At 72.4% G+C, this 112373-nt stretch carries 105 protein-coding genes, 1 tRNA gene, 1 other RNA gene, 1 pseudogene and 1 riboswitch (1 of these 109 running past the window's edge); of the genes and pseudogenes, 62 read left to right on the top strand and 46 right to left on the bottom strand.

From position 1 onward, the window contains the following. The 3 genes from ACT3TZ_RS00540 to ACT3TZ_RS00530 form a co-directional block, all read right to left on the bottom strand. Positions 1–226, bottom strand: partial view of a benzoate/H(+) symporter BenE family transporter gene (locus tag ACT3TZ_RS00540; RefSeq protein WP_444581437.1) — the start only. The gene continues 1028 nt to the left of window position 1, outside the view; 226 of the gene's 1254 nt are visible here — the first part of the coding sequence; it begins with the start codon at positions 224–226; its stop codon lies off the left edge, out of view. Between the two features lie 82 nt (positions 227–308). Then, positions 309–533 (bottom strand): hypothetical protein, encoded by a 225-nt coding sequence (locus ACT3TZ_RS00535; RefSeq protein WP_444581436.1) that lies wholly within the window; start codon positions 531–533, stop codon positions 309–311. A 104-nt stretch (positions 534–637) separates the two neighbouring features. After that, positions 638–1807 (bottom strand): MFS transporter, encoded by a 1170-nt coding sequence (locus ACT3TZ_RS00530; protein WP_444581435.1) that lies wholly within the window; start codon positions 1805–1807, stop codon positions 638–640. A 157-nt stretch (positions 1808–1964) separates the two neighbouring features. Between ACT3TZ_RS00530 and ACT3TZ_RS00525 the strand changes: the two genes are divergently transcribed. Genes ACT3TZ_RS00525 through ACT3TZ_RS00515 form a run of 3 tightly spaced genes read left to right on the top strand, consistent with a single transcriptional unit; the run spans position 1965 to position 4602 of the window. After that, positions 1965–3242: an aminotransferase class V-fold PLP-dependent enzyme gene (locus ACT3TZ_RS00525; RefSeq protein ID WP_444581434.1), complete on the top strand. Its 1278-nt coding sequence runs from the start codon at positions 1965–1967 to the stop codon at positions 3240–3242. Between the two features lie 7 nt (positions 3243–3249). Further along, positions 3250–3714: a Fe-S cluster assembly sulfur transfer protein SufU gene (gene sufU, locus ACT3TZ_RS00520; protein WP_444581433.1), complete on the top strand. Its 465-nt coding sequence runs from the start codon at positions 3250–3252 to the stop codon at positions 3712–3714. Between the two features lie 3 nt (positions 3715–3717). Next, the gene (locus ACT3TZ_RS00515; RefSeq protein ID WP_444581432.1) at positions 3718–4602 is read left to right on the top strand and encodes a Nif3-like dinuclear metal center hexameric protein; all 885 of its coding nucleotides are present in this window, start codon (positions 3718–3720) and stop codon (positions 4600–4602) included. A 3-nt stretch (positions 4603–4605) separates the two neighbouring features. On the opposite strand, the gene ACT3TZ_RS00510 is transcribed toward ACT3TZ_RS00515, so the two are convergent. Beyond that, positions 4606–5343: a YaaA family protein gene (locus ACT3TZ_RS00510; RefSeq protein WP_444581431.1), complete on the bottom strand. Its 738-nt coding sequence runs from the start codon at positions 5341–5343 to the stop codon at positions 4606–4608. 168 nt (positions 5344–5511) lie between these two features. Between ACT3TZ_RS00510 and rnpB the strand changes: the two genes are divergently transcribed. Beyond that, positions 5512–5880, top strand: an RNA gene (gene rnpB, locus ACT3TZ_RS00505) — RNase P RNA component class A. Between the two features lie 46 nt (positions 5881–5926). Here the strand turns inward: rnpB and ppgK are convergent. Both ppgK and map read right to left on the bottom strand, forming a co-directional pair. Further along, the gene (gene ppgK / locus ACT3TZ_RS00500; protein WP_444581430.1) at positions 5927–6700 is read right to left on the bottom strand and encodes a polyphosphate--glucose phosphotransferase; all 774 of its coding nucleotides are present in this window, start codon (positions 6698–6700) and stop codon (positions 5927–5929) included. A gap of 119 nt (positions 6701–6819) precedes the next feature. Then, the gene (gene map, locus ACT3TZ_RS00495) at positions 6820–7722 is read right to left on the bottom strand and encodes a type I methionyl aminopeptidase (RefSeq protein ID WP_444581429.1); all 903 of its coding nucleotides are present in this window, start codon (positions 7720–7722) and stop codon (positions 6820–6822) included. 36 nt (positions 7723–7758) lie between these two features. Here map and ACT3TZ_RS00490 point away from each other — a divergent pair, with 36 nt between their 5' ends. After that, positions 7759–7944 (top strand): SPOR domain-containing protein, encoded by a 186-nt coding sequence (locus ACT3TZ_RS00490; RefSeq protein ID WP_444581428.1) that lies wholly within the window; start codon positions 7759–7761, stop codon positions 7942–7944. Positions 7945–8034: 90 nt separating this feature from the next. Here the strand turns inward: ACT3TZ_RS00490 and panB are convergent, their stop codons facing one another. After that, a complete protein-coding gene (gene panB / locus ACT3TZ_RS00485; RefSeq protein ID WP_444581427.1) occupies positions 8035–8871 on the bottom strand; it encodes a 3-methyl-2-oxobutanoate hydroxymethyltransferase in 837 nt (278 codons plus the stop codon). A gap of 218 nt (positions 8872–9089) precedes the next feature. On the opposite strand from panB, the gene ACT3TZ_RS00480 reads away from it, so the two are divergent. The 5 genes from ACT3TZ_RS00480 to ACT3TZ_RS00460 all read left to right on the top strand — a co-directional run bounded on the left by ACT3TZ_RS00480 (position 9090) and on the right by ACT3TZ_RS00460 (position 15795). Next, complete coding sequence (locus tag ACT3TZ_RS00480) at positions 9090–9656, top strand: hypothetical protein (protein WP_444581426.1); 567 nt, start codon at positions 9090–9092, stop codon at positions 9654–9656. 321 nt (positions 9657–9977) lie between these two features. Further along, entirely contained in the window at positions 9978–10193 is a 216-nt protein-coding gene (locus ACT3TZ_RS00475; RefSeq protein ID WP_444581425.1) for a hypothetical protein, read from the top strand. A 190-nt stretch (positions 10194–10383) separates the two neighbouring features. Then, the gene (gene glnA / locus ACT3TZ_RS00470; RefSeq protein WP_444581424.1) at positions 10384–11721 is read left to right on the top strand and encodes a type I glutamate--ammonia ligase; all 1338 of its coding nucleotides are present in this window, start codon (positions 10384–10386) and stop codon (positions 11719–11721) included. An 18-nt stretch (positions 11722–11739) separates the two neighbouring features. Continuing rightward, on the top strand, positions 11740–14799 hold the full coding sequence (locus ACT3TZ_RS00465; RefSeq protein WP_444581423.1) for a bifunctional [glutamine synthetase] adenylyltransferase/[glutamine synthetase]-adenylyl-L-tyrosine phosphorylase: 3060 nt from the start codon (positions 11740–11742) through the stop codon (positions 14797–14799). Between the two features lie 78 nt (positions 14800–14877). After that, positions 14878–15795, top strand: coding sequence for a PD-(D/E)XK nuclease family protein (locus ACT3TZ_RS00460; RefSeq protein ID WP_444581422.1), 918 nt, complete (start codon positions 14878–14880; stop codon positions 15793–15795). Positions 15796–15910: 115 nt separating this feature from the next. On the opposite strand, the gene ACT3TZ_RS00455 is transcribed toward ACT3TZ_RS00460, so the two are convergent. Continuing rightward, positions 15911–16210: an META domain-containing protein gene (locus tag ACT3TZ_RS00455; RefSeq protein ID WP_444581421.1), complete on the bottom strand. Its 300-nt coding sequence runs from the start codon at positions 16208–16210 to the stop codon at positions 15911–15913. 215 nt (positions 16211–16425) lie between these two features. Continuing rightward, positions 16426–17856, bottom strand: a complete 1431-nt coding sequence (glnA, locus tag ACT3TZ_RS00450) for a type I glutamate--ammonia ligase (RefSeq protein ID WP_444581420.1) — start codon at positions 17854–17856, stop codon at positions 16426–16428. Between the two features lie 170 nt (positions 17857–18026). Between glnA (ACT3TZ_RS00450) and ACT3TZ_RS00445 the strand changes: the two genes are divergently transcribed. Further along, positions 18027–18461 (top strand): RDD family protein, encoded by a 435-nt coding sequence (locus ACT3TZ_RS00445; protein WP_444581419.1) that lies wholly within the window; start codon positions 18027–18029, stop codon positions 18459–18461. 291 nt (positions 18462–18752) lie between these two features. Here ACT3TZ_RS00445 and ACT3TZ_RS00440 read toward each other — a convergent pair whose 3' ends face one another. The 3 genes from ACT3TZ_RS00440 to lipB form a co-directional block, all read right to left on the bottom strand. Then, positions 18753–19475, bottom strand: a complete 723-nt coding sequence (locus ACT3TZ_RS00440) for a DUF4191 domain-containing protein (protein WP_444581418.1) — start codon at positions 19473–19475, stop codon at positions 18753–18755. A 20-nt stretch (positions 19476–19495) separates the two neighbouring features. Further along, on the bottom strand, positions 19496–20515 hold the full coding sequence (gene lipA / locus ACT3TZ_RS00435; protein ID WP_444581417.1) for a lipoyl synthase: 1020 nt from the start codon (positions 20513–20515) through the stop codon (positions 19496–19498). Between the two features lie 74 nt (positions 20516–20589). Beyond that, positions 20590–21288, bottom strand: coding sequence for a lipoyl(octanoyl) transferase LipB (gene lipB, locus ACT3TZ_RS00430; protein ID WP_444581416.1), 699 nt, complete (start codon positions 21286–21288; stop codon positions 20590–20592). Between the two features lie 370 nt (positions 21289–21658). On the opposite strand from lipB, the gene ACT3TZ_RS00425 reads away from it, so the two are divergent. Further along, positions 21659–22993, top strand: a complete 1335-nt coding sequence (locus ACT3TZ_RS00425) for a hypothetical protein (RefSeq protein ID WP_444581415.1) — start codon at positions 21659–21661, stop codon at positions 22991–22993. Positions 22994–23270: 277 nt separating this feature from the next. Here ACT3TZ_RS00425 and sucB read toward each other — a convergent pair whose 3' ends face one another. The 3 genes from sucB to ACT3TZ_RS00410 all read right to left on the bottom strand — a co-directional run bounded on the left by sucB (position 23271) and on the right by ACT3TZ_RS00410 (position 28067). Beyond that, positions 23271–25061 carry a 2-oxoglutarate dehydrogenase, E2 component, dihydrolipoamide succinyltransferase gene (gene sucB / locus ACT3TZ_RS00420; protein WP_444581414.1) on the bottom strand — a complete coding sequence of 597 codons (1791 nt, stop codon included), beginning with the start codon at positions 25059–25061 and terminating at the stop codon, positions 23271–23273. Between the two features lie 25 nt (positions 25062–25086). Beyond that, complete coding sequence (lpdA, locus tag ACT3TZ_RS00415) at positions 25087–26493, bottom strand: dihydrolipoyl dehydrogenase (protein ID WP_444581413.1); 1407 nt, start codon at positions 26491–26493, stop codon at positions 25087–25089. Between the two features lie 119 nt (positions 26494–26612). Then, positions 26613–28067: a leucyl aminopeptidase gene (locus ACT3TZ_RS00410; protein WP_444581412.1), complete on the bottom strand. Its 1455-nt coding sequence runs from the start codon at positions 28065–28067 to the stop codon at positions 26613–26615. Between the two features lie 107 nt (positions 28068–28174). Between ACT3TZ_RS00410 and ACT3TZ_RS00405 the strand changes: the two genes are divergently transcribed. The 9 genes from ACT3TZ_RS00405 to ACT3TZ_RS00365 all read left to right on the top strand — a co-directional run bounded on the left by ACT3TZ_RS00405 (position 28175) and on the right by ACT3TZ_RS00365 (position 37746). Beyond that, entirely contained in the window at positions 28175–28537 is a 363-nt protein-coding gene (locus tag ACT3TZ_RS00405) for a hypothetical protein (protein WP_444581411.1), read from the top strand. Beyond that, positions 28534–28989, top strand: a complete 456-nt coding sequence (locus ACT3TZ_RS00400; RefSeq protein WP_444581410.1) for a hypothetical protein — start codon at positions 28534–28536, stop codon at positions 28987–28989. The genes ACT3TZ_RS00405 and ACT3TZ_RS00400 overlap by 4 nt, the downstream gene beginning before the upstream one ends. 23 nt (positions 28990–29012) lie before the next feature. Beyond that, positions 29013–30086: a quinone-dependent dihydroorotate dehydrogenase gene (locus ACT3TZ_RS00395; RefSeq protein WP_444581409.1), complete on the top strand. Its 1074-nt coding sequence runs from the start codon at positions 29013–29015 to the stop codon at positions 30084–30086. 83 nt (positions 30087–30169) lie between these two features. Further along, the gene (locus tag ACT3TZ_RS00390) at positions 30170–31537 is read left to right on the top strand and encodes a replication-associated recombination protein A (RefSeq protein WP_444581408.1); all 1368 of its coding nucleotides are present in this window, start codon (positions 30170–30172) and stop codon (positions 31535–31537) included. Between the two features lie 129 nt (positions 31538–31666). Then, a complete protein-coding gene (rpsD, locus tag ACT3TZ_RS00385) occupies positions 31667–32293 on the top strand; it encodes a 30S ribosomal protein S4 (protein WP_444581407.1) in 627 nt (208 codons plus the stop codon). Positions 32294–32418: 125 nt separating this feature from the next. After that, a complete protein-coding gene (alaS, locus tag ACT3TZ_RS00380) occupies positions 32419–35127 on the top strand; it encodes an alanine--tRNA ligase (RefSeq protein WP_444581406.1) in 2709 nt (902 codons plus the stop codon). Then, positions 35124–35675, top strand: a complete 552-nt coding sequence (ruvX, locus tag ACT3TZ_RS00375) for a Holliday junction resolvase RuvX (protein ID WP_444581405.1) — start codon at positions 35124–35126, stop codon at positions 35673–35675. Before alaS ends, ruvX begins: the two co-directional genes overlap by 4 nt. Beyond that, positions 35672–36871 (top strand): endolytic transglycosylase MltG, encoded by a 1200-nt coding sequence (gene mltG, locus ACT3TZ_RS00370; protein ID WP_444581404.1) that lies wholly within the window; start codon positions 35672–35674, stop codon positions 36869–36871. Before ruvX ends, mltG begins: the two co-directional genes overlap by 4 nt. After that, entirely contained in the window at positions 36868–37746 is an 879-nt protein-coding gene (locus ACT3TZ_RS00365) for a shikimate dehydrogenase family protein (protein WP_444581403.1), read from the top strand. Before mltG ends, ACT3TZ_RS00365 begins: the two co-directional genes overlap by 4 nt. Before the next feature lie 25 nt (positions 37747–37771). On the opposite strand, the gene ACT3TZ_RS00360 is transcribed toward ACT3TZ_RS00365, so the two are convergent. Continuing rightward, entirely contained in the window at positions 37772–38263 is a 492-nt protein-coding gene (locus ACT3TZ_RS00360) for a tRNA (cytidine(34)-2'-O)-methyltransferase (RefSeq protein WP_444581402.1), read from the bottom strand. Positions 38264–38388: 125 nt separating this feature from the next. Here ACT3TZ_RS00360 and ACT3TZ_RS00355 point away from each other — a divergent pair. Next, a tRNA-Leu gene (locus ACT3TZ_RS00355) sits at positions 38389–38475 on the top strand. Positions 38476–38562: 87 nt separating this feature from the next. Further along, positions 38563–39138, top strand: a complete 576-nt coding sequence (locus ACT3TZ_RS00350; protein WP_444581401.1) for a sugar phosphate isomerase/epimerase family protein — start codon at positions 38563–38565, stop codon at positions 39136–39138. Positions 39139–39245: 107 nt separating this feature from the next. On the opposite strand, the gene ACT3TZ_RS00345 is transcribed toward ACT3TZ_RS00350, so the two are convergent. The 8 genes and pseudogenes from ACT3TZ_RS00345 to ACT3TZ_RS00310 all read right to left on the bottom strand — a co-directional run bounded on the left by ACT3TZ_RS00345 (position 39246) and on the right by ACT3TZ_RS00310 (position 47836). After that, positions 39246–40310 (bottom strand): LacI family DNA-binding transcriptional regulator, encoded by a 1065-nt coding sequence (locus ACT3TZ_RS00345; RefSeq protein WP_444581400.1) that lies wholly within the window; start codon positions 40308–40310, stop codon positions 39246–39248. 79 nt (positions 40311–40389) lie between these two features. After that, positions 40390–40782: a family 49 glycosyl hydrolase gene (locus tag ACT3TZ_RS00340; protein WP_444581660.1), complete on the bottom strand. Its 393-nt coding sequence runs from the start codon at positions 40780–40782 to the stop codon at positions 40390–40392. A gap of 75 nt (positions 40783–40857) precedes the next feature. Further along, a pseudogene (locus tag ACT3TZ_RS00335) lies at positions 40858–42369 on the bottom strand (hypothetical protein); the annotation flags it as partial. 119 nt (positions 42370–42488) lie between these two features. Next, positions 42489–43658 (bottom strand): Gfo/Idh/MocA family protein, encoded by a 1170-nt coding sequence (locus ACT3TZ_RS00330; protein ID WP_444581399.1) that lies wholly within the window; start codon positions 43656–43658, stop codon positions 42489–42491. Next, positions 43648–44472 (bottom strand): ThuA domain-containing protein, encoded by an 825-nt coding sequence (locus tag ACT3TZ_RS00325; protein ID WP_444581659.1) that lies wholly within the window; start codon positions 44470–44472, stop codon positions 43648–43650. Before ACT3TZ_RS00325 ends, ACT3TZ_RS00330 begins: the two co-directional genes overlap by 11 nt. Beyond that, the gene (locus ACT3TZ_RS00320; RefSeq protein ID WP_444581398.1) at positions 44469–45887 is read right to left on the bottom strand and encodes an ABC transporter substrate-binding protein; all 1419 of its coding nucleotides are present in this window, start codon (positions 45885–45887) and stop codon (positions 44469–44471) included. Before ACT3TZ_RS00320 ends, ACT3TZ_RS00325 begins: the two co-directional genes overlap by 4 nt. After that, on the bottom strand, positions 45884–46843 hold the full coding sequence (locus ACT3TZ_RS00315) for a carbohydrate ABC transporter permease (protein ID WP_444581397.1): 960 nt from the start codon (positions 46841–46843) through the stop codon (positions 45884–45886). The genes ACT3TZ_RS00320 and ACT3TZ_RS00315 overlap by 4 nt, the downstream gene beginning before the upstream one ends. 15 nt (positions 46844–46858) lie before the next feature. Continuing rightward, positions 46859–47836: a carbohydrate ABC transporter permease gene (locus ACT3TZ_RS00310; protein WP_444581396.1), complete on the bottom strand. Its 978-nt coding sequence runs from the start codon at positions 47834–47836 to the stop codon at positions 46859–46861. Positions 47837–47948: 112 nt separating this feature from the next. Between ACT3TZ_RS00310 and ACT3TZ_RS00305 the strand changes: the two genes are divergently transcribed. From ACT3TZ_RS00305 to ACT3TZ_RS00285, 5 genes are all read left to right on the top strand, one after another. Further along, positions 47949–49253: an ROK family protein gene (locus ACT3TZ_RS00305; protein ID WP_444581395.1), complete on the top strand. Its 1305-nt coding sequence runs from the start codon at positions 47949–47951 to the stop codon at positions 49251–49253. Positions 49254–49310: 57 nt separating this feature from the next. Beyond that, complete coding sequence (locus ACT3TZ_RS00300) at positions 49311–50270, top strand: alpha/beta hydrolase (RefSeq protein ID WP_444581394.1); 960 nt, start codon at positions 49311–49313, stop codon at positions 50268–50270. Next, complete coding sequence (locus ACT3TZ_RS00295; RefSeq protein WP_444581393.1) at positions 50267–51703, top strand: alcohol acetyltransferase; 1437 nt, start codon at positions 50267–50269, stop codon at positions 51701–51703. The genes ACT3TZ_RS00300 and ACT3TZ_RS00295 overlap by 4 nt, the downstream gene beginning before the upstream one ends. Beyond that, on the top strand, positions 51703–52365 hold the full coding sequence (locus tag ACT3TZ_RS00290; protein ID WP_444581392.1) for a DUF6320 domain-containing protein: 663 nt from the start codon (positions 51703–51705) through the stop codon (positions 52363–52365). Before ACT3TZ_RS00295 ends, ACT3TZ_RS00290 begins: the two co-directional genes overlap by 1 nt. A 143-nt stretch (positions 52366–52508) precedes the next feature. Then, entirely contained in the window at positions 52509–53504 is a 996-nt protein-coding gene (locus tag ACT3TZ_RS00285) for a bile acid:sodium symporter family protein (protein WP_444581391.1), read from the top strand. Between the two features lie 336 nt (positions 53505–53840). Here ACT3TZ_RS00285 and ACT3TZ_RS00280 read toward each other — a convergent pair whose 3' ends face one another. From ACT3TZ_RS00280 to ACT3TZ_RS00250, 7 genes are all read right to left on the bottom strand, one after another. Further along, positions 53841–55010 (bottom strand): glycerate kinase, encoded by a 1170-nt coding sequence (locus tag ACT3TZ_RS00280; RefSeq protein ID WP_444581390.1) that lies wholly within the window; start codon positions 55008–55010, stop codon positions 53841–53843. Between the two features lie 53 nt (positions 55011–55063). After that, positions 55064–56224: a DUF993 family protein gene (locus ACT3TZ_RS00275; RefSeq protein WP_444581389.1), complete on the bottom strand. Its 1161-nt coding sequence runs from the start codon at positions 56222–56224 to the stop codon at positions 55064–55066. After that, a complete protein-coding gene (locus ACT3TZ_RS00270; protein ID WP_444581388.1) occupies positions 56221–57072 on the bottom strand; it encodes a sugar phosphate isomerase/epimerase family protein in 852 nt (283 codons plus the stop codon). Before ACT3TZ_RS00270 ends, ACT3TZ_RS00275 begins: the two co-directional genes overlap by 4 nt. 2 nt (positions 57073–57074) lie before the next feature. Then, a complete protein-coding gene (locus ACT3TZ_RS00265) occupies positions 57075–58217 on the bottom strand; it encodes a Gfo/Idh/MocA family protein (RefSeq protein ID WP_444581387.1) in 1143 nt (380 codons plus the stop codon). Further along, positions 58214–59581 carry an MFS transporter gene (locus ACT3TZ_RS00260; RefSeq protein ID WP_444581386.1) on the bottom strand — a complete coding sequence of 456 codons (1368 nt, stop codon included), beginning with the start codon at positions 59579–59581 and terminating at the stop codon, positions 58214–58216. Before ACT3TZ_RS00260 ends, ACT3TZ_RS00265 begins: the two co-directional genes overlap by 4 nt. Positions 59582–59651: 70 nt before the next feature. Then, positions 59652–60653, bottom strand: coding sequence for a zinc-dependent alcohol dehydrogenase (locus ACT3TZ_RS00255; protein WP_444581385.1), 1002 nt, complete (start codon positions 60651–60653; stop codon positions 59652–59654). After that, positions 60650–61996, bottom strand: a complete 1347-nt coding sequence (locus ACT3TZ_RS00250; protein ID WP_444581384.1) for an FAD-binding protein — start codon at positions 61994–61996, stop codon at positions 60650–60652. The genes ACT3TZ_RS00255 and ACT3TZ_RS00250 overlap by 4 nt, the downstream gene beginning before the upstream one ends. A 195-nt stretch (positions 61997–62191) precedes the next feature. Here ACT3TZ_RS00250 and ACT3TZ_RS00245 point away from each other — a divergent pair, with 195 nt between their 5' ends. Further along, positions 62192–63202, top strand: a complete 1011-nt coding sequence (locus ACT3TZ_RS00245; RefSeq protein WP_444581383.1) for a LacI family DNA-binding transcriptional regulator — start codon at positions 62192–62194, stop codon at positions 63200–63202. Between the two features lie 71 nt (positions 63203–63273). Here the strand turns inward: ACT3TZ_RS00245 and ACT3TZ_RS00240 are convergent, their stop codons facing one another. From ACT3TZ_RS00240 to ACT3TZ_RS00230, 3 genes are all read right to left on the bottom strand, one after another. After that, positions 63274–64080, bottom strand: a complete 807-nt coding sequence (locus ACT3TZ_RS00240; RefSeq protein WP_444581382.1) for a hypothetical protein — start codon at positions 64078–64080, stop codon at positions 63274–63276. 79 nt (positions 64081–64159) lie between these two features. Continuing rightward, positions 64160–64666: a prepilin peptidase gene (locus tag ACT3TZ_RS00235; protein WP_444581381.1), complete on the bottom strand. Its 507-nt coding sequence runs from the start codon at positions 64664–64666 to the stop codon at positions 64160–64162. A gap of 64 nt (positions 64667–64730) precedes the next feature. Then, complete coding sequence (locus ACT3TZ_RS00230; protein ID WP_444581380.1) at positions 64731–65033, bottom strand: DUF5703 family protein; 303 nt, start codon at positions 65031–65033, stop codon at positions 64731–64733. A gap of 84 nt (positions 65034–65117) precedes the next feature. Between ACT3TZ_RS00230 and ACT3TZ_RS00225 the strand changes: the two genes are divergently transcribed. Continuing rightward, positions 65118–65468, top strand: coding sequence for a DNA primase (locus ACT3TZ_RS00225; protein ID WP_444581379.1), 351 nt, complete (start codon positions 65118–65120; stop codon positions 65466–65468). Positions 65469–65541: 73 nt separating this feature from the next. Beyond that, a complete protein-coding gene (gene mshC / locus ACT3TZ_RS00220; protein WP_444581378.1) occupies positions 65542–66819 on the top strand; it encodes a cysteine--1-D-myo-inosityl 2-amino-2-deoxy-alpha-D-glucopyranoside ligase in 1278 nt (425 codons plus the stop codon). 104 nt (positions 66820–66923) lie between these two features. Here the strand turns inward: mshC and ACT3TZ_RS00215 are convergent, their stop codons facing one another. Then, entirely contained in the window at positions 66924–67775 is an 852-nt protein-coding gene (locus ACT3TZ_RS00215; RefSeq protein WP_444581377.1) for a PAC2 family protein, read from the bottom strand. Between the two features lie 286 nt (positions 67776–68061). Between ACT3TZ_RS00215 and ACT3TZ_RS00210 the strand changes: the two genes are divergently transcribed. From ACT3TZ_RS00210 to ACT3TZ_RS00135, 16 genes are all read left to right on the top strand, one after another. After that, entirely contained in the window at positions 68062–69213 is a 1152-nt protein-coding gene (locus ACT3TZ_RS00210) for a M50 family metallopeptidase (RefSeq protein WP_444581376.1), read from the top strand. Between the two features lie 10 nt (positions 69214–69223). After that, complete coding sequence (locus ACT3TZ_RS00205; RefSeq protein WP_444581375.1) at positions 69224–70267, top strand: tRNA (adenine-N1)-methyltransferase; 1044 nt, start codon at positions 69224–69226, stop codon at positions 70265–70267. Positions 70268–70310: 43 nt separating this feature from the next. After that, a complete protein-coding gene (arc, locus tag ACT3TZ_RS00200; RefSeq protein WP_444581374.1) occupies positions 70311–71870 on the top strand; it encodes a proteasome ATPase in 1560 nt (519 codons plus the stop codon). After that, positions 71867–73702 (top strand): depupylase/deamidase Dop, encoded by a 1836-nt coding sequence (gene dop, locus ACT3TZ_RS00195; protein WP_444581373.1) that lies wholly within the window; start codon positions 71867–71869, stop codon positions 73700–73702. The genes arc and dop overlap by 4 nt, the downstream gene beginning before the upstream one ends. Before the next feature lie 60 nt (positions 73703–73762). Further along, a complete protein-coding gene (locus ACT3TZ_RS00190; RefSeq protein WP_444581372.1) occupies positions 73763–73954 on the top strand; it encodes a ubiquitin-like protein Pup in 192 nt (63 codons plus the stop codon). A gap of 4 nt (positions 73955–73958) precedes the next feature. Further along, complete coding sequence (gene pafA, locus ACT3TZ_RS00185) at positions 73959–75320, top strand: Pup--protein ligase (RefSeq protein ID WP_444581371.1); 1362 nt, start codon at positions 73959–73961, stop codon at positions 75318–75320. 64 nt (positions 75321–75384) lie between these two features. Next, the gene (locus tag ACT3TZ_RS00180) at positions 75385–76326 is read left to right on the top strand and encodes an FKBP-type peptidyl-prolyl cis-trans isomerase (protein WP_444581370.1); all 942 of its coding nucleotides are present in this window, start codon (positions 75385–75387) and stop codon (positions 76324–76326) included. A gap of 39 nt (positions 76327–76365) precedes the next feature. After that, positions 76366–76746, top strand: a complete 381-nt coding sequence (locus ACT3TZ_RS00175) for an FKBP-type peptidyl-prolyl cis-trans isomerase (protein ID WP_444581369.1) — start codon at positions 76366–76368, stop codon at positions 76744–76746. Positions 76747–76763: 17 nt separating this feature from the next. Continuing rightward, positions 76764–78989: a primosomal protein N' gene (locus tag ACT3TZ_RS00170; protein ID WP_444581368.1), complete on the top strand. Its 2226-nt coding sequence runs from the start codon at positions 76764–76766 to the stop codon at positions 78987–78989. Between the two features lie 27 nt (positions 78990–79016). Continuing rightward, positions 79017–79979, top strand: a complete 963-nt coding sequence (fmt, locus tag ACT3TZ_RS00165; RefSeq protein ID WP_444581367.1) for a methionyl-tRNA formyltransferase — start codon at positions 79017–79019, stop codon at positions 79977–79979. Then, positions 79976–81598, top strand: coding sequence for an RsmB/NOP family class I SAM-dependent RNA methyltransferase (locus ACT3TZ_RS00160; protein WP_444581366.1), 1623 nt, complete (start codon positions 79976–79978; stop codon positions 81596–81598). Before fmt ends, ACT3TZ_RS00160 begins: the two co-directional genes overlap by 4 nt. Further along, positions 81595–82308 carry a ribulose-phosphate 3-epimerase gene (gene rpe / locus ACT3TZ_RS00155; RefSeq protein ID WP_444581365.1) on the top strand — a complete coding sequence of 238 codons (714 nt, stop codon included), beginning with the start codon at positions 81595–81597 and terminating at the stop codon, positions 82306–82308. The genes ACT3TZ_RS00160 and rpe overlap by 4 nt, the downstream gene beginning before the upstream one ends. A 76-nt stretch (positions 82309–82384) precedes the next feature. Further along, positions 82385–82505, top strand: a riboswitch (FMN riboswitch). A gap of 95 nt (positions 82506–82600) precedes the next feature. Then, positions 82601–83338, top strand: coding sequence for a nicotinamide riboside transporter PnuC (gene pnuC / locus ACT3TZ_RS00150; protein WP_444581364.1), 738 nt, complete (start codon positions 82601–82603; stop codon positions 83336–83338). Further along, positions 83335–83598 (top strand): phosphoribosyl-ATP diphosphatase, encoded by a 264-nt coding sequence (locus ACT3TZ_RS00145; protein ID WP_444581363.1) that lies wholly within the window; start codon positions 83335–83337, stop codon positions 83596–83598. The genes pnuC and ACT3TZ_RS00145 overlap by 4 nt, the downstream gene beginning before the upstream one ends. Positions 83599–83705: 107 nt before the next feature. Further along, complete coding sequence (gene hisG, locus ACT3TZ_RS00140; protein ID WP_444581362.1) at positions 83706–84563, top strand: ATP phosphoribosyltransferase; 858 nt, start codon at positions 83706–83708, stop codon at positions 84561–84563. 1 nt (position 84564) lies between these two features. After that, entirely contained in the window at positions 84565–85077 is a 513-nt protein-coding gene (locus ACT3TZ_RS00135; RefSeq protein WP_444581361.1) for a PH domain-containing protein, read from the top strand. Between the two features lie 64 nt (positions 85078–85141). On the opposite strand, the gene ACT3TZ_RS00130 is transcribed toward ACT3TZ_RS00135, so the two are convergent. Next, on the bottom strand, positions 85142–86323 hold the full coding sequence (locus ACT3TZ_RS00130; RefSeq protein WP_444581360.1) for a DUF3866 family protein: 1182 nt from the start codon (positions 86321–86323) through the stop codon (positions 85142–85144). Between the two features lie 61 nt (positions 86324–86384). On the opposite strand from ACT3TZ_RS00130, the gene ACT3TZ_RS00125 reads away from it, so the two are divergent. From ACT3TZ_RS00125 to ACT3TZ_RS00085, 9 genes are all read left to right on the top strand, one after another. Then, positions 86385–88388 (top strand): helix-turn-helix transcriptional regulator, encoded by a 2004-nt coding sequence (locus ACT3TZ_RS00125; protein ID WP_444581359.1) that lies wholly within the window; start codon positions 86385–86387, stop codon positions 88386–88388. Between the two features lie 133 nt (positions 88389–88521). Further along, positions 88522–88836, top strand: a complete 315-nt coding sequence (tatA, locus tag ACT3TZ_RS00120) for a Sec-independent protein translocase subunit TatA (protein ID WP_444581358.1) — start codon at positions 88522–88524, stop codon at positions 88834–88836. Between the two features lie 77 nt (positions 88837–88913). Next, positions 88914–89783, top strand: coding sequence for a twin-arginine translocase subunit TatC (tatC, locus tag ACT3TZ_RS00115; RefSeq protein ID WP_444581357.1), 870 nt, complete (start codon positions 88914–88916; stop codon positions 89781–89783). After that, positions 89780–90742 (top strand): diacylglycerol/lipid kinase family protein, encoded by a 963-nt coding sequence (locus tag ACT3TZ_RS00110; protein WP_444581356.1) that lies wholly within the window; start codon positions 89780–89782, stop codon positions 90740–90742. Before tatC ends, ACT3TZ_RS00110 begins: the two co-directional genes overlap by 4 nt. Continuing rightward, positions 90739–93696 (top strand): DEAD/DEAH box helicase, encoded by a 2958-nt coding sequence (locus ACT3TZ_RS00105; protein ID WP_444581355.1) that lies wholly within the window; start codon positions 90739–90741, stop codon positions 93694–93696. Before ACT3TZ_RS00110 ends, ACT3TZ_RS00105 begins: the two co-directional genes overlap by 4 nt. Beyond that, entirely contained in the window at positions 93693–94451 is a 759-nt protein-coding gene (locus tag ACT3TZ_RS00100) for an imidazolonepropionase-like domain-containing protein (protein WP_444581354.1), read from the top strand. Before ACT3TZ_RS00105 ends, ACT3TZ_RS00100 begins: the two co-directional genes overlap by 4 nt. Next, positions 94448–96088 carry an apolipoprotein N-acyltransferase gene (gene lnt, locus ACT3TZ_RS00095; protein WP_444581353.1) on the top strand — a complete coding sequence of 547 codons (1641 nt, stop codon included), beginning with the start codon at positions 94448–94450 and terminating at the stop codon, positions 96086–96088. Before ACT3TZ_RS00100 ends, lnt begins: the two co-directional genes overlap by 4 nt. Then, positions 96085–96867 (top strand): polyprenol monophosphomannose synthase, encoded by a 783-nt coding sequence (locus tag ACT3TZ_RS00090; protein WP_444581352.1) that lies wholly within the window; start codon positions 96085–96087, stop codon positions 96865–96867. The genes lnt and ACT3TZ_RS00090 overlap by 4 nt, the downstream gene beginning before the upstream one ends. A 23-nt stretch (positions 96868–96890) precedes the next feature. Further along, positions 96891–97442 carry an FxsA family protein gene (locus tag ACT3TZ_RS00085; RefSeq protein ID WP_444581351.1) on the top strand — a complete coding sequence of 184 codons (552 nt, stop codon included), beginning with the start codon at positions 96891–96893 and terminating at the stop codon, positions 97440–97442. 141 nt (positions 97443–97583) lie between these two features. Here ACT3TZ_RS00085 and ACT3TZ_RS00080 read toward each other — a convergent pair whose 3' ends face one another. The 6 genes from ACT3TZ_RS00080 to ACT3TZ_RS00055 all read right to left on the bottom strand — a co-directional run bounded on the left by ACT3TZ_RS00080 (position 97584) and on the right by ACT3TZ_RS00055 (position 102847). Then, positions 97584–97934 (bottom strand): RNA polymerase-binding protein RbpA, encoded by a 351-nt coding sequence (locus ACT3TZ_RS00080; protein WP_444581350.1) that lies wholly within the window; start codon positions 97932–97934, stop codon positions 97584–97586. Positions 97935–98079: 145 nt separating this feature from the next. Then, positions 98080–98856, bottom strand: a complete 777-nt coding sequence (locus ACT3TZ_RS00075) for a glycerophosphodiester phosphodiesterase family protein (protein WP_444581349.1) — start codon at positions 98854–98856, stop codon at positions 98080–98082. A gap of 4 nt (positions 98857–98860) precedes the next feature. Then, positions 98861–99874, bottom strand: a complete 1014-nt coding sequence (locus tag ACT3TZ_RS00070) for an SURF1 family cytochrome oxidase biogenesis protein (RefSeq protein ID WP_444581348.1) — start codon at positions 99872–99874, stop codon at positions 98861–98863. After that, positions 99871–100380 carry a DUF3099 domain-containing protein gene (locus ACT3TZ_RS00065; protein WP_444581347.1) on the bottom strand — a complete coding sequence of 170 codons (510 nt, stop codon included), beginning with the start codon at positions 100378–100380 and terminating at the stop codon, positions 99871–99873. The genes ACT3TZ_RS00070 and ACT3TZ_RS00065 overlap by 4 nt, the downstream gene beginning before the upstream one ends. Next, positions 100380–100697 (bottom strand): hypothetical protein, encoded by a 318-nt coding sequence (locus ACT3TZ_RS00060; RefSeq protein WP_444581346.1) that lies wholly within the window; start codon positions 100695–100697, stop codon positions 100380–100382. Before ACT3TZ_RS00060 ends, ACT3TZ_RS00065 begins: the two co-directional genes overlap by 1 nt. A 227-nt stretch (positions 100698–100924) precedes the next feature. Next, on the bottom strand, positions 100925–102847 hold the full coding sequence (locus ACT3TZ_RS00055) for a hypothetical protein (protein ID WP_444581345.1): 1923 nt from the start codon (positions 102845–102847) through the stop codon (positions 100925–100927). Between the two features lie 226 nt (positions 102848–103073). Between ACT3TZ_RS00055 and fabG the strand changes: the two genes are divergently transcribed. Both fabG and ACT3TZ_RS00045 read left to right on the top strand, forming a co-directional pair. Continuing rightward, entirely contained in the window at positions 103074–103799 is a 726-nt protein-coding gene (gene fabG, locus ACT3TZ_RS00050; RefSeq protein ID WP_444581344.1) for a 3-oxoacyl-ACP reductase FabG, read from the top strand. Between the two features lie 48 nt (positions 103800–103847). Further along, complete coding sequence (locus tag ACT3TZ_RS00045) at positions 103848–104372, top strand: SixA phosphatase family protein (protein WP_444581343.1); 525 nt, start codon at positions 103848–103850, stop codon at positions 104370–104372. Positions 104373–104435: 63 nt separating this feature from the next. On the opposite strand, the gene serB is transcribed toward ACT3TZ_RS00045, so the two are convergent. Continuing rightward, on the bottom strand, positions 104436–105101 hold the full coding sequence (serB, locus tag ACT3TZ_RS00040) for a phosphoserine phosphatase SerB (RefSeq protein ID WP_444581342.1): 666 nt from the start codon (positions 105099–105101) through the stop codon (positions 104436–104438). Next, a complete protein-coding gene (glgC, locus tag ACT3TZ_RS00035; protein WP_444581341.1) occupies positions 105098–106342 on the bottom strand; it encodes a glucose-1-phosphate adenylyltransferase in 1245 nt (414 codons plus the stop codon). Before glgC ends, serB begins: the two co-directional genes overlap by 4 nt. A 98-nt stretch (positions 106343–106440) precedes the next feature. Here glgC and glgA point away from each other — a divergent pair, with 98 nt between their 5' ends. Beyond that, positions 106441–107643, top strand: a complete 1203-nt coding sequence (glgA, locus tag ACT3TZ_RS00030; RefSeq protein ID WP_444581340.1) for a glycogen synthase — start codon at positions 106441–106443, stop codon at positions 107641–107643. A gap of 4 nt (positions 107644–107647) precedes the next feature. Here the strand turns inward: glgA and ACT3TZ_RS00025 are convergent, their stop codons facing one another. Further along, the gene (locus ACT3TZ_RS00025; protein WP_444581339.1) at positions 107648–108436 is read right to left on the bottom strand and encodes a hypothetical protein; all 789 of its coding nucleotides are present in this window, start codon (positions 108434–108436) and stop codon (positions 107648–107650) included. Next, positions 108433–109935 (bottom strand): RNB domain-containing ribonuclease, encoded by a 1503-nt coding sequence (locus ACT3TZ_RS00020; protein WP_444581338.1) that lies wholly within the window; start codon positions 109933–109935, stop codon positions 108433–108435. The genes ACT3TZ_RS00025 and ACT3TZ_RS00020 overlap by 4 nt, the downstream gene beginning before the upstream one ends. A gap of 122 nt (positions 109936–110057) precedes the next feature. Here ACT3TZ_RS00020 and ACT3TZ_RS00015 point away from each other — a divergent pair, with 122 nt between their 5' ends. The 3 genes from ACT3TZ_RS00015 to ACT3TZ_RS00005 form a co-directional block, all read left to right on the top strand. After that, positions 110058–110849, top strand: coding sequence for an ABC transporter ATP-binding protein (locus ACT3TZ_RS00015; protein ID WP_444581337.1), 792 nt, complete (start codon positions 110058–110060; stop codon positions 110847–110849). A gap of 7 nt (positions 110850–110856) precedes the next feature. Next, a complete protein-coding gene (locus ACT3TZ_RS00010) occupies positions 110857–111765 on the top strand; it encodes a TrmH family RNA methyltransferase (protein ID WP_444581336.1) in 909 nt (302 codons plus the stop codon). A gap of 95 nt (positions 111766–111860) precedes the next feature. Continuing rightward, on the top strand, positions 111861–112373 hold a 513-nt coding region (locus tag ACT3TZ_RS00005; protein WP_444581335.1), incomplete at its 3' end, for a type I restriction-modification system subunit M N-terminal domain-containing protein.

The following is a 112373-nucleotide window of genomic DNA, read 5'->3' as shown; positions in this document are numbered from 1 at the left end:
GCAGCGAGAGGACGATCGACCCGAGCCCCATCGCGACGCTCACGGCCAGCAGACCGCTCGCGGCCTGCCCCGGGGTGGCGCCGACGGCGGCGAGCCCGGTGAGCACCACCACGAAGGCGCTGCTGAACGCGACGAGCGCGGAGGTGATCCCGGCGAGCACCGGGGCCGTCACGGAGCCGGGAGAGGCCGGTGCGGATGCATCGGATGCGGGGGAGGGTCTGGTCACCCCGATGACGGTAGCGCCGCGGGACGCATCGGTGATCGCGGGGTCCGCCGCTCGGCCACGACGACGGGCACCACCTGCCCGGTCAGCGCGTGAGCGCGTACGCCAGCAGCAGCACGATGATCAGCAGGGCACCGCAGCCGATCCAGGGCACGGCCGTCCGCCAGGTCTCCTGTGCCGACTCCCGGGGGGCGGTGGCGGAGCCCTCGCGACGGGACCGTGCGCGCAACGACACGATCGTGGTGACGAGTGCCCCGAACACCGCGAGGCCGAAGAGGACGGAGATCAACGTGGTGAGTCCGCCGCTCATCGTGCCACCACCGAGACGCGGCACGAACGAGTCATCGATGGGACGGGGACGGACGGACGGGTCACGGCGAGCTCCTGGGTGTCGGGACCGGGGATCCGACCACCCTAGGCGAGCGGCCTCGGCGGCACCTGCAGGGGGCCACCGCGGGACTCCGCCCGAGCGAGGCCCCACACCAGCGGCGCGGCCAGCCCCGCGCACGCCGCCATGAGCAGGAACGTCAGCGCGGGGGAGAGGTCGAAATAGTGGCCGGCCACCGCGGTCATCACCGCGGTGCCGCCGCCCGTGCCGAGCGCGGCATAGAGGCCCTGGGCCGGGCCCACGAGCTCCGGGCTCACGTGGCGGCGCAGCGTCTGGACCACGGCGAGCTGGATCAGGCCGAAGGTGAGGCCGTGCATGAGCTGGCTGGCCAGCAGCACGGGCCACGACGGGACGAGCGCCCACAGCGTCCAGCGCAGCACGCAGCCGACCACCCCGCCCGCCAGCAGCACCGCGATCGACCGTCCTGCGGCGGCGCCCCCCAGGAGCCGGAAGACGGCCATCTCGCCCAGCGGTGCCAGCACCAGCATCGCCGCGATCGCCCAGGGTGCCGCGCCCAGGCGGTCCAGGTGCAGGGTCCCGAAGGCGTAGTAGGCCGCGTGGGAGCTCTGCAGGACCACCGCGGCACCGAGGGCGCAGACGATCACGGGTCGGGTCAGCAGCGGCCCCCAGGACCCGAACGATCCCGCACGCTGGGCGGCGACGACCTCGTCGCCCATCGGCCGCAGCGCCGCGAGCGCGAGCACCAGAAGTCCTCCGATGAACACCCACAGGAGGGCACCGGTGCCCAGCACGGTGGCGATCGCGCCGTCGACCGCCGAGCCCACGATGAACCCGAACGAGCCCCACATGCGCGCCGGGCCGTACTCGAACGCGCCGCGTTGCGCACCGAGGCTCCCGGCGGTCTCGAGCACCTGCATCTCGGTCGGATACAGGATCCCCAGGAGCGCCGAGAGCACCATGAGCCCCGTGAACCCGGCATCGGGCACGAGGGCCGTGGCGACCAGCAGGCACAGCCAGGGCAGGACCCGCGCGATGGCTCCCAGGGGAAGGTGCCGGTTGGCCAGGGGGAACAGCGTCACCACGGCGACGGAGCGCGTCACGAGCGAGACGGTGATCGACAGCCCGATCTCGGTGCTGTCGAATCCGCGGTCGGCGAAGATCAGGCCCCAGTACGAGACGAACGTCGTCCAGGTGAAGAAGAACAGGAAGTACTGCAGGCGCATCCAGGTGCGCACCGGGGCTCCTGACGACGAGGAGGGGCGTCGGGCGGGGACCGGACACCCGGGGAGGGAGGCGATCGTCACGGTATCCCAGCACTCGCGCGTCCTATGCTGGTAGCCCGTCGTCCGCGACGAGCAGCACACCGCAGTCCACCCAGGAGGCACGCTCGGAATGACCGCTCCGATCAGCCCGCTCGACGTCGCCGCCATCCGTCGCGACTTCCCGATCCTTGATCGGAGCCTGGGCGACGACAGGCCGCTCGTGTACCTCGACTCCGGCGCGACGAGCCAGCATCCGCGCTCGGTGATCGAGGCCGAGACGACGTTCCTCCAGACGAGCAACGCCGCGGTCAAGCGCGGCGCCCACCAGATGGCCGAGGCCGCGACCGACGCCTACGAGGGCGCTCGCGCCCGCGTCGCCGCCTTCGTCGGTGCGCCCCGTCCCGAGGAGATCGTCTTCACCAAGAACGCCACCGAGGCGCTGAACCTCGTGGCGTACTCCCTCGGCAACGGCGGCCCGGGAGTCCCGGACCACCTCGTCGTCCGGGCGGGCGACGAGATCGTCGTCACCGAGATGGAGCACCACGCCAACCTCGTCCCGTGGCAGGAGCTGGCCCGCCGCACCGGGGCGACCCTGCGCTGGATCCCCCTGGGCGACGACTTCCGTCTGGACCTCTCCGACCTCGACGAGCTCGTCACCGAGCGCACCAAGGTCCTCGCCTTCAGCCACCAGTCCAACGTGCTGGGCACCGTCAACCCCGTGGACCTGCTGGTGGCCAGGGCCCGCTCCGTCGGGGCGCTCACGGTGCTCGACGCGTGCCAGTCCGTGCCGCACCAGCCCTTCGACGTGACCGCCCTGGGCGTCGACTTCGCGGCGTTCTCGGGGCACAAGATGCTCGGTCCCACCGGGATCGGCGTGCTGTGGGGCCGCTACGAGCTGCTCGCCGAGATGCCGCCGTTCATCACGGGCGGGTCGATGATCGAGGTGGTCCACATGGACCGCTCGACCTACGCAGAGCCGCCGGCGCGCTTCGAGGCCGGCACCCCGATGGTCTCCCAGGCCGTCGGGCTCGCCGCCGCCTGCGACTACCTCGACTCCCTGGGCCGCGAGGCCATCGCCGCCCATGAGCAGGCGCTGACCAACCGCGCCGTCGAGGGCCTGCGCGACGTTCCCGGTCTGCGGATCCTCGGGCCCGATGCCGGACCGGACCGCGCCGGCGCCGTGTCCTTCTCCCTCGTGGGGCGTCACCCCCACGACGTGGGCCAGGTGCTCGACTCCCTCGGCATCGAGGTGCGGGTCGGCCACCATTGCGCCTGGCCGCTGCACCGCCGGTACGGCCTGCACGGCACCACCCGCGCCAGCTTCTCCGTCTACACCACCCCCGAGGAGGTCGACGCCCTGATCGCCGGGATGGGCGACGTCGTCGACTTCTTCCGACGATTCGAGTGAGCCACCCATGAGCATCGCGAACCTGGATTCGCTGTACACCGAGATCATCTTCGAGCACGACAAGCGTCCGCAGCGCTACGGCCTGCGGGAGCCCTTCGAGGCCGAGGTCCACCACGTCAACCCCACCTGCGGTGATGAGATCACCCTGCGCGTGCACGTCACGGGCGAGGGCGAGGACGCCATCCTGGAGGACCTCAGCTACGAGTCCCAGGGATGCGCCATGTCCCGCGCCTCCGCGTCGATCATGGCCGACCTCCTGCACGGCAGGACCCTGGCCGAGGCCGCCGCGATCGTCGACAGCTTCGAGCTGTCGATGGCCAGCCGCGGCAAGGACCCGGGTGACGAGGACCTGATCGGCGACGGCGTGGCCCTGCTGGGAGCCTCGAAGTTCCCCGGGCGCGTCAAGTGCGTGGTCATGGCGTGGAAGGCCTACCGCGCCGCGCTCGTCGAGTCGGGCAACGGACGGGTCTGAACGATGACCCCGACGCATGCGGGGTCCCGGCGCCCGGTCGTGCCCGCCGCGACGGGCCCGACGGTCGCCGACGTCGTCGGCCTCCTGGAGACGCTCTACCCGCTGGACCGCGCCGAGTCCTGGGACCGTGTGGGCCTCGTGCTCGGCGAGGGCCCCGCGCCCGTGCGACGGGTGCTGCTGGCCGTGGATCCGACCGTGGCCGTCGCCCGTGAGGCCGAGGCCTCGGACCTCCTGATCACCCACCACCCGCTCCTGCTGCGCGGTGCCTCCCAGCTCCCCGCCGACACCGGCAAGGGTGCCGTGGTCACGACCCTCATCCGCGGCGGGACCGCCCTGTGGAGCGGTCACACCAACGTGGACCGCTCCGCCGACGGCACCGCCACGGCCCTGGCCGATGCCCTCGGCCTCCTGGACCGGACCCCGCTCGTGCCGCCGGACCGCATCGAGGACGGCCTGCTGGGCCTCGGGGTCGTGGGCCGGACAGCGCGGGCGACGACCGTCGGGACGCTCGCCTCCCGGCTCGCGGGGCTGCTGCCGGCCACCGTGCAGGGAGCCCGCTACACGGGCGATCCGCGGCGCACGGTGCGGCGCGTGGCGGTGTGCCCGGGCGCGGGGGACTCGGAGCTCGCGACCGCGACCGCCGCCCGGGCCGACGTCTACGTCACCTCGGACCTGCGCCATCATCCCGCGCTCGAGCATCTCGAATCGGCCGCGGACCCGGCGGTCGTCCCCGCACTCATCGACATCCCGCACTTCGCGGCCGAGTCGCTGTGGCTGCCGGTCCTGCAGCGGGTGCTGCGCGCCGCCGCCGAGGAGCGCGACTGGGATCTCACGGTCGCGGTCTCGGGCCTGTCCACCGACCCGTGGACGGGCGCGGCACGGCCCTGAGCCTCAGCGCGCGTCGATCACCGTCAGCACTTCCGGGGTCGACGCGATCCGCAGCCCCGCCGGCAGGCCCTCGGCCGCGATCCGATGGACGTCCTCTGCATCGCGTGCCGTGGCATCGGCCGTGAGCAGGGCGCGGGCCACGAGCCCGCGGTAGCGCTTGGCGTCGTGGGAGACGACGGTCCTCACGCCGTCCCGCTCCCGGAGGGCCACCACGTGCACGGCGCCGGGAACCGGCATCATCGACCGGTAGGCGCCGGAACGGCAGTCCACGACCACCTCCCCGGACCGGGCCAGGTCCCGCGCGACGGCGGCCAGATGGGGCCGCCACCACGCCCCCACGGAGCCGAGGCGCGACACGGTCGATCCGGCCGAGAGACGGTACGCGGGAATCAGGTCCTGGTCCGCATCGACGATCCCCAGCAGCGCGGAGGTCACGAGCACGCGGCGATCCGCGGAGGGCCGGGCGTTCCCGAGGGCGTCGTACAGGACGCCGGAGTACACCGCCAGCGGACGCGCGCACGGCTCCTCCTCGAGCCGGGCCATGCGCTCCACCAGCTCGGGAGCCGACGCCGGGACCTTGAGCGCGGCGCCACCGCCGCGAGCGGTGGCGGTGCGTGCCGCCGCGCGGAGCATCGCAGAGCGCGCCGAGGCGAGCGAGGGACGTGCGAGCGCGGGGAGGTCCAGCGGCGGCCCGTCGATCGGTCGGTCCTTGGTCTCCGAGGGCGGGAGCAGCACGATCATCGACGCGGCCCCCGAGGGGGCGTCGCCGATGCACGGGCGTGGGCGCTCACCGTGCGGTCCCTCGGTGCTGCCGGGTCGGACGGGGGAGACGCTGGGTGTGCCATGGCTCCCATCCTCCCCGACCCCGCGGCATGGTCCGGACCATCGGGGCGCTATCCTCGGGGCGGACCAGTCGGCCGGGCAGTCGCGTCCTCGCCGCGTGCATGCACGCAGCGGGGCCGAGGAAAGTCCGGGCTCCATCCGGCACGGTGGTGGGTAACGCCCACCCGGAGTGATCCGCGGGACAGTGCCACAGAGAGCAGACCGCCGGGACCCGATCCGTCGGGTGCCGGTAAGGGTGAAAGGGTGGTGTAAGAGACCACCGCGGTCCCGGTGACGGGATCGGCACGGTAAACCCCACCGGGAGCAAGGCCGTACAGGGGACGTTCGCAGGGCGCCGGCCCGAGTCCCCGGGTTGGCCGCTGGAGGTCGTCGGCAACGGCGACCCGAGATGGATGACTGCCACGACAGAACCCGGCTTACAGGCCGGCTGGTCCGCCCTCCGGGGCATCCGTCGCGACGGTCGGACGCGCCGCCGCGTGCGTCACTCGGCGTGCTTGGCGTTCTTCTTGGCGGCCTTGCGGGCCAGCGCCGCGGCGCCGATGATCCCCGCCTCGTTGCGCAGCCCGGCCGGGACGATCGGGGCACGCAGGTCCAGCAGCGGCAGGTAGTTCTTGTGCTTCTTGGAGACGCCGCCGCCGACGATGATGAGGTCGGGGTTGATGAGGAACTCCAGCAGGGAGAAATAGCCCTGCAGACGCTCGGCCCATGCCGCCCAGTCCAGCTCGTCGCGCTCGCGCGCCGAGTCCGCGACGTAGCGCTCGTAGGACTCGCCCTCGAAGGGGATGTGCCCCAGCTCCGTGTTGGGCACGAGGGTGCCGTCGACGAACAGCGCCGTGCCCACCCCTGTGCCCAGGGTGGCCACGAGCACCACGCCCTTGACCTTGCGGCCCGCGCCGAACTCGATCTCGGCGATGCCCGCGGCGTCGGCGTCGTTGACCACGAACACGTCGTGCCCGGTGCGCTCGGTCAGCAGCGCGTCGACGTCGGTGCCGATCCAGGAGTCGTCGACATTGGCCGCGGTCCGGGCCACGCCCTGCTGGATGACGGCGGGGAAGGTGACGCCCACGGGGAGATCATCGGCGATGTCGAAGGCTCCGAGGAGCTCGGCGACGGTGTCGGCGACCGCGTCGGGGGTCGAGGGCTGCGGGGTGGGGATCCGCAGGCGGTCCGCCGCGAGGGCGCCCCCCTTGAGGTCCACGGGCGCGCCCTTGATGCCGCTGCCGCCGATGTCGATGCCGAACGCTGCCTTGCTCATGGTCCTTCGTCCTCCTGGGTGGGTCGGGGCGCCCACCGGAGCGGGACGGCACACAGTGTGACAGACGTCGCGGCTCGACGCGGTCTCGGCCGGCCCCGGGCGCCCTGGGGCGGTCGTGGTCAGACGGTCGTGAGGATCTCGTACCCGTCCTCGGTGATGAGGAAGGTGTGCTCGAACTGGGCGGTGAAGGAGCGGTCGGCAGTGACCACGGTCCAGCCGTCGTCCCACTGCTCCCACGCCTGGGAGCCCAGGGTGACCATCGGCTCCACGGTGAGGGTCATGCCCGCCTCGATGACGTCGTCGAACATCGGCGCGGAGTCGTAGTGCGGGACGACCAGGCCGTTGTGGAAGCCCTCGGCGACGCCGTGCCCGGTGTAGTCCCGGACGCTCTCGTAGCCGAAGCGACCCACGTACTTCTCGACGACGCGGCCGATGACGTTGACCTCGCGGCCCACGCGGCCGGCGCGGATGCCGCGCATCATCGCCTCCTCGGTGCGCTCGATCAGCTCCGCGGCGCGCGGATCGATCGCACCCACGGCGAAGGTCGCGTTGGTGTCGCCGTGGACGCCGTCCAAAAAGGCGGTGACGTCGACGTTGAGGATGTCGCCCTCCTCCATGACCGTCGAGTCGGGGATCCCATGGCAGATGACCTCGTTCAGGCTCGTGCAGCACGACTTGGGGAACCCGAGGTAGCCGAGCGTCGAGGGGTAGGCGCCGTGGGACACGAGCACGTCGTGGACGACGCCGTCGATCTGATCAGTGGTCACGCCGGGTTCGGAGGCCTCGCCCGCGGCCTGCAGCGCGAGGGCCGCCACCCGGGAGGCCTCGCGGACGCGACGGATCACGTCGGCGCTCTGGACGTAGGGCCCCGAGTCCGAGACCGCCTCGTCCTTGCCCACGTACTCGGGCCGGGCGATGGCGGCGGGCACCGGTCGCTCGGGAGAGATGGTGCCGGGCATCAGCAGGGCGCGCCCTGCGGGGCGCAGCCACCGGTCGGTCGCGGCAGGGTGTTCTACAGTCATGGCCACCAGTGTCCCACCGATGAGGAGGTCCCTCCGATGCCCGACTACTACTACAACCTCGACAGCCACCAGGTCGAGGAGGGCGCGCAGTCCCCGGGCAACGAGCTCATGGGTCCCTACGCGACCCGCGAGGAGGCCCAGAGGGCCCTGGCGATCGCCGCCTCGCGCAACGAGGCGTGGGACGAGCAGGACAAGGACTGGAAGGACGGCGCGGACAGCTGATCGCGCGACCCGTCCGCCCCCGGACGACGAGGACCCCCATCGGAGACCGTGCTCCGGTGAGGGTCCTCGGCATCGCGGGTTCGGGCGCCGTCAGGAGAAGGCATGCCCGGGTCCCGGGTACCGGCGACCCTCGACGTCCTCGCGGTAGGTGGTCGCGGCGCGACGCAGGTCCGCCCCGAGCTCGGCGAAGCGATGGACGAACGTCCCGTGGAAGTCCGAGAGCCCGGCCATGTCCTGCCACACGAGCACCTGCCCATCGCAGGCGGGGCCCGCGCCGATGCCGATCGTGGGGATCGCGAGGATCTCGGTGAGGCGCTCGGCCACACCGGAGGGCACGAGTTCGAGGACGATCGCGAAGGCACCCGCCTCCTGGAGCGCGAGGGCGTCGTCGGCGAGGCGGTCCGCGGCCGCGTGCTCACGTCCCTGGACGCGGTGCCCGCCCAGGGCGTGCACCGACTGGGGGGTGAACCCGAGGTGGCCCATCACGGGGATCCCGGCGGCCACGATGGCCCGCACCTGCGGCAGGATCGCCTCGCCGCCCTCGAGCTTGACCGCCTGGGCGCCGGCGCGCATCAGCTCGACCGCGTGGTTCACCGCATCCTGCGGACCGGTCTGGTAGCTGCCGAAGGCGAGGTCCGCGACGATCAGCGGGCGATGCACCGAGCGTGCGACGGCACCGGTGAACGTGAGCATGTCCTGGTGGGTGGTATGGAGGGTCGAGTCGTAGCCCAGCACCGTGGTCCCCACGGAGTCCCCGACCAGGAGCACGTCGATCCCGGCGGCCTCGAAGGCCTGGGCGGAGAACTGGTCGTACGCGGTGAGCATCGCGAAGCGCCGCCCGGTGTCCTTGGCGTCCTGGAGATGGCGGGTCCGCACCCGGGCCGGGCGCGTGCCCCCGGACGTCGGCGTGCTCTCGGATGCGTTCACTGTCGGCTCCTCACGGCTCGTGATCGGCTCGCGACCGGTGACGTGGCCGCAGAGCGCTGCGCGGACCAGGCTAGTGGCTCGCGCGTCCGACAGGGACGCGCCCCGGTTCCGTGGGATCATCGTCGTGCCCGCTCGTCACGGACGACGCCGGGCCGCGCCGTCCCGGGGGGGGGGGGGACCGCGTGCACAGGGGAGCGGGAACGAAGGGGAGCACGAAGATGCATCGCATCCAGCGGATCGCACGTCATGCAGGGGCCGTGGGAGTGGCCTCGGTCGCGGCGGCCGTCCTGGCCGCCTGCGGCGGCGCGGGAACGGTCACGGTCGGCGGCGGCACGGAGCCGTCGGAATCCACCACGGCGGAGACGACGGAGCCCGTCACGACGACGCCTCCCACGACGCAGCCGTCGACGAGCGCTGCCCCCACGACCCCGCGGCCACAGGTCCAGCCCGCCACCGAGGGCGATCTCGAACCCGCCAAGCAGACCGTCGTCGACTTCTACACCAAGGCGTCCGTGGGCGACTTCGCCGGGGCCTGCCATCACATGCTCAACACCCGGACCAAGGTGGGCCTCGCCGACGGCGACCCGCTCCACACGGGATGCATGTCCTCCCTCGAGAAGGAGAAGGACCAGTTCGCCCAGCTGCAGGGTCGTGTCTTGATCGACCAGGTGAGCGCGGCGTTGCAGCCCGACGGTCACGTGGACGTCAGGATCAACGATTCCGACAGTGCGCTCACGATCGTCAAGGGCGCCGACGGGGGCCTGTACATCGACGTGTCCCGATGAACGGCGCGACAGCGCGGACGGACGTGGGATGAGCTCGTGTCCTCGAGGGACGGGGAAGGGAACTTCTGTCCTCGCGGGGTACGGGGGCCTGCAGCACCGTCGTGCACCGTTCGCCGTCCCGTCGGACATGGTCGGGCGATGAGGGGCCACGGAGTCGATCGCGCGTTGCGCGCGCGTCGGGCACCATCGTCTGGGATGATGGTGCGCGCCCGTCGAGCGACGGTGCACGGGGCGCGCCAGGACCGGCGTGAACAGGGACGAACGAACAAGGATTACGCCACGGCGTGCAAGAAGACGATCAACCCGGCGACGAAGGAGCCCATGACCGACGCCGATGCTCAGCTGTGCGCGAAGAACCTCGAGTCGAGCTCGTCCGCCGAGGGTATCGATCCTTCGCTCGCCTCGTACGTGACGAAGGAGAACCTCGAGGCCAAGGCGTCCGACGACGGAACGATCAAGATCTCCATCATGGGGTCGGAGTTCCCCTACTCCCTGTCCAAGGCTGCGGACGGGAACTGGTACATCACCCTGTCGTGACGACGGGTCGCTCGCGGGACGTGAATGCGTGACCATTGCAGCGGTCAGCGTCACGCATTCACGCCGTGATCGCCTCGTGGGCACGCGGGCGTGAGGAGTTCGAGGAGGGTTCGGCCCTTCCTCATCGCGCGGGTTGCGGAGATCGGTGCGCCGACCGCGGACCCACGAACACATGGGGCAGACTGACCTCATGGAACGCCACCACGATGCCGTCATCCGTGCCGTCGAGGAGCGGGACATCCGCTTCGTCCGCCTGTGGTTCTGCGACGTGCTCGGGAGTCTGAAGTCCGTCGCCATCTCCCCGGAGGACCTCGAGACCGCCTTCACCGAAGGCATCGGGATCGACGGCTCGACGATCGAGGGGATGACCCGGGCGTACGAGTCCGACATCCTGCTGCGACCGGATCCCGGGACCTTCCAGGTGCTGCCCTGGCGGGGTGACACCAACGGCACGGCGAGGATGCTGTGCGACGTGCTCACGCCGGACGGGGAGCCCGCGGCCTCGGACCCGCGCCGCGTGCTGCGCCGGGCGATGGCCAGGGCGGAGGCCCAGGGCGTCGAGTACTTCACCCACCCGGAGATCGAGTTCTACCTCTTCGAGGAGCCCTACACCGAGGGCGAGCCGTTGCGTCCCGTGGACCATGCCGGGTACTTCGACCACGTGCCGCGCGCGAGCGGCCAGGACTTCCGCCGCACCGTCATCCAGTACCTCGAGGCGATGAACATCCAGGTGGAGTACTCCCACCACGAGAACGGCCCCGGGCAGAACGAGATCGACCTGCGCTACGCGGATGCGCTGACGACCGCCGACAACATCCTGACCTTCCGCACGGTGGTCAAGGAGGTCGCGCTGTCGATGGGGCAGTACGCCACGTTCATGCCCAAGCCCATGATCACCAGCCCCGGCTCCGGCATGCACACGCATCTCTCGCTGTTCCAGAACGGCAAGAACGCCTTCCACGAGCCCGGCGCCGAGTACGGACTGTCGCGGACCGCGCGCCAGTTCATCGCGGGGCTGCTGCGCCACGCCCCCGAGTACACGGCCGTCACCAGCCAGTTCGTGAACTCCTACAAGCGGCTGTGGGGGGCGCAGGAGGCGCCGAGCTACGTCTGCTGGGGCCACAACAACCGCTCGGCGCTGGTCCGCGTGCCGTACCACAAGCCCACCAAGGGCACGAGCTCGCGCATCGAGTTCCGCGGCGCGGACTCCGCCACGAACCCCTATCTCGCGTTCTCCGTCCTGCTCGCCGCGGGCCTGGCCGGGATCGAGGGGGAGTACGACCTCCCCGAGGGGGCCGAGGACACCGTCTGGCAGCTCACCGATCGCGAGCGGCGCGCCCTGGGGTACGAGCCTCTGCCGACCGACCTGTTCCGGGCCCTGGAGATCTTCGAGTCCTCCGAGCTCATGGCCGAGACCCTCGGCGAGCAGGTCTTCGAGTACTTCCTGCGCAACAAGCGCGACGAATGGCAGCGCTATCGCGAGCAGGTCACCACGGCCGAGCTCGAGACGACGTTCTCCCGGATCTGAGCGATGGTGCGCGGCGTGATGACCACCGGGACCCTGGCGCGGCACGGATTCGGGAACACCGAGCGTGCCCAGCGTCTGCTGGGCGACCCCGCGCTGGCGGGACTGACCGAGGCCGGGGTCGAGCGGATCGGGGAGACGGCCGATGCCGACGACGCGCTGATCGGCCTGCTGCGCGTGGCCGAGGCCGCGCGCGCCGAGGGCTCCCAGGACGTGTCCGCGCTGCTCGCGGGGATCGACGCCTCGGACGACCCGGGCGCTCGCCTGGTGACGCTCCTGGGCTCCTCCGTGGCCCTCGGGGACTTCCTGACCCGCCACCCGGAGCACCTGGGTGCGGTCGAGATCGGCGCGAGGGCCCTCGAGCTGCCCGCCGAGGAGATCCGCGGGACGCTCCTGCGCGCCGTCGGCGCGAATCCCGCCGCCGCCATGCCCGTCGCCGAGCTCGCCCCCCGCGAGGCACGCGACGCTCTGCGCGTGGCCTACCACGAACGCCTCGTGGAGATCGCCGTCGCCGACCTCGTGGCCGCAGATCCCGGCAGCGTGCAGCCGGCCGTCTCCGCGGCCCTGGCCGACCTGGCCGACGCCGCCCTCGAGACGGCCCTGGCGACCGCCCGGGCGAGCGTCGAGGGCCACGAGGGCGTACGGCTCGCGATCCTCGCGATGGGCAAGACGGGCGCTCGGGAGCTCAACTACATCTCCGATGTCGACGTGGTCTACGTCGCCGGGTGCGCCGACGTCGCGGTCGGCGCTCCCTCCGAGGGATCCGACGACGAGATGCTGGGGATCGCCGCCGCGCTGTGCCGCGAGATCGCCCGGGTCTGCTCGGACCGCACCGCGGAGGGATCCCTGTGGCCCGTGGACGCGAATCTGCGCCCCGAGGGCAAGGACGGCCCGCTGGCCCGGACCCTCGACTCGTGCCGGCAGTACTACACGCGGTGGGCCAAGTCGTGGGAGTTCCAGGCGATGCTCAAGGCACGGCCGGCGGCGGGGGACCGTGCTCTCGGCGATGCCTTCATCGAGATGATCACGCCGATGGTGTGGAAGGCCTCGACCCGCGAGAGCTTCGTCGAGGACTCCCGTGCCATGCGTCGTCGCGTCATCGACCACATCCCCAGCGGGGAGGCCGAGCGGAACCTCAAACTGGGCCCCGGCGGCCTGCGGGACGTCGAGTTCACCGTGCAGCTCCTGCAGATGGTCCACGGGCGCGGCGACGAGACGCTGCGGGTGCGCGACACCCTCACGGGCCTCGCTCGGCTGCGCGACGGCGGGTACATCGGCCGCGACAGCGCCGCCGAGCTCGACGGCGCCTACCGGTTCCTGCGGGCCGTCGAGCACCGCCTCCAGCTGCACCGGCTGCGCCGCACCCATGTCCTGCCCACCTCGCCCACGGACATCCGGCGCCTGGCCCGGGGCCTCGGCCAGGACCCGACGCAGTTCACCCGGCACTACGAGAACATCCGGCGGCGGGTCCGCCACCTCCACGAGGAAATCTACTACCGGCCGCTGCTGGTCACCGCCTCGAACCTGTCCGACGGACAGGTGCGCCTGACCCCGGAGGCCGCGCAGTCGCGGCTGGCCGCGATCGGGTACCGGGACCCCCGTCGGGCCCTCGGGCACATCACGGCGCTCACCGAGGGGATCTCCCGCAGGGCGGCGATCCAGCGGCAGCTCCTGCCGAGCCTGCTCGAATGGTTCTCCGAGGGCATCGACCCGGACCTCGGCCTCCTCGCGTTCCGTCGGCTGTCCGATCGCGCGGGCTCGGCCCACTGGTACATGGGACTGCTGCGGGACTCCGGTGTCGCGGCGCGACGGCTCACGCGGGTGCTGTCGAGCTCACGGTTCGTCGGCGAGGAGCTCGAGCAGATCCCCGAGGCAGTACGCTGGCTGTCCCGCGACGAGGAGCTGCACCCGCTCAGCCGCGAGGGCCTCGAGAAGGAGTTCGACGCGGTGATCCGCCGCGTCGGCACCGCGGACGATGCCACCGACGTCCTCCGCCGCACCCGGCGGCGCGAGCTGCTGCGGGTCGCGATGGCCCACCTCGTGGGCATCGTCGAGCCCCGCGAGGTGGCCCACGCCCTCACGGCGATCGCCGAGGCGGTGCTGCGCTCCGGGCTGCGGGTCGCGGCGTACACCGTGGCGCTCGAGCATCCCGAGGCACGGTTCGGCGAGGGAGCGGGCGAGCTCACGACGCATTCCGCGTGCGCGCACCTCGGCATCGACTTCGCCATCATCGCCATGGGCAGCTTCGGGGCATGCGAGCTGGGCTACTCCTCGGACGCCGACGTCCAGTTCGTCGTCGCCGACCGCGGGGCCGGGGCTCGCACCGGGGAGCTCGCCGTGCAGGTGGCGACCGCGCTCCAGAAGATCCTCAACGCCCCCTCCGCCGGCGCGGACATGAAGGTCAGCGCGGACCTGCGCCCCGAGGGGCGCAACGGCGTGCTCGCACGCAGCCTCGCCTCGTGGAAGGAGTACTTCACGCGCAGCGCCGAGACCTGGGAGCGTCAGGCGCTGCTGCGCGCGCGTGTGATCACGGGCGGGGAGTCACTGGTCACCGACCTCACGGCGGCGATGGATCTCGCGCGGTACCCCTCCGACGGGCTCACCGGGCGGATGCGCCGGGACATCGTCACCATGAAGGCACGCATCGAGGGGGAGAGGCTGCCGCGCGGCGCGGACCGTGCCCGCCACCTCAAGCTCGGCCGGGGGTCGATGACCGATGTCGAGTGGGTGGTGCAGCTGCTCGTCATGGACGGGGCGCACGATCATCCGGCGGTCCGGGGCCGCACCAACACGCTGGACTCCCTGGGGATCCTCGTCGACGAGGGGCTGCTGCCGCGCGCCTCCGGGCAGTCCCTCGGTGCGGCCTGGCGCCTGGCCTGGGGGATCCGACGCGCCCTGTTCCTGTGGAAGGACCGCGAGCCGTCGACCCTGCCCGTGGACCGCGACGAGCTGCGGGCCGCCGCGCTCATCATCCTCGGGGACGAGGGGACCGCCGCGGGCCTCGAGGAGGACTATCTGCGTGTCACGCGCCATGCCCGGGGCATCGCCGAGGAGATCATCTTCGGGGAGTCCGGCGCGTAGCCTGGATCGGTCCGCACGCCCCGCTCGGTGGTCCGCCCGCCGCGCCATCGTCCCTGTCCAACGTCCCGTCGAGGAGTCATGACCACACCCCAGCTCAGCGGCGACACCCCGCGCGGCCGCATGTACCGTCTCGAGCCCGACGGGCCCCTGGTGTACCCCTCGATCACCACGGTCGCCGGCATGCGTGCCAAGGACCACCTGCAGGGCTGGTACGCGACGATGGCCTCCAAGCGCGCGCTGGAGATGTATGCGTGGCTGGATCGCAACCCGGGCCGTGCCGCCGCCGAGATCTCCCGGGTGTCCAAGGACCGGTGGGGGGCGCAGAAGCGCATCGCCGCCGCGGCCCCGGAGTACACCCGGCGCGCCTCGGACTTCGGCACGCTGGTCCACGCCGTGTGCGAGGACTGGGGCAGGAGCGGCACGCGGCCGGATCGGGACGCCGTGGCCGCGGAGGTCGAGTCGATGCGGGCCGCCACCGGGGCCTTCGGGGACGAGCCCTCGCTCGACGCCCTCCTGAACCGTGCGCGCGTGCGCCTGGACGGATACGACGCCTTCCTCCAGGACTACCGCCCCGAGTTCGTCGCCGTCGAGCAGACGGTCGTCAACCACACGGTGAAGTACGCGGGGACCACCGACTGCATCGTCCGGATCGGCAACACCCTGCTGTCGGGGGACATCAAGACCTCCAAGAAGGTGCGCGGGGACTACGCCCTGCAGGGCGTGGCCGTGGTCCGAGCGGAGCAGCTCCTGGATGCCGACGGCGGCGTCCAGGACATGCCCGAGCTCACGGGTGCCTTCGTGATCCACCTGCCCGAGGCCGGCGGCTACTCCGTGATCCCGCTGCGCACCACCGACGAGGAGTTCTCGGTGTTCCGCTCCCTGCGCGAGGTCTGGGGCTTCGAGGCCGAGGAATGCGTGCTGCCGCCCGCCCAGGACCCCAAGGCCCTGGTGCTGTCGCTGCTCAAGGCCAAGGGCGGGTTGGACGCGCTGGGCTGAGCGAGCTCTGAGGTCTCCCTGAGGTTCTGGACCGCCCGGGGATCCGACATGGACCGAGGACCTTCGGGCGTGGCCCGCATCGAGTGCACGGAGCGGCGATGCCGTGCCCGATCGGTCAGCCGCGCGGAGGCAGGACGCCGATGCGCTCGCCCTGGCCGTCGCACACCACCAGTTCGCCGTCGACCACGACCACCGTGCGCCCCCGGGAGAGCCAGGTGTCGACGTCGACGCAGAACATTCTCGTGGAGGCCAGAACCTCGAAGGTCACGTGGCCCTCGGACACCGTCCATCGACCGATCAACCCGTTGCAGCCGTCGTGGCCGTGGACCGAGCCGTCGGGGGCGATGTCGAGCATGGGGCCGCGCCGATCCGATGAGGGGGCCGCTCCCCACAGGCCGATCTCCTGCCTCGCCATGGGGGCGCAGGATGACTCGTCGCCCCCAGACGCGTCTGCTCGGTCCGTGCCCCGGGCATCCGGGACCCCGACGCGCTGCTCCGACCCGCTCTCGACCGGCTCCTCGGCTCCCATGCATCGCACTGTAGTCCGGGCGTCCCTCGGTTTCCCACGGCAACGCCCCGCCGCGCTGCTGCGCGACGGGGCGTTGCCGTCTTCGGGGCCGGGAGGTCGGCTCAGATGTCGTAGTACAGCTCGAACTCGTGGGGGTGCGGGCGGAAGCGGAAGGGATCGATCTCCTTGGTCCGCTTGTACTCGATCCACGTCGAGATGAGGTCCTCGGGGAACACGTCGCCCTCGGTGAGGTAGTCGTGATCGGCCTCGAGGGCGTCCAGCGCCTCACCGAGCGAGGCGGGCAGCTGCTTGATCTGCGCGTGCTCCTCGGGGGGCAGCTCGTACAGGTCCTTGTCGATCGGCTCGGGCGGCTCGATGCGGTTGCGGATGCCGTCGATGCCGGCCATCAGCTGCGCGGCGAAGGACAGGTACGGGTTGGCCGACGGGTCCGGAGCGCGGAACTCGATGCGCTTGGCCTTGGGCGAGGTGCCCGTGACGGGGATGCGGATGCACGCGGAGCGGTTGCGGGCCGAGTACACCATGTTCACGGGGGCCTCGAAGCCGGGCACCAGGCGCTTGTACGAGTTCACCGTGGGGTTGGTGAACGCGACGAGCGAGGAGGCGTGCTCGATGAGACCGCCGATGTACCAGCGGGCCACGTCCGAGAGGCCGCCGTAGCCGCGCTCGTCGTAGAACAGCGGCTCGCCGTCCTTCCAGAGGCTCTGGTGGGTGTGCATGCCCGAGCCGTTGTCCCCGAAGAGGGGCTTGGGCATGAACGTCGCGGTCTTGCCGGCGTCCCAGACGGTGTTCTTGACGACGTACTTGAACTTCATGACGTCGTCGGCCGCCTGCAGCAGCGTGTTGAAGCGGTAGTTGATCTCCTGCTGGCCGCCGGTGCCCACCTCGTGGTGCGCGCGCTCGACCTGCAGCCCGACCTGCTCGAGCACCTCGACGATGTCGTCGCGGAGATCGGCCATCTGGTCGTTGGGGGAGACGGGGAAGTAGCCGCCCTTGACGCGGGTCTTGTAGCCCTGGTTGCCGCCGAACTCGCTCTCGTCGCGGCCCGTGTTCCACGAGGCCTCGTCGGAGTCGATCTTGTAGAAGCCCTCGTTGATGTCCGTCTTGAAGCGGACGTCGTCGAAGATGTAGAACTCGGCCTCGGCGGCGAAGTTGGCGGTGTCGGCGATCCCCGTCGACTGCAGGTACTGCTCGGCCTTGGCGGCCACGGTGCGCGGATCGCGCGAGTACGGCTCGTCGGTGAACGGATCGACGATCGAGAAGTTGATGATGAGCGTCTTGTGCTCACGGAAGGGGTCCAGGTACGCGGTGTCGAGGTCCGGCACGAGCTTCATGTCGGACTCGTGGATCGCCTGGAAGCCGCGGATCGACGAGCCGTCGAACAGCTGTCCGGTCGCGATCGCCTCCTCGTCGAACGTGGACGCCGGCACGTTGAAGTGCTGCATCACGCCGGGCAGATCGATGAAGCGGATGTCGATGAACTCGACGTCCTCCTCTTCGATGAACTTCACGACCTCACTGGGATTGCTGAACACATCTCCTCCATCCGCACGGTCGAGCCGTGCGCGTAGAACCCCGGGGGGCGGACGTTCTGGGCGGTTCGGTTCGGGGGGCCCGATCCGCCGTGCCGGCCGTACGACCAGCGCCGCCAGTCTAGGCAGATCGCTGGGAGGGATCTGGGCCATCGGCCGATACAGTTCTCGACGTGATCGACCGCGAAGACCTCGGATCCTGGATGGAGGGCGCCCCGCGCGACACGTCGCGGGCGCCGGGTGCGAGCTGGGGTGCACCGGAGTCCGGGCCCGGATCGGTGGCCCCCATCGGGCGTCGGTTCGCGACGTATGCGATCGATTGGGTGCTCTGCGCCGGGCTCTCCATGCTGCTGCGGGACGGCAGCCCGACCCTGGTATGGCCCCTGTTCACGGCGCTGAACGTGGTGATGCTGACCGTGTTCGGCGGGACCGTCGGACAGCTGCTGCTGCGCGTGCGGGTGGCTCCCGTGGCGCGCCGCTGGCCGATGATCCTGCGGGCGGTCGTCCGCACGGTGCTGCTCCTGCTGCTCATCCCCGCTCTCGTCACGGATCGGGACGGCAGGCCCCTGCACGATCTCGCGGCGGGCACGGCGACGGTCCGCGGCTGAACCCTCGTGGCGCCGTGACCTGCGCCGATGCGTTGTATAACGGTCCGATAACGAAGGTCACGGCGAGGTCACGGGGCGATGGCGTCCCACCACTCGGACGCTCCGTGGGCTTCTGAGCCCTCGGGGCGGCGACACCCGGCCGGGCACGTCGCCCCACGGACTCCTCGGCCCGCGTCGCGCACCGGGGTCCGGGCGGCCCGTCGGCACCTTCGGAGGTGGCGCGGCCCGCGATGCACGCGTGCCCCGCACGACCGAGGTCGGACGGGGCACGCGCGGAGCGCTGGGGCCGTCTCAGCCGCCGCGCAGCGCCTTGCGGTTGGGGCGGGCCCGCATGGGGTCGACGCCCTTGGGAATCGCCTGGGACACGGGGTTGGGCAGCGCCCGCAGCCGCTTGGCGACGACGCCTGCCTCCTGCTTGGTGAGCTTGGGGCGCATGCGCGTCATGTACGTGGCGAGCTTGTGGATCGGCACCTCGCCCTCGCCCTCGCCGACGACGATCTCGTGCACGGGGACGTTGGGGACGATCCGGTCCAGGATCCGCTTCTCCTTGCGGAGCATCGCCAGGGTCGGGCCCGAGGAGCTCTCCACGACGAGCGCGATCCCGGCGCGGCCGCTCGCACGGAACACCATCGACTGGGTGCGACGATCGATCGCGGCGGGGTGCTCCTCGACGTTCCAGCCGCGACGGATCGACTGCAGGGCCGCGAGCGCCGCGCCCTGCTGGCCGCGGATCCGGCCGTAGGCGGCGGCCTCGGCCTTGCGCGCGAGGATGAACAGCGCCGCCAGGACGCCGAGCATGATGCCGATGAACACGCCGTACCAGGGCGTGCCCATGAGCCACCAGGTCAGCGGCACCGCCACGATCACGGGCACGATCAGCCCCAGCAGCATGTACGGCAGGGTGCGCCGGTCGATCTCCTGCGTCTGCTGGTAGACCTGGTACATCTGCTTGATGCGGCCGGGCTTCTTCGGGGGCTTGGGGGCGTCCTCGGACGTCTTGCGCTGTCGGGGCATGCTCTCTTCTTCGGTGGTGATCAGCAGGCGGCGGCGCGACGTCGCGCGACGACGCTCGCTGCCTCCTGGTAGGCGGGGGTCTCCTGGTCGAGGTGACGGAGGTCCTCGGGGATCTCGCGGCCCAGCTTCTTCATCGCGGCGGACCACAGGCGGCCCGAACGGTACGAGGAGCGGACCATGGGGCCGGCCATGACGGCGAGGAAGCCCATCTCCCCGGCCGCGTCCGAGAGCTCGAGGAACTTCTCGGGCTTGAGGAAGCGGTCGACCGGGTGGTGGAGCTTGGAGGGGCGGAGGTACTGCGTGATCGTCAGGATGTCGCAGCCGGACTCCACCAGCTGCTCCATCGTGTCGACGATCTCCTCGTCGGTCTCGCCCATCCCCAGGATCAGGTTGGACTTGGTGATGAGACCGGCGTCCTTGGCGGACTGGATGACCTCGAGGCTGCGCTCGAAGCGGAAGGCCGGCCGGATCTGTCGGAAGATCCGGGGGACGGTCTCGAGGTTGTGGGCGAACACCTCGGGGCGGGCGTCGAAGATCCGCTGCAGCGCGGAGCCGTCGCCCTTGATGTCGTCCACGAGGAGCTCGACGCCGGTGCCGGGGTTCATCGCGTGGACCTGCTTGCAGGTCTCGGCGAACAGCCACGAGGCGCCGTCGGGGAGGTCGTCGCGGGCCACGCCCGTGATGGTCGTGTAGCGCAGTCCCATGTCGCGCACCGATCGGGCGACCTTGAAGGGCTCGGCCGGGTCGATCGCCAGCGGCTTGCCGGTGGCGATGTCGCAGAAGTCGCACCGTCGCGTGCAGGTGTCACCGCCGATGAGGAAGGACGCCTCGCGGTCCTCCCAGCACTCGAAGATGTTGGGGCACTTGGCCTCCTCGCACACCGTGTGCAGGCCCTGACCGTGGACGCGCTGCTTCATGGCCGAGTACTCCGGGCCCATGACCGCTCGGGTCTTGATCCAGTCGGGTTTGCGCTCGATGGGCGTCTCGGCGTTGCGCGCCTCGATGCGCAGCATCCGTCGGCCTTCGGGGGCGATGGTCACGCGTGGCCTCCTCGCGGCTGGGGTACGGCGGGCAGTCTATCGGCTGGGGGTGCCCGGGCGGGCGCGGGCGCGGGTCAGTCGGCGCGCGAGCGGGTGCGCTCGCTCACCAGGGCCTCCATCGCGCGCTCCGTGGGGGCGAGCACGTCCTCGACGCCGATCCGACGTCCCGACTGCTCGCTGAGGCTCGTGACCCCCGCGTCGTCGATCCCGCAGGGGATCACGTTGTGGGCCCAGGAGAGGTCGTTGGCGCAGTTCAGGGCGAAGCCGTGCATGGTCGTCCGCTTGGACACCCGCAGGCCGATGGCGGCGAGCTTGCGGTCCTCCACGCCCGGGCGGCGCACCCAGACGCCGCTGCGTCCCCCGACGGGCACGGCGTCGACGCCGAGCTCCGCGCACACGGTGATCAACGTGGTCTCGAGCGCCCTCACGAAGCCCACCACGTCGATCGGTGCGGGCAGCCGGACGATCGGGTAGCCCACGAGCTGCTGCGGTCCGTGCCAGGTGATCTTGCCGCCGCGGTCGACGTCGACGACGGGGGCCCCATCGCGCGGGCGCTCCTCCTCGACGGTGAGCTTGCCCGCGGTGTACACGGCCTGGTGCTCGAGGAGGATCAGGCTGTCCGGGCGGCGACCGGCGACGACGTCGGCGTGGACCTCCCGCTGGATCTCCCAGGCGCGGCGGTACTCGACCGGGCCGCCGTCCAGGCCGAACTCCGCGTGCCGGCCGCCGGGGACGGAGGGCGCGGAGAAGCCGAGGCGGATCACGTCGAGCATGCCTCGATCCTAGCCGCCACCTGCGCATTGTGGACGACCACTGCCGTCGGTCGCGGCACAGGGGTTCACTGGGCCCATGAACGGCCACCCGCACGAGTTCCACCTCGGGGACTCCCTCCCGTCCGGGCCCCGCTGGGTGATCCGTGCGGCGGCCCGGAACACCTCGCGTGCAGGCGGGGGTGCCGGTGACGTCGCGGGGGCGGTGCGGGGGGAGCGGTCCTCGGGACGTCCGAGGACCGGCCCTCGTGTTGCACCCCGCCGGGCCGACGACCCTCCCGTCCCGCCCAAGGACTGCTCACCCAGTGCCGTGCTCCGCGAGGACCCCGATCGGACGGAGACTGCGGCACGAGGCCCCCGGGGGCAGCGGGTCGTGATCGTCCGGGCGCTGTCGAGCCCGGGGCGGGAGGCCCTGGACCGCGAGGCCGGCCTCCTGGAGTCCCTGGAGCAGGACGGGGCCGGCGCGTTCCCGCGGATCCTCTGGCGGGACCGGGACGCGCTGGTCCGTGAGGACGCACCGCCCGCCGCCCCACGCGCGGGTCGACGCCGCGCCGAGGTCGGGAGCCCGCGAACGACCGAGCGGCTCGCGCAGCTGGCCGCCCGGGACCTGCTCGAGGAATCCCTCGAGGCCCTGCACCGGCACGGCTGGGTGCTCGGTGCGGCGGCCTCGGCGGGGCTCGGGATCCGGGACGACGGGACCGTGCTCATCCACGACCTGGCAGGCCTGGCACGGGGTGGCGGCCTGCGGGAGCGGCTCGCCGATCGACGGTGGATGGATGCGGTGCTCGGTGATGCGGGGCGGACCCTGCGGCGTCCGGCGGGTGAGGCCTCCGGTGCGGCCCCGACCGACAGCGACCCCTCCGACGCACGGCCCGGGACGATCCGGCGGGTGGTCGCGGGAGCTCCGGCGAGAACCCCGGGGATCGCCTCCTCTCTCGACCGGGTCGAAGATGCTCCGGATCCCGTCGAGGACGTCGCTGCGGGCGGCCTCGACCCTGCGGACGTGGAGGTGGACCTCGACGTCACCGCATACCTCCGGGGGGCGCGGTCCGAGGAGGCCCAGGTGCGCCCGGCCGCACTGCCGCGGAGAGGCAGCGCCGGCATGCGGCGAGGACGGAGCCGGCGCGGGGCAGGCCACCGCGGCACCCCTCGTCTCGTGCCCCGCTCACGGTCGGCACGGCTCGGGTACGCGGTCGGCGTCGGCGCCGTGTTCCTCGGGACGGTGGGCGTCGTGGTCGCCGTGGCAGGCGGGCCGTCGGCTCCGGTCGATGCGGGCGGCAGCACGCATGCTCCGTCCGTCCTCGAGCACCCGTCGGCCGGTGCCGGGGCCGTGGCGCGGCCCGAGGCACCGGCGGCCCTGGTGGACGACCTGGCCGTGCGCCGCCGTGCGCACCTCTTGGACGGCGCCCCCGACACGACGACCGTCCCCGGTTCTCCCGCGCGGGATCAGGACGCCCAGCTCGCGAGGTCGTACGCGGGCCTGGAGGTCCAGGGGTGGCGCACGGAGGTCCGGGCCGCCGAGGTCACCGCCTTCGACGCGGTCGCGGGCTCGGCGACCGTGCGGGCGACGATCGCCGAGAGCGAGCGGACGGTGATCCACCACGACGGACGCCCCGAGATCATCGCGGCCACCGATCCGCACACCGTCGAGCTGGACCTCGTCTGGACCGAGGGGAGCTGGCTCGTCGAGCGGATCAGGACGGTCTAGGCCCCGGGTCGCAGCGGCAGGCGGCAGGCTGCGTGCCGCCCGCCCCATGGACCAGGACGCACGCCTCGCACCGCCGGCCGCGCGCACGCCCGGCACCGCAGGTCGGTGCCGGGCCCGGTCCAGTGCTCCGAAGGACGCAACTTTCACCCCCGAGGATGACACGATCCCCGCAACTCCCTGGAGAACAGGGTGCTGCGGGGATCGCTGGAAACCGCCGGTCGGTGCCGGGCCCTGCCCCGGCGGTGCCGTCACCCGAGGGGACGGCACCGCGGACGGCTCACAGGCCGAGGTCGCCCTCGAACCGGCCGTCCTCGAGGCGCTTCTTCATGTGGGTGAGGAAACGGGCGGCGTCGCCGCCGTCCACGAGGCGGTGATCGTAGGACAGGAACAGGTACATCATCGAACGGACCGCGATGACCTCGTCCCCGGCCTCGGTGGTGATGACCATGGGACGCTTGACGATCGTCCCGCAGCCGAGGATCCCGACCTGCGGGTTGGGCACGATCGGGGTGTCGAACAACGCACCGCCCGAGCCCGTGTTGGTGATCGTGAACGTCGCGCCCTGGAGGTCGTCCGGGCCCAGCTTGTTGCCCTTGGCCTTGGCGCCCAGCTCGCCGATCTGGCGTGCCAGCCCCGCGAGATTCAGGTCGCCGGCGTTCTTGATCACCGGGACGACGAGTCCGCGCTCGGTGTCCGCGGCCATGCCGATGTTCTCCGAGGCGTGGTACTTGATGACCTCGCCGGCGATCTCGGCGTTGACCTTGGGGTAGGTCTTCAGCGCCTCGACGGCCGCCTGCATGATGAACGGCAGGAACGTCAGCTTGGCACCCTCGCGCTGGGCGAAGGATTCCTTGGCCTGCGCCCGCAGCTTGGCCACGCGGGTCATGTCGACCTCGACGGTCGTGGTGAGCTGTGCCTGGGTCTGCAGGGACTCGACCATCCGCGAGGCGACGATCTTGCGCAGCCGCGACATCTTCTCCTCGGTGCCGCGCAGCGGGGACACCGCGACGGCGGCCGGGGCCTTGGGCGCGGACGAGGCGGCGGGTGCCGCGGACGGTGCCGGGGCGGCCTCGGCGGCCTTCTTCGCCTCGATCGCCTGCTGGACGTCCTGCTTGCGGATCCGTCCGCCCAGGCCCGTGCCCGGCACGGTCGTGAGGTCGATGCCGGCCTCGCCGGCGAGCTTGCGGACCAGCGGGGTCACGTAGCCGGGACCGTCGGAACCGGCACCGGTGACCGAGGCCGAGGCCTGCGGGCGCGGGGTCGACGAGGCGCTCGGCGCAGGCTTCGCGGCGGGCTCGGGGTCCTTGGCGGCAGGGGCCGAGGGCTGCGCGGGCGCAACCTTCGTCTCCTTCTCCTCCTGCGGCTCGGGCGCCTTCTCCGGCTCCGGTGCCTTCTTCACCTCCGGCGCGGACGCCTTCGGGGCGCTGCCGTCGCCGATCACCGCGAGCACGGCGCCGACCTCGGCGTCCTCGTCCTCGGCGACGCGGATCTCCTGGAGCGTGCCGGCCACGGGGGAGGGGATCTCGGTGTCGACCTTGTCGGTCGAGACCTCGAGCAGCGGCTCGTCGACCTCGACGGTGTCTCCGACGGTCTTGAGCCAGCGGGTGACGGTCCCCTCGGTGACGGATTCGCCGAGGGCCGGCATGGTGACCTCCTGGCCCTCGCCGCCGCCTCCGGCGGCCGCATCGTCCGAGGGGGCCTGCTCCGGCTCCTCCGCGTTCGTGGAAGGCGCGGTGGTCTCGTCCGAGGCGAGGTCTTCCGCGCCGGAGTCCTCCGCGGAGTCCTCGGCGGGCTCGGCCGGGGCGTCGTCGTCCGACGATCCGCTGCCGGAGCCGTCGCCGATGAGGACGAGGTCGGCGCCGACCTCGGCGTCCTCGTCCTCCTCGACCAGGATCTTCTCGATGGTGCCCGCGACGGGCGAGGGGATCTCGGTGTCGACCTTGTCGGTCGAGACCTCGAGCAGCGGCTCGTCGACCTCGACGGTGTCGCCGACGGCCTTGAGCCAGCGGGTGACGGTCCCCTCGGTGACGGACTCGCCGAGGGCCGGCATCTTCACGGTTTCGGACATGGTGTGCTCCTCCTGCGGGGCGGACTCAGGCGTGGGCGTGCAGAGGCTTGCCGGCCAGCGCGAGATGCGCCTCGCCGAGGGCCTCGTTCTGCGTCGGGTGGGCGTGGATGAGGGCGGCGACGTCCTCTGGGAAGGCCTCCCAGTTGACGATCAGCTGCGCCTCGCCGATCTGCTCGGAGATGCGCGATCCGATCATGTGGATGCCGACGACGGGACCGTCCTTCTCGCGGACGAGCTTGACGAAGCCGGTCGTGCCGAGGATCTGCGACTTGCCGTTGCCCCCGAGGTTGTACTCGTAGGTCTCGATGCCGTCCGCGCCGAACTGCTCGACGGCCTGCTTCTCGGTGAGGCCGACGGACCCGATCTGCGGCTCCGCGTAGGTCACGCGGGGGATCCCCGACTCGACGATCGGAGCGGGACGCAGGCCCGCGATCTCCTCGGCCACGAGGATGCCCTGCTGGAACCCGCGGTGGGCCAGCTGCAGACCGGGGACGATGTCCCCGACGGCGTAGATGCCGGGCACGGAGGTCTCCAGGGTGCTGCGGTCGACGATCACGAAGCCGCGGTCGATCTCGATGCCCTGCTCCTCGTAGCCGAGATCCTTCGTGTTCGGACCACGGCCCACGGCCACCAGCAGGTAGTCGCCCTCGAAGGTGGTGCCGTCGGCCAGGGTCACGGTGACGCCGGAGTCCGTCTGCTCAGCCTTCTCGAAGAAGGTGCCGAGGGAGAACTTGATGCCGCGCTTCTTGAAGGCGCGCTCGAGGGCCTTGGACAGCGACTCGTCCTCGTTGGCGACCAGGTGGGGCAGGCCCTCGACGATCGTGACGGACTCGGCGCCCAGGGACTTCCAGACGCTCGCGAACTCCACGCCGATGACGCCGCCGCCCAGGATGATCGGGTTCTTGGGGATCTCGGGCAGGTCGAGCGCGACCTCGGAATCGATGATCCGGCCGCCCAGCTCGAGACCGGGGAGGGTCTTGGAGAACGAGCCGGAGGCCAGGACGATGTTCTTGCCGGTCAGCGTGCGCGTGCCGCTCTCGGACTCGACGGAGACCGTGTTCCTGCCGCTGAGGCGACCGTAGCCCTCGATGTAGTCGACGCCCTTGGCGGCCTTCACGAGGCCCTGGAGGCCCTTGTAGAGGCGGCCGACGATCTTGTCCTTGAAGGAGCGGATGCCCTGGGGGTCGATGGAGTCGACGGAGATCTTCACGCCCACGGCCTCGCCCTCGTGGGCGGTGTCGGCGATCTCGCCGACGTGGAGCATGGTCTTGGTGGGGACGCAACCCCGGTGGAGGCAGGTGCCGCCGAGCTTGTCCTTCTCGACGAGGGCGGTGCGCAGTCCCAGCTCGCCCGCGCGCAGCGCCGCCGCGTAGCCTCCGCTGCCCGCTCCGAGGATCACGAGGTCGTACTGGTCTGCGGTCTCATCAGCCACGTTCAGGCTCCCTTGGTGTCGTGGTGGGGTTCGGACCCATGCTAGGCCACGGGCCGCCCTCCCACCTGCACGTCCGAGCAGGCCGGGACGGGCAGGCGGGAGGGTCGTGCAGGGGTGGATCAGGCGGACCGGTCGGTCAGGACCTGCAGCACGGTGCGCACGCTCATGCCGGTCGCGCCGACGCCCTGGAAGCCCAGCGGCTTGGAGGCGAAGGCCGGTCCGGCGATGTCCAGGTGCGCCCACTCGGTGTCGCCGACGAACTCGCGCAGGAAGATGCCCGCGGTCAGCGCCCCGCCCTCGCGGCCGGCGACGTTGCGCAGATCGGCGACCCGACCGTCGAGCTCCGCGCGCAGCTCCGCCGGGAAGGGCAGGGGCCAGAACGGCTCGCCCACGGTCCCCGCGGCCGCGAGCACCGCGTCCCGTGCGGACTCCGTGCCCAGGACGGCGGCTGTGCGGGTGCCGAGCGCGACGACGGCGGCCCCGGTGAGGGTCGCGACGTCGAGCACGAGGTCGGGACCGTCGGCGACGGCGTCGACGAGGGCGTCGGCCATGACCATCCGGCCCTCGGCGTCGGTGTTGAGCACCTCGACGGTGGTGCCGTCGCGCATGGTGACGACGTCACCGGGGCGCTGGGCGCCCCCGCCGGGCATGTTCTCCGCGAGCGCGAGGTAGGTGGTGACGTGGACGGGCAGGGCGAGGGTCGCCGCGGCGAAGGTCGCCGCCAGGACGGTCGCGGCCCCGGTCATGTCCGAGGTCATGGCGTCCATGTTGGCGGCCGGCTTGATCGAGATGCCGCCCGTGTCGAAGGTGATGCCCTTGCCCACGAGGGCGACGTGCTGCCCGGCACCCGCGGGTGCGTAGTCCAGACGCACGAGGCGCGGGGGACGGGTCGAGCCCTGCCCGACGCCGACGATCCCGCCGTAGCCGCCCGCGGCCAGCTCCGTCTCGTCGAGGACCGTGACCGTGATCGGGAGGTCCGCGACGGCCTCCTGGGCGCGACGTGCGAACTCCGCGGGGTACAGCAGGTTCGGGGGCGTGTTGACGAGATCCCGGGCGAGGTCCACGGCGGACGAGACGGTGCGGGACCGGGAGACGGCGTCCTCGAGGCCGTCGGCGCCGTCGACATCGAGGATCTCGATCGCGGCGAGGGCCGCCTTGGGGGCCTTCGTCTTCGAGGTGACGTACGCGTAGGCGCCCAGCAGTGCCCCCTCGGCGGCGGCCGCGAGCTGTGCGGGTGCGGCGCCGGGAAGGGCGATCGCGGCGGTGTCCAGACCGGTCAGGGAGCGGGTCGCGGCGCCGAACGCACGGCGGGCGTCGGCATCGGAGACGTCGGCGAGCTCGGACGCACCGAGCCCCGTGAGGAGCAGGGCCCCGGTGGCGAACCCGGCTGGGGCGGGGATGCGGCGCACCTCGTCCAGCGCACCGGTGAGGCCGATGGCCGCGCCGATCCCCTCGACCCCCTCGGGACCGAGCACGCGCGGATCGGCGCCGTCACCCCCCTTCAGTACGGGCAGCACGAGCACCTCGGCGGTGACGGACTCGGGGCGGACGGAGGACACGGTGAGATCAGCCATGCGTTTATCGTAGGGGAGGCCGTCGGCCCCGGACACGCGCTGCCGGCGATGGTCGTGGTCCCCGGAGCCTCCGGGACCGTGGTCATCGGGAGGAGCGGACGAGGGACGTGACGGCACTGGCGATCGCGGTGTACGCGGTCTGTGGACTGACCGCGCTCCTGGCGCTCTACTACTGCGTGAAGGACCTCGCCGCGGATCTGGTGCTGCTCGGTGCCGTGGCGCTGATCGCCGTCGTCTGGGTGGTCGAGGCGTCGGCCCTCGCGGTCCGAGACCTCTCCGGCGCGACCGTCCCGGACCCGGTCACCCTGTACGGCTACGCGCTGACGGGCCTGGCCCTGCCCGTGGCAGGGGCCTGGCTCGGGTTCATCGAGCGCAGCCGATGGGGGAGCGTCGTGATCCTCGTGGTGGCCGTGACGACCGCGGTGCTGCAGATGAGACTGCCCCAGATCTGGCCGGGAGGCTTCGCATGAGCATCGACGGACCACGCACGGACAGCGGGACGTCGGTCCCTCGTCCTCCTCGACGATCGCGCGGCTTCGCCCTCGTGCTCGTGATCGTCTACGGGATCTTCGCGCTGTCGGCGACGGCGCGCTCGCTCGTGCAGATCCTCACCGAGTTCGAGCATGCCCCCTTCGCCTATCTGCTCTCGCTGGCCGCGGCGGCCACGTACATCGCGGCGACCGTGCTGCTGGCCCGCCGCGGGGGCGAGTCCCGGGCGGCCCTGTGGCTGTGCTCGGCCGAGCTCCTGGGAGTCCTCGTGGTCGGGACCCTCACGGTGCTGGATCCCGAGCTCTTCCCCGATGCGACCGTGTGGTCCCAATACGGGGCCGGGTACGGCTGGGTGCCGCTCGCGCTCCCGATCGTCGCCATCGTGTTCCTGCTGACGCGTCGCCGCGCAGCGGCGCGCAGGGCCGTGCGCTGATCCCGGTGACGTACCGTGACGGCGTGACGAGCCCCCGCACCCCCTACGGCGTCCTCTTCGAGCACGTCCTGTCCCGGATCGACCCGGAGGACGCGCACCACCTCACCGTCCGCGCGTTGGGCCTGGCCCATGCGGTGCCCGGGGGCCCCGCCATCCTGCGGCGGCTCTTCGCGGGAACGCGCTCGGCGGGCACCGGCCGCCAGGTCCTCGGGGTCGCGCACCGCTCGCCGTTCGGCCTCGCGGCCGGGTTCGACAAGGACGCCGCGGTCCCGCTGGCGCTGCTCGACCTGGGGTTCGGGCACGTCGAGGTGGGGACGCTGACGCCTCGCGCCCAGCCCGGGAACCCCCGGCCCCGGAGCTTCCGGCTCGTCCGGGACCGCGCGCTCATCAATCGCATGGGCTTCAACAACGGCGGCGCCGAGGCCGCGGCCCGTCGCCTCGCGCGGGTCCGCTCGACCGCCGCGGGCCGAGATGCCGTGATCGGCGTCAACATCGGCAAGAACAAGGACACCCCGGTCGAGCGCGCCGTCGAGGACTACCGCTCCGCCGCGCGGACCCTCGCCCCCTACGCGAGCTACCTCGCGATCAACGTCTCGTCCCCCAACACGCCCCACCTGCGCGACCTGCAGGGGGTCGACGCCCTGCGCCCGATCCTCGCCGCCGTCGTCGCGGAGACCCGGAGCACCCGGATCCCCGGGCCCGTCCCGGTGCTGGTCAAGATCGCCCCGGACCTCCACGACGAGGACGTCCGCGCCGTGGCACGCCTGGCACGGGAGGAGGGCCTCGCCGGCGTGATCGCGACGAACACGACCATCGCCCGGCCCTCGACCCTGCACGCGTCGAGGGCACGCATCGAGGAGATCGGCGCGGGCGGCCTGTCGGGCCCCGTGCTCGCCGAGCGGTCGCGCGAGGTCCTCGGGCTGCTGCGGGCCGAGCTCCCCGAGGGCCTCGCGGTCATCAGCTGCGGCGGGGTCACGACCGCCGACGACGTCCGTGCCCGCCTCGACGCGGGCGCCGATCTGGTCCAGGGGTACACGGCCCTGATCTACGAGGGCCCCGGCTGGCCCGGCAGGATCTCGCGGGCCCTCGCCGGCTGACGACGGCTCCGCTCGCACCACCTGCCCCCTTCAGGGGCGGCACGGATTCCTCGCGCGTCGGTGCCCCCGCCTACCCTGGAGGGATGGACGACGACCTGTTCTCGCTGGCAGGGCCCGCCCCGGCGCCGCGCACGCTGTCCGAGGACAACCGGGACCACCGCGCACCGCTCGCGGTGCGGATGCGACCACGCGCCCTCGACGAGGTGGTGGGACAGACCTCCGCCGTCCGCGACGGCTCCCCGCTGCGACGCCTGATCGGTGCCGACGACGCCCGCACCGCCCCGGCCTCCGTGATCCTCTGGGGCCCTCCCGGGACCGGCAAGACCACCCTGGCCTACGTCGTGGCGACCTCGGGGGACCGTGAGTTCGTCGAGGTCAGCGCCGTCCTCGCAGGCGTCAAGGACATCCGGGACGTCGTCGCGGCGGCCCGGCGGCGCCTGCGCACCACCGGGCGGGAGACCGTCCTGTTCGTCGACGAGGTGCACCGCTTCTCCAAGTCCCAGCAGGACGCCCTGCTCCCCAGCGTCGAGAACCGCTGGGTCACCCTGATCGCGGCGACGACCGAGAACCCGTACTTCTCGGTGATCTCCCCGCTGCTGTCGCGCTCGCTCGTGCTGACCCTCGAGTCGCTGTCGGACGAGGACCTCTCCCTCCTCGTGGACCGCGCCCTGACCGAGGACCGAGGTCTGGGCGGGACGGTGGGCATCGCCGACGACGCGCGCGCCGCCCTGCTGCGGCTCGGCGGCGGGGACGCCCGCAAGATCCTCACCTCGCTCGAGGCCGCGGCCGCCGCCGTGCTCGCCGACGGCCGCCAGGAGATCGACGTCGAGACCCTCGCCCAGGCCGTCGACGTCGCGGCCCTGCGCTACGACCGCGCGGGGGATCAGCACTACGACGTCACCAGCGCGTTCATCAAGTCGATGCGCGGCAGCGACGTCGACGCGGCCCTGCACTACCTCGCCCGGATGATCGAGGCGGGGGAGGACCCGATGTTCATCGCCCGGCGGATCGTCATCGCGGCGAGCGAGGAGATCGGGATGGCCGATCCCCAGGCGCTGCAGGTCGCGGTCGCCGCGATGCAGGCCGTCCAGAACATCGGCATGCCCGAGGGGCGCCTTCCCCTCGCGCAGGCGGTCATCCACATCGCCACCGCACCGAAGTCCAACGCCACCACCACGGCCATCACCCGCGCGAGCGAGGACGTGCGCGCGGGCCGCGGCCGCGGTGTGCCGGCCCATCTCCGGGACGCCCACTACGGGGGCGCCGAGAAGCTCGGGCACGGGACCACCTACGTCTACGCCCACGACGCCCCCCACGGCGTCGCCGCCCAGCAGTACGCCCCCGACGATCTCGCAGGCACCGACTACTACACGCCCACCGCGCGCGGAGGGGAGGCCGAGGTCTCACGCCGCGTCGCCACCCTCCGCGGGATCCTCCGCGGCCGCTCGTGACGCAGTCCACAGGACGCGCCGCGTGACCTGTGCCCCGCGCGGTTGAGCCGTCCTGAGGGGTCCGGTAATCTCTCCCCTTGGATCCGCGGCTGCCTTATCTGGATTCACGCATCGAACAGAGGTAACTACGTGACCAACGTCACCCGTGCGCGTCGTCAGGCGCGTCTTTCCCGAGCCCTCGGGCTCCCGCTCACCCCGAAGTCCGTCAAGTACTTCGAGAAGCGCCCGTACCCCCCGGGCGAGCACGGCCGCGCCCGTCGCCGGACCGAGTCCGACTACGCCGTCCGTCTCCGCGAGAAGCAGCGTCTGCGCGCGCAGTACGGCATCCGCGAGAAGCAGATGCACCGCGCCTACCTGGACGCCCGCAAGGAGTCCGGCCTGACCGGCGAGAGCATGGTCGAGCTCCTCGAGTCACGCCTGGACGCCCTCGTGCTGCGCTCCGGCTTCGCCCGCACCACGCTGCAGGCACGCCAGGCCGTGACCCACCGCCACGTGCTCGTGGACGGCAAGATCGTCGATCGCCCCTCGTACCGGGTCAAGCCCGGCCAGACGATCCAGATCAAGCCCAAGAGCCAGGCCTTCGAGCCCTTCCAGATCGCCTCGGAGGGGGGCAACGCCGATGTGCTCGCCTCGACCCCCTCGTACCTGTCGGTCGAGCTGCCCGAGCTCAAGGCCAAGCTGGTCGCCCGCCCGCGCCGCGCCGAGGTCCCCGTGACCTGTGACGTCGCCCTGGTCGTCGAGTACTACGCTCGCTGATCGACACGGCTCACGAAAGCCCCGGCGGGCGTACTCCGGTACGCTGACCGGGGCTTTCGCGTCACCTGCCCCCCCCCATCGCGCCCGCCGCGCCCCCGCCGCGCGGCCCAGGAAGGACACGTCCCATGCGCACCTCCGAGGTCCATCGCCGCTATCTCGACTTCTTCGCCACGAAGCAGCACGAGATCGTGCCCAGCGCCTCGCTGGTCTCGTCGGATCCCTCGATCCTGTTCACGATCGCGGGCATGGTCCCGTTCATCCCGTACATCGTCGGGACCGAGCGCGCGCCCTGGCCGCGGGCCGCGAGCGTGCAGAAGTGCATCCGCACCAATGACATCGAGAACGTCGGGCGCACCACGCGTCACGGCACCTTCTTCCAGATGGGCGGGAACTTCTCCTTCGGCGACTACTTCAAGGAGGGGGCCATCCCCTTCGCGTGGGAGCTGCTGACCTCGTCGCAGGACGACGGCGGGTACGGGCTCGACCCCGACCGGCTGTGGGCCACCGTGTGGGAGGAGGACGAGGAGGCGTACCGCATCCTCACCGAGGGGATCGCGGTCCGCGAGGACCGCATCGTCCGTCTGCCGCGCGCCGAGATCTTCTGGGACACGGGCCAGCCCGGACCCGCCGGCCCGTGCTGCGAGTGGTTCTACGACAGGGGACCCGAGCACGGCCCCGAGGCGACCGCGGGCACCCACGCGGTGTGGCCCGAGGACGCCGCGGCCGAGGACCGGTACATCGAGATCTGGAACCTCGTGTTCGACCAGTTCCTGCGCGGCGAGGGCAACGGCAAGGACTATCCGCTGCTCGGGGAGCTCGACTTCAAGTCGATCGACACCGGCCTGGGCATCGAACGTCTCGCGTACATCCTGCAGGGCAAGCAGAACATGTACGAGATCGACCAGGTGTTTCCCGTCATCGAGCGCGCCGAGGAGCTGACCGGGAGGCGCTACGGCACCGACGCCGAGGACGACGTGCGCCTGCGCGTCATCGCCGACCACGTGCGCAGCGCCCTCATGCTCGTGGGCGACGGCGTGCGCCCCGGCAACGAGGGACGCGGCTACGTGCTGCGCCGCCTCATCCGCCGGGCGGTCCGCTCCATGCGCCTGCTGGGGTACACCGAGCCCGCGATGCCGGAGCTGCTGCCCGTCTCGAGCGCGCTGATGGGGGAGTCCTACCCGATCGTCCGCGACGACTTCGCGCGGATCAGCGACGTGGTCTACACCGAGGAGGAGGCGTTCCGACGCACGCTGGAGACGGGTACGAGCCTGTTCGACCGGGTCGCGGGGTCCATCCGCGACGCGGGCGGCACGGTCGTCCCCGGCGAGGACGCCTTCCGCCTTCACGACACCTTCGGGTTCCCGATCGATCTCACGCTCGAGATGGCGCAGGAGGTCGGGCTGCGCGTCGACGAGCAGGCCTTCCGCACCGCCATGACCGAGCAGCGCGACCGCGCGCGCGCCGACGCCCGCGCCAAGAAGAGCGGGCACACCGACACGGCGCTCTACAACCAACTGCTGACGGGACGCGGCGGCGCGTCCGTCCCGTTCCTCGGCTACACCGACGACACCGCCGCGGTGACCGTCGAGTCCGTGCTCGTCGACGGGGCGCTCGTGGCGCGCGCGGATGCGCCCGCCGAGGTCGAGGTCGTCCTGGACCGCACGCCGTTCTACGCCGAGATGGGCGGACAGCTCGCCGACCAGGGCCGCATCTCCCTCGAGGGCGGCGGCCTCATCGAGGTCGACGACGTCCAGGCACCGGTCAAGGGGCTCTCGGTCCACCGGGGGCGCCTCGTCGAGGGCTCCGTCGTCCAGGGGTCGCCCGCGATCGCGAGCATCGACGTGGTGCGACGTGGCGCGATCGCCCGCGCCCACACGGCCACCCACATGGTCCACAAGGCCCTGCGGGAGGAGCTCGGCGAGGGCACCACGCAGGCCGGCTCCGAGAACTCCCCCGGGCGCTTCCGCTTCGACTTCCGCTCCGGCTCGGCCGTGCCGCGCTCGGCGCTGGAGCAGATCGAGGGCCGGGTCAACACCCTCCTGCAGGACGAGCTCGAGGTCACCGATCAGCAGATGCCGATCGATGAGGCCCGCGCCCAGGGCGCCATGGCGCTGTTCGGTGAGAAGTACGGCGACATCGTGCGCGTCGTCTCGATCGGCGGGGACTGGTCGCGCGAGCTGTGCGCCGGCACGCATGTGCGCTCGACGGGGTATCTGGGCACCGTCCAGCTGCTCGGCGAGGCGTCCATCGGCTCCGGCGTGCGCCGCGTCGATGCCCTGGTGGGGCAGAACGCCTACCGCTTCCAGGCCAAGGAGCACGCGCTCGTCTCCCAGCTCTCCGAGCTCATGAAGGTGGGCTCGGAGGACCTCCCCGATCGCGTCCGGGCGCTCACCCAGAGGGTCAAGGACATGGAGAAGCAGCTCGCGACGCTGCGCGCCTCCCAGCTGCAGGCCCGGGCCGGCACGCTCGTGGACTCCGCGACCGAGGTCGGGGGCACCCGGCTGCTGGTCCACGACGCCGGGGACGACGTCTCCGCGGGCGATGCCCGCACCCTCGTGCTGGACCTGAGGGCGCGCCTGGGAGAGGACGCCCCGGCCGTGGTGGCCGTGACCGCCGCCCAGGACGGCCGAGCGGCGCTGGTCGTCGCGACCAATGCGAGCGCCCGGGAGAAAGGGCTGTCGGCGGGGTCCCTCCTGCGCGGCGGCACCGAGGCCATGGGCGGTCGCGGCGGCGGCAAGCCCGACCTCGCCCAGGGCGGCGGAGGCGATCCGCAGCGTGCGCAGGCGGCGCTCGACGCCGTCCGGGCGGCCGTCGCGACGGTCGGGGCCGTGTGACCGGGCGTCTCCCGGAATCGGACGGCCCCTTCCCGGAGCCGTCCCCCCGCCACGTCCGCATCGGGGTCGACGTCGGCGACGTCCGCGTGGGCGTGGCCCGCAGCGACCTGGACGGCCTGCTCGCCACCCCCGTCGAGACCATGCCGCGCGAGCACGCCGCCGCGGGCATCGCCAACCTCGTCGCCGAGACGGAGGCCCAGGTGGTGATGGTCGGTCTGCCGCGGTCGCTCGACGGCCACGAGGGCGCCGCGGCGCTCAAGGCACGCGCCTTCTGCGACGAGCTCGGAGCCGCCCTGCGTAAGGTGGGCGTCGGCGCGCAGCTGCGACTGGTCGACGAACGGCTCACGACGGTCACGGCGCACCAGGCTCTCCACACCTCCGGACGCAAGGGGCGCAAGCACCGTGCCGTCGTGGACCAGGTCGCCGCGGTGATGATCCTGCAGCAGGCCCTGGACATCGAGCGATCCAGCGGCCGCAGACCCGGTGAGCCGGTGCGCGTGCCGCAGCGCCCGACCGACGTCCCCGATCATGAGGAGGAACAGGCATGACGGATGACGAATCGCTGCTCGACGAGCTCGCAGGTCACGACGACCACCCGCCGCACGATGGCACGAGGCCGTCGTCCACGGCTCCCGCCCCCGTGCGCGGACGCCGTCGGGCCACGGTGCACAAGCGGTCCCTCCTGCGGACGGTGCTCCCGGCGCTGCTGGTCGTCGTCGTGCTGGCGGCGGTCGGCACGGGCGGCTTCCTCGCCTACGGCTGGGTCACCGGCAACGTCGACGTGAGCCAGACGGAGACGGAGTTCGAGGGCCCCGGCTCCGGGGAGGCCACGATCGTGATCGAGGACGGGGACTCCGGTGCCAAGATCGCCGACAAGCTCGTCGAGGCGGGCGTCATCAAGACCGCAGGTCCGTTCAGCACGAAGTTCGGGAACACGCCCGATGCCTCGTCGATCAGCCCCGGCACGTACAAGCTCAAGAAGAGCATGACGTCCAGCGACGCCCTGGACCTGCTGCTGGACCCCGCCAGCCGGGCCGGGATGCGCGTGACCCTCCCCGAGGGGCAACGCATGTCGGACATGTTCGCCCGGATCTCCAAGGCCACCGGCATCCCCGTCGCGGACTTCGAGGCCGCCGCGAAGGACTACACGGCGCTCGGGATCCCCGAGAACCCCGCGGGCAGCGCCGAGGGCTACCTCTGGCCGGGGACCTACGACGTGCCCGACGACGCGACGGCCAAGGACATCCTCACCATGATGGCCTCGCGCATGACCAGCGAGCTCGACAAGCGCGGCGTCCCGGCCGCGGACCGTCATAGTGTCCTGACCCTCGCTTCGATCGCCGAGAAGGAGGCGAGGACGCCGGACGACTACGGCAAGGTGGTCCGCACGATCGACAACCGGCTCGCCGGGGTCGGCGAGGCCGGGGGCAGGCCCATGAACCTCCAGCTGGACTCGACCGTCGCCTACGTCAGCGGGAGGTCCTCGGTCTCGACGACCCCGGAGGAGCGGGCTGTGGACTCCCCGTACAACACGTACCTCCACCCGGGCCTGCCCGTGGGACCGATCGCGAACCCGGGATCGGCCACGCTCGACGCCGCGCTGAACCCGCCCGAGGGCCCGTGGCTCTACTGGGTCACGATCAACACGGACACCGGGGAGACGGTCTTCTCCACGACCATGGCCGAGCACGACGCGGCGGTGGAGCAGTGGAGGGCCTGGGCGCGGTCGAAGAACGGCGGATGACCGCCGCCATCGCCGATCCCTCGGCGACCGTGCGACGCGCCTTCGCCGTCGTGGGCAGACCCATCGGCCATTCGCTGTCCCCGGTGCTGCACCGGGCGGCCTACCGCGCCCTGGGCGTCACCGATGCCCGGTACACGGCCCACGAGGTCGCCGAGGGCTCCCTGGGGGACTTCCTGGAGAGCCCGGCCGGACGCGACCTGCAGGGGCTCAGCGTGACCATGCCGCTGAAACGCGAGGCGTTCGGGCTCGCGCGCTCCCGGGACGCGGTGTCCGTCGAGCTGGGGGTCTCCAACACGCTGATCCGGTGCGCGGACGGCACCTGGCACGCCGAGAACCATGACGTGCACGGGATCGCGCAGAGCCTGCGCGACCACGGCGTGGACGCCGCACCGGCGCGGGGCGGCGTGATCGGCTCCGGGGCCACGGCGCTCAGCGCGACGGCGGCCCTGCTGGACCTCGGCGTCGGCGAGGTCGTGCTGACAGCCCGGAGCCCGCACAAGCTCGCTCCGCTGGCCGCGCTCGCGCGAAGGAGGGGCGCCGTCGTCACGATCGTGCCGTGGGACCGTGCCGACGAGGTGCTCGCCGGCCCGGTCGTGGTCTCGGCGCTGGCGGCGGCCGGGGCCGAGGCGCTGGTGTCCAGGATGCGCACGGCGGACGGCGTCCCGGTGCCCACGACCTTCCTGGACGTGCTGTACCACCCGTGGCCGGCGCCGCTGGCCGCACTGCTCGGCGAACAGGGCAGCGACGTCGCCAGCGGACTGGAGATGCTCGTGCACCAGGCGGCGCAGCAGGTGCGCTCGATGCTCGGGATCTCCGACGTGCCCACCGACCCGATGCTCGAGGTCGGGCTGGCGGCCCTCGCGGCCCGCCGGTGACCCCGGGCGGGGAACGGCTCCCGGCTCAGGCCTCCGGCGGCGCGGTCGTCCCGGCTCCCGCCCCGTCGTACCCGAGCTGCCGCCACGCCTCGTAGACGGCGATCGAGGCGGCATTGGCCAGGTTCAACGACCGCCGTGCGGGGAGCATCGGGATCCGCACCCGCCGGGTGATCCGCGGATGCGCGAGCACGGCCTCCGGGAGGCCGGTCGGCTCGGCGCCGAACAGCAGGACGTCGTCCGGGCGGTAGGCCTCGTCCGCGAAGGAATGCGGCGTGTGGGCCGTGAAGGCGAAAACCCGCGAGCCCGGGACCGCGTCCAGCGCCTCGTCGATGTCCGGGTGGACCGTCGTCGTCGCGAGGTCGTGGTAGTCCAGTCCCGCGCGCCGTAGCTTCGTGTCCTCGAGGTCGAAGCCCAGCGGCTCGACGAGATGGAGACGGCACCCGGTGACGGCGGCCAGTCGGATCGCGTTGCCGGTGTTGCCCGCGATCCGGGGCTCGTGGAAGACGACGTGGACCATGCTCCGATCCTCCCACGGCCCGGAAGGGTGATCGTGTTCACTGTCTGCGGCGATGCCCCGGATCGGGTGCTCCGGCACCCTCCACGCGTGCTAACCTCGTCCAGTCGCACGGCGTGCGGCCACCCGTCCGGGTGGCGGAATTGGTAGACGCGCTAGCTTGAGGTGCTAGTGCCCTATTAACGGGCGTGGGGGTTCAAGTCCCCCCTCGGACACGGTGTGAAGGCCCCTGTGGATCGCTTCGGCGGACCACGGGGGCCTCTCTCGTCCGAGGACCCGTCCCCGTTCGACCCTGACCTCTCTTGTCCCGACCGCCCTCGCCGTGGTCCGCAGGCACGGGAGGCGGCAACCGCCTCTGCGGGCCGCGTTCCTGTCGACCGGACGGCCCGTACATCCACGTCGGCACCGCCGGGTGGAGCGCGGCCCTCGACGACAACCGGGGGGCGCTCGTCGAGGCGCACGCGCTGGGCACCGACACCCTGGTCCTCGTCGTCGGCGGACTTCCCGCGGGCGACCGGGACATCGTGGCGGCGCGCTCCCGGGTCACCGACGCGATCGCCCACCCGGCACCGGGGGCCGAGCATGCCGGTGTCCGGCTCGCGATCGAGCCCATGAACCCGATCATCGCCGCCGATCGTGGCGTGGCCTCGACCACCTGGCAGTCCCTCGACGTGGCCGCAGAGGTGCTCCACTCGCGCGGAAACCCCGGGGACGGGTTCGCGGACATCCCCGCGCTGACGCGCGCGGTGACGGCGAGCGGGTACGCCGGACCGATCGAGGTGGAGATCCTCCGGGAGGAGATCTGGGACGCCCCGGCCCGGGACGTCGTGCGCATCGCCGCGGAGCGCTACGACCAGCTGGTGGCTCCACATCTCTGACCGGACGCGCCCCGGGGGAGGGTGGGAGGGCACGGGAGCGTCGGGCACGGACACGGGGGTGTCCGTCCCGTCGCTCCTTCGGTCGGGGGCGGCAGGGCGCAGCGCGGTCAGGCCGAGCGGCGCGGGCCGCCGTCGGAGCCGGGGCGGGCGGTGCTCTCGCGCAGAGCGACCACCCCGCGGACGTGCCAGAGCGCACCGCCGACATGGTCCTGCTCAGGGTCCAGCACCCAGGTGATCGCGCGATCGGCCATCTCCTCGAGCGGGAGGTCCAGGCTCGTCAGGGTGGGGCGCACGTCCCGCACCGCGGGAACACCGCCGAAGCCCACCACGGCGGCACGCTCCGGCACGTCGATGCCGCGGCACCGCAGCTGGCCCAGCACACCGAAGGCCATGACGTCGGCCGGGGCGAAGACGCACAGCGCGCCGGCGACCCCCGACGTGGCTCCGAGATGATCCGCGACGGCGTCGGCGAGCGCGTGGCCGCCGTCGCGATCCAGGGTGGCCGGGACGCTGAGCTCGGCCGTGAGACCCGCGGCCTCGAGGCCGTCGAGGAAGCCCTCGGTGCGTGAGGCCACCGAGGGGATGTCGGCGCGGGCGGCGGCGACCACGAACCGGCGATGCCCCGCCGCCACGAGGGCGGTGGCGAGGTCCCGGGAGGCCCCGGCGTCGTCGACGAGGATCGTGGATCCGATGCCGAGGTCCTGACCGATCGCGATGATCCGTCCGCCGTGGGAGGCGTAGCCGCGCAGCAGCGTGAGGATCTCGCCGTCCGGTCCGTCCCCGTACCGCCGGGAGCCGAGCAGGATGATCGCGTCGACCCGCTGGGCGATGAGGGACCGGACGGCGCGCAGCTCGGTGGACACGTCCCGGTCGGTCTGGGTGAGCAGCACCTGGCTGCGCGAGGCGAAGGCGACCCGTTGGATGGCCCGGGACAGGGTCCCGAAATACGGATCGGCGATGTCGTGGACCACCAGGCCCACGAGTCCGGTGCGGGAGCGTGCGAGCGCCTGCGCCTGCAGGTTGGTCACGTAGCCGAGCCGGGAGGCCGATGCCTGGACGCGCTCGGCGACCTCCTTGCCGGGGGTCCTGGTCGAGCCGTTGAGCACCCGCGAGGCCGTGGCGAGGGAGACGCCGGCATCGCGGGCCACATCTGCCAGGCGCACAGCGGGCACGGGGCACCTCCGGGACTCGGGGCGCGACGCGTCCGCGTCGCGCCCCGAGTTCACGGGCGGGTGATCGGCACGGGTCCCGTCAGCGGCAGGCCAGGGTCGCCGTCCACGCGCGGGACCGCTCGGGCATGGCGATGCGGCCGGCGTCCTCCGGGCCCCAGTTCCCGGCGCGCCGGGTCACCGGCTCGCCGCCGACCCGGTAGTCGGTGAGCACCAGAGCGGGCCTCTCACGGCGTCGGTCCCCGATGGCGACCGGGCGGCCGTCGGCGTCGGTGTGGGCACGGACGAAGCTCGCCTGCGAGGACGGGTCGAGCTCGTTCCAGGCGTCGATGTGCAGGCCGTCGACGTGCACGCCGTTCGTCGAGGACAGCGCCTCGACGCGGAAGGCGCAGTTGACCATGCCCTCGACCGCGATGCCCTCGAAGCGCACGTCGCGGATCCGGGCGTCGGGGTCCGCGCGGTCCGTGGCCTCCATGTCCTCCCAGTGCGAGGAGGAGTTCAGGACGCACGTGTTGTGCTTGACGTCCTTCCAGCCCATCCGGTTGTGGATGACGGCGGTGTCCCGCACCGTGACGTCGTGGACGTCCCGCGGCACCCAGCCCCACTGGATCACCGGACCGTTCTCGTTCTTCCAGATCACCGTGTCCTCGATGCGGACGTCGGAGTGGTAGAGCTTGAGCACGTCGTCGTTGGCGTGGAAGAACGTGGCCCGCATGCGGCTGCCCGCGTACAGCTCGATGCCGTCCGTCTGCCAGTACCAGGAGCCCACCTGCTGGTAGCGCTGCACGTCCATGGTGAACGTGTCCTCGGAGCCGTAGACCACGAAGGAGTGGTAGGGCGGCTCGGCGATCGTGACGCCACGCAGATCCAGGTGCTGAGGGGCCTCCTTCGAGGCGAACTGGAGCATCTTGACGCAGTCGGCGTGGCAGTTGGTGTCCTCGGACCGATGCCGGTAGCCCTCCCGGGTGTCGGCCTCGTAGACGTAGCGCTCACCCGAGAGCACCCCGTAGCCGGTGACCTTGTACGCGTCCTGCTGGTCCGAGACGAAGCGGAACGCTCCCTTGACGTAGGCGCCAGGGGCCAGATGGACCCAGCGCACGTTCTCCGGGAGCATCGCGTGGTAGTCCGTGCCCATGTCGTACACCCCGGGCTCGAACACGAGGATCTCCTCGGTGACGGTGTCGAGGTCGCGCACCGTCTCGGGAGTCACCCGGCGGATCGTGCCGTCCTCGGCGGTGGGCACCTCCTCGGAGGTCGTGTCGCGCCGCGGCTGGGCGAAGATCATCAGGGCGTTGCCGGGCTCGGTGTGCACGGCCCGGCCGCCGGCGGGGTCGAGCGTGAGCGTGCCGCTGTTCCCGGTCATGTCGTTGTAGGACGTGATCAGATCGGGCTCGAACTCGACGGAGAAGCGGGTGCCGTCCTCGTCGTAGGGCACCTTGACCCGCACGGTCGTCGGATCGACGTACTGAACCGGCAGTCCCAGCTCCGTGGGGCGCACCGTCACGTGATCGGCCGAGTCGATGGTCGCGCCCGTGGTCAGGTGGACCGTCACCCAGGTGTCCTCGGTGTGCTCGAAGGTGGACCAGCTCATCGTCAGGCCCGCCGAGGCGGCGAACTCCGCGCCGTCCTCGGAGTCGTACCCCTACATGTCCTTGCCGCTGCGGGGCACGGACATGTAGGTGAAGGAGTCGTAGGAGTCCTCCGGGGCGGCGACCGTCGAGACGTCGACGTCGTAGGCGGTGGACATGCGCACCGCGTCCGGAGCCACCGGGCCCGTCGACTGCGCCTCCGTCCGGTCGTGCCACCAGGTGTGCAGACGACCGTCGTCGACGGTCCGTGGTGTCGAGGGTGCCGCGCCGGGATCGGGCTCCTGCTCGGCCCCCTCGCCCGGTGTCTCGGCGGGGACGAGGGGCACGGGGGCGGCGACGGCGGGAAGCGCCGGTGTCAGCGCGAGGACGGCGGCGCACGCCCACGCGATCAGGTGGCCTCGCCGTCGGCGGACGACAGGGGTGTCGGGGGTGTCGGTGGTGATGATGGTGGGGCTGGTGGGCAGGGGTCCCATGGGATCTCCTCCTCGAGACGGGATGGGGGTGCTGCGTCCGGTGGTGGTGCCGGGGTCCTCGGGCCCGGCCGATGGTGCGGCGCGCGGGTGCGCACGTCGTGGGGGCGGGGCGTCGGCTCTCAGCGCGCCCGGAGGGCGGAGCGCACGGTGGTCCATGACCGCAGGCGATCGCGGGCACGGTCGTCGAGCTCGTCCTCGACGGCGCGGGCGCGGGCTCGTTCGAGGAGGTCGTCGACGAGCACGCGGCCGCCGTGATCGGCCGCCTCGGAGGCGGCGTCGATCATCGCCAGGCTCATGACGTTCTCGTGGACCTCGCACTGCGGCGTGCGGCCCTCACGGAGCGCGGCGACGAACTCCGCGAGGGAGGCGGCGATCTGGTCGGCCTCCTCGGGCACCGGATCGTCCCGGCGGGTGAGCAGGCCCTCCTCGGTGCCCAGGACGGGCATCGACGTGCCGTCCCAGGTGGCCGAGCCGTGGCGCAGCCCGAACCGCCAGTCGCCGTTCCACAGGGTCGACAGTCCCCGGATGTCCCACGAGCCGTTGTGGACGAACAGCGAGCCGTCGGTCATCTCGGAGGTGGAGGTGGCGGTCGCCGGATGATCGAAGGTCGACCACGGCGGTCGGGTCTCGACGGCGGTCACGGCCACGGGGTCCGCGGCCAGCACGTACCGGGCCGCATCGACGTTGTGGATCCCGATGTCCCGCAGCACCGGGTGGGGCTCGGCGCGACGGTAGCCCTCGGCCCGCCCGTACATCGCGAAGAACGCCGTGGTCAGCACCGGCGGACCGTGCTCGGCGACGAACTCCCGCAGGGCACGGACCTGGGGGAAGAAGCGGCGGGACTGGGACACCATGAACGGGGTCCCGGTCGCCTCGGCGTGGGCGGTCAGGCTCAGCGCCTGGGCGAGGGTCTCGGTCACGGGCTTCTCGCCGAGCACGGGGACGCCGGCGCGCAGGGCCGCGACGGTGATCGGGTGGTGCGCGACCGGGATGGTCGCGTCCACGAGCAGGTCCGCGCCCAGGCGCACGGCGAGCTCGACCCCGTCGGTGCCGATCGCCACGGCGGGGTGGTCCTCGGGCAGCGCGTCGGCGGCGCGGCGGGCGGCGCCCCGGTCGAGATCGGCGATCCCGACCAGCTCGGCGACGGGACTCGCGGCCACGGTGCTGACCCACCAGCGCCCCATGCCTCCGGCGCCCACGACGACGGCCCGCGCGGGACGGTCCGCGGGGATCCGGGACGGCGGTGCGGGGGCAGCGGCCGGACCCCATGGTGCGTTCTCAGACGGCACGGCGCGCCACCTCCGGATCCCGGTACCAGTCGCGGTCGACGTGCGAGAGCCGGTTCAGCGTCCGCTCGCGCGGCTCGGGGGCCGCCCACAGGGCGGCGTTGGCGAGCACCCGGCGAATCGCCTGGTGGCGGTACACGGGATACTCCTGGTCACCGGGGGAGAAGTAGAAGATCTTCCCCTTGCCGCGCCGGAAGCCGCACCCGGAGCGGAAGATCTCGCCGCCGGCGAACGAGGACACGAAGATCAGCTCGTCGGGAGCGGGGATCGCGAACCACTCGATGTAGGCCTCCTGCTCGGGGATCAGGATCGGCTGCGGCACGCCGCGCGTGATGGGGTGCGAGGGATCGACGGTCCACACCCGCTCCTCCTCGCCGTCGTTGCGCCACAGGAGGTCGCACTCGGTCCCCATCAGCGCCTTGAAGGGCCGTGAGTAGTGCGCCGAGTGCAGGGGCAGGAAGCCCATCCCCGCCCGCACGTGGCGCACCACCCGGTCGACCACCTGATCGGGGACGTCGTCGTGGGCCATGTGGCCCCACCAGGTGAGGACGTCGGTCCGGGCGAGGACCTCCTCGGACAGCGAGTCCTCGATGTCGTCGAGGAGCGCGATCCGCACCTGCGCCTCCCGTCCGAGGCCGTGGAGGGCCTGCTCGATGCCCTCGGCGATGACGGTGTGCATGCCCTCGGGATAGACGCGCTGGACGATCGGATCGGTCGTCTCGTGGCGGTTCTCGCCGTAGACGGTGATGCGCAGGGGTTCGATGGGGGTCTCCTGAGGGGTGTGGTCAGGGCCAGGGGCCCGGCGCGCGTCGGTCATTTCGTGTCGAGCCACGGCGTGTCCAGGTGGAAGTCCGGGTCGGGCTCGCCGAAGCCGTCGGGCAGGCGGAACGGGCAGAACTGCTGCATGGTCGGGTTGACGTAGTTCTGGACCTCGACGACGGCGTCCTCGGGGCTCTGGGAGTTGTGCTCGAGCTGTCCCTGCATGGTGAACACGGCATCCCACAGCTTCGTCCCCACGGGCAGCGGGGGGCGCGAGCGGGTCACGGCCATCTGGTCGGTGAAGAACTCGAGCCCGGGGGCGGTCGCACCGGGATCGGCGACGGCGTCGCGGTGCGTGGGGAGGAACGAGATCCCCGGGCACAGGATCTTCTGCCCCTCGGGACCGGCGTAGAAGCGCATGAACTCCCACGCGGCCTTCGACATGCTGGATCCCGTGGGCATGGTGAGGGACTGCCCGCCGGCCCAGTTGAAGGGCCGGTCCCCGGCCCGGGCGACTGGCAGGTGGGTGACACCCCAGTCCATGTCGGGCTTGTACTCCTGGATGGACTTCACCGACCAGGGACCCGAGATCTGGAACAGCTGGCGGTCCGAGAAGAACGAGGTCTGGGTGGGCGGGGCGTTGGGCGGCTGGTACGTGGCCTTGAAGGCGTCGAGACGGGCGTAGTCGAGCCGCTCGACCCATCCGCGGTAGGTGCGTGCCACCTCGAGCATCTGCGGGGAGTCGAGCGTCATCGTGCAGGAGCTGTCGGTGAAGAAGCCGACGCCGAAGGCCATCGCCCACATGAGCAGCGAGGCCTGCTCGTCCCACGGGATCCAGGCGACGCGCTCGTAGGTGCCACGGGCGTCCTGGACGTTGACCTGGTCGCTGATCTCCCAGATCTGGTCGAACGTCATGGGGCCGTTGGCCGGATCCAGCAGCTCCAGGTCGACGCCGGCCTCACGGGCCAGCCCCCGGTTGAAGAACAGCCCGCGGGTGTCGCAGTACAGCGGCAGCCCGTAGTAGCGGCCGTCGTAGAACAGCTCGTCGCTGGAGAACTTGATCCACTGCGACATGAACTCCGCGGGCGCCACGCCCTCGTGCTCCTCGATCAGACGATCGATCGGCTCGAGCAGGCCCAGCGAGGCGAACTGCGGGGCGTTGAAGCGGTCCATGAAGTACAGGTCCGGGCCGGTGCGGCCCCGGACGGCGGTGATCGCGCTGGAGGCGTCGCCCTCGCCGTTGGAGGGCACCTGGGACACCTGGATCGTGATGTCCGGGTGGGTCCGCGAGAACGCCGCGATGACGTCCTGCTCGACCTGGGCCTCCGAGGCCCAGATGCCCCACAGGCGGATCACGTCGGGGTCGCGCTCGGCGCCCACGGGTCGGTTCGTGCAGCCGACGACGGCGCCGCCGGCGATGGAGACGGTGGCCCCGGCGCCCAGGGCCTTGATGAGGGAACGACGATCGATCACTTGAAGCCTCCGAGGGTGATGCCGCTGACGAAGGAGCGCTGGAACGCGAAGAACAGGACCACCAGGGGCAGCAGCACGAGGAACGACGCCGCCATGAGGAGGTTGAACGAGACGTCCTGCGAGTTGACGGAGCGGAAGATCTGCATGCCGATGCTGAGGGTCTGCTTGTCCTGGTCCTGCAGGTAGATGAGCGGACCCATGAAGTCGTTCCAGGTGCCCACCGCCGTGAAGATCGCGACGACCGTGAGCGCGGGGCGGGCGGTGGGGAAGACGATCCGCCAGGCGATCGACCACTCCGAGGCACCGTCCAGACGCGCGGCGTCCAGCATGTCCTTGGGGGTCTGCAGCATGAACTGGCGCAGCAGGAAGGTGTAGAAGCCCCCCGCGAACAGCGCCGGCAGGATCAGCGGCACCCAGGTGTTGACGAACCCGAGGGCGGCCCACATGTCGAACATGGGGATGAGCGTGACCGGGAACGGAAGGAACAGCGTGGCCAGGACGATGTAGAAGAGCTCGTCGCGGCCGCGCCACTCGATGCACGAGAACCCGTAGGCGACGATGAAGTTGCTGACCACCGTGAGGGCGACGACGCTGATCGTGATCATCGCGGAGTTGCGGAAGAACAGCCAGAACGGCATGACCGTGACGGCCTCGCGGAAGTTCTCGAAGTGCCACGCGCGGGGGAACAGCGTCGGCGGGAACTCCGAGAGCTCCTGGCCGGACTTCACGGCGCTGATGATCATCCAGTAGATGGGCAGCAGGAACAGGGCCATGACGCCGAGGAGCACGATGCGCGCGATCCACGCGCTGATGGCGCTGGGACGGGAGCCGTCGGCGCGGCGGGGTGCCTTGCAGCGCGCGCGTCGGGCGCGGCGGGTGCGACGGGGCTCGGCGAGCTCGTCGAGCGCCTTCTCGGGCTCGAGCTCCGGCGGTGCGGACAGGGGTGTGGTGACCATGATTCCTCCGTGGCCTCAGCCGGCCGAGACGTCGTAGTGCACGAAGCGGCGGGAGACCACGAAGATCAGGCCCGCCAGCAGCATGCCGAACAGGAACAGCAGCACGGCGAGCGCGGAGGCGTAGCCCAGCTGGCCGTAGGAGACGGCGTTCTTGTACAGGTAGAGCATGTAGAAGAGCGTCGAGTTGTCCGGACCGCCGCCGGTCATGATGAAGGCCTCGGTGAACACCTGCATCGCGCCGGACATGCCGGTGATGAGGTTGAACAGGATCGTCGGGGTCAGCAGCGGCAGGGTGATCTTCACGAACTGTGTCCACTGGGAGGCGCCGTCGACGCGGGCCGCCTCGTAGAGCGTGGTGGGGATGTTGCGCAGGCCCGCGAGATAGATGAGCGCCGCGTTGCCGGCGCCGAGCTGGCCCATCACGATGATCACGATCTTGGCCAGGCTCGGCTCGCCCAGGAGGTTGGTGTCGGGGGCGCCGAACAGGCTCAGGAACCGGTTGAAGATGCCGAACTGGGGGTTGACGAAGACGATGAAGATGAACGACAGCGCGAACGCCGGGATCAGCGAGGGGATGTAGAGGATCGTCCGGTACAGCGCGACCTCGCGCACCTGCCGGTTCATCGCCAGGGCCAGCAGCAGGGCCACGACCATGCCCACGGGGACGGCGATGGCCATGTAGTAGAGCGTGTTGCCCACGGAGATGTGGACCATCGGATCCAGCGCCGCCGTGATGTAGTTCTGCAGCCCGATGAAGGTGGGGGACTGCATGCCGGAGTACTGGGTGAGGCTGATGGCGAAGGAGTAGATCAGGGGATAGACCACGAAGATCAGCACGCCCGCCACCCAGGGGGAGACGAACAGCAGGCCCAGGCGCACGTTGCGTCGCTCACGACGGCTGAACGGCGTGCGGACCTTTCGTGGACGGCGTCGGGCGCCGGTCGGGGCGGGGGGCTCCTGGGGTGGAGCCGTGGTCACTGCAGCAGGGGTCACGTCGGTATCTCCCACGTCATCGGAGGATGTCCGCACTACCTTCGCGGACTAGATTTCCAACCGCAATCAAATGCTGGTCTGCAATACTGAGGCCGACCGTCAGGAGTGTCAAGTGCCACACGTGATCCACGCCGTCGCCGGTGCGCCGCCGTCCAAGCAGCTCAACGCGGCGGCCGTCCTGCGGCTCGCCCTCGAACGTCCCGCGCTCACCGCGAGCGACGTCATGGCGCCCACCGGCCTCACGCGCTCGACCGCGATCGCGCTGGCCGACGACCTCGTGGCCAAGGGATGGCTCCGGGAGCTGCCCAACGCCCGCGCCGGCTCCGCGGCCTACCGCAAGGGGCGCCCGGCCCGCCGCTACGCCCTCGATGCCGGCGCAGGCCTCCTCGTCGGCCTCGACGCCGGGTCCCACGACCTCACCGCGCGCGTCACGGATCTCCGGGGCGACGAGCTGGGCACCTCGACCCGGTCGATCGACCCGGAGGCCACGGCCGCCGACCGCCGCACCGAGGTGGTCGGCCTCGTCGCGGACCTGCTCGAGGATCTGTCGCTGACCTGGTCGGACGTGCTGTGCCTGGTGCTCGCGGTGCCCGCTCCCGTCGACGAGGAGGGGCATTCGCCGCGGGACGTGGACAGCTTCTGGGAGGCGATGAACCCCGAGTACATCGACCGCCTCGCACACCTGGTGGGTCAGGTGATCGTCGAGAACGACGCCAACGCGGCGGCCCTGGCCGAGGGGGACACCGGCGCCGGGCGGGGACTGGGCTCGTACGTGACGCTGCTGTCGGGTCCGAGGTTCGGGGCGGGCTGCGTGGTGGACGGCCGCCTGGTGCGGGGTGCGCGCGGCGCCGCCGGGGAGCTCGGATTCATCCGGCAGATCGACGGGATCGGGTCCACCGAGGGCGTCGACGCCCTCGTGCGGGACTGGATCCGGGAGGAGCGACGGCTCGGCGTGATCGGGGAGCGCAGCCCCCTCGCCCAGGGCGATGCGGATGCCATCCACGTCGACGGCGTGCGCCGCGCCGCGGCGGCTGGGGACCTCGCCGCCCAGCGCATCCAGGGGATGCTCGTCGAGCGTCTCGCCCGCGTCTGCGCGCTCCTGGGCGGTATGCTCGACGTCGAGCGGATCGTGTTCTCCGGTCCCTTCGCCGCGTCCCTCGAGCCCGCGCTGGACCGGGTGCGCTCACGCACCCACGAGCTCGGCGGCATCCAGGAGCGGGGGATCGTCGTCTCGCCGCTGGGGGACGACGTGGTCTGCGCCGGAGCCGTCACCCGGGCCCGGTCCTGGGTGCGCGAGGCGGCCGTGGACCTCGTCGCCGGTCCCGCCCCCCGGACCCGGAACGGTGCCGCGGCACCCGAGCTCGCCGAGCCGGCCGTCAGGGACGACACCAGCGTGCGGGCGGCCGAGGCGGGCTGACGCCGCCGTCTACCCTGGGGTCATGCCCGTCTCCGACCCCCGTCCCGTCGCCGCCCCGTGAACCCGCTGGTGCTGGCCGTGATGCGGCTGTTCGCCGCGCCCCGGCTCGACATGCGCACGGACTACCCCCGTGTGCGCCGGCTGCAGCGCCGCCTCGCGTCGCTGCCCGGCACCCGGTACCGGGCGGTGGACGTGCGGGTCCCTGCGGACGAGCGCTCGATCCCCGTGCGGGTCTTCCGTCCCCGCGAGCAGCGCCGGGACGACCTCCTGGTGTTCTTCCACGGCGGCGGCTGGGTCACGGGCGACATCGAGAGCTACACCCCCGCGTGCGCCGCGATGGCGGATCTGACCGGCTGCATCGTGGCCTCGGTGGACTACCGCCTGGCCCCCGAGCATCCCTTCCCCGCCGGTCTGGACGACTGCTTCGCCGTGACCGTCGCGCTGCTCGCGGATCCCTCGATCGTGACCGTCGAGCGTCCCGGACGGATCGTCCTGGTGGGGGACTCCGCGGGCGGCAACCTCGCCGCGGCGGTGTCGCTGCGGCTGCGGGACGAGCAGGCCCGCGGTGTCGATCTGCAGATCCTGCTGTACCCGGTCACGTACTGGGACCACCGGCCGGAGACCTCGCCGTTCCCCTCGGTGCGCGAGCACGGCCAGGACTACCGGCTGACCGACCGCGAGGTCCAGGACTACCTCGACCTCTACGTCCCCGACGTCGCGCGTCGCCGGCAGCCGCTGGTGGCGCCGCTGCTGGCCACCGACCTCACCGAGCAGCCGCCCACGCTCGTGATCCCCGCCGAGCTGGACCTCCTGCACGACGAGGGCGTGGCCTACGGGAGGGCCCTGGCCGCGGCGGGGGACGAGGTCCGCATCCACACCGTGGCAGGTGCCCTCCACGGCTTCATCACCCTGCCGCGGTTCGCACGCCCGCTGCGCGAGGCCTACGAGGTCATCGATGCCTTCCTCGACGGCGAGCCCGATCCGGGCCGGCCCGTCCCGCGGATGGCGGGCCGATGACCCGGCGCGCCTGGGTGCGGCTGGACAACGCCTCGAACATCTTCCTCGCGGCGCGCTCGGACGTCGACACCAAGGTGTTCCGGATGGTCGCCGAGCTCGACGAGGACGTCGATCCCCACATCGTGCAGAGGGCGCTCGACGCGACGTTCGACCACTACCCGCTCTACCACGCGGTGCTGCGACGGGGCCTGTTCTGGCACTACCTCCAGGACAGCGACCTGCGTCCCGTCGCGGGCGAGGACGTCGGGGCACCGTGCGCCCCCATCTACCGACCCGACCGCCGGGAGCTGCTGTTCCGGGTGACGCATCATCGCCGCAGGATCATCCTCGAGGTGTTCCACGTGCTCTCCGACGGCGGCGGCGCGCTGCGGTTCCTCACGGATCTGGTGGGGGAGTACTGCCGGCTCCGGTACCCCTCGGATCCGGAGACGCCGCCGACGACCACCGAGGGCATCCCGCTCGTGCAGCCGGGCCCGGAGGGAGCACCGGGAGCGCCTCCGGTGGACCTGTCCCGCTCGCTCGTGGCCGACGGCTTCACCCGGTACTTCCGACGCCGTCGACGCGACGCGCCCGCCGATCGCGCGAGCCCCGGAGCTCCGAGGGCCGAGCCTCCCGGGGCCGCGCCGTCGTCCGGGCGCCGTCGCGCCCGGATCGCGACGGCCCGCCGCTGGGCACTGCGCCGCGTGCACCGCCCCTCGGGCACCCGCACCCCGGACCACCGCACCCGGCTGGTCGAGGTGACCATGCCCGCCGCCGACGTCCTGGCCCTGGCCCGCGCCGAGCAGGTCTCGCTGACGATGTACCTCACCGCGGTGTTCGTCGAATCCGTGCGGATCGCCGCCGGGGGGCTGGGCCACGGGCGGACGGTCGCGGTCTCGGTGCCCGTGGATCTCCGCCAGTTCTTCCCGTCGACCTCGCCGCGCAACTTCTTCGCGACCGCGCGCGTCGAGCACACCTACGGCCTCGGGGCCGACACGGTCGGCGCGATTGCCCAGGGGCTCGAGGGGCAGCTGCGGGCGCAGATCACCCCTGAGGCCCTCGAGGCGCGGGTCCGCGCACTGATGCGCCTGCAGCAGTCGCCCCTGCTGCGGATCGTCCCGCGGCCCCTCAAGGACCTGGGGCTGGGGCTGGCCAACCGCATCAACAACCGCGGGCTGACGGTCGCGATCTCCAACATGGGACGGGTCACCCTGCCCGAGCCCGGCGAGGCGCACGTGCGGCGCCTGTACCTCCAGGTCTCCGCCGCGCGGCCGCAGTTCTGCAGCATGTCCCACGACGGCCGGCTCACCATCAGCTTCACCTCGCCCTTCCTGGAGACCGACCACGTGCGCGAGTTCGTGCGCTCCTTCACGGCGCGGGGCATCGACGTGAGCATCGCGGCCGCCAGGACTTCCGAGGCCGAGCTCGCCGAGGCGCCGGGGGGAGCGCCGTGATGCGCTGTCCCGCGTGCCGGGTGCGGATCGAGGGCCGATGGACCCGCTGCCCGCTGTGCGGCGGGGCCACCGACGGCACCCCGTCGCCCGATCCCCTGCCCACCGTCCCCCTCGTCTTCTCGCGCCGACGGCTGCTGCGCGTGCTGCTGCTCGTCTCGCTGGGCGTGATCGTCGCCTCGTTCGCGGTCCAGCTGCTCCTGGGGGCCGGCAGCAGCGGGATCGGCGTGCTGCGCTCGGTATGGCTGGGCCTGAGCACCCTGTGGCTGCTCACGCTCATCGCCGTCCGGGAACGGCGTGAGGTGACGCGAGTGGCGCTGTACCTCGTGCTGCTCGTGTGCCCGGTCTGCGTGTACTGGGACTACCTCACCGGCTGGCACGGCTGGTCCCTGACGTACACCCTGCCCATCGTCTCCGCGTGCGCCGTCATCGCGGTGCTCGTGACCGCACGGCTCCTGCGCATCGAGCTGGGTGACCACGTCCTGCACAGCGGCCCCACCGTGCTGATGGGCCTGACGCCGCTGGTGCTGCTCGCGCTGGGCTGGGTCACCGATCCGCTGCCCTCCGTGCTGTGCGTGATCGTCAGCCTCGTCGCGCTCTCGATGCTGCACCTGTCCCGGATCCGCGACGTGCGCCACGAGCTGGCACGACGACTCCACCTCTGAGCACGCCGGCGCGGGACGACACCGCGGCGCGACCTGGGCAGTCCTGTCCCCTGGGATGCGTGTTCCGTATCGCGGGACGATCCGCGGTGGCCACGGAAGCTACGGAGGCGTAACCTCGGGCCCGTCCCGAAGGAGGCCTCCCCATGCCGCAGCAGAATCCCGCCCCCGGTCTCAGCGCCCTCAGCCGCTGGTCCGCGACGCTGACCCCCGTGATCGTCCTCGCCGCCGGCGGTCTCGCGCTGCTGACCCCGGCGACGTTCACCCCGCTCGCCCCCGCCGTCCCCTGGCTGCTCGCGCTCATCATGCTGGGCATGGGCATGACGCTGAGAGGGAGCGACTTCGCGATCGTCGCCCGGCGCCCGTGGGCCCTGCTCATCGGGACCGTCGCCCACTACGTGATCATGCCCGGCATCGCCTGGCTGCTCACGGTCGTGCTGCACCTGGAGCCGATGCTCGCCATCGGCGTGATCCTCGTCGGCTGCTGCCCGAGCGGCACCGCCTCGAACGTCATGAACTACCTCGCCAAGGGGGACGTCGCGCTGTCCGTCGCGATGGCGACCGTCTCGACCCTGCTGGCCCCGGTGCTGACGCCGCTGCTGGTGCTCCTCGTGGGCGGGCACTACCTCCCCGTCGACGCCGGAGGCCTCCTCGTCTCGATCCTGCAGGTGGTTCTCGCCCCGATCGTCGTGGGCCTGGTGCTGCGCCGGCTCTTCCCGCGGTTCATCGAGCGGGTGACCCCGGCGCTGCCGCTGGTGTCCGTGGCGGGCATCGCCCTGGTGGTCCTCGCGGTCGTCTCCGGCGCCGCGGCCTCGATCATGGCGGTCGCGGGCGTGGTCCTCGTCGCCGTGGTGCTGCACAACCTCGCGGGCTATCTGCTGGGCTACGGCGCCGCCCGGCTCTCGGGGCTCGACGCCGCCGCCCGGCGCACCGTGGCCTTCGAGGTGGGCATGCAGAACTCCGGGCTCGCGGTGACGCTCGCCGCCCAGCACTTCAATCCCGTCGCCGCCCTGCCCGGCGCGATGTTCTCGGTGTGGCACAACGTCTCCGGCTCGCTGCTGGCCGCATACTGGTCGCGTCACCCCACCGAGCGCGGCGCCCAGGTCGCGGAGCCGGATGCAGTCCCGCAGCGGGCAGAGTGATCCGCAGGGTGCGGGTCAGGTCGATCGTCGTGGCGACGTGGAGCGAGCCGCCGTCGATCGTGCGGGCCACCGTGGCCCGCTCGCGGTCGACCTCGAGGATCCGCACCCGCACCTCGCCCTCGCCGGGGACGTCCAGCAGCCACTCCTCGGCGAGCGGACGCAGCCCCAGCTCGTCCAGGGCGGCCTCGGCCACCTCGAGCTCGGAGGGCTCGCCGCGGCGACGGTGCAGGAGGTCGTAGGGCACGAACAGATCGTCGTCGGTCATCTCGAGGTACCCGACGTGCTCGTGGTCCTCCGTGCGCAGGTGGTCGAACCGGGTGCGCATGGGCCCGGACGCTACCCCAGGACCGACCCGGCGGATGCACCGCGCCTCAGGACGGTGCGCGCCTCGACAATCACTGTGTGCACGGTCGCTGCCAGCTCCCGCACCAGAGGTGCCGCCCGTCGCATCGCCTCATGCACGTCACCGGTCATCGAGACCAGGTCGTGGGCAGATGCGAAGCCTGCGGCCGCAACCTCCTCGGGGGTCAGGTGGAGGGCGCCCACGAGCGCGATCACCGGCACCCCGGCCGCCCGTGCCAGCTCGGCGATGGCGACCGGGGCCTTCCCCTGCAGGCTCTGGCGGTCGAGACGGCCCTCGGCCGCGATCACGAGGTCGCTGTGCGCGATCGCTCCGGCGAGGTCGAGCCGCTCCGCGAGCCACGCCAGTCCGCCCTGCAGGTCGACGGGCACGACGGCCGCCAGGGCGAGGGGCACCCCTCCCGCAGCGCCACCTCGTCGAAGAGCGGAGAGTCGTCGCCCGCTCGCGCGTTCCAGGGCTCGGACCCACCGGGACCCTCGCGCCTCGAGCGCTTCGACGGTTGCGGCGTCAGCACCCTTCTGGGAGGCGTAGAGCCGAGCCGCGCCCATGGGACCGAGCAGTGGTGCGTTGACGTCGGTCGCCACGATCCATCGTGCGGACCTCAGGCGGGGGTCGAGCGATCCGAGGTCGATCTCGTCGACCCTGTCGAGCTCCTCGACCTCCGCGAGCACCCCGCCGTCCGCGTCCCGAGCGGTCGCTCCCAGCCCGATGAGCAGTCCCGCGCCGGCGTCGGTGCTGGCGACACCCCCAGCAGCCACGACGATCCTCCGGAGGCCGTGGTCCAGAACGTCGCGAATCACGGCCGCCGTCCCTGCCGTGCTCGCACGCCACGCCGTGCTCGCGGTCCGCGTCGGCACCAGCTGCAGTCCTGCCGTGGCGGCGAGCTCGACGACGGCCGTGCCATCGTCGAGCTCCACCCAGCGTGCCGTGATCGGATCTCCGAGAGGGCCGGTCGTGGGGACGTCGTGCGGGACGCCTCCCGCGACGACGAGGACGTCCAGCGTCCCGTCACCGCCGTCGGCGATCGGGATGGTCCGGATCCGCGCGTCGGGCTCGGCATCCCGGATCCCCGCGCCGATCGCGTCGGCGACCTCGGCGGCCGTCAGGCTTCCCTTGAACTTGTCGGGGAGCACGAGGACCCGCATCGGCAGGTCGTCACCGGCAGCCGCGCCATCGGCCGGCGGGCACGCGCCGGCCGTCACAGACCGATCCCGCGGAACCATGCCCCGGCGCGCGAGGCGGCGAGCTCCGGGTCCTCGAACAGGCCGATCCTCAGCCCTTCGGACAGAAGCCGACCGAGGTGCTCCGGGCTGCGGCCGGTCTCGAGCCCGCCGAGCATCCGGGTGTGTCCCTGGTCCCCCGAGAGGTAGCCGAGCCAGGACACCCCGACCTTGTAGAAGCGGGTCGGGGACTCGAAGACGAGCCGGGACAGCGGCACGGTCGGATCCAGGATCGCGCGGAAGCCGTCGACGTCACCGGCATCCAGGCGCGCGAGCGCGGCGGAGGCGAAGCGGGGAATCGCGGCGAAGGCTCCCAGCAGCGCGTCGGAATGCCCCTGTTCGTCACCGGCGATGAGCTCGGCGTAGTGGAAGTCGTCCCCGGTGAACATCCGCACGCCGGCGGGCAGCCGCTGTCGCACGGCGACCTCCCGAGCGGCATCGAGCAGCGACATCTTGATCCCCGCGATCGCACCGCGGTGGGACCCGATGAGCTCGAGCACCGTGTCCGCTGCGGCGTCGAGGTCGCGGCTGCCCCAGTACCCCTCGAGAGCCGGGTCGAACATCTGCCCGAGCCAGTGCAGGACCACGGGACGCCGGGCACCGTCGAGCACCGCGCCGTACACACGCAGGTAGTCATCGGCGGACCGCGCTGTCCTGGCCAGGTGCCGGCTGGCCATCATCACGACGGATCCTCCCGCGTCCTCGATCCGCTCGATCTGTGCGAGGTAGGCGCCGATGATGTCCTGAAGGGTCACGGCGGTCTCGCCGAGCTGATCCGTCCCGATGCCGACGACCACCGCGCCGCCGCGCGACGAGGCCTCCGCCAGGGTCCGCTCGCCGAGCTCGAGGGCCATGGCCGCGGACAGCCCCATGCCGCGCTGGGCGGTGTCCATCGACTCGGCGACCCCGAGCCCGAGGTCCCACAGCCGATGGCGCAGGGCGAGGGTCGCCTCCCAGTCGATCTCGGAGGAGGCCGTGCTCGCCGTGGCGGCGACGGGGATCACATGGCTTGCGGCGTACACCACTCGACTGCGGGAGGGCGCGGTGGACGTCACGAGCCGGCCGGGCTCGGGGACCTGGAGCCGCCGAAGTCCCTCGGCGGTGGGGACCGTGATGGTGGTGCGCGTGTCGGTGGTCATGCGGGAATCCCTTCGAGCGGAGCGAGCGTGGGCAGCACCGACCGTCGGTACGACGCGACGGTGCGATGCACGATGGTGTCGAGGTCCTGTGCCCACAGCTCCTCGGAGAACACCTCGACCTCGATCGGGCCGGTGTATCCCGCCGCGAGCACGGCCCCTGTGATGCGGGCGAGATCGAGCTCCCCGTCCCCGGGCAGCAGGCGTCCGTGCATGTTCTCCGGGACCGGCAGGGGCAGTGCGAAGTCGTCGACCTGGTAGCCGGCCAGGCGGGGGCCCGCGTGCAGGAGTGAGGCCTGGAGGTCGGGGTCCCAGGCGACGGCGTAGGCGTCCACCAGCAGGCCCACGGCGTCCACGGGCAGCGGATCGACGACCCGAAGAGCCTGGGCGAGAGTCGTGACGATGCTCCGGCTCGTGGCGAACAGCGGGTGCAGGGGTTCGAGCGCGAGCCGGACCTCGGCCGCGCGGGCGTCCTCGACCAGCACGGCCAATGCGTCACGGACACGGGACTCCGCGGACGCGATGTCGGTGTCCCAGGGCGGCAGGCCCCCCGCGATCACGGTGAGCTGGAGGGCCTGGACCTCGTGCGCGGTCGCGATGGCCCGGCGCACGCCGTCGACCGCGGTGCGGAGGTCACCGCCCCTCTTGTCGGCGAAGAACCCCACCCGGCACAGCGAGCTCACGGACAGTCCCGTGTCCGCCAGGAGCTTCCTGGTCGGCGCAACGCCGAGATCCGCGACCGGATCGGTCCACAGCCCGATCCATCCGATGTCGTGCCGGGCCGCGGCCTCCGCGGTCTCGCGCAGGTCGTAGGGGCGGCAGGTCGCCTGGTTGAGGCTCAGCCGGGACACGCTCACGAGGGCACGCCCTCGGTCGCGGGACGCATGCCCTCGAACGCCGCGGGCGCGTCCGGATGTCCGATGGTCACGGGCAGGCCGGTACGCGCCGAGTCGTAGACCGCTCGGACGATCCGCAGGGACGCCAAGGCGTCCGCACCCGTCACCAGAGGGTCCCGGTCGGTGCGGACGGCGTCCACGACGTCCTCGACGGTCCGGCGATGCAGCGGCAGCAGGCGGGCGTTGACCTCGGCGACGCCGAGATCGGGGAGCAGGTGACCCGTGAGAACGGGGGAGAGGGACTCCTCACCGCGGACCGTCCAGACCTCGGGCACCGCGTCCGCACCCTCCGGATACTCGGTCAGCACGGCGGTGGCGCCGGTCTCGCCGGTGACGGTCAGCCGGGTTCCGAGGTTGGGCTGGGCGGCCACCGTCGCGGTGACGGTCGCGACCGCTCCGGACGCGAAGGTGATGAGGGCTGCCGCGATGTCCTCGACCTCCATCAGCCCCGAGTTCACGAACGTGCCGGCCTTGGCGCTGACCTCGACAGGCGTGCCGAGGAACCATTGCAGAAGGTCCAGGTTGTGGATGGCCTGGGTCATGAGGACCCCTCCGCCGTCGGCGGCCCAGGTGCCGCGCCAGGCGGCGGCCTCGTAGTAGTCGGCGCCGCGGTGCAGCAGGATCTGGCTGTGCGCGAGCATCGGACGCCCGAACCTGCCGTCGTCGATCGCGGCCCGCAGCCTCTGCATGCCGGGCCAGAAGCGTCGCTGGAACACGACGCCGAACCGAACCCCCGCCGTGGCGGTCGCGGCGATCATCCGCTCTGCCGCGGCGAGGTCTGCCGCGATGGGCTTCTCGCAGAGGATCGCGACGCCGGCCGCTGCGGCCTCGACGACGACGACCTCATGGGTGGGGTGCGGTGTGCAGACACTGATCGCATCGGGCGAACTGTCGAGGAGCTCGGTGACCGACCCGTGCGCTCCCGCGATCCCGCGTTCGTCGGCGAACGCCCGGGCACGTGCGGCGTCGACGTCGCACACGCCGATCACCTCGACACCCGGGATGCCGCGGTAGGCGCGGTAGTGGTTGTCGGCGATGTTCCCGCAGCCGACGATCCCGACCCGCAGGGGCCCTCGGTCGGTCGGTCGCTTGGTGCTCATGCGGACTCCTCGGTGGTCGTGGTGGTGCTCTCGCCGCGTTCGGCACGGGGCCGATCGCCCAGTTCGAGCAGTGGGGTGTGGGCCGTCTCCCGGGCGGTCAGCGCGGCAAGGGAGGCGATGATGCAGATGGCCCCTGCGATCACCGCGACGGGCACCCAGTTGCCGGGGTCCCCAGCGGTCAGCGCCGTATAGATGCTGGGCGCGAGGCCGGCCGCGATGAGCCCCACCTGCAGCCCGAGCGCCATCCCCGTCTGGCGGACCTTGAGCGAGAACATCTCGGCGAACATCGCGGGATACGTGGCGTTGATGCAGGCGTAGCCGCCGGCGACCGAGAGCGCACCGGTCAGGAACATCATCGGGACATCGCCCGCGGAGATCGAGGCGAGGTAGAGCGGCAGCATGATCGCGCACACGAGGTTCCCGGCGATGAACACCGGACGGCGCCCGACGCGGTCCCCCAGCATCCCGAGCAGGGGCTGGGTCGCCAGGGCCAGCACGTGCCCGACCAGCAGGACCCACAGCATCGTCGAGTACGCGATCCCGTACACGTTCGTCGCCAGAGCGAGCGCGAAGACCTTGACGACGGTGTCCACGGCGAAGGCGAGCGAGCAGACGACGACCCGCAGGATCGCCCGCCAGTGGGTGCGCAGCGCCTCGACGACCGGGATCTTGACGAGCTCGTCCTCGTTCCCGTGCTCCTCGAAGGCCTCGGACTCCGAGAGCTTGGAGCGGATCACGAGCCCGGCGACCGTGACCACGGCGCTCAGCAGGAACGGCACGCGCCATCCCCACGTGTCCAGCGCCTCCTGGGGCAGCGCCGAGATGGGGACGAACACGAGGGTCGCGAGCACGAACCCCGAGACGATCCCGTTGGACGTGAACGAGGTGAAGAAGCCCCGTCGGCTCTCGCCGGCGGCCTCGACCGTCAGGGTCGCCGCCGCTGCGGTCTCACCTCCCACCGAGATCCCCTGGACGATCCGGAGTGCCACGAGCATCACGGGCGCCCAGATGCCCACCTGCTCATACGTCGGGAGAAGCCCGATGAGGAAGCTCGAGATGCCCATCATGAGCAGGATGATCACGAGGACGGCCTTGCGTCCGACGCGATCACCGTCGTGGCCCAGGAGCACGGCCCCGACCGGGCGTGCGAAGTAGGACACCGCGAAGGTGGCCAGGGCGGCGACCGTGCCCGTGGCGCCGTCGTCGGGGAAGAAGACGTGACCGAACACGAGGGCCGTGGCCAGCGCGTAGGCGTAGTTGTCGTAGTACTCGAGGGCGCCGCCGACCCAGGCGGCGACGCCTGCGCGCAGGGGGCTGGTGCTCTTGGCGGTGGGGGGTCGATCGGTGTCGAGGGTCGTGCTCACTGTGGTCTCCTTCATCGCAGAACCAGTGGGGTGGGGTGTGTGATGCCCGAAGCGGGCGGGGGGTGGTCGGTCAGGGGATGATCAGAGGCTTGCCGGAGGTGAGGGTCCCGGCCGCCAGCGCGGCGATGACACCGGGTGCGGCGTCGAGGCCGGGGAGGCAGTCGACCGGGATGGTGTCCAGCCCGTGGACGGCGACGATGCGCGCGGAGGCCTCGAGCTCGGAGCGGTCGTAGCAGAACGAGCCGAGCACCGTCAGCTCCTCGCGGACCACGGAGGTGCGCGCGGAGAGGGTGGTGCCGCCCGCCAGGCCCACGAGACACAGGGTCCCGCCCCGGCGCAGCCGATCCAGCGCCGCCGGGGTGGTGGCGGCGTGGGCGACCGTGTCGATCGCACGGTCCCAGTCCCGAGCCGCGACGTCGGTCGGCGCCGTCACCTCGGCCCCCCACGCCTCGAGCCGCGCACGACGGGACGCGTCGGGCTCGATGAGCACGGGTCGCGCCCCGAGCTCGCGGACGACCCTGGCACATGCCGCGCCGATGGGTCCGCCCCCGATGATCCCGATCCTCTCACCCGCACGGACTCCCGCACGGGCACAGGCGTGGACCCCCACGGCGACAGGCTCGACCAGTGCCGCGGCCCGGGGATCGGGATCTCCTGCGATGCGGACGGCGCGATGGGCGGGGATGCCGACCCTCGCGGCCAGTCCGCCGTCACGACCTGCTCCCAGGAGCTCGCGTCGGGGGCACGTCGCGGCGGCACCGGCGATGCACGCGGGGCACGCCGCGCAGCCCGCGTTGGGGTCGATCGCGACGACCTCCCCGATGTCCCAGGAGGCAGCGACGTCCCTGCCGACCGCCGTGACGACCCCGCCGAACTCGTGCCCGATCACGGTGCCCGGGTCCGTCCCGCCGTCGTCTCCGTGGTACTGGTGGAGATCGGTCCCGCAGATCCCGATCGCGGCCACCTCGACGAGCAGGCCGTCCGAGGCCACGGGTCGTTCCTCACGACCGATCAGGCGCAGGTCCTCGGGACCGTGCCACGCGATGGCAGGGATCATCGCGGCGGTGCTCATGCGCCCACCGCCGCGCCGGCGGGCCTCGCGGCCGGGGACCGGAGGGCGGCGTCCGCCGCACGGCGTCCGAACACCAGGCCGAAGACGATGCCTCCGACGTAGCGGAGATCCTGCGCACCCCCGGCATCGGCACCGACGGCATGCAGCCCGGGGACGGGGCGGTCGTCACGGTCGAGAACCCGGGCATCGCCGTCGACCCGGAGCCCGCCGAAGGGGATGGTGATGCACGGCTGGACCTCGAGAGCGCGGAACGGAGCACGGTGCAGAGGGCTCGGGCGTTCCGGGAGGGGCGCATCCAGGGCGATGTCCTCATCACCGTCGGCGGCACGGGAGTAGTCGGCCAGGGTCCGTGCCAACGCCGCGCGGTCGACTCCCCACGTCGAGACCTGCTCGACGAGCCCTTCGAGGGTGTCGGACTCGGCGGCACGGGCACCCAGCGCGCGGGCCTCGGCGAAGCGATCGAGCACCATGCCGCTCGGGTACGGCTCGGCGAGGGCACGCTCGCGCTGCACGGAGTCGTCCCAGATGAGCACGCCGCGGTGATCGCGCTCGAGCAGGAGCCGCTGGTCGGAGACCTCGTCGCCGAGGGATTCGTCCGTGAACCGGCGCCCGCTGCGATTGACGAGAATCCCGTACGCGGAGAAGTAGAGGGTCAGGCGCAGGAACACCTCGGGGATCACCGGGAGCGGACTGGGCAGGGTGTGGCCGTAGAAGGTGGAGAGATGACGGCTCGCGGCGCCGCCGGCCGCGCGACCCATGCGGAAGCCGTCGCCGACCGAGCAGGGGTTGGACCGCACGCCGATCGTGTCCGCTCCGTGTCCGATGAACGTCTGGGTCAGCTCGGGATCGCCCTGGAAGCCGCCGGTCGCCAGGACCACGGATCCTGCCTGCGCCGTGATGCGCTCACCGTCGTGGACGAAGCGGGCTCCGGTGACCCGGCCGTCGTCACCCTGGACGAGGTCGACGTCCCGCACCTCGGTCAGGATGCTCCCGCCGGCGGCCACGACGCTCTTCGACCAGGCCGCGAACAGCCCCGGGATGTCGATCTTGCACGCGCGGCCCCATTCGAGGTGGTCGTCCCACTCCTCGCTCACGGCGACACCGGCGTCCCGCACGTCCTGCACGGCGCGCTCGTAGCCCGCGACCAGGAGCGGCCCGAGCACCGGATCGCCGTCGGGCTGGATGCGCCGCAGCACGTCCAGGTCGGGTGCGGTCCAGAGGATCCCTGCCGAGAGGGCGGCGGATCCGCCGATCCTCCGGGCCTTCTCGAGCACGAGCACGCGGGCTCCGAGCTCGGTGGCGCGATGGGCGGCAGCCAGGCCGCCCGCCCCCGCCCCCACCACGATCAGGTCGTATCGGTCCTCGGCCTTGTCAGCGTCCTCCGGGTCTCGTCATCGAGTGTGGCAAACGTTGTCCATCCACCGCGAGAGCGAGTGCGGACGGATGGCAAACGATTGCCGTCACGCGAGGATCAGGACCGGCAGGCTGTCAAGGGGTGCTCCCGGATCAGCGCGACATCGTTCGGGACGCGAGGCGCCGTGGCAACCCTCAAGGAGATCGCGGACCTCGCGTCCGTCTCGGTGGCAACGGCATCCAGGGCCCTGAACGGATCCGCGGTCGGGCATCCTGTGTCCGAGGCCGTCCAAGCGCGTGTCCGGTCAGCCGCGGCCCAGCTGGGATACACCCCGAGCGCTCCCGCTCGGGCTCTGAGGGCCCGACGCACCAGCATCGTCGGCGTCATCACGAGCGACATCCTCGACCCGTACTTCGGGGAGCTGGCCCGGTCCATCGAGATCGAGGCGGGCAGGCTGGGCTTCGTCACGATCGTGGCCAACACCGATCGCGACCCGGGCCAGGAACGCCTGAAGTTCGAGCTCCTCCGTGAGCACCGCGCGGCGGGCATCGTGTTCTGCGGGAGCGACATCGACGGCGCCCCCGGGACAGCTCGCCTCGCGCGGGAGGTCGATGCCGCGGTGGCACAGGGCACACGGGTCGTGGCGCTTGCCCCACGACACTTCGCGGCCGACAGGATCGTCGTCGACAACGTGGCGGCGGGGGGGCGCCTCACCGAGCACCTGCTCGATCTCGGCCACCGGGACATCGCCTTCATCGGCGATCTCCCGGGGCTGGCGAGCATTGGTCTGCGCATCGACGGGTACACCGCCGCGATCACCGCCGCAGGAGGCGCGCCCCGCGTGCTGGGGCGCGGCGGGCTCACGCAGGAGAGCGGACGCTCGGCCATGGGCGAGCTCCTCGCGGGGTCGAGGCTGCCGGACGCCGTCGTCTGCGCCAACGACGAGGTGGCCGTGGGCGTGGTGGCCGGGCTCTGGAACGCCGGCCTGCACGCGCCCGAGACCCTCTCGGTCGCGGGGATCGGCGGCACCCGCGTGGGGGAGCAGTTCGGTCTGACGACGATGTCCCTCGAGCTCGGGGAGCTCGGCATGGTCGCAGCCCGCTACATCACGTCCGTGGAGGGCGCACCTCCGAGCGCGCCCGGCGTGCGCCTCGTGGTGCGCTCGAGCACGCGTGCATGGGCGCCCCGGCGCTGACGCTCCTGCACCCGTGGTACGTGCGGTGCCCGGCGGCGCGTCGTGCGCTCGGGCGATGGTGGCTCGGGCCCTCAGGAGGTCGACAGATCGACGTACCAGCCGCCGTCCGCGCCGCGGCGCAGGGTGAACTCGGTCTGCGTGTTGGCGACCGCGGCGGTGATGGTCCCGTCGTCGTTGGCCCGGGTGATCACCTGGTCCGGGGTCAGGGTGTCGATCGCCCGCTTCTGCTCCTCGGTGCCACCGCCGGCGTACTGCTGCATCTGGTTGGTGCACAGGCTGATCTCGGAGGGCTGGTAGGGCTGCTTCGTGATGGGGTTCAGCACCGTCCTGCAGATCCCCTCGACGTCACCGTGGATGAGCGCCTTGGTGAGGTCGACCATGGTCTGGCCCGCGGCGGTCAGGTCCTCGGGCGTCACCGGCGCCGGACCCTGGCTGGTCGTCGTCGCCACGGTGCGCGAGGTCGTCGGCGGCGCATCGGAGGTGGACTGCTCCGTCGGCGAGGACGACGTCGCGGTCGTCCCGCGCGCCGTGGGGTCCTCCTCCTCGCCCCCCGAGTTCACGAGGGTCACGGCGATGATCGTGATGATCGCGGCCAGCACGAGCAGGCACCCGCACCCGACGGCCACCCAGATGCCCCAGCGCCGCTTCGGCGGGGTCGGTGGGGTCGGCCCGCCCGGTGCGCTCCCGAACCCCGAGGCGGATCCGGCCGCCCCCTGCGGCTGTGCGCCGAAGGCCGGCAGCTGCGCACCGTGCCCCTGAGGCTGCGCGCCCTGGCCCGAGGGTTGGGTGCCGTACGCGGGGACGCCGTGCTGCTGGCCGGGCTCCTGCCCGCCGCCGTACGGCGGGCCGCCGGGAGCCGGGGGCACGGGATACGACATCGGGGTCTCCTCGGGGCTGCCGGGACGAGCACTGTGATCCAGAAGATACCCTGCCCGGCGCACGGGGCAGGGGTTCTCCTCAGAGGCCGAGACCGGAGCGCATCCACGGCGCGAGGGCGATGCCGACCACCGGCATCGCCAGCAGCACCGGGCCGTACGCGAAGGCCGCCCGCGCGTCGCGGGTCCGCAGGAGCGTCACGATGCCGCAGACCCCACCGAGGATCGCCGTGCCCAGGAGCCCCGAGAGCAGGACGTCCCAGCCCAGCAGGCACGTGGTCACGAGCACGGCCGGGATCGTCTTGGCATCCCCCATGCCGAGCAGCGACGGCGACAGCAGGGCGATGCACACCGCGAGAGCCCCGCCCACGAGCCCCGTCACCAGCGCGAGCACGACGTCACCGCGCGCCGGCGGGGAGAGCAGGGCCACCCCCGCTGTGACCAGCGCGATCGACGCGGAGAGCACGAGGACGTGGCGATTGGGCAGCCGGTGCTCGCGCACGTCGATGACCGACAGCGCCACGGCCTGGGGCAGGTAGACCACCAGCAGCGCGATCAGCGCCGGGAGCGGGACGGCGCTGAGGGTCACGGTCCGATTCAAGCAGAGGACCCGCGCCCAGGAGCGAGCGCCGCGGGCGCTGTGGACGACCGCGTCAGGCCGCCGCGTCGCGCCCCAGGGTCGAGGCGACGCGGATGATGCGACGCCGCAGCCACACCTTCTTGCCACCTCCGAGGTACAGCCGGGTGCGAGCCAGCTCCCAGCGCCCGTACTCCGCCTTCTCCGTGAGCCCGGCGCGGACGGCGCCGATGGACACGCGCGGCGGGATGGTCACGATCTGGAACTCGTAGTCCTCGGGACGGCGCCCGCGCTCGATCGGGAGATCGGTGATCCCCGAGGGCGCGGAGACGTGCTGCACCGACGGTCGCGGGTGCGGGAGCGAGGAGAAGGTGGACATGGTTCTCCTTCCGGGAGGGGATCGGGCCCCGGCAGGGCCCGTGAGGGTGTCCATTGTGCGCTCGGACGCGGTAGGTTTCCCATCATGACCACGGATCCGCGCGCCGCCCTCGCAGCTCTGATCGCCGCCCTCGAACGTCACTACGAAGCCTCCGCCGCCTCGCGGGGCGACGAGGACCCCGCCCTCGAAGCCGCCACCGACCAGCTCACCTCGGCCTTCGACACCTACGACGACGCCCTCTTCGAGGCGTACGACGTCGCCACTCCGCTGATCGTCTTCGACGGGGACGACGAGGACGACGACAACGATGATGCCGACGACTTCGACGACTTCGACGACTTCGACGATCTCGAGGACGACGACGACGAGGATGATGACGAGGACGAGGACGAGGACGAGGGCGACGACGAGGACGAGACCGCGCATCGTCGCTGACGGCCGGCCGAGTGAGGGATACGCGACCCCGTCGGTGCCGTCCTCGGACGAGGCCCCCGCATAGGATCGAGCGGTGAAGAGCTGGACATCGCCGGTCGTCGCCCCCCTGCCCGCAAGCGGTCTCCCCGTCCGCCTGCACGATTCCCGGTCACGGGAGATCCAGGAGGTCCGGCCCCTCACCCCCGGGCTGGTCCGGCTCTACACGTGCGGGATCACCCCGTACGACTCGACGCACATGGGGCACGCCGCGACCTACGTCGCCGCGGACCTCATGCGCCGCGCCTTCCTCGACAGCGGCGTCCGTGTGCGCAGCGCGCAGAACGTCACCGACGTCGACGACCCGCTGCTCGAGCGCGCCGATCGGGACGCGATCGCCTGGCAGGACCTCGCCGCGGACCAGTCGGCGCTGTTCTCCTCGGACATGACCGCCCTGCGGGTCGTGGCCCCGGACACCTACCGCTCCGTGAGCGAGGCGATGGACGGGATCATCGCCCTGGTCACCCGGATCCGGGACGCGGGGTTCGCCTACCAGGTCGAGACCGCGGACGCCGACGGGCAGGACTGGTACCTCGACATCACCCGCACGGGGACGCTCGGCGACGTCTGCGGCTGGTCCCGGGAGGAGATGGCGCAGGTCTTCCCCGAGCGCGGCGGCGACCCCGACCGCCCGGGCAAGCGTGATCCCTTCGATCCTCTGCTGTGGCGCGCGGCGCGCGAGGGCGAGCCGTCGTGGGAGGCGGGGGTCCTCGGGCGCGGTCGTCCCGGGTGGCACGTGGAGTGCGTGTGCATCGCCGAGGAGGCCCTCGGCATGCCCTTCGACGTCCAGACCGGAGGCAGCGACCTCGTCTTCCCCCACCACGACATGAGCGCCTCCCACGCAGCGGCCATCGGCAGCGGCTTCGCGACGATCTACCCGCACACGGGCATGGTCGCCTACGAGGGCGAGAAGATGAGCAAGTCCAAGGGCAACCTGGTGTTCGTCTCCCGACTGGTCGCGGGGGGCACCGATCCGATGGCGATCCGCCTCGTGCTCATGGCCCATCACTACCGCACCGACTGGGAGTGGACGGACGAGGAGCTGCGCGCAGGGACGTCCCGGCTCGCCGCCTATCGCGCTGCGGCGTCGCGCGATGCCGCGCACGGGATCGTGCGCCCCGACGTCGTGGAGGCGCTGCGCGCCGCCCTGCGCGAGGACCTCGACACCCCCCGGGCGATCGCGGTGCTCGATGCCTGGGCGGACGAGGATGCCGGGACCGCGGTGTCACCGGCTCCCGTGGAGCAGGACGGCGCGCCGGATCGCGTGGACCTCGCCGTCGACGCCCTGTTCGGGATCGAGCTCGCGGAGGTCTGAGCTCAACGAGCACCCGCGCCGGTCAGCGGGATCGGGGCTGGCCGGGGCACCCCGGCACTCCGCACGGGGCCTCGGCCCGGTCGGCGGGGAACCCCTGAGGAGACTCAGTCGTCGTCGTGGCGACGCTTGAGGAACTGCTCGAACTCCCGGGCGATCGCGTCGCCGGTGGCATCGGGCAGCTCGGCGGCGTCCTGGGTCCGCTCGAGGCGCTCGACGTACTCGGCGACGTCCGGATCGGTCCGTGCGAGCTCATCGACCCCGCGCTGCCAGGCGGCCGCCTCGTCCTCGAGCTCCCCGAGCGGCAGGGGTTCGTCGACCTGGTCCTGGAGGGCGCGGATGAGTGCCAGCACGGCCTTGGGAGAGGCGTTCTGGGAGACGTAGTGGGGGACCTGCACCCAGACCGCCACCGACCGGAGGCCCGCGGTGACCGCGACGCGGCCCAGCACCGTGGGGACGCCGATCGGTCCCTCGTAGGCGTCCTCGTCGACCGTGTCGTCGATCCCGGGCTCGATGTTCGCCGAGACCGGCAGCGGACGGGTGTGGGGAGCATCGGCCAGGAGCGAGCCGAGCGTCACCACGGTCGTGGCGCCGTGACGCACCAGCAGCTCGATGACCTCGGCGCTGAAGGCCTTCCAGCGCATGGAGGGCTCGGGCCCCTCGACGAGCAGGATCTTGCCGCCGTGCGGGGTCGTCACGAGGTCGACGGTCGTGTCCGGCCAGTCGATCACCCGGTTGCCGTCCTCGGTCGTGCGGATCGAGGGGCGGCTGACCTGGAAGTCGACGTACTCCTCCGAGGAGATGGTGGCGATCCGGCGCGAGGGCCACATCGCGAGCAGGTGGGCGATCGCACCGGTCGCGGCCTCTCCGGCGTCGTTCCATCCGCCGAACGCGGCGATCGCGATGGTGGGACCCTCGCCGCGGTGCCTCCCGCGGCGTCCCGTCTCAGGCGGCTGCATCCGTTGTCCGTCCTCCGGTCCCGACTCGGTGCGCGAGGCGCACGATCCGGACGGCACATCGGCGACCGCCCGGTCGGTCCATCATAGGCGTCCGCAGCCCGCACCCAGTGGTCCCACGGGACCTGCGGCTATGCTCACACACCGCGACCGCAGACCCGGCGCGACGACAGCAGCAGGTCCCCCGTCCCGGCGGTCACGCCGACCCACGCGCCGCGGGAGCATCGTGCCTCCCGCGGGCGCGACGCACGCGGCAGCGCGATGCGTCCGCCCGTGCACGGTGGCCGTCGTGAGGACCGCAGTCACCGAGGAGCACGCCGTGGACGCCACCCGCACGCCCGACAGGAGGCTCCCGCGGCTCCAGGTCTCCGGCGGCACCCTGCTGACGATCGGGCTGCTCGCCGTCCTCGTCTACCCGAACCTCAGCGCCCAACGGGTCGCCGACACCACCGGGACCGTGCTGCTGGCCGTCGCCGTGGGCGTGTTCATGATCGTCTCGGTGCTGCTGCACGAGATCGGCCATGCGGTGCTGGCCCGGGCGTTCGGCGCGCGGGTCGAGCAGATCGCGCTCACGCTGTGGGGCGGGCACACGCAGTACACGGGTCGGAACATCGGCCCCCTGCCCTCCGCGCTCATCGCCGTGGCCGGGCCCGTCGTCAACGGGCTCCTCGCGCTCGCAGCCTTCGCCGGGGTCGAGGCCGTCGGAGGCCAGGGGGCCGCCGGTGCGTTCCTGTTCTACGCGGCGGTGCTCAACGTCGGGCTCGCGGTGTTCAACCTGCTCCCGGGGCTGCCCATGGACGGCGGTCGCGTGGTCGAGGGGATCCTGGGTGCGGTGCTCGGCCGACGCTCCGTCGGCACGGTCGTGACCGCCTGGATCGGGCGCGCGATCGCCGTCGGCGTCGTCCTGCTGGCGCTGTGGCGGCTCTCGCAGTCGCAGGGGACGTTCGGGATCATCGTCGTGCTGTGGGCGGTGATCATCGCGGGAACCCTCTGGCGGGGCGCCTCCGCCGCCCTGCAGGGCGCGCAGACGCAGGACCGGATCGGTCGGCTCGACGTGCGGGACCTCACGCGGCCCGTCGTCGTCCTCCCGCAGTCCGCGACGACCGCGGACGTGCCCCCGGCCGTCGACCCGCGCACCGTCCTCGTGCTCGACGCCCAGGGCCAGGGACACCGGGTGGATCCCGTGGCGCTCGCCTCGGTGCCGCTGGCCTCCCGGGCCGCGACCCCGATCGGCGCGGTGACGCGCCCCGTGGGGCTCGTCGGCCGGGTTCCCTCCACCGTCGACGGGGACGCCCTGGTGGACCACCTCATGGCCGACCGCCGAGCCGAGCACCTCGTCGTCGATCCGGACGGACGGGTCCTCGGCTCGATCGCGACGGCCGAGGTCGGCGCGCGTCTGCACCCCGGGACGGATCCCCGGGCCCCGGGCGCACGACCGTAGACTGGAATCCATGACCTCGACAGATCCCGGGACAGCTCCCGCGGCCCCCGGCCCCAGACTGGACCGCACGGGACCCTTCGTGGCCGGCGACAAGGTGCAGCTCGCGGACGCACGCCACCGCATGAACACGATCACCCTGAAGGTGGGCGGCGAGTTCCACAGCCACCGCGGGGTCCTGCGCCACGACGACCTCATCGGCGCCGAGGACGGCACCGTGGTCGAGGACTCCCACGGCACCCGCTACCAGGCGATGCGCCCGCTGTACGCCGACTACATGCTGTCCATGCCGCGCGGCGCCGCGATCGTGTACCCCAAGGACAGCGCCCAGATCCTCATGTGGGGGGACATCTTCCCCGGCGCGCGGGTGCTCGAGGCGGGCGTGGGCTCCGGAGGGCTGACCACCGCACTGCTGCGGGCCGTCGGCCCCGAGGGCTCGGTCCACTCGATCGAGCGCCGTGAGGACTTCGCGGAGGTCGCGCGCCTGAACGTCGAGACGTACTTCGGCGGCACCCACCCCGCGTGGACCCTCAGCACCGGGGACTTCCAGGACACCGCGCTCGAGCTCGCGGCCGACGGTCCCTGCGCCGACCGCGTCGTGCTGGACATGCTCGCCCCGTGGGAGTGCGTCGGCGCGGCCGCGACGGCGCTCGTCTCCGGCGGCGTGTTCCTCGCGTACGTCGCCACCGTCACCCAGCTCTCCCGGACCGCCGAGGCGCTGCGCGCCCACGGCGAGTTCACCGAGCCCGACGCCTGGGAGTCGTTCGTCCGGCCCTGGCACCTCGAGGGCCTCGCCGTGCGCCCCGAGCACCGCATGAACGCCCACACCGGCTTCCTGCTCACCGCGCGCCGCACCGCCCACGGCACCCCGGCGCTCACGCGCGTGCGCCGACCGGCCCCTGGCTCCCAGCTCGCCGAGGAGCTGGCCCACCCGGACAACGAGGGGTTCGGCGGCTCCGAGGGCACCTGGACGCCCGAGGACATCGGCGAGCGCGGCATCGCGCCCCGCAAGATCAAGCGCGCCCTGCGCGACATCCGTCAGGGACGCGACCGCTGAACGTCCCGCTCCCGCCATCCGTCGTCACCGAGGATCGGACATCGTGAAGACCTATCAGGACCTGAGCACCGAGCTCGAGAAGTACGCCGCCCAGAACGACCGCCTGGTCGCGGGGCTGCGGTCCGCCCGCGCGCAGATCGTGCAGCTCAAGACCGACCTCGAACGGATCTCGGACCCGCCCAACTCCTACGCGACGTTCCTCGCCCGCGCGGAGGGGACCACCGTCGACGTGCTCCACAACGGACGCCGCCTCCGGATCGCCACGAGCCCCGAGCTCGACCCCGCGACGCTCGCATCCGGCGCGCAGCTGCGCCTGAACGAGTCGCTCGTGGCCGTCCAGGAGGTGGCGCGGGAGAACGCCGGCAGCGTCGTGACCGTGCTCGAGGACCTGCCCGATGCCCGGGTGCTGGTCCAGGTCGCGCAGGACGACCAGCGCGCCCTGCGTCGCAGCGGCGTCCTCGCGGAGACCGCCCTGCACCCCGGCGACCACGTCCTCGTCGACCTCAAGGCGCAGCTGGTGCTCGAGGAGATCGAGCGCGCCGAGATCACGGACCTCGTGCTCGAGCAGGTCCCCGAGACGTCCTTCGAGCAGATCGGGGGGCTCGCCGAGCAGATCGATGCGATCCGCGACGCCGTCGAGCTGCCGTTCCTGCACCAGGATCTCTACCGACGCTACGGCCTGCGCCCGCCCAAGGGCGTCCTCCTGTACGGGCCCCCCGGCTGCGGCAAGACGATGATCGCCAAGGCCGTCGCCCACGAGCTGGCCCTGCGCTCGGCCGAGGCCCGCGGCGTCGACGTCACCGAGGCGCTGCGCGGCAGCTCCTTCCTCAACGTCAAGGGCCCCGAGCTGCTGAACAAGTACGTGGGGGAGACCGAGCGGTCGATCCGCCTGGTCTTCGAGCGGGCGCGGGAGCGCGCGAGCTCCGGGAACCCCGTGATCGTCTTCTTCGACGAGATGGAGTCGCTGTTCCGCACCCGGGGGACCGGTGTCTCCAGCGACGTCGAGACGACCATCGTGCCCCAGCTGCTCGCCGAGATCGACGGCGTCGAGAGCCTCGAGAACGTCATCGTCATCGGCGCCTCCAACCGCGAGGACATGATCGACCCGGCGATCCTGCGACCCGGACGCCTCGACGTGAAGATCCGCGTCCAGCGCCCCGACGCCTCCTCGGCCCGCGAGATCCTCGGGCTCTACCTCGACGGCTCCGTGCCGCTGCGCGAGGACCGCGAGGTGCTCCTGGACCTCGCCGTCCGGACCCTGTACGCGGACGGCCCGGACACCGCCTTCGTGCGGCTGGAGTACTCCGACGGCAGCGCCGAGACGCTGCACTTCCGGGACTTCGTCTCGGGCGCGACCCTGCGCAACATCGTCGACCGGGCGAAGAAGAACGCGGTCAAGGACACTCTGGCGGGTGATCCGGAAGGGATCGGCTCCGCGCACGTGCTGGCCGCCATCGCGACCGAGTTCGCCGAGAACGAGGATCTGCCCTCCGGCGCGCACCCGGACGACTGGGCGCGGATCTCCGGACGACGGGGCCGCCGCGTCGAGAAGGTGACACCCGTCCACGGCGAGGCCCGTGCACGGCAGGAGGCCGGGGCATGAGCGTCGCCACGACCCCGGGGACCGCGGGACCCGGCTCGGAGGTCCCCCCGGCGAAGGGTTCGCCGGGAGAGACGGCATCCGCGCCCGCGCTCGTGACGCGCCGGGTGATGGGCATCGAGACGGAGTTCGGGGTGTTGCACGCCGACGTCGAGGCGCGCTCGACCTCGGGCGCATCGTCCTCGATCATGCTCTCCCACCTGGCCGTCGCCGCCTATGCGCTGCTGGGCGAGGACCCCTCCCGTCGCGGCGCCCGCGTGCGTTGGGACTACGGCGACGAGACGCCCCTGCGGGATGCCCGGGGCTTCGAGCTGACCCGTGCCGCCGCCCATCCCAGCCAGCTCACCGACGCGGTGCGCGACGCGCACGTGCCGATGTTCGACCTGCCCGGGGCGGACGTCCCGAGCGTCGATGCGGACGTGCCCCTGCGGGCCCCCGAGCGTGCGCCCGGCGGCAGCGATGCGGAGATCCTCGACTGGGCCGTGCAGCGCGCCGTCGGCAACGCGGTGCTGCCCAACGGCGCCCGGCTCTACGTCGACCACGCCCACCCCGAGTACTCCTCCCCGGAGGTCACGAGGGCCCGGGAGGCCGTGGTCCTGGACCGGGCCGGCGAACTCATCGCCATCGAGGCCATGCGGCGCCTCGACGCGATCGAGGAGGTGCCCTCGATCGCCCTGTACAAGAACAACACCGACGGCAAGGGCGCCTCGTACGGCACCCACGAGAACTACCTCCTGGACCGCGACATCCCCTTCGAGCACGTCGTCGCGGCGCTCGTGCCCTTCTTCGCCACCCGCAGCGTGCTGACGGGCGCCGGCCGGGTGGGGATCGGCACCAAGGGCCAGCGGCCCGGCTTCCAGATCTCCTCGCGCGCCGACTTCTTCGAGGCCGAGGTGGGCCTGGAGACCACGCTGAACCGACCCATCGTCAACTCCCGGGACGAGCCGCATGCCGATGCCCGGCGGCATCGGCGCCTGCACGTGATCATCGGGGATGCGACCCAGGTCGAGACCGCCACCTACCTCAAGCTCGGCATGACGAGCCTCGTGCTCGCCGCCCTCGAGGCCGAGCGGCGGACGGGGGAGCCGATCCTGCCCGTGCTGCGGCTCGTGGACCCCGTCGAGGCCGTGCACGTCATCAGCCATGACCCGACGCTCGCCGCGACGGTCGAGACCCTCGACGGCGAGCACCTCACCGGGCTCGACATCCAGCGCCGCTACCTCGCGGCGATCGCACCCCGGGCCGACACGAGCGATCCCGAGACCGCCGATGTCCTGGCGCAGTGGGCCGAGCTCCTGGACCTGCTGGGCGAGGACCCCCTGCTGGCCGCGGACCGGGTCGAATGGGCCGCCAAGCTGTCCCTGCTCGAGCACTACCGGTCCCGCCACGGGCTGGACTGGGGCGACCCGCGCCTGCTCGCGATCGACCTCCAGTTCAGCGACCTGCGCCCCGCGCGCAGCCTCTACGCCCGCCTCCGGGACTCCGGGGCCGTCCGACGTCTCGTCGCCGAGGACGAGGCCGCCCGGGCGGTCGCGACACCCCCGGCCACAACCCGCGCGCACCTGCGCGGCGCCCTCATCGGCGCCCATCCGGACGCGGTCCCCTCCGCCGGCTGGGACGTGCTGACCCTCGAGGGCTCCGACGCGGCGCTCCGGATCCGCATGGCCGAGCCCACCCTCGGCAGCGCCGCCTGGTGCGCGCAGCACGGCGTGGACCCGTGGGCCCCCGTCGACGAGGTGCTCACGACCCTGCGGCGGATCGGCGAGGAGGGCGGGACGCCGGCCTCCTCCGGCGAGGCCGCACCCCGTTCCCGTGCGGACCCCCTCGACGTCTGACCGCCCGACATCCCACGTCGCGCACCCCAGGACCGACCCCACCCTCGAAGGAGCATGACCATGACCCAGCAGTCCCTCCACGGCTCCGGCCCCGGCGACGACGACACCCCGGGCACCGACAGCGCGACCGGCGGCGGCCAGACCTTCGCCTCGGTGCACTCCAGCGACGACCTGCTCGACGAGATCGATTCCGTGCTGGAGTCCAATGCCGAGACCTTCGTGAAGTCCTTCGTGCAGAAGGGCGGTCAGTGACCTCATGAAGCGCCGCGTGGGAGGCCTCGAGACCGAGTACGGCCTCGTGTGCGTGCGTGCCGACGGCACCCGGGCCCTCGAGCCCGAGTCCGCCGCGCGGGAGCTGTTCCGCCCCGTCGTCGCGATGGGGCGCTCCTCCAACGTCTTTCTGCCCAATGCGGCGCGGCTCTACCTCGACGTCGGCAGCCACCCGGAGTTCGCGACCGCCGAGTGCGACGACTGGTGGGACCTCGTGGCCCAGGACCAGGCGGGCCAGCGGATCCTCGCCGACCTCGCCGAGCAGGCGGACGCGGCCTTCACCGAGGCCTGCACCGACGCGAGGATCCACCTCCTCAAGAACAACGTCGACTCGGCCGGCAACTCCTTCGGCAGCCACGAGAACTATCTCGTGGACCGGCGGGGCGAGTTCACGCGTCTGCCCCAGAGCCTCCTGCCGTTCCTCGTCACGCGGCAGATGATCACCGGCGCCGGGGGCGTCGTCACCGATGACGAGCACGGGCCCCGCTTCGTGTTCTCCCGCCGCAGCGACCACATGTGGGAGGCCGTGTCCTCGGCCACCACCCGCACCCGGCCCATCATCAACACCCGCGACGAGCCCCACGGGGACGCGACGCGATTCCGCCGGCTGCACGTGATCGTCGGGGACTCCACGATGTCCGAGGTCTCCACCTGGCTGCGGTTCGCCACCACCGACCTCGTGCTGCGTCTCATCGAGTCCGGCCGGGCCCTGCAGGACCTGCGGCTGAAGGATCCGATCACGGCGATCCGCGCGGTGGCCCGCGACCTCACGGGACAGACCCCGCTCGAGCTCGAGGACGGGCGGACCCTGCCCGCCGCCGAGATCCAGCAGCGCTACCTCGACCAGGTCCACGCGGTCGCCGACGATGCGGACGCCCCGACCCTCGAGACCTGGCAGCGGGCCCTGGACGCCGTGACGACCGGGGACCGGGCCTGGGCCTCGACGCAGCTGGACTGGGCGATCAAGGAGAAGCTGTTCGCGGACGTCGGCGCCCGACGCGGCGTGGACCTGGGCGATCCCACCATCCAGCGCCTGGACCTGGCCTACCACGACCTCGACGCCTGGACCGGGCTCCTCCCGGCCCTGCGCCGGCGGGGCCTGGCGCCCTCGGTCCTGTCCGAGGAACGGATCGAGGCGGCCCGGACCGTCGCCCCGACGACCACCCGCGCCCACCTGCGCGGACAGGTCGTCACGGCGGCGATCGAGCACCACGTCGACCACGTCGTGGACTGGACGACCATGCGCCTCACCCACCAGGGCGCCATGCCCGTCCAGGTGCTCGACCCCTTCGCCACCTCGACCCCTGAGGTCACGGCGCTGCTGGAGAAGATCCGCGCCGCCGGCTGAGCCCGCCTGTCCGGCCGCTCCCGTACGCTGGCCACGCTCCGACACCCCACGAGAGGCACCACCTGTGATCCGACGCCGCACCCTGCTCACCACCGCCCTTGCGGCCGGCACCGCCATCGGCCTGGCCGCCTGCGGGGGCGACGACACCTCCGGGACGGGCCCCAGCGCCTCCGGTGCCGCGGCGATCGACGGCGTCACGGTCAGCGGGGAGGTGGGCGCCGAGCCCACCGTCACCTTCACCGCGCCGCTGGCCGTGACGGAGCCCGCGTCCAAGATCGTCGTCCAGGGCGACGGTGCGGCCATCGCCGCCGGGGACGTCGTGGCGCTGCACACCGCGTACCTCGGTGCCAAGGACGGCAAGGTGCTGCAGTCCGCGTGGCAGGGCGCGCCGGCCAACATCCTCGCCGCCGATGCCGAGGCCAACGGCCAGGAGACGGCCGACTTCCTGCAGACCGCGACGGTGGGCAGCCGCTTCGTCATGCTCGGACAGGTCCAGGACTCCACCGGGCAGGCCGTCCCGATCGTGCAGGTCTCCGACATCGTCTCCAAGGTGCTGCCGCGCGCCGAGGGCACGGCGACCCCGCCCCCCGCCGACCAGCCGCAGTTCACCCTCGACGGCTCGGGCGTCCCGCAGCTCGAGGGCGCTCCCAGCGCTCCGGCCCCGACGTCGACCGTCGCGACGGTGACCATCGCCGGGGACGGACCGGTCACCGAGGCCGGCCAGACCCTCGTCATGCACTACTCCGGATGGAAGTACTCCGACGGCAGCTCCTTCGACTCCTCGTGGGAGCGCGGTGCACCCTTCGCCTTCGTCCTCGGGCAGGGGCAGGTGATCGCCGGCTGGGACGGACCGCTCGCGGGCCAGAAGGTCGGCAGCCAGCTCCTGCTCGTCATCCCGCCCGCCGAGGCGTACGGCGAGAAGGGGACCAGCCAGAGCGAGCTCGCCGGGGAGACCCTCATCTTCGTCGCCGATATCCTGGACGCCGTCGCGCCCGTCTCCGCCTGACGGACACGGCCCGACCCCCCACACACCGAGAGGACCCCCATGGATCGCAGCAAGCCCGAGATCGAGTTCCCCGGGACCGAGGCCCCCACCGAGCTCGTCGTCCTCGACGAGATCGTCGGCGACGGCGAGGAGGCCGGCCGCGGGGACGTCGTCGACGTCCACTACGTGGGCGTCGCCCATGCCAGCGGCGACGAGTTCGACGCCTCCTGGAACCGCGGCGAGCCGCTGCGCTTCCAGCTCGGCGTGGGACAGGTCATCGCCGGCTGGGACCAGGGCGTCCAGGGCATGCGCGTGGGCGGCCGCCGCCGCCTCGAGATCCCCGCGAGCCTCGCCTATGGCGATCGCGGCGCGCCGCCCGTCATCGCCCCGGGGGCGGCCCTGATCTTCGTGTGCGACCTCGTCGCCGTGCACCACCCCTGACCAGGCCCGGCCTGCGCATGCCCGGTGTCGGCCAGGAGGGGCTGTTCGATCCGCCTCCTGGACCGGCCCGCGCCGCTCCTTCCCGCTCCTCGACGGACGCGGGAGCGGGCCGGCCGGACGGCCGCCCGCGCACGACCGCCGGCTTCGAGCTGGCCCCGACCGATCCCGTGGCCGAGGTGCGCCTCATCGGGCCCCTGCCCCACCTCGACCGTCCGTTCGAGTACGCCGTGACCGCCGAGACCGCGGCCGCCGGCCCCGGCATGCGGGTCAAGGTGCGCTTCTCGGGCCAGGAGATGGACGGCATCGTGGTGGCCCGACGGGCGCACGCCACGACGGACCGCCCCTTGGCGCCGCTGCGCCGCCTGCTGTCCGAGGACGTCGTCCTGCCGCCGCACCTGCTGCGCGTGTGCGCCGACGTCGCCGCCCGCTGCGCCGGCACCGTCGGCGACGTCCTGCGCCTGGCGCTGCCCCCGCGGCACGCCCGTGCCGAGACGGCGGACCGTGCAGCAGCCGCGAAGGAGGCCGAGCGCGCAGCAGCCGCGGGGCAGGCCGAGCCCGCGGCGGCCGTGGGGGCAACCCGGTGCGCGAACGCCGCGAAGGACTCCACGGGCTCTGCCGACGCAGGGGAGACCGAGGACCCCGGGGCGACCGCTGAGGACGCGGAGCCGACGACCGCCCCGGATCCCGCGGGCATCCTGACCCGCTACCGGGGTGCCGAAGCGCTCCTGGCCCGCGCCGGTGATCCCGAGGGTCCCGTGCCCCGCGCCGGGATCGTGCTCGAACCCGTCGACGCCTGGACCCGCACCGTGGCCGAGGCGCTCCGCGGGCTCCCCGACGGCGCGGGATCCCTGACCGTCGCGCCGGACCAGCGCGACGTCGACCGGCTCTCCGCCGAGCTCACCGCCCAGGGCATCCCCCACGAGGTGCTGGCCAGCGCGGACGGACCCGAGAAGCGGTACCGCGCCTTCCTCCGAATCCTCCGCGGAGCCTCCCGCACGGTGATCGGCACCCGCTCGGCGGCGTTCGCCCCCGTGCGCGACCTCGCGCTCATGATCCTGTGGGACGGCGCCGACGACCTCCTCGTCGAGCCCCGCGCGCCCTACCCGCACACGCTCACCGTGCTGCAGTGCCGGTCCGCGGAGGAGCATGCCGCGCTGCTGCTGCTGTCGGCCGCGCGCTCGACCACCGAGGCGCACCTCGCCGGGACGGGGTACCTGCGCATGCTCGAACCCGTGCCCGCACCCGTGCGGCAGGTACGACCCCGCATCCAGGCGATGGACGACTACCTGCGCGACCGGGAGGGGCCTTCCGGCCGGTCCCGACTCCCGCAGGAGGCGATGCGGGTGATCCGCGACGGCCTGGCGCGCGGACCCGTGCTGGTCCAGGTCCCGCGGGGCGGGTACGCCCCGGCGATCGCCTGCACCTTCTGCGGCACCCGCTGCATCTGCCCGCTCTGCGCGGCCCCCCTGTCCCAGGCCGGCCGCGGCGGCCCCCTCGTGTGCCGCGTCTGCGGACGCCGCGAGGACGGCTACCGCTGCCCCGAGTGCGACCGCACCCAGGTCCGTGCCGTCGTGATCGGCTCGACCCGCACCGCGGAGGAGCTGCGCCGCGCCTTCCCCGAGGTCCCCTTCCGGGTCGCCGGGGGCGCGCACGGCGCGGTCGCCGACGACGACGTGCCCGACGGGGCGATCGTCGTGGCCACCCCCGGGGCCGAGCCCTGGCCCACCGGCCGCTACGCGGCGGCGCTCCTCCTGGACGCCGACGCGATGCTCGCCCGCGCCGCCTACGACGCCGACGTCGAGGCGGTGCGCCGGTGGTCCGACGCGGTCGCCCTCGTGCGCACGGCGGACGACGGGGGAGAGGTGCTGATCGTCGGCACCTCCACCCTCCCGGCGATCCGGGACCTCGTGGCGCACCGCTCCGCGGCCTTCCTCGACCGGGTGCTGGAGGACCGCCGCACCCTGGACCTGCCCCCGTTCTCGAAGGTCGCCGAGATCAGCGGCGACAAGGAGGCCTGCCGGGCATTCCTGGAGGACACCCCGCTGCCCGACGGGACCCACGTCCTGGGCCCGGTCGACGACGTGCGAGAAGGGGACCGCACCGTCACCCGGGCCGTCGTGCGGATCGACCCGTCCCGCTCGCGCGAGCTGCTCGCCGTGCTGCGCGCGGGCGTGGCCTCGCGCAGCGCCCGCAAGGCCGGGGGATCGCTACGGGTCCAGGTCGACCCCCCGGACGTCTTCTGAGCGCCGCCCCCGTACGATGAGGGGATCATGCGTCTGATCTTCGCCGGAACCCCCGAAGCCGCGGTCCCCTCCCTCCGTGCCCTGCTCGCGAGCGACCACGAGGTGGTGGGCGTGCTCACCCGCCCCGACGCCCCCAGCGGCAGAGGTCGGCGGCTGACGCCGAGTCCCGTGCGCGTGGTCGCCGAGGAGGCCGGGATCGAGGTGCTCACGCCCCGCAGCCTGCGCGACCCCGCGGTCATCGAGGACCTCGAGCACCTGGCCCCCGACGCCGCCCCCGTCGTCGCCTACGGCAACCTCGTGCCGCCGCGAGCGCTCGTCGTCCCGCGCCACGGGTGGATCAACCTGCACTTCTCCCTGCTCCCGGCCTGGCGCGGCGCCGCCCCCGCGCAGCGCGCGGTCCTCTCGGGGGACCCGCGCACCGGGATGACCACCTTCCGCCTCGACGAGGGCATGGACACCGGGGACGTGCTGTTCCAGGAGCCCGCGGTCATCGGCCCCACAGAGACCTCCGGCGAGCTCCTGGACCGCCTCGCCCTGGCGGGCGCGGGCCTGCTCGTGCGCTCCCTCGACGCGATCGCCGACGGCACCGCCGTGCTCACACCCCAGGCCGAGGCCGGGCGGAGCCACGCCGCCAAGCTCACCCCCGCGGAGGCGGGCATCGACTGGTCCCTGCCGCGAGACGCCGTCTCCGCGCACGTGCGGGGCATGAGCCCGCACCCCGGGGCCTGGACCACGCTCGACGGAGCCCGGGTCAAGGTGCTCGGCGTCGAGGACACCCCCGCGCCCGCGGACCTGACACTGGCACCGGGACGCCTCGCGGCGACCCGGCGAGCCCTCTTCGTGGGCACCGGCGACCTCCCGCTCGCGTTGGCGACCGTGGTCCCCCCGGGGAAGCGGCCGATGCGGGCCGTCGACTGGTCCCGCGGAGCGGGCCTGGCCGCGGACGCCGCCTTCGCGGTGCATCCCGAGGCCGAGGGGGAGGCACGATGAGCCCCGAGCGCCATGGCGGCGGACCCGACGCCCGCGGCGGCGACGCCTCCCGGGGAGGCTCCGGACGCGGTCCACGTCGCGATGACCACGGCCGCACCCGCTCGGGATCGCGCGGTGGACAGGGGCCTCGCCGGGGCCGCTCCGAGCACCGACCCTCCGAGCGCTCGCGCTCGGCGACCCCCACCCGGCTCGCCGCCTACGAGGGCATGCGGGCCGTCGCCGAGGACGACGCCTACGCCAACCTCGCCCTGCCGCGGATCCAGCGCCGCCACCACCTGCACGGCCGGGACGCGGCCTTCACCACCGAGCTGTTCTACGGGACGCTGCGCGCCCAGGGCCGTCTCGACGCGATCATCGCCGCCTGTGTGGACCGTCCCCTCGCCAAGATCGACGGCGCCGTCCTGGACGTCCTCCGGCTCGGCGCCTACCAGCTGCTGGACATGCAGGTCGCCCCGCACGCCGCGACGAGCGAGACCGTGGCCCTGGCCCGCCAGGTCGTCGGCGCAGGCTCCGCTTCCTTCGTCAACGCCGTCCTGCGCAGGATCGGGGAGAAGGACCGCGACTCCTGGCTGACCCAGGTCGCCCCCGCCCGTGAGGACGACGAGATCGCCCACCTCGCGATCGTCCACTCGCACCCCACCTGGGTGGTGCGCGCCCTGCGCGACGCCCTCGGCGCCCACGGTCGCGACCGCGGGGAGCTGGAGGACCTGCTCATCGCCCAGAACACCGCACCCGCCGTCTCCCTCGTGATGCGCCCCGGGCTCACCGACCTCGACGAGCTGATCGACTGCGGCGCCTCGATCGGGCACCTCTCCACGTTCGCCGCGTCGTGGCCCTCGGGGGATCCCGGCAGCATCGACCCCGTCCGGCAGGGGCGGGCCGCGGTCCAGGACGAGGGCTCGCAGCTGATGGCGCTCGCCCTCGCCCTGGGCGCCGACGACCTCGTGACCGACGAGGCGACCGTCCGCGGCGAGCACTGGCTCGACCTGTGCGCAGGACCCGGCGGCAAGACCGCCCTGCTGGGCGGGCTGACCGTCGACCACGACGCCGACCTCCTGGCCGTCGAGCTCCAGCCCCACCGCACCGAGCTCGTGGACCGGGCCGTGCGGACGCTCGTCGAGGCCGGAGCCGAGATCGAGACCGAGACGGCCGACGGCCGGACGATCGGCGAGACCCTGCCCGATCGCTTCTCCCGGGTCCTGGCCGACGTGCCGTGCTCTGGCCTCGGCGCGCTGCGGCGTCGCCCGGAGTCCCGGTGGCGACGCACCCCGGGGGACATCGGACAGCTCGGCGTCCTCCAGCGCGAGCTCCTCGCCAGCGCGCTGGACGCCGCCGCACCCGGGGGAGTTGTCGCCTACGTGACGTGCTCCCCCCACGTCGCCGAGACCCTTCTCGTCGTCAAGGACCTGCTGCGACGCCGGGACGACGTCGAGCAGCTCGACGCGCGACCCGCCGTCGCGGCGGGGCTGCTCCCGGCCGCCCGGGACACCGACCTCGGCGCGGGCCCGGGCGTGCAGCTGTGGCCGCACGTGCACGGGACCGACGCCATGTACATCGCCCTGCTGCGACGCCTCCCCGCAGGTCCCGCAGCCGTGGCCACGAAGGAGGATCCCTCATGAACCGTTCCGGATCGCCGCGCCCGCCCGCGGCCCGCATCAACCCCAGCGTGCTGAACTGCGACTTCATGCGGATCGGGGAGGAGCTCGATCGGATCGCCGATGCCGACCGGGCCCACATCGACGTCATGGACGGGCACTTCGTCCCCAACATCTCCTTCGGCGCGAGCATGGTCGAGCAGATGGCACGGCGCAGTCCCGTCCCTCTGGACGCCCACCTCATGATCGAGGACGCCGATCGCGAGGCCCTGGCCTACGCCGAGGCCGGTGCCGAGTCCGTCACCTTCCACCTCGAGGCCGCCGCCGCGCCCGTGCGTCTGGCCCGGGAGCTGCGCCGCGCCGGCGTCCAGGTGGGGGTCGCGCTGCGTCCGGCCACCCCCGTCGAGCCGCTGCTGGACATCCTCGGCGAGTTCGACATGGTGCTCGTGATGACGGTCGAGCCCGGCTTCGGCGGCCAGAGCTTCCTGCCGGAGATGCTGCCCAAGGTTCGGCGCACCCGTGCCGCCATCAGCGCCGCGAACCTGCAGCTGTCCGTCCAGGTCGACGGCGGCATCAACCGCGAGAGCATCGAGCTGGCCGCCGAGGCCGGCGCCGACGTGTTCGTCGCGGGCTCTGCCATCTACCGGGCCGACGACGCCGCCGCCGAGATCCGTCGGCTCCGCGAGCTGGCCGACGCGCACCTGGACCTCTGCGGCGGCGCCGCCCACGCGTGAACGCCCGTGTCCAGCGGATGACCGCCGTGTCCATCCCCTGGTCGCGGCGGGGGTAGAGTCCCTCCGTCACATCAGTGACGTGCTCCGGGGTCGGTGGAAGTCCGAACCGGCGGTGATAGTCCGCGACCCGCATCCGTGCGGTGGAGCCGGTGGAACTCCGGCACCGACAGTCAGAGTCTGGATGAGAGGCGCACGTCCTGCACCCGTGTTCGGGGTGCGCGAGCGCGCGCCCGGAGCACGGTCAGGACCCTTTTCCCCCGGAGTCACTGCTCCCGGACGGAAAGGACATGACATGGGAATCCTGCAGTGGCTCTTCGACGCGCGGATCGAGTTCGCGGGAGGGCAGTTCATCCTCTGGCGCGAGGTGATCGGCAACGTCTTCGGCCTGTTGAGCGCCTTCGGCGGCATGCGGCGCAAGGTCTGGGCCTGGCCGGTGGGCATCATCGGCAACCTGCTCCTGCTCACCGTGTTCCTGGGGACCGTGTTCGGCACCCCCAACCCGGTGAACCTGCTCGGACAGGCCGGCCGGCAGGTGATGTTCATCGCCACGAGCATCTACGGCTGGTACCGCTGGCGGCAGGCGAGCCAGGGCACGGGCAGCGCGGTCGAGCCCGTCTGGGCCGGCGGCCGGACCCGCGTCCTGCTGATCGTCGGCCTCGTCGGCGGCACCGCCGCCCTCACGCCGATCTTCTCGGCTCTCGGCTCCTACCCGCCGGTCTGGGCGGATGCCTGGATCTTCATGGGCAGCCTCCTGGCCACGTACGGCATGGCCAAGGGCTGGGTCGAGTTCTGGCTCATCTGGGTGGCCGTCGACATCGTCGGCGTGCCGTTGCTGCTGAGCGCCGGCTATTACGCGAGCGCCCTGATGTACGTGTTCTACGGCGTGTTCACCCTCACCGGGTTCTTCGTGTGGTGGAGGGTCCGCAACCAGCGCGAGCGCGTGTCCATCGAGACCGTGATGCCCGACCCGCGGGTGTCGATGGGACGGCGCGACGGCGCGGGCCCGGGAGCCGATACCCTGGACGGGTGAACGATTTCGAGGGCCTGTTCGCCCAGCTGCAGGAGAAGGCCGCCACCCGCCCCGAGGGTTCCGGCACCGTCCGAGAGCTCGATGCGGGGGTCCACGCGATCGGCAAGAAGATCGTGGAGGAGGCCGCGGAGGTCTGGATGGCGTGCGAGTACGAGACGCCGGACGACCAGGCGCTCGAGATCTCCCAGCTCCTCTACCACGTCCAGGTCATGATGATCGCCAAGGGCATCTCGCTCGAGGACGTCTACCGCAAGCTCTGAACGCCGCCGCCCGCGGGCCGCATGCCTCGGCATCCGGACCGCGGGCGGTCGCGTCGTGCGCCCCGCACCGGGCCGCACCCGCCCACACCGTCGCACCAGGAGGAACCGTGCTGCGCATCGCCGTGCCCAACAAGGGCGCCCTGTCCGAACCCGCCGCCGACCTCCTGCACGAAGCCGGCTACCGACGCCGGGGCTCCGCCAAGGAGCTCGTCCTCGTCGACGAGGAGAACGGCGTCGAGCTGTTCTTCCTGCGTCCGCGGGACATCGCGGTCTACGTCGGCTCCGGGACGGTCGACGTCGGGATCACGGGGCAGGACATGCTCGCGGACTCCCGCACGGCGGCCGATGTGCTCCTCGAGCTGGGCTTCGCCCGCTCGACGTTCCGCTTCGCCGCTCCCGACGGCGACCAGCGCACCGTCGCCGAGCTCGACGGCGTGCGGATCGCCACGAGCTACGAGGACCTCGTGGCCGACCACCTCGACGGTCTCGGGATCTCCGCCTCGGTGGTGCACCTCGACGGCGCCGTGGAGAGCTCGGTGCGCCTGGGCGTCGCCGATGTGATCGCCGACGTCGTCGAGACGGGCACCACTCTGCGCGAGGCGGGGCTGTCGACCTTCGGCGACCCGATCATGACCAGCCAGGCCGTGCTGTTCTCGCGACCCGACCTCGAGCTCGTCGACGACGCCGCCCACACCCTCGAGGTGCTGATCCGTCGCATCCGCGGGGTGCTGGTCGCCCGGCAGTACGTGCTCATCGACTACGACATCCCCACCGCGCTCGTCGAGCGCGCGGTCGCGGTGACGCCCGGCTTCGAGTCGCCCACCATCTCCCCGCTGCACGGCCGCGACTGGTCGGCCGTGCGCTCGATGGTCGAGCGGCGCCGCACCAACCAGGTCATGGACGAGCTCTACGAGGTGGGCGCTCGCGCGATCCTCGTGACAGCGATCCAGGCCTGCCGGATCTGACGTGGCACCAGGCAGAGGTCCCGGGATCGGCCCTGAGCAGGAGCCAGGGCCCCGTGCCGGGCAGAGCCCCGCAAGAGGCCACGGCATCGTCGTCTTCCGTGCCCGGCAGGCCCGCGTGGCGGGCTTCGCGATCGGAGGTCTCGTGCTCGCCGCGATGACCGTCGCCGCCTTCGTCGTGCCGTCCTCGTTCACGGCGGTGGACCGCCTCGGCTTCTTCGCCGTCGGGCTCGCGGTGTTCTTCTTCTGCTACCGCGAGGCGACCGTGCGCGTCACGGCCGCCCCGGACCACCTGCTGGTGCGCAACCTGTTCCGCAGTCGCCGGCTGGAGTGGGCGGAGGTGGTGGCCGTGAGCTTCCCTCAGGGAGATCCCTGGGCCCACCTGGACCTCGCCGACGGCGACACGCTCGCCACGATGGCCCTGCAGCGGGCCGATGGCCAGCGCGGCATCGCCGACGCGCGGAGGCTGTCGGCGCTCGTGCACGCATTCGGGGAGACCCCGGGCCCCCGGGCCTGACGCGCCCACGATCCGTCGATCCCGACGTCCACCGCCACCCCCGGGCGCGGACGGAACGCTCCCGTCACGCGCCGGGCGATTCGGCTCCGGGGATCAACCGCGCCGCCGCGCGCCCCGCGAGCGCGGCGTGGCAGAAGGTGGCGGGGTCCTCGTCGAGGCCCCGCCCCATGGTCGACAGCGTCACGGGCAGGTCGCGGAGCGCGACGTGCAGGCCGTCGGTGGCGATCGCGTGCACCTCGTGTGCGACGCCCCGCCTCCGTGCCGTGCCCACGACAGATGTCTCGAGCTGTTCTGCCACAGACAGCTCGAAAGCGCTGTCCTCGGCGGCTTGGGGGAGCGCGAAGGTCGTCGGGACGTGCAGGAGCCGTCCGTAGGTGGTCGAGCTGTGGTGGGACAGTCCCCGGTGACGTGGCCGGGGGTCCGCCCCGGAGACGCGCAGCGCCCCCACGGGACGACCGCCGAGCGCGCCCGCGGCGTTGAGAGCATCCGCCGCCTGGACGCCCGAGAAACCCCACGCGGTGCCGGAGCCGAGGTTGCCGGGTCCCTGGATCGCGATGGCGACATCGGCCCCGACCACATGGCGCGCACCGAGGAGGGCCGAGGGCACGCTGACGGCCTCGTGGTCCCCGCCGAAGGCCTGTCCGGCGCTGATGCAGGCCGCGAGGAGTCCCGCCTCCCGGAGGGTCGCGACCGTGCGGGAGTACGCGGCGGGGAGCGCCGCGCCGTCGGTGAGCACGTAGGCGATCCGCGCCGTCGGGCGCGTCGCGAGGATCCCGGCCACGATCGCCGGGAGCGCCGAGTGGAGGTCCGCCGCGACCACGGGCATCCCCTCGATCGAGTCCGCGTCCCGCAGAGCGGCGTGGTGTGGGGAGCCCGGGTCGTCGAGGGCGTCGACCATGACCTGCACCGGGGTGTACCGCACCTTCATCATGTGGCCGCACACGTCACCCCCCACGACGTCCTCACCGCGCACGACGTCACGATCCGCGGACCCGTCGCCGCTCGCGACACCGCCGGCGCCGACCGCATCGGGTCGCGCCACCACGAGGGCATCGCCCCCCGTGCCCAGGCCGCGGCGCAGGGCGTTGGTGTTCAGGAGCACCTCCTCACCGGGCTCCGGGGCGCCGGTGAGCTCGGGGTAGGCGATCGCCCGCAGGCGTTCGGATCCGACGTCCACGCTCAGGCGGACCACGCCCGCCCAGCCGTCGAGCCGTTCCGCGACCGTGCCGCGCTCCCACCGCATCATGGGTCCCAAGGGTACGGGGCCACCGACCCCCGGGAACCGGACCGCCCGCTAACCTGGCACGGTGGCAGCACCGCGCGGCGTCGAACGCCTCCTCAACGTCATCATGACCATCGGCTCCCGTCGTCGGATCACCCGCGAGGCCCTCTTCTCGGTGATCCCCGAGTATGCGGGCGCCCCCAGCAAGGACGCCGCCGAGCGCATGTTCGAGCGCGACAAGGCCGAGATCCTCGGGCTCGGTCTGGACCTGCACACCGAGGTCGATGCCTGGGACGAGTCGGTGGTGCACTACCGGATCGGTCCGACCGCGGGGTCGCTGCCCGCCCTCGAGGTCTCCCGGGCCGAGTACACCGTCCTGCTCGCGGCCTCGCGCGCCTGGGACGAGGCCGCCGCCGGGGGCGCCGCACGGCGCGTCCGGGCCAAGCTGCTGGGCCTGGGGCTCGACCCCGACCCGGAGCTGGAACGCCGTACGCCGCACGCCGCCGTCGAGTCCCTCCCGGTGCTCGCCCCGCTGCTCGAGGCCGTCAGCCAGGGGTACGGCGTGACGTTCCGGTACCGCTCCGCGGCCAGCAGCCCCGGTGAACGCCGCGTCGAGCCGTGGGTGGTCGGCGTCCACGACGGGCACTGGTACGTCCTGGGGCACGATCTGGACCGGGATGCGCCCCGTCTGTTCCGGGCCTCCCGGATCGAGTCGTTCCCGCGCCGGGGCGGGGCCCGCACCCGTCCCATCCCGCCCGACGCCGATCTCGCCACCGCCATCGGCGGCGCGTCCCGGCACGACGGGGAGACCGCCGACGCCGTGCTCGAGATCGCCCCGTTCAAGGCGCTCGCGCTGCGAGACCGCGCCGGCGCGGACGTCGCGGCACCCGAGGTGGTGCTCCCGGGCACGCACCGCACCACCGTGCGCCGCCTGGTGCTCGGCAACGCCCGCTGGACCACGGTGCTCGAGCCGCCGGCCTGGCGCGAGGAGCTCGCGGAGACCACCGCGAGGATCGCCGCGCTCCACGAGGGCCCGCGGGATCTCGCGCTGGTGGACCGCGCGACCCCCCGCGAGCGTGCGGCGATCCGCACCCCGTCCTCGAGCACCGATCACCTCTCCCGGCTCATCTCCGAGGCCGCATACGTGCTGGCGCGCGGAGAGGTCGCCCTGCCGGCGATGGCCGCGGAGTTCGGCGTGACCCAGAAGCGGCTCGTGGACGACCTGCAGACGCTCTTCGTGTGCGGGGACCTCGGCGCCGGGTGGGAGGACCTCATCGACGTCGAGTGGGAGGACGGCTGGGTGCGGGTGCGCAACGCCGATGCGCTGGGCACCCCGCTGCGCCTCTCGCCCGCCGAGGCCACGGCGCTGCTCGCAGGGCTCGCAGCCCTCACCCCGGCCCGGGGGGAGGAGCGGGAGCTGGTCGCCTCGGCCCGCGCGAAGCTCGCGGCGCTCGTGCGCGGGGACACCGGGGTGGGCTCGGGAGCGGCCGATGCCGATCCGGTCGCCGTCGGCGATGGCGAGCCCACCCGCTCGGACCGCATCGTGGCCCGCATCCAGGAGGCGCTCGTGGCCTCCGAGCCGCTCGTCCTGCGCTACTCGGCCCCGGACCGTCCCGGCACCTCGCGGCGGGAGGTGCTGCCGATCCGCCTCGAGACCTCGGGGGGCCGCGGGTACCTGCGCGCGGACGACCGCTCGGTCGGTGCCCGGCGAACCTTCCGGATCGACCGGATCGTGGAGATCCTCGAGGGCCCCGATGCGGACCCGACGCCGGCCGCGGACCCCGCGGCCGATCGGGGCGACGCGGCACCCTCCGCTCCTGCGCCGGGTCCCACCGGGCACGTCTGGCTGCGCCTGGAGGGCCCTGCGGCCTGGATCGCCGACTCGTTCGCGGCCGAGGACCTGCGCGACCTGCCCGCGGGGGGAGTGGTCGCCCGGCTCGAGGATCCCGTGCGCTCGGCGCTCGTGGACGCGATCCTCGAATCCGCGGGGGCGGCCGAGATCCTGGGCCCGCCCGAGCTCCGGGACGAGATCGTGACCGTCTCGCGGGGCGCGGCGGCACGCCACGGGGTCCGGGAGCGGATAAACTGACCGGCGTCCCACGGTCGTGGCGCCGCCCGGCAGAGTCCGGGACCGGTCCGGGCTCCTCCCGGGAGCCTCGCGAGGCCATGTGGGACGATGCTGTAGCCGCCCCTCGCGGCCACCGACGAAAGGACTGCGAACCATGGGTGGAATCAAGCCCTGGCATATTCTGATTCTCGTTCTCGTTGTGCTGCTGCTGTTCGGGGCCGGCAAGCTCCCGAGCCTGGCCCGCAACGTGGGCAAGTCGATGCGCATCTTCAAGAGCGAGGTCGACGAGCTCCGTGGCGACGAGAAGCCGGAGGACGAGGACGACGACCCGCGTCGGCGTCCCGTGGCCAAGGACGATCGCGCCGCCGGTCGTTCGGCGGAGGAGACGTCCCGCGACCGGGCCTACGATCCCTCCGATCAGGCCGATCGTGTCCCCGTCCGTGACGAGGACTCCTACCGCCGCGACTGACGGCGGTCTCCAGGCCCCTGTGACGGGTCCGGGCGCTCGATGCCCGGACCCTCGACGTACGGAAGAAGTGGACGCCCGTGGCGCGTGAGAAGAAGACCCGCCGCCCCAAGGACCCCGAGGGGCGCATGGCGCTCGGCGAGCATCTCACCGAGCTGCGCAACCGCCTCGTGTGGTGCGCGGTGACGATCCTGCTTCTGTCGATCATCGGCTGGTTCCTGTACCCGTGGGTGTTCTCGGCTCTCCAGCAGCCGTTCCGCGACGCCCGCGCGATGGGCATGAACGCCAACCTGAACTTCGACGGCGTGGGCAAGGGCCTGAGCGCGCAGCTGGCCATGTCCGCGTACGTGGGCCTGATCCTGTCCGCACCCATGGTGATCTTCCAGATCTGGAGCTTCATCACCCCGGGCCTGCACCGCAACGAGCGGCGCTACGTGATCGGCTTCTTCGGCAGCGCCGTGCCGCTGTTCTTCATCGGCTGCGTCGCGGGCTACTACATGCTGAACAAGGCCGTCCCGATCCTCATGGAGTTCACGCCGCAGCTGGCCGGCGTGATCCAGAACATCAACTACGCGGACTACCTGAACCTCCTGGTCAAGACGGTCCTCGCCTTCGGCATCGCCTTCACCTTCCCGGTGTTCCTGGTGCTGTTCAACTTCATGGGCATCCTGCCGGGCAGGTCGATGCTCAAGGCGTGGCGCTGGGTGACACTGCTGTGCTTCACGTTCTGTGCGGTCATGGTCCCCACCCCGGACCCGTTCACCATGATCTTCATGGCCACCCCGATGGTCGCGCTCTACTTCGCGGCCGTCGTCATCGGCCTGCTCCACGACCGCCGCAAGGCCAAGGCCGAGGACACGGAGATCGACGACGAGACGGCCAGCACGATCGACGACGAGGTGGAGGCGGTCGGCCCCGCGAGCTCGCTCGACGGGGTGGATGAGAGGTGAGCCGTCTGCGGGTCGGGCTCCTCGCGAACCCGACCGCCGCGTCCGGTGCCGCCTTCCGTGCCGGGGCCCAGGTGGCCCACGTCCTGCGCCTCGCGGGCATCTCCGTGGTCGACGTCAGCGGTCCCACAGCGCAGGTGGCACGCGCCCGGGCGATCGACGTGCGCGACACCCTGACCGCACTCGTCGTGATCGGCGGGGACGGCACCGTGTCCCTCGGCGCCGATATCGTCGCGGACTCCCCGGTGCGTCTGGGGGTCGTGGCGTCCGGGTCCGGCAACGACTTCGCACGAGCCCTGGACCTGCCCGTCAACGATCCCGAGTCCTCCGTGAGGGTGCTCCTGCACGCACTGTCCCGGCCGGTGGTGGCAATCGACGCGATCGCCCTGTCCTCCATCCGCGAGGACGCGCCGCCCACCCGCTCGATCGCGCTGGGCAACGTGTCGCTCGGCTTCGACGCCCTCGTCAACCAGCGGGCCAACCGCGGCAGCCATCCCGGCCCCGGTCGCTACACCCTCGGCGTGCTCCAGGAGCTGCGACGCTTCTCGCCGCTGCCGTACTGGATGGAGGTCGACGGCGGCCCCCGCGAGGAGCTCGACGCCTCCCTCGTGACGATCGCCAACACCGGCGTCTTCGGCGGCGGGATGCGGATCGTGCCGGACGCCCGCGTCGACGACGGCCTCCTGGACCTGGCGACCCTGACCGGCCTCGGCCGCGGAGGTCTCGTCCGCTTCTTCCCGCGGGTCTATCGCGGAACCCACCTCGACGTCCCGGGCTTCTCGGTGCGCCCCGCGCGCAGGATCCGCGTCGGTCTGCGCGAGGACCGCGAGCTGCGCAGCTACGCCGACGGCGAGCCGCGCGCCCTGCTCCCCGTCGAGGCCGAGGTGCTGCCCGGTGCGGTGCGGATCCTCGCCGAGCTGCCGGATCCGGCTCCTCTCGTCGCATCGGGCCCGTCCTCATGACCTCCCCGTCCGAGCGGTACGCCGCCTGGGCCGCCGAGAAGGACCGTGCGGGAACACCCCTGGGCGCGTTCGCCGCGCGGTTCCCCTTCGCCCTGGACCCCTTCCAGCTCGATGCCTGCGAGGCCCTCCAGCACGGCCGGTCCGTGCTGGTGGCGGCCCCCACCGGGGCGGGGAAGACCGTGGTCGGGGAGTTCGCCGTCGAGCTCGCGCTCTCGACGGGCCGCAAGGTGTTCTACACGGCGCCGATCAAGGCCCTGTCCAACCAGAAGCACGGCGAGCTCGTCGAGTGGCTCGGGGCCCAGCGCGTCGGGCTGCTCACGGGGGACGTGTCGATCCGCCCCGAGGCCGAGGTGGTCGTGATGACCACCGAGGTGCTGCGGAACATGCTGTACGCCGGATCCTCGACCCTGGACGGGCTGGGCTACGTGGTGATGGACGAGGTCCACTACCTCGCCGATCGCCTGCGCGGTCCGGTGTGGGAGGAGGTCATCATCCAGCTGCCCGCCACCGTGCAGCTCGTGGCGCTCTCGGCGACCGTCTCCAATGCCGAGGAGTTCGGCTCCTGGCTCGACGAGGTCCGCGGTTCGACCTCGGTCATCGTCTCGGAGACCCGTCCCGTGCCGCTGTGGCAGCAGGTGCTCGTGGGGGAGGGGCTGCTGGACCTGTTCGTCGACGACGAAGGGCGCGGCGTGGCCGCACTCGGTCCCGGTGCACGCACCGAGAAGCAGGTCAATCCCGCCCTCGAGGCGATCCCCTCCGGCGAGGGGCAGGGCTCCCGGCAGGGCGGCGGACGCGATCCTCGCGGCGGACGGCCTCCGCGCCACGGTCCGCGGGGACGGCATCGTCGTCGCGGGGAGCACCAGGGCGCAGGCCCACGCGGGGACCGCGACCATCGCGACGGTCGCGGTGGCGGCTTCCCGCGGGCGCCACGCCGTGCCGACATCGTCGCGGCTCTCGACGAGGACGCCCTGCTGCCGGCGATCTACTTCATCTTCTCCCGGACCGGGTGCGATGCCGCCGTGCGCCAGCTGTCCATGGCGCACCTGCGCCTGACGACACCCGAGGAGCAGCGCGCGATCCGCCGCATCCTCGATGCCCGGCTCACCTCCATCCCCTACGAGGACGAGGACGTCCTGCAGATCCCCGCCTTCCGGCGCGCCGCCGAGAACGGGTTCGCCGCCCACCACGCGGGTCTGCTGCCGCTGCTCAAGACCGTCGTCGAGGAGCTGTTCGCCGAGGGCCTGGTCAAGGTCGTCTTCGCGACCGAGACCCTCGCGCTCGGCATCAACATGCCCGCCCGCAGTGTGGTGCTCGAGAAGCTCTCGAAGTACAACGGCGTCGAGCACGCCGATCTCACCCCGGGCGAGTTCACCCAGCTCACCGGGCGCGCCGGGCGGCGGGGCATCGACGTCGAGGGCCACGCCGTGGTGCTGGCCGGGCCCGGCTTCGACCCCGAGGGCGTCGCCTCGCTCGCCTCCCGGCGCACCTACCCGCTGCGCTCGGCGTTCCGGCCCACGTACAACATGGTCGTCAACCTCCTCGAGCGCTACGACGCCGACGCCGCACGGGACAGTCTCGAGATGTCCTTCGCGCAGTTCCAGTCCGACCGTGCCGTCGTGGGGCTCGCCCGCCGGGCCCGGGAGCTGGAGGAGACCCTCACCGCCTACCGCGGCGCCCTCGCATGCGACCGCGGCGACATCGAGCAGTACGCCGAGATCCGCGCCGCGATCACCGACCGGGAGCGGACCCTGTCCCGCGAGCGCGCCGGGCGCGACCGCGACCGCACCCGCACCGTGCTCGGCTCCCTGCGTCGCGGGGAGATCATCGCCCTCCCCGGCGGCAAGCGCCAGGGGTTCGCCGTGGTCGTGGGCGTCGACAAGGAGGTCCTCGGCGGCCCCCAGGTGATGGTGCTCAGCAGCGAGGGGCGACTGCAGACCCTGCGCCCCGGTGACGTCCCCGGCCCTCCCGGCGTGGTCGACTCGATGCGGGTCCCGGCGCCCGACCGCCTGGGCACCCCGCGGGTCCGCAAGGACACCGCGGCGGCCCTGCGGCAGAAGCTCTCGGGCCGCGACGACGATCCCCGAGCGGCCGTCCGCCGCAGCGCACGTACCCCGTCGACCGCGGCGTCCGACCAGCGGCTGCAGGAGCTGCGGGCCCAGGAGCGGTCGCATCCCTGCCACGACTGCCCGGACCTCGAGGCGCACCTGCGCTGGATCTCCCGGATCCGAGCCGTCGAGAAGGACCGCGACGCCGCCGTCCGGCGCATGGAGGGACGCACCTCGAGCCTGGCCCGGCAGTTCGACCGCGTGTGCGCGCTGCTGCTCGAGCTGGGCTACCTCACGGACGACGACGCGACGGACGCCGTCCCGCCATCGGCTGCGAGCGACGTCGAGCCAGGCTCCTCCGCGGTGCGATCCGCGGAGCACCCGGCCGCGGCGCCCCGGACCGGCCTGCGCCCGACGGATCGCGGCCTGCGGCTGCGTCGGCTCTTCAGCGAGCGGGATCTCCTCGTCGCCGAGAGCATCGAGGACGGCGCCTGGGACCGCCTGGACGCCGCGGGCCTGGCGGCCATGGCCTCGGCCGTCTGCTACACCGCCCGCCGCGACGACGCACGGAGCGCCGAGCTGCCGCCCTCGGCGGAGTTCGCCGACGCCCTCGCGCGCACCCAGCGGATCGGAGAGCGCCTGGCGCTGGCCGAGCGACGGCGCGGCCTCGACGTCACCGCGCCCCCGGACCCGTCGATCGCCGTGGTGGTCCACCGCTGGGCGCTCGGCGAGCACTACGCCGCGGCCGTCGGGACCTCCGGCCTGCCCGCGGGCGACTTCGTGCGACAGTGCCGGCAGATCATCGATCTGCTCGACCAGCTCGCGTCCATGCCCACCATCGGCCCCGTCGCCCGCGAGGCCATCGACCGCGTCCGGCGCGGATTCGTGTCCCAGGAGATCGAGCTGTGAGCACCCCCCAGAACCCCGCCGTGCTGTACACGGGCGTCTTCGTCTACTCGACCCAGGATCCCGAGGCATCGGCCTTCCTGGTCGAGGACGGCACCATCGCCTGGATCGGCCCCGAGGACACGGCGCTGGCCCTGCACCCCGGCGCCCGTCGCGAGCACTTCGAGGGCAGCCTCGTGACGCCCACCTTCGTGGACGTGCTGCCCACCGCCGACGGCTCCGAGCCGGGGCTCCTCTGGCGCACCGAGGCGGCCGCCCGCGGTGTCACCGACGCCGTCCCGGGTCTGCCCGGCATGCGCGACGGCGTGCTCGCGGTGGCGCCCGTCGCGAGCCCGGGCACCCCGTACCTCGAGCTCGCGGGCGCGGGCACGCCCCTGGCCTTCGGCTCCGGGGACGCCGCGTCATCGGACCCCTGGTCCTGGGTGCGCGCCGCCGCCCACGAAGGGCCCACCGAGCAGCGGATCTCCGACCGTGCCGCGTTCCTCGCGGCGACCCGCGGCGGTCGCCGGCTCGCGGGCTCGCCGCATCCGGGCTCGCTCGTCACCGGAGCCCCCGCGACCTTCGTGGTCTGGGAACCCTGGGACCTCACGGTGCGCGGCCAGGACGAGCGCATCCAGACCTGGTCCACGGATCCGCGGGCCCGCACGCCCCTGCTGCCCGACCTCGCCGACGGCTCCCCGAGAGCCCTGCGCACCGTCGTCGACGGCGTCGTCGTCCACGAGGCGGGCGTCGGACCGGGATCGGGGGACCGCGGATGACCGCCCGATCCACGACGGCGCCGCCGCGGGGACACGGAGCGACGCCCTCACGGGATCGCGCCGACCACGAGCTGCCGACGACCCCCGCCCTCTGGTCCCCGGTGCTCGCCCTCGTCGGCGGCCTCCTGGCCTGGCTCGCCTTCCCGCCGTACGACCTCTGGTACCTCCTGCCCGTGGCCCTGGCGATGCTGGGCGGCGCCGTGCTGGTCCGTCGGCGGATCGTCGCGGCCCTGGCCGGACTCATCTGGGGCGTCGCCTTCTTCCTGCCGCTCATGGCCTGGGCCAACACCTACGCGGGGTTCGCGCCCTGGTTCGCGCTCGCGGCCTTCGAGGCGATGTACGTCGTCGTCTTCGCCCTGGCGGCACGGACCGTCATGCGCCGCCGCGGCATCACGATCGGCAGCGCGCTGATCGTCGCCTGCCTGTGGGCCGGCACCGAGCTGCTCCGATCCCACCTCCCCTGGGGCGGCCTGCCCTGGGGGATCGCCGCCTTCTCCCTGCAGAGCTCTCCGCTGCTGAACCTCGGACCCTGGATCGGGACCGTGGGGCTCGGCGCCGTCGTCGCCCTGCTGGGACAGGCCGTCCTCGGCGGCACGCTGGCGGTGCTGGGGCGCCGTCCGGCCCGCGAGGGCCGCCTGCGCGGCGTCTGGTCCTTCAGCGCCGCGGTCGCCGTGGTCCTGGCGTGCCTGGTCGTCCCGCTCCCGCTGCAGAAGGTGCCCGACGGCTCGACCATGCGGATCGCCGGGATCCAGGGCAACGTCCCGCCCATCGACACCCAGGACCTCGTCATGCCCGAGGAGATCTTCCCCAACTCCCTCGAGCTCACCGCACAGGCCGCCGCCGACGCCCGCACCGACGGCGCCCCGCTGGACCTCGTGGTGTGGCCCGAGGGCTCCGTCGGCTGGGACCCGCGCGAGGACCGACCCCGGTCCGCCGCCCTGACGGCCGCGGCCCGGGACGCCGAGGCGCCCGTGCTGATCGGCACCCAGACCGACGCGCCCCACGACGAGCGCTACAACATGTCGATGCTGTGGACCGCCGACGGCACCGTCTCCCAGACCTCCGCCAAGCGCCACCCCGTGCCGTTCGGGGAGTACATCCCCTACCGGGGATTCTTCCGGCAGCTCTCGGACAAGGTGGATCTCGTGCCCGTCGACATGGCGGCCGGCACGGAGGTCGGCATCATGGACGTCGGCGGCCGCAAGGTCGGGGTGCTCATCTGCTTCGAGATCGCGTACGAGAACCTCGTGCACGACGTCGTGGACGACGGCGCCGAGGTGATCGTCGTCCAGACCAACACCGCCCTGTTCGGGGAGTCGGACGAGGCCGTCCAGCAGCTCGCGGAAGCCCGGGTGCTCTCGGTCGTCAGCGGTCGCAGCATCGTGCAGGTCGCGACGGTGGGGGAGTCGGCCATCGTGACCCCCGACGGCCGCGTCATCGCCCACGCGGGGCACTGGGAGCCCGGCACCGTCACCGCCGACGTCCCGCTGTACTCCGGCATCACCCCCGCCGTCGCCGCCGGACCGTGGATCGGCGTGGGCATCGGCGCCCTCGCCGTCGCCGGGCTCGTCCTGGCTCTCGTCCGGCCGGCCAGCGCCCTGCCCGCCGCCCCGTCCCGAACCCGGAGGACCTCGTGATCCCCGCCCTGCGCACGCTCGTCGTGATCCCCACCTTCAACGAGCTGGGCTCCCTGCCCGGCACCCTGGCCCGGCTCCGCGCCGCGGTGCCCCTCGCCGACGTCCTCGTCGCCGACGACGCCTCTCCCGACGGTACCGGGGACCTGGCCGACGAGCTGGCCGCGGCGGATCCCGCCGTGCACGTGCTGCACCGGCGGGGGAAGGAGGGGTTGGGACCGGCCTACCTCGCGGGCTTCGCCTGGGGCATCGAGCGCGGCTACGAGGTGCTCGTGGAGATGGACGCCGATGCGTCCCACCGCCCCGAGCAGCTCCCCGCGATCCTCGAGGCCGTCCGCCGCGGCGCCAACCTCGCGATCGGCTCCCGCTGGGTCCGTGGGGGCGCCGTGCACGACTGGCCCGTGCGCCGCCTGCTGCTGTCCCGCGGAGCGAACATCTACGTGCGCTGTGCGCTCGGGCTCCCGGTCCGGGACGCGACCGCGGGCTTCCGCGCCTATCGTGCAGAGCTCCTGAAGTCCCTTCTCGACCAGGACGTGGCCAGCCAGGGCTACTGCTTCCAGGTGGACATGACCCGCCGCAGCGCCGCGCAGGGCGCCGTGATCGTCGAGGTCCCCATCGACTTCGACGAGCGGGTCGAGGGCGTCTCGAAGATGAGCTCGAGCATCGTCTCGGAGGCCCTCGTGAGCGTGACCCGCTGGGGAGTCGAACGGCGGGCCCAGCAGCTTCTCGGTCTGCTCGACTACCGTGGGCGGAGGCGTCCGGCAGGTCGCGACGCCCGATAGCGCACGGCGCCAGGAGGAGACCCATGACCAGTGCTCACACCGGCAAGGGGCGGGACCGCCGCCCCGAGGGCCGCGGCGCGCGGTTCATCCCCCTCGCGATCATCGCGCTCGGGATCCTCGAGCTAACCCTGCTCATCGTGTTCGCGCAGCTCACCAGCATCTGGTGGGCGCTGCTGGTGGTCGCGATCGGCTGGATCGTGGGCATGGCCCTGCTGGTCGCCGCGGGGCAGCAGTCCTTCGTGCGTCTGCGATCGCTGTTCCGAGCGGTCCGCGGCAACGGAGACCTCTCGGACCATCTGAGCCGCCCGGCGTTCACCCTGCTCGCCGCCGGCTGCTTCTTCTTCCCGGGATTCATCACCGACGTCATCGGGATCGTGCTCCTGGTCGTGCCCCTCCAGCGTCGGGTGGCCCGGACCGTGGCGCCGGTCGACTCCTCCGGAGTCCGGCGCATCCTGTACCGCAGAGGTTCCGGGGGCACCGTGATCGACGGCGAGATCGTCATCACCCCGCAGGATGCGAAACCCGCGCAGGACCCCTCGCGTCGGCCCGAACCGCCCGTCATCACCCAGGAATGACCGGTCCCGGCCCGCACGGTCCGCAGCCCGTCGGATCACGTGCGCGGGGTCGCCGCGACGATCACGACCCCAGGTCGGACAGCACGACGCCCGGCCCCCGAGGAGGGGACCGGGCGTCGTCGCGTGCGGGGCGCGCGGATCTCAGAGCGTGCGGCTCGAGTGCAGCCGGCCGGCGCGCAGGAGCTCGAGGCGCTGGTCGAGGAGGACCTGCAGGTCCTCCTCGCTGCGGCGCTCCAGGAGCATGTCCCAGTGGGTGCGCTGCGGCTTGCCGGGCTTGGCCTCGGGCTTCTCGTGGTCGCGCAGCACGGCGGTGGCGCCGCACCGGCACTCCCAGGTCATCGGGACGTCGGCCTCGACGGAGAAGGGGAGGACGATGTGGTGGTCGTTGGGGCAGTCGTAGACCGCCTCCTGACGCGGGGCGGCGAGGACGCCCTCATCGGTCTCCATGGAGAGGGAACCGAGGCGGGTGCCTCGCAGGCTGCGGCTGTTCATGCGGAGTGGGGCCTTCCTGACGAGACGAGCTGGCCGGACACAGGGTGCAACGCCCGATGCGGGCGTGATGTTCCCACGGTCCGGGCCACGGGCGATCGCCCGGGACGGTCGATGACGGATCGCGACGCCACGGGCGGGTCGCGGCTCAGCGCGCGAGCACCTCGACGAGCAGATCCGAGCGGTTGGTCACGATACCATCCACGCCCTGGGCGAGGACCTCTCGCATCTCCTGGGGCCGGTCGATCGTCCACACGTGGACCTCGCAGCCCGCGTGGTGGGCGGCGCTGATCAGCCGGGGGGTGAGCACCGGGATCCCGCGGTGTCGCCGTGGCACCTGCACGGCCCCGTAGGGACGCAGCAGGGGCGTCGTGAGCCGGGGGGAGGCCCCGGTCGCGAGCAGCGCCAGGAGTGCGGCGAGCACGCCGGTGGAGGGACTGCGCACGGGCGTGAAGCCGGTGCGGTGCGTGACGGCGCGCGCCGCCGCGGCGGCGGTCCTCCCGTCGAAGCTCGTGAGGCACACGCGGTGGGCGCTGGACGTCCTGGCGATCGCGTCCGCGGCGGGCTCGACCGCGCGCCGGTCCTTGACGTCGATGTTGACGGGGACGTCCGGGAAGTCGCCGAGGACGTCCTCGAGGCGGGCCAGCGGCTCCCCGGCCACACGCACCCCGGAGAGCACCCGGGCGCTCATCGCATCGACGCGCAGATCGGATCCTGCCACGCGGCGCAGGTCGGGGTCGTGGACCGCGAAGGCCGTGCCGTCGCTCGAGGCCCAGGTGTCGGTCTCGAGCATGTCGGCGCCGACAGCGAGGGCATCGGCGAAGGCCCGCAGGGTGTTCTCGGCACCGTCGAGGGCCAGCCCCCGGTGCGCGATGATCCGCGGGAGGGGGCCGGGCAGGAAGCGGGACTGGGTCGCAGGACTCACGGCGTCACGGTACCCGCGTCGGGGGAGGCGGCGCGTCGAGGAGCTCGTCCTCCTCGTTCTCGTCTCGGCCGCGGCGACGCCGCGTGCCGGTCGCCGACGTCGGGGGTCGGCGCCGGGTGATCGCGCTCCGGCGGGACGGGGCCGGCGAGGCGGCCCCAGCAGGCTTCGCGTCCGATCCCTGTCCGGCGGCGGTGTCGAGGGAGTCCTGTGCCGTGGGGTCGGGCGGTCCTGCCGCGGCGACGTCGGCATCCAGGGCGCGGGCGTCCAGCACGGCGCGTCGGGCGCGCACGACCCACGCCACGGGGAAGAACACGCCGAAGGCCCACCACTGGAAGGCGTAGGACAGGTGCGGCCCCAGACCGGTGTCGGGCTTCTCCAAGGGCAGGAGCTGACCCGTCGAGGGCGACGACTCCGAGACCAGCTCGCCGTAGGCACCGGTGTGCAGCCGGTCCAGGCCGGGCACCAGGCCGGCGACCACCTCCGGTGCGATCGACTGGATCTGGCCCGGCGGGTTGCGGCGATCGGCCAGCATCGGCTCGTCGGGGTGCATCCGCACGACGATGGTCTCGGGCCCCGACGGCGGGGCGGGAGGATCGTCGGGGACGCTGGCGGCCTCCTGGGTCTGGACCCAGCCGCGGACGACCAGGACGGTGCCCTCGTCGGTGCGGAACGGCACCAGCTGGAAGAAGCCGACGGTGCCGTTCAGCGGACGGTTGCGGACGTACAGCACGCAGCCGGGGTCCGTGCAGTACTCGCCGGTCAGCCGGACGGTCCTGTACCCGTCCTGGGCCGGGAGGTCCGTGGACGGGGTCGCCAGGACATCGGTGAGGGGCACCGCCGGTGCCGAGTAGTTGGTCTCGATGAGCGCCTTGCGCTCGGAGCGTCCCTCGTACCGCGTGAACTGCCACCAGCCCAGGAGCGCGCAGGCGATCATCGCGAGGACCACGAGCCCTGCCGCGAGCGCCCACTCGCGGGTCAGCAGGATCGAGCGCACGGACCGCTCGGGCGCGGGAGTCACGGGAACCGCCCGGTGCCGTCGCGCAGCCCACCTGCGGGGGAGTCGTCGCCGTCGCCGTCGGCAGTGGTCCCCGCGTCGCTCTGGCCGTCCTGGTCGACCTCGACAATCTGGTCGTCCTCGTCGCCGTCGTCGTCCTCGTCGTGCACCGAGCCGTCCTCGTCGACGCGGAGCACGCGATGGTGCGCGCCCGCAGGGGGCCCGCTCGCCGTCGCGGTGAGCTCCGCCGGGGCGTCGTCGTGATCGAACATGGCCGCTGCCTCGGGGGCCTCGCGCTGGTCGTTGGCCATCAGCACTGCGACGTAGGGCAGGACGACGGCTCCGACCAGCGCCGCGATCTTCCATCCCGTGCCCGGGAGGAAGGGAAGGGAGATCACGCAGACCATGCGGATCGACATCTGGATCACGTACATGCGCTTGCGACGCGCGATGTCCTCGCTGCGCGCACGGGGGACCCCGGTGGTCTCCGGCGCCCGAGCGCTGTACCGACCCGGGCCGATCTCGGGCATCAGGCGAGCGCCTCGATCAGGAGCGATGGAGGGGCGGGCGCCTGGGTGGCGCTCGGCAGGAGGGACCCGCCCTCGGGCGCGGAGCCGGACAGGATCGAGACGGTCGAGAGGGAGCTGGTGAGGTCGGTGTGCGCGAAGTCGATGATCCAGAGGAACGCGAGGACGGTCACGGCGGCGATGGCGAGGCCGAGCACCGCGGCGAGGATGGTCAGCGCCTGCCGCAGCCGGGGACGGGCACGCCGCACCCGCGGGGCACCGAAGCCGTGATGGTCGTCGGCGGGCGCGGGGAGCACGGAGACGACGCCGGGGAGAGTCACCGAGACAGGGTACTCGGGGGGCGCTGTGAGGGTCCCGACCCCGCTGGCCGGAATGTCCTCGGACTCCGCGAGCGGGGCGGAGTCGTCGTCGGGCAGCGGGGGGCGGGTCCACAGACGCCAGCCGGACGGCACCTCGCCCCAGGAACGATCAGGCCGCCACCCCTCCGGCGGGACCCACCCCGGGCGGGGCGGTTCCGGCCAGCGGGGTGGCGGATTGAACGTCTTGGTCACGCAGGCACGTCCCAAACCAGCGAGTTGCCGCTGTAGTCCGCGTACCGGAACTTCAGACCGGGGTTGCGGGGGAGGTCGTACACCATCATGTAGGTGTAGTCGTCACCGGCGGTGAAGGTGAAGCCCCGCTCGTTGTCGATCGTGCCGCCGTCCTTGATGCTGTACGTCCGCGAGGAGTATCCGATCTCCCCGCCGTACGGGGTCAGGACGTTGAAGCTGTTCGGGTTCGCGGAGAGCTCACCCTCGTCGACCTTCACGTGGACGACGGCCACGAGGTACTCCGGGATCCCCGAGTCCGGGGCCTCGATCGACTGGCCGTCCCGATAGGCGCTCGGGATCTGATCGGACGGGACCCACTTCAGCTCGACCTGGAACGAGCCCTTGCCGTCCCGGGACACGAAGGGCTGCGTCAGCGCGTTGGGGTCGATGGTCGGGGTGACCGGGGACAGGGTGCCCTCCTCGGTGGTCTCCTCCTCCGTCGGGCTCGACTCGGTGGGCGTGCCTCCCGAGGCGGTGGTGCCCTCCTCCGGTGAGCTCGACGTGGTCGCGGGGTCGGTCTGTCGCCCCTCGGTGTCGCCTCCGGTGTTGAGGAGGATCACCGCGCCGATCCCGATGATCAGGGCGACCACGAGGAACAGGACGATGCACCCGACCCACCAGAACCGGGCGACGATGCCCTTCTTGGGACCCTGGGGGCCGTTGCCGCCGGTCTGCCACGCGGTGTCGGCACTGCCCGTGCCGTAGGCGGCAGCGGCATCACCGCTGTTGGCGGAGGGCTGGCCGTACCCGTTCGGGGACGCCTGTGCGTAGCTGTTGGCGGAGGGCTGCCCGTACCCATTGGGCGAGGCCTGGCCGTAGCCGTTGGGCGAAGACTGCCCGTAGGTGTTGGGAGAGACCTGGCCGTAGGCCGCCGGTGCGGCCTGCGCGCCAGCCGCGGGCTGTCCATGGCCGTCGGGCGACGTCTGACCGTAGACGGGCTGGGCGTCGGCACTGCCCTGACCGTAGCCGTCGGGCGAGGCCTGGCCGTATCCCGGCTGGGCAGGCGCGATGTCGGCGGAGGCGTGGCCGTGGGCGTCGGGGACAGGCTGGCCGGTGCCCGGGTCCTGGCCGTCGACGGCATAGGGCTGCGTGCTGTCCGGGCTCGCGGACCGCTCGTGGTCCCCGACGGATGACGCCCCCGCGGCGTCAAGTGCCGGGTCTCCGAGGGCCGGAGCGACGCGTTGCTCGGACACCTCGGGGATCGAGGCGGAGTCCTGGCCCGCGGGCGCTCCGGTGGCCGAGGGGGCCTGGGTCGAATCGTCCGCGGAGGGCCCGGTCGGCACGCCCTCCGGCGCGACGTCCTGCTGCGTCGCGGGGACGTCCGGGGACACGGAGCCGTCGACAGGGGTGCCGAGGTCGCCCGCTGCGGCCACCGGAGGATGGTCGACGCGATGGGTCCCGCGGGGAGCCTCCGGGGCGGCGGGCGCCTCGGGGTCGGCCCCGTAGGTCGGCGCGGGGGCGGCGTCGTGGGTCGACGGGCTGTTCTCCTGGGTGCCGACGACCCGCGTGGCGTCGAGCTCATCGTGCCCCTGCGCGCCCAGCGGCGTCTCGTCCGTGGACGCGACGTGGGTCGGATCGTCGAGCGCGCTCTCGTCGGTGTGCCCGACGCGCGTGGCGTCGTCGACGGGGACATCGCCCGTCGAGGCGACGTGGGTGCTGTCCTGCAGGGGGCTCTCGTCCGTGGACACCACGCGCGTGGCATCGTCGGCGGCAGCGGTCGGAGCCGGGGCGGAGGAGGCCTGTTCCGCGGCCTCGTCGACCCAGAAGTTCCACCCGTCGGGCGCGGGTCCCCACGAGGGATCCGGCTGCCAGCCGGGAGGCGGCGTCCAGCCCGGTTCGTCGAGCGGCCAGTTCGGCGGAGGGTTGAAGCGATAGGCCATGGTGTCGGTACTCCCCAGTGCTCTCGTGATGCTCTCGTGGTCGACGGTTCCCGCACCGTATCGTAGAACACACTGCGTGCCCGCGCCCTCGTGCCCCGCCGGGGGTCGGGATGTGAACGGGCACCGCCGAACGGGTATCGAGCAGGCGTCGACCAGCAGATCAGCCCAGCAGTGCCCCCGCAGTGCCCAGCAGTGCCCGAGACCGTCCACACCGAGGAGATCCCGCATGTCCGTCCCCACCTCTGACCCCCGCAGCGTCCTCGTGACCGGCGGCAACCGCGGCATCGGCCGCGCGATCGCGGAGGAGTTCGTCCGCCGCGGGGACACGGTGGCGGTGACGAGCCGCTCGGGCACGGGAGGCCCCGACGGCGCGCTCACCGTCGCGGCCGACATCACCGACGGCGCCTCGCTCGACGCGGCCTTCGCCGAGATCGAGAAGGCCCACGGACCCGTCGAGGTGCTCGTGGCCAACGCCGGCATCACCGATGACCAGCTCCTGCTGCGCATGAGCGACGAGTCCTTCGAGAACGTCGTGGACACCAACCTCACGGGGACCTTCCGCACCGTGCGCCGCGCCATCAAGGGCATGATGCGCAAGAAGAAGGGCCGGATCGTGCTCATCAGCTCCGTGGTCGGGCTGTACGGCTCACCCGGCCAGGTCAACTACGCGGCCTCGAAGTCGGGACTGGTGGGGATCGCACGGTCCGTGACGCGCGAGCTCGGCAGCCGCGGGATCACGGCCAACGTCGTGGCCCCCGGCTACATCGACACGGACATGACCTCCCATCTCCCCGAGGACCTGCAGGCCAAGTACCGCGCAGCGATCCCCGCCGGCCGGTTCGCGGACCCGTCCGAGGTGGCGCGCGTCGTGGCGTTCCTCGCAGGCGACGACGCCGCCTATGTCTCCGGCGCCGTCATCCCGGTCGACGGCGGCCTGGGCATGGGACACTGAGGACCCTCACTCCAGACCTCCGAGACACGAAGGCGTGACGACACACCCATGGCATCCTCCGACCCCGACAGTCGCATCCTGCTCCTCATGCGGCACGGCAAGGCCGAGTCCACGAGCGAGCAGGACATCGATCGGGATCTGACGCATCGCGGCGTCTCCCAGGCGCGGCTGATCGGCGACTACCTCGCCTCCCAGGGGGTGGTGCCCACGCGGGTGCTCGTCTCCCCGTCGGCCCGCACCCGGGAGACCTGGGACGCCGTGGTGGCGCAGTTCCCCGATTTCGACGGCAAGGTCACGGTCGACGACGCGATCTACGAGGGCGGTCCCGGTGAGGTCGTCGACCTCGTCCGCGGGGTCAAGCCCAAGCATCAGGTGGTGCTGGTGGTGGGCCACGAACCCACCATCTCCACCCTGGGGCACGTGCTGGCGGGCGACGACTCCGACTCCGGGGCGCTCGCCCAGGCGCGGATCGGCGTGCCCACCGGGGCCCTGTGCGTCCTCTCCGGGGTGCTGCCGGGATGGTCCGATCTCTCCGAGGACTCCCTTGCGCTGAAGACCATCGTCCGCGGCTGAACCGGTCCCGCCCGGTGCCGCACGTCCTCGCGACGGGCGGTGCCGAGCGGTCTTCCCGGGAGCTCAGCGCAGCAGGGACAGCCGCTCGACGACGGGCCAGACATCCAGCAGGCTCGGACCCTCCAGCACGACGTCCGCGGCCTCCCGCAGCACCGGCTTGGCGCGGTAGGCGACCCCGACGCCGGCGGTGCGGATGAGGTCCAGGTCGTTGGCGCCGTCGCCGATCCCGATGGTCCGTGCCAGCGGCACCCCGTACCGCGCGGCGAGGTCCCGCAGGGCCTGCGCCTTCGCCGCCCTGTCGATCACCGGCCCGGAGACCTCCCCGGTGAGCCGGCCCTCGCGCACCGCGAAGCGGTTGGCGAGCACATGGTCGATGCCGGCCTCTGCGGCCAGGGCGTCGATGACCTCGTGGAACCCGCCCGAGACCAGCGCCGTGCGCCAGCCCGCCGCGCGGGCCCTCGCGACGAGCTCCACGGCACCCGGGTTGGGCACGAGCTCGCCGGCGACCTCGGCCAGCACGCTCGCGGGGAGACCCGCGAGCGTCGCGACGCGGGCGCGCAGGGACTCCTCGAAGTCCAGCTCCCCGCGCATGGCACGGGTCGTGACCTCCTCGACCTCGGCCCGCGTCCCGGCGTGCTCGGCGACGAGCTCGATGACCTCCTGGGACAGGAACGTCGAGTCGACGTCCGAGACGAGGATCCCGACCGCGGTCTCGGCGGCGCCGCTCACGCCCGCTCGACCAGGGTGCGCTTGCCGATCACGGTGATCCCCGACTCGGTGACGGTGAAGCCGCGGGCGCGGTCCGCATCCGGGTCCAGGCCGATCTGCGTGCGCGGCGGCACGATGACGCCCTTGTCGATGATCGCGCGATGGATCTGGCAGTGCCGTCCCACCGAGACGTTGTCCATGAGCACGGAGTCGGAGATGTTCGACCAGGAGTGCAGGTTCACGCCGGGGGAGAGCACGGAGTTGGAGATCTGCGCCCCCGAGACGACCACCCCGGGCGAGACGATCGAGTCCACCGCGGATCCGATGCGGCCCGGTCCCGCGTGCACGAACTTCGCCGGCGGCACGTTGCGGATCCCGGCGTACACGGGCCAGTCGCCGTTGTAGAGGTTGAACACCGGATGGATCGAGATGAGGTCCATGTGCGCGTCGTAGAAGGAGTCGAGCGTGCCGACGTCCCGCCAGTAGTCGCGGTCGCGGTCCGCCGAGCCCGGGACGTCGTTGCGGATGAAGTCGTAGACGCCGGCGCTGCTCTGGTCCACGAAGAACGGCACGATGTTCCCGCCCATGTCGTGCACGGAGTCCGGGTCCGCGGCGTCCTTGGTGACGGCGTCGACGAGGGCGTCGGCCGTGAAGACGTAGTTGCCCATGGACGCGAGGATCTGGTCGGGGGCGTCGGCCAGGCCCGGGGTCGAGGTGGGCTTCTCCACGAAGCGGGCGATCGACTCCGGATCGTCCGGAACGGTCTCGATGACGCCGAACTGGTCCGACTGGTCCAGGGGCTGACGGATCGCGGCGACCGTGCAGGCCTTGCCGGAGGCGATGTGGGCGTCGAGCATCTGCGAGAAGTCCATGCGGTACACGTGGTCCGCACCCACCACGACGACGTAGTCGGGGCGCTCCTCCTCGATGAGGTTGAGGGACTGGTAGATCGCGTCAGCGCTGCCGCGGTACCAGTGCTTGCCCATGCGCTGCTGCGCGGGGACGGGGGCGACATAGTTGCCCAGGAGGGAGCTCATGCGCCAGGTCTGGGCGATGTGCTTGTCCAGGGAGTGCGACTTGTACTGCGTGAGCACCACGATCCGGAGATACCCGGAGTTCACGATGTTCGACAGCGCGAAGTCGATGAGGCGGTAGATGCCGCCGAACGGGACCGCGGGCTTGGCGCGGTCGAGCGTGAGCGGCATCAGCCGCTTTCCCTCGCCACCGGCGAGGACGATGGCGAGGACCTTCGTGGTTGGCATGATGCGAGGATAATGCCTCCGTAAGACAGATCACACATCGGTCCACCGTCGTGCCGCTCGGCTCGCACGGGTGCCGGACGAGCCCCGAGAGGACCCCCATGCGCGTCGACCTGCTCACCAAGGAGTACCCGCCCGCCGTCTACGGAGGCGCGGGCGTGCACGTCGCGGAGCTCACCGCCGTGCTGCGCCGGCACATCGAGGTGCAGGTCAGATGCTTCGGCGCCCCACGGGACGAGGCCGACGTCACCGCCTACCCGACGCCCGCCGAGCTCGACGGCGCGAATCCCGCGCTGCAGACCCTGGGCACGGACCTCGCGATCGCGTCGGACTGCGCCGGCGCCGATCTGGTCCACTCCCACACCTGGTATGCGAACTTCGCGGGGACCGCCGCCTCCCTCCTGCACGGGATCCCGCACGTGCTGTCCGCCCACTCCCTCGAGCCGCTGCGACCGTGGAAGGCCGAGCAGCTCGGCGGGGGCTACCGCCTGAGCTCCTTCGCCGAGCGCACCGCGTACGAGAACGCCGCCGGGGTGATCGCCGTCTCGGCCGGGATGCGCGCCGACATCCTGCGGGCCTACCCCACGGTCGACCCCGACACGGTGCACGTCGTCCACAACGGCATCGACGTGGAGAAGTGGCGTCCCACCGAGGGGACCGATGTCCTCGAGCGCTTCGGGATCGATCCCGACGCGCCCACCGTCGTGTTCGTCGGGCGCATCACCCGGCAGAAGGGCCTGCCGTACTTCCTGCGGGCCGTGCGGGAGCTGCCCGAGGGCGTGCAGGTGGTGCTGTGCGCGGGCGCCCCGGACACCCCCGAGATCGCCGCCGAGGTCGACGGACTCGTCACCGACCTGCAGAGGAGCCGCGACGGCGTCCACCTCATCTCCGAGATGCTGCCGCGCCACGAGCTCGCGCAGATCCTCACCCACGCGACGACCTTCGTGTGCCCGAGCATCTACGAGCCGCTGGGGATCGTGAACCTCGAGGCGATGGCCTGCGGGATCCCCGTGGTCGCGAGCGCCACGGGCGGTATCCCCGAGGTCGTCGAGGACGGTGTCACGGGCTATCTCGTGCCGCTCGAGCAGGTCGAGGACGGCACGGGCACCCCGGTGCACCCCGAGGCGTTCGTGGCCGACCTCGCGGCGACGTTGACGAGGATGGTCTCGGATCCCGAGCGCGCTGCGGAGATGGGCCGTGCCTCACGGGTCCGCGCCGCCGAGCACTTCTCGTGGGCCTCGATCGCCGGGCGCACCCTCGAGGTGTACGCGACGGTCCTGGGCGGTCGCCGTTTCGGGGACTGATCCCTCAGACCGTCGATGCGAGCGCGGTGACGTCCACGAGGGCGTCCCGCGCCGCGTCGTGCAGCTCGCGCAGGAGGGCCGTGCGGGCGGCGAGGGTCTGGACCCCGAGCGCCCCGGTGCGGGGACCGTCCAGGGCGTCCGCGGCGAGCTCCGCCTCGGTGAGCACGAGGGTGCGGGCGCTCAGCACCAGCAGGTGCGCCGCGGAGCGGTCGAGATGGCGCGGCGCCTCGATCGCCGTCCACGAGGCGGGCAGGGACGAGGCCGCGAGGGGTTCGTCGGGCACGAGGTCCAGGCGGGTGGTGCCCCGAGCCGCGCGCCGCAGCGCCTGGAGGAACGCCTCACGTGCTCCGGAGCCGCCCGGCGGCGCCACCGAGCGACCGGTTCCCGCGATGACGTCCCAGCGGACGACGATCCCCTCGGCGCCCTCGGAGCCGATCACCTCGGTGGCCGGGACGAGGGTCTGCTCGGCCAGGCCCGCGGCGGTCACCACGACGGCCTGTCCCGCCTCGAGGGCCGCGGTCACGGCCGCCGGCGGGCCGGGGAGACCCGCGATCCGACCGGGGGTGGGCAGGGCGGGGCGCAGTGCCGGCAGCGGCAGCCTCCGCACCGAGGTCATCCAGTCGAAGAGGTCCTGACCTGCGTGCTCGACGTGGCGATGACCGTGGCCGTGCGCGCCGAGGACCGCATCGTCCGGGCCGCAGTCCCCGCGCAGGTAGCTCGATGCCCACAGCGACAGGGCCAGGGCGCGCGGCAGCGGGAGGAGGTCCGGTGCGGGGACGGGCGGGAGGGTCACGCCGGGATCTCCTCGAGGGTGATGCTCGGGTGCTGGGGGTCGGCGGCGGCGACGCGCACGCGGATCACGCTGCCGGCCTCCGCGGTGCTCCGCGCCCAGGCCGTGACGGGGGGATCCTGCAGCTGGACCAGGGCCCGTGCAGGCGAGGACGTCTTCTGGTCGGTGGTCTCGCTGGCCTCCCGCCGGTCGATCACGGTGCCCTCGAGGTCACGCCCGGCGAAGGCGGCGAGCGCCGAGGCCTCCACGAGGTCGATCGCGTCCCGCTCGAGCCGCGACCCGCGCGTGCCGGTCTCCCGCATGAGCGCCGGGACCAGCGGCAGGGCCGCCCGCAGCGGATCGGGCAGTCCCGTGCCGCCGAGGTGCGCGTGGCAGACCAGCAGCACGAAGCGGTCGACGAGGCGCCGCAGGGGCGCGGTGGTGTGCGCGTATGGTGCCCCGATCGCCGCCTGGGCGTATTCGTGGACCTCCGCGGGGATCTCACCGGGTGTCGTGAAGGCCAGGTAGTCCGCACCCCGGAACAGGGAGGAGGCCCGGTTCAGGAGCGCGAGGTGGCGGGGGTCGGCCGGGTCCAGGGTGCGCAGGAACGCCCCGTAGTGCTGGTCCTCGGGCCACGGGGCGCCGAGCGCCCGCGCCTGGACGCGGAAGCGCTCGATCGCCCGCTCGTCGGCCGGGGGCAGGGTCCGCAGGATCCCCGCGCCGCCGTCGAGCATGACGCGGGCGGCCGCCATGCCGGTCATGAGGAAGATCTGGGCGTTGGCCTCCTCGATCGGCAGGGGCGCGCGCCAGCTCAGGCGCAGGGTGTCGCCGTCGGCGACCACCTCCTGCTCGGGAAGGTTCAGGCTCGCTCCGTCTCGCAGCGCCTCCTGCTCGCGGCGCAGCGTCCCGAGCTCCTGGAGCAGCAGCATCTGCGGGTGCCCGGCGCCGGCGTCGAGCTCCTGCTGGACGGCGTCGTAGGCGAGCTTGGCGCGGGAGCGCACCACGGCGCGTTCGAGCGCGACCGCCGTGACGGCGCCCCGGGCGTCCAGGTCGAGCGTCCACACGAAGGCGGGGGTGTCCTGGTCCGGGAGGATCGATCCCTCGGCCTCGGAGATCGCGACCGGGTGCAGGGGGATGCGGCGATCCGGGAGGTAGACCGTCTGGCCGCGACGGCGCGCCTCCGCATCGATCACGCCGTCGACCGGGACGAACAGGGGCACGTCGGCGATCGCGTAGAGCACGCGGAAGCCCTCCTCGGTGCGGCGCAGGTGCATCGCCTGGTCGAGGTCTGTGGAGCTCGGCGGGTCCAGCGTCACGAACTCGACGTCCGTGCGGTCGCTGCGGTCGGCACCCGTGAGGTTCCCGGCCACCGCCGCCACGGCCGCATCGGCGGCCGCGAGCACCTCGGCGGGGAACGCGTCGGGGACGGCGGCCCGCTCGACGAGCCGGTCGATCCGCGCCCGCAGCGTCTCGACGGCGACCGCGCCGTGGGCCGGCTGCAGCGAGACATGATGCAACGGCACGGGGGACCTCCAGCGGTGCGGGGACGGGTGGCGCGGTCGCGGCCAGTGTAGGGCTGGGCCCTGACGTCCCGCGGCGTGTCGGCCGACGCCGTCCGCGGGTGTGCTCGGGATAGGCTCGGGACATGCCCCACGCCGCAGCCCTGCACGATGTCGTCGTCCGCCGCGGTGGACGCCACCTCCTGGATCACGTGGACCTCACGATCGACGAGGGCGAGCGCTGGGTGGTGCTGGGCCCCAACGGCGCCGGCAAGTCGACCACCATCCGTCTGCTCTCGGCGCGTCTGCACCCCACCTCAGGGACCGTGGACCTGCTCGGGTACCGTCTGGGCCGCACAGACGTGTTCGAGCTGCGCCCGCTGATCGGCCTCGCCAGCCAGGAGCTCGCCGAGACGATCCCCGGTGAGGAGACCGCGCTGGACGTCGTGGTGACCGCCGGGTACGGGATCATCGGCCGCTGGCGCGAGACCTACGACGACCTCGACACCGGGCGCGCCCGGGACCTGCTGGCGGCCTTCGGCGTCGAGCAGCTGGCCGACCGGGCCTTCGCGACCCTGTCCACCGGCGAGCGCAAGCGCGTGCTGTCCGCGCGGGCGCTGATGACCGACCCCGAGCTGCTGCTGCTGGACGAGCCCGCCTCCGGGCTGGACCTCGGCGGCCGCGAGGAGCTGGTGCGGTCCCTGTCGCTGCTGGCCAAGGACCCCGACACCCCTGTCACGGTGCTCGTGACCCATCATGTCGAGGAGATCCCTCCGGGCTACACCCACGCCCTGCTGCTGCGCGCCGGGAAGGTCGTGGCCGCCGGCCCCATCGGCGAGACGCTGACCTCCCGCAACCTCACCCGCACCTTCGGCCTGCCGCTCGTCGTCGAGCAGCAGGGGGAGCGGTTCACCGCGCACGCCGTGCACCTGGACTGACCCTCCGGTGATCCAGCGCATCACCTCGACGGACGACCCGCGCCTCGACGACTACCTGCGGATGACCGACGTCCGCCTCCGCTCCCGGATCGAGCCCGAGCGCGGCCTGTTCATGGCCGAGAGCTACAACGTCATCGAACGTGCCCTCGAGGCCGGCTGCGCCCCGCGCTCGTTCCTCATGAGCGAGACCTGGCTGGAGCGCTTCTCCCCGCTGTTCTCCGCGCACCCCGAGGTGCCGGTGTTCGTGGGGGAGGAGTCGCTGCTGCAGGAGCTCACCGGCTTCCACCTGCACCGGGGGGCCCTCGCCGCGATGCAGCGCCCGGTGCTGCCGGGGGTCGAGGACGTGCTGCGAGGGGCGCAGCGCGAGGGGCGGGCGCGGATCGCGATCCTCGAGGACCTGGTGGACCACACGAACGTGTGTGGTCCCAAACTAGCCCATCCGGAACCCGCCGCCGAGCCTCGCAGACGCAGTCGGATCGCGGTGCTGGAGGGGCTCGTTGACCATACCAACGTCGGCAGCGCCTTCCGTAATGCAGCCGCCTTGGGCCTCGATGCGGTGCTGGTGTCTCCGACCTGCGCTGACCCGCTGTACCGGCGCTCGGTACGGGTCTCGATGGGCACGGTCTTCCAAGTGCCGTGGACACGGATCCCCGATTGGACAAAGGGCATTGCGGAGCTCAAGGCGGCTGGCTATGTCCTGGCCGGCATGACGTTGGGGGAAGGCGCGATCACCCTCGACGAGCTGGTGGCCGAGGATCACGAGAAGCTCGCTCTCGTGTTCGGCACCGAAGGCCACGGCATCACGCGGGAAACTGATGCTCTACTCGATCGCCGGGTCACGATCCCGATGATGGGCGGAGTCGACTCGTTGAACGTGACGGCAGCCGCCGCCGTGGCGTTCTACGCGACGAGGTGATGATGGCTGGAATCCCGAGTGTCAGTCGTGCCCGATATCGTGAGAGCAAACCACCCAACACCGTGATTGCGCAGTGGCGCGGAGGAGACAGACCTATGGCACCGACGACCAAAGAGGCGCAGCGAGCAGAGTTGCACAAGACGATCTGGCGCATCGCCAATGACCTGCGCGGCAGCGTCGATGGGTGGGACTTCAAGTCCTACGTGCTGGGAATGCTCTTCTACCGGTTCATTTCTGAGAACCTCACGGCGTACCTCAACAAGAACGAGCACGATGCGGGCGAGGTGTCGTTTGACTACCGGCTGGCGGCGGATTCTGACGCGGAGTTCGCTCGCGACGAGGTTGTCGCGGAGAAGGGGTTCTATATCCTGCCGTCCGACTTGTTCGCCAATGTGCGCGATCGTGCCGCGGGCGACGAGAATCTCAACGAGACGCTCGAGCGGGTCTTCAAGAACATCGAGGCGTCGGCGCTGGGTACGGACAGTGAGGACGACATCAAGGGTCTGTTCGATGATCTGGATGTCAACAGCAACAAGTTGGGTTCGACGGTCGCCAAGCGCAATCAGAAGCTGGTGAAGCTGCTCGACGCGATCGGTGACCTGCCGCTG

The organism is Brachybacterium sp. AOP25-B2-12 (assembly GCF_052378625.1).
Classification (GTDB): domain Bacteria; phylum Actinomycetota; class Actinomycetes; order Actinomycetales; family Dermabacteraceae; genus Brachybacterium.
The sequence above is the reverse complement of the archived record's forward strand: the minus strand, read 5'-3'. Positions and strand labels throughout refer to the sequence as shown.

What these genes read in the sequence shown, in the direction of transcription:
- ACT3TZ_RS00290 (WP_444581392.1), top strand. Translation starts at nt 51,703, where the DNA reads ATGCGCTGTCCCGCGTGCCGGGTGCGGATCGAGGGCCGATGGACCCGC.
- sufU (WP_444581433.1), top strand. Translation starts at nt 3,250, where the DNA reads ATGAGCATCGCGAACCTGGATTCGCTGTACACCGAGATCATCTTCGAG.
- ACT3TZ_RS00410 (WP_444581412.1), bottom strand. Translation starts at nt 28,067, where the DNA reads ATGGCTGATCTCACCGTGTCCTCCGTCCGCCCCGAGTCCGTCACCGCC.
- ACT3TZ_RS00160 (WP_444581366.1), top strand. Translation starts at nt 79,976, where the DNA reads ATGAGCCCCGAGCGCCATGGCGGCGGACCCGACGCCCGCGGCGGCGAC.
- ACT3TZ_RS00045 (WP_444581343.1), top strand. Translation starts at nt 103,848, where the DNA reads ATGGCATCCTCCGACCCCGACAGTCGCATCCTGCTCCTCATGCGGCAC.
- ACT3TZ_RS00340 (WP_444581660.1), bottom strand. Translation starts at nt 40,782, where the DNA reads ATGGAGGCCACGGACCGCGCGGACCCCGACGCCCGGATCCGCGACGTG.
- ACT3TZ_RS00175 (WP_444581369.1), top strand. Translation starts at nt 76,366, where the DNA reads ATGGATCGCAGCAAGCCCGAGATCGAGTTCCCCGGGACCGAGGCCCCC.
- ACT3TZ_RS00465 (WP_444581423.1), top strand. Translation starts at nt 11,740, where the DNA reads ATGACCACCGGGACCCTGGCGCGGCACGGATTCGGGAACACCGAGCGT.
- ACT3TZ_RS00460 (WP_444581422.1), top strand. Translation starts at nt 14,878, where the DNA reads ATGACCACACCCCAGCTCAGCGGCGACACCCCGCGCGGCCGCATGTAC.
- ACT3TZ_RS00215 (WP_444581377.1), bottom strand. Translation starts at nt 67,775, where the DNA reads ATGCAGCCGCCTGAGACGGGACGCCGCGGGAGGCACCGCGGCGAGGGT.
- ACT3TZ_RS00130 (WP_444581360.1), bottom strand. Translation starts at nt 86,323, where the DNA reads ATGATGCGGTGGGAGCGCGGCACGGTCGCGGAACGGCTCGACGGCTGG.
- ACT3TZ_RS00515 (WP_444581432.1), top strand. Translation starts at nt 3,718, where the DNA reads ATGACCCCGACGCATGCGGGGTCCCGGCGCCCGGTCGTGCCCGCCGCG.
- ACT3TZ_RS00475 (WP_444581425.1), top strand. Translation starts at nt 9,978, where the DNA reads ATGACCGACGCCGATGCTCAGCTGTGCGCGAAGAACCTCGAGTCGAGC.
- ACT3TZ_RS00255 (WP_444581385.1), bottom strand. Translation starts at nt 60,653, where the DNA reads ATGAGCACCGCCGCGATGATCCCTGCCATCGCGTGGCACGGTCCCGAG.
- ppgK (WP_444581430.1), bottom strand. Translation starts at nt 6,700, where the DNA reads ATGAGCAAGGCAGCGTTCGGCATCGACATCGGCGGCAGCGGCATCAAG.
- alaS (WP_444581406.1), top strand. Translation starts at nt 32,419, where the DNA reads ATGCGCACCTCCGAGGTCCATCGCCGCTATCTCGACTTCTTCGCCACG.
- ACT3TZ_RS00080 (WP_444581350.1), bottom strand. Translation starts at nt 97,934, where the DNA reads ATGAACAGCCGCAGCCTGCGAGGCACCCGCCTCGGTTCCCTCTCCATG.
- ACT3TZ_RS00105 (WP_444581355.1), top strand. Translation starts at nt 90,739, where the DNA reads ATGACCTCCCCGTCCGAGCGGTACGCCGCCTGGGCCGCCGAGAAGGAC.
- ACT3TZ_RS00015 (WP_444581337.1), top strand. Translation starts at nt 110,058, where the DNA reads ATGCCCCACGCCGCAGCCCTGCACGATGTCGTCGTCCGCCGCGGTGGA.
- rpe (WP_444581365.1), top strand. Translation starts at nt 81,595, where the DNA reads ATGAACCGTTCCGGATCGCCGCGCCCGCCCGCGGCCCGCATCAACCCC.
- ACT3TZ_RS00400 (WP_444581410.1), top strand. Translation starts at nt 28,534, where the DNA reads ATGAGCATCGACGGACCACGCACGGACAGCGGGACGTCGGTCCCTCGT.
- ACT3TZ_RS00065 (WP_444581347.1), bottom strand. Translation starts at nt 100,380, where the DNA reads ATGCCCGAGATCGGCCCGGGTCGGTACAGCGCTCGGGCGCCGGAGACC.
- ACT3TZ_RS00455 (WP_444581421.1), bottom strand. Translation starts at nt 16,210, where the DNA reads ATGGCGAGGCAGGAGATCGGCCTGTGGGGAGCGGCCCCCTCATCGGAT.
- ACT3TZ_RS00365 (WP_444581403.1), top strand. Translation starts at nt 36,868, where the DNA reads ATGACCGCCGCCATCGCCGATCCCTCGGCGACCGTGCGACGCGCCTTC.
- ACT3TZ_RS00280 (WP_444581390.1), bottom strand. Translation starts at nt 55,010, where the DNA reads ATGCGGGTCCTCGTGCTCCCCGACAAGTTCAAGGGAAGCCTGACGGCC.
- ACT3TZ_RS00525 (WP_444581434.1), top strand. Translation starts at nt 1,965, where the DNA reads ATGACCGCTCCGATCAGCCCGCTCGACGTCGCCGCCATCCGTCGCGAC.
- ACT3TZ_RS00325 (WP_444581659.1), bottom strand. Translation starts at nt 44,472, where the DNA reads ATGACCGACGCGCGCCGGGCCCCTGGCCCTGACCACACCCCTCAGGAG.
- glgA (WP_444581340.1), top strand. Translation starts at nt 106,441, where the DNA reads ATGCGCGTCGACCTGCTCACCAAGGAGTACCCGCCCGCCGTCTACGGA.
- glgC (WP_444581341.1), bottom strand. Translation starts at nt 106,342, where the DNA reads ATGCCAACCACGAAGGTCCTCGCCATCGTCCTCGCCGGTGGCGAGGGA.
- ACT3TZ_RS00225 (WP_444581379.1), top strand. Translation starts at nt 65,118, where the DNA reads ATGACCACGGATCCGCGCGCCGCCCTCGCAGCTCTGATCGCCGCCCTC.
- ACT3TZ_RS00360 (WP_444581402.1), bottom strand. Translation starts at nt 38,263, where the DNA reads ATGGTCCACGTCGTCTTCCACGAGCCCCGGATCGCGGGCAACACCGGC.
- ACT3TZ_RS00240 (WP_444581382.1), bottom strand. Translation starts at nt 64,080, where the DNA reads ATGTCGTATCCCGTGCCCCCGGCTCCCGGCGGCCCGCCGTACGGCGGC.
- ACT3TZ_RS00390 (WP_444581408.1), top strand. Translation starts at nt 30,170, where the DNA reads ATGGACGACGACCTGTTCTCGCTGGCAGGGCCCGCCCCGGCGCCGCGC.
- ACT3TZ_RS00440 (WP_444581418.1), bottom strand. Translation starts at nt 19,475, where the DNA reads ATGCCCCGACAGCGCAAGACGTCCGAGGACGCCCCCAAGCCCCCGAAG.
- ACT3TZ_RS00055 (WP_444581345.1), bottom strand. Translation starts at nt 102,847, where the DNA reads ATGGCCTATCGCTTCAACCCTCCGCCGAACTGGCCGCTCGACGAACCG.
- ACT3TZ_RS00275 (WP_444581389.1), bottom strand. Translation starts at nt 56,224, where the DNA reads ATGACCACCGACACGCGCACCACCATCACGGTCCCCACCGCCGAGGGA.
- glnA (WP_444581424.1), top strand. Translation starts at nt 10,384, where the DNA reads ATGGAACGCCACCACGATGCCGTCATCCGTGCCGTCGAGGAGCGGGAC.
- map (WP_444581429.1), bottom strand. Translation starts at nt 7,722, where the DNA reads ATGACTGTAGAACACCCTGCCGCGACCGACCGGTGGCTGCGCCCCGCA.
- ACT3TZ_RS00205 (WP_444581375.1), top strand. Translation starts at nt 69,224, where the DNA reads ATGACCTCGACAGATCCCGGGACAGCTCCCGCGGCCCCCGGCCCCAGA.
- ACT3TZ_RS00510 (WP_444581431.1), bottom strand. Translation starts at nt 5,343, where the DNA reads ATGATCGTGCTGCTCCCGCCCTCGGAGACCAAGGACCGACCGATCGAC.
- lipB (WP_444581416.1), bottom strand. Translation starts at nt 21,288, where the DNA reads ATGCTCGACGTGATCCGCCTCGGCTTCTCCGCGCCCTCCGTCCCCGGC.
- ACT3TZ_RS00190 (WP_444581372.1), top strand. Translation starts at nt 73,763, where the DNA reads ATGACCCAGCAGTCCCTCCACGGCTCCGGCCCCGGCGACGACGACACC.
- ACT3TZ_RS00265 (WP_444581387.1), bottom strand. Translation starts at nt 58,217, where the DNA reads ATGAGCACCAAGCGACCGACCGACCGAGGGCCCCTGCGGGTCGGGATC.
- ACT3TZ_RS00535 (WP_444581436.1), bottom strand. Translation starts at nt 533, where the DNA reads ATGAGCGGCGGACTCACCACGTTGATCTCCGTCCTCTTCGGCCTCGCG.
- mltG (WP_444581404.1), top strand. Translation starts at nt 35,672, where the DNA reads ATGACGGATGACGAATCGCTGCTCGACGAGCTCGCAGGTCACGACGAC.
- pafA (WP_444581371.1), top strand. Translation starts at nt 73,959, where the DNA reads ATGAAGCGCCGCGTGGGAGGCCTCGAGACCGAGTACGGCCTCGTGTGC.
- ACT3TZ_RS00085 (WP_444581351.1), top strand. Translation starts at nt 96,891, where the DNA reads ATGACCAGTGCTCACACCGGCAAGGGGCGGGACCGCCGCCCCGAGGGC.
- ACT3TZ_RS00285 (WP_444581391.1), top strand. Translation starts at nt 52,509, where the DNA reads ATGCCGCAGCAGAATCCCGCCCCCGGTCTCAGCGCCCTCAGCCGCTGG.
- ACT3TZ_RS00315 (WP_444581397.1), bottom strand. Translation starts at nt 46,843, where the DNA reads ATGGTCACCACACCCCTGTCCGCACCGCCGGAGCTCGAGCCCGAGAAG.
- fmt (WP_444581367.1), top strand. Translation starts at nt 79,017, where the DNA reads ATGCGTCTGATCTTCGCCGGAACCCCCGAAGCCGCGGTCCCCTCCCTC.
- sucB (WP_444581414.1), bottom strand. Translation starts at nt 25,061, where the DNA reads ATGTCCGAAACCGTGAAGATGCCGGCCCTCGGCGAGTCCGTCACCGAG.
- ACT3TZ_RS00480 (WP_444581426.1), top strand. Translation starts at nt 9,090, where the DNA reads ATGCATCGCATCCAGCGGATCGCACGTCATGCAGGGGCCGTGGGAGTG.
- ACT3TZ_RS00170 (WP_444581368.1), top strand. Translation starts at nt 76,764, where the DNA reads ATGCCCGGTGTCGGCCAGGAGGGGCTGTTCGATCCGCCTCCTGGACCG.
- pnuC (WP_444581364.1), top strand. Translation starts at nt 82,601, where the DNA reads ATGGGAATCCTGCAGTGGCTCTTCGACGCGCGGATCGAGTTCGCGGGA.
- lnt (WP_444581353.1), top strand. Translation starts at nt 94,448, where the DNA reads ATGACCGCCCGATCCACGACGGCGCCGCCGCGGGGACACGGAGCGACG.
- fabG (WP_444581344.1), top strand. Translation starts at nt 103,074, where the DNA reads ATGTCCGTCCCCACCTCTGACCCCCGCAGCGTCCTCGTGACCGGCGGC.
- ACT3TZ_RS00490 (WP_444581428.1), top strand. Translation starts at nt 7,759, where the DNA reads ATGCCCGACTACTACTACAACCTCGACAGCCACCAGGTCGAGGAGGGC.
- tatA (WP_444581358.1), top strand. Translation starts at nt 88,522, where the DNA reads ATGGGTGGAATCAAGCCCTGGCATATTCTGATTCTCGTTCTCGTTGTG.
- dop (WP_444581373.1), top strand. Translation starts at nt 71,867, where the DNA reads ATGAGCGTCGCCACGACCCCGGGGACCGCGGGACCCGGCTCGGAGGTC.
- ACT3TZ_RS00230 (WP_444581380.1), bottom strand. Translation starts at nt 65,033, where the DNA reads ATGTCCACCTTCTCCTCGCTCCCGCACCCGCGACCGTCGGTGCAGCAC.
- ACT3TZ_RS00295 (WP_444581393.1), top strand. Translation starts at nt 50,267, where the DNA reads ATGACCCGGCGCGCCTGGGTGCGGCTGGACAACGCCTCGAACATCTTC.